The following is a 91,323-nucleotide window of genomic DNA, read 5'->3' on the forward strand; positions in this document are numbered from 1 at the left end:
CGTCGATCAGAACACGATCGTCTTCGGCATCGGCCCGGCCGGCACCGGCAAGACCTACCTCGCGATGGCCAAGGCGGTGCAGTCCCTGCAGCGCAAGGAGGTCGAGCGGATCATCCTCACGCGCCCCGCGGTCGAGGCGGGGGAGCGGCTGGGCTACCTGCCCGGCTCGCTCACCGACAAGATCGACCCGTACCTGCGCCCGCTCTACGACGCGCTGAACGAGATGATGGACCCGGAGATCGTGCCGAAGCTGCTCGCGGCGGGCACGATCGAGGTCGCTCCGCTGGCCTACATGCGCGGCCGCACGCTGAACTCCTCGTTCGTCGTGCTCGACGAGGCGCAGAACACGACGCCGGAGCAGATGAAGATGTTCCTCACCCGCCTCGGCTTCGGCTCGAAGATGGTGATCACGGGCGACATCACCCAGGTCGACCTCCCCGCCGGATCGAGCGGTCTCCGCCTGGTGACCCGGGTGCTCGACGACATCGACGACATCCACTTCGCCCGGCTGACCAGCGAGGACGTGGTCCGCCACAGCCTCGTCGGCCGGATCGTCGACGCGTACACCGAGTACGACCAGCAGAAGCAGGCGCAGAGCTTCGAGCGCGAGCAGGCCCGCGAGTTCGCGGCCCGCGCCGAGCGCCGGGCGGCCACCCGCTCGACCGGCGACGCTCAGCCCAAGCGCCCGCGCGCCTGAGCGCCGTACCACCGCCTCCCGCCCCGCCGAGCCCCTCCCGATCGAAGGAACACCGCACCCCGTGAGCATCGAGATCAACAACGAGTCGAGCATCCCCGTGGACGAGGCGACTCTGCTGCGCCTCGCGGGCTACGCGCTCGACTCGATGCACGTGCACCCCGACGCCGAGCTCGCGATCGTGCTGGTCGACGAGGGCGCGATGGAGCAGCTGCACGTGCAGTGGATGGACGAGCCCGGCCCGACCGACGTGCTGAGCTTCCCGATGGACGAGCTGCGCCCCGGCACCGAGGACGAGCCGACCCCGGCCGGCCTGCTCGGCGACATCGTGCTCTGCCCGCAGGTGGCGCAGAGCCAGGCCGAGGCCGCCGGCCACTCCGTGCTCGACGAGCTGCTGCTGCTCACGGCCCACGGGCTGCTGCACCTGCTCGGCTTCGACCACGCGGAGCCCGAGGAGGAGCGCGAGATGTTCGGCATCCAGCGCGACATCCTCGTCGGGTTCCACATCAGCGAGCGACGCCGCTAGGCCCGGCGTGCTCACCGTCCAGCTCCTCATCGCGGCCCTCGGCCTCGTCGCCCTCGGCGGCTGGCTCGCCGCCACCGACGCCGCGCTCGGCGTGCTCTCCCGCAGCGACGTCCTCGAGATGGCGAACCACTCGCGCAGCTCGCGCGCCCTGCGGGCCATCGCCGGCGACATGAGCGCGCACGTCAACGTCGTCAACTTCACCCGGATCGCGGCCGAGACGACCGCCGCGGTCTTCGTCACCACCGTGCTCGTCGTCGTGGTCGACGCGCTCTGGCTGGCGCTCCTGCTCGCGATCCTGATCATGGCGGCCGTCTCGTTCGTGCTCGTCGGCTCCAGCCCGCGCAGCGTCGGGCGCGCCCACGCCCGCGCCGTTCTCGGCTCCAGCGCCTCGCTCGTGCACGTGCTGCGGGTCGCGCTCGGCCCGGTCGCGCACGGTCTCGTCGCGCTGGGCAACCGGGTCACCCCGGGCACCGGCCGCTCGGCCGGCTTCTCCTCCGAGGAGCAGCTGCTCAGCATGGTCGACGAGGCGACCGAGCAGTCGGTCCTCGAGCAGGACGACCGCGAGCTCATCCACTCCATCTTCGAGTTCAACGACACGCTGGTGCGCGAGGTGATGGTGCCGCGGACCGACATGGTGACGATCGAGGCCGGCGCCTCGGTCGGCGCCGGCATGGGCCTGCTGCTCAGTCGCGGCATCTCCCGGCTGCCCGTCATCGGCGACGGCGTCGACGACGTGCTCGGCGTGCTCTACCTCCGCGACGTCGCCCGGCACACCTACGAGCGCCCGGACGACGACGACTCGGCGGCCGACCTCGCCCGCCCCGCGCTGTTCGTGCCGGAGTCGAAGAAGGCCGACGAGCTGCTGCGCCAGATGCAGCTCGAGTCCAACCACCTCGCCATGGTGGTGGACGAGTACGGCGGCATCGCCGGGCTGGTCACGCTCGAGGACCTGATCGAGGAGCTCGTCGGCGACATCTCGGACGAGTACGACCGGGAGGTCGACCTCTTCGAGGAGACCGAGCCGGGCGTCTACCGCGTCTCGGCGCGGCTGCCCGTCGACGAGCTGGGCGAGCTGTTCGACCTCGAACTCGAGGACGACGACGTCGACTCGGTCGGCGGACTGCTCACCAAGGCCTACGGCCGCCTGCCCGAGCGGGGCGCGACCGCCCGGATCGACGGGGTGATCCTCGAGGCCGAGCAGGCGGATCCCCGTCGCGGCACCATCTCGACCGTCATCGTGCGGCGCGATCCCGACTACGATCCCTCAGGCGAGACCGGCACCGGACCGGTCGCGATCGTCGCCGAGACAGACCACCAGGACGAGGACGCACGATGACCGACCCCAGCACTCCCACGACCCCCTACCGGGCGGGCTTCGTGTCGTTCGTGGGCCGCCCGAACGTCGGCAAGTCCACGCTCACCAACGCGCTGGTCGGCGAGAAGATCGCCATCACGAGCTCGAAGCCGCAGACCACCCGCCGCGCCATCCGCGGCATCGTGCACCGGCCCGACGGCCAGCTCATCGTGGTGGACACCCCGGGCATCCACCGCCCGCGCACCCTGCTCGGCGAGCGGCTGAACTCCCTCGTCACCTCGACCCTCGGCGACGTCGACGTGATCGGGATGCTCTTCCCGGCGGACGAGCCGATCGGCCCCGGCGACCGCTTCATCAACGAGCAGCTCGAGGCCTTCCCGCGCGCCCGCAAGGTCGCCATCGTGTCCAAGGTCGACCTCTCCTCGAAGAAGTCCGTCGCCAAGCAGCTGCTCGCCGTCTCCGAGCTGCGCGAGTGGGACACCATCGTGCCGATCTCGGCGGTGACCGAGGAGCAGCTCGACGTGCTCGCGGTCGAGCTGCTGCGCCTCATGCCGGTCTCGCCCGCGCTCTACCCCGAGGAGGCCGTGACCGACGAGGACACCGGCTCGCGCATCGCGGAGTTCATCCGCGAGGCCGCGCTCGAGGGCGTCTCGGACGAGCTGCCGCACTCGCTCGCCGTGACGCTCGACGACATGGTCGAGCGCGAGGACGGCTCCTTCATCGACATCTACGCGAACGTCTTCGTGGAGCGCGACAGCCAGAAGGGCATCATCATCGGCAAGGGCGGCCAGCGCCTGCGCGAGGTGGGCGCGGTGTCGCGCGAGCAGATCGAGCGGCTGCTCGGCCGGCGCGTGTTCCTCTCCATCCGGGTGAAGGTCGCCAAGGAGTGGCAGCGCGACCCGAAGCTGCTCGGCCGCCTCGGCTTCTGAGCCGGTGAGCGCGGCGCCGGATCGGGAGGGGGACGGCAGTCACTCTCCCGGACGACGCCCCGCGGCGACGTCGCCGCGTAGCGTGGGGCTCATGCGTGCGCTCCTGGATCGTCCGGCGACGCTCCCGATCGCGGGAGCCCTGCTCGGGGTCCTCCACCTCGGACTGAGCGCGGCCGGCCTGATCGCGCCGGAGCACCTCAGCGGCGGGCTGCTGATCGCGCTCGGCCTCGGCCTCGCGGCCTTCCTGCCGGCCCTCGCACCGTCCCTGGTCGCCGTCGGGGCGGTCACCGGCGGCGGGATCCCGCTCCTCGGCGTGCCGGTGGACGGTGTCCTCGTGGGCCTGCTCGTCCTCTGGTCCACGGCGCGCCGGCTCGGGCCCTGGACGCGGACGCTGACCCTCGTCGGCGCCCTCCTGCTCGCGGGCGTCGCCGGGCTGGTCGCCGCACTGAGCGGGACCGAGCAGCTGCTGCCGCAGGAGGCGAGCGCAGACCAGGTCCTGCTCTTCCGCGCCGTCGCCGCGCTGGTCGTCGCCGCCCTTCTCGCCGGCCTGGAGGTCCTCGTCTGGCGCGCCGGGGTGCGGCGGCCGGTCGGTCCCGACGACAGGATCGATGTGCTCGTGGTGCGCGTCGCCGGTCCGCAGGACGGCTTCGCCGTCGGAGCGGCCGGCTGGCAGGCGCTCCTCCTGCTGCTGATCTCGACCGTGCCGTTCGCGGCGCCCGACGGCTCGCTCCAGCCGGTCGTCGGCGGAGTGCTGGCGGTCGCGCTGGTCCTGCACCGCCGGGCGCCGGCACTCTCCCTCACGATCGCCTGGGGCGGGGCGCTCCTGCAGATGGGTCTGCAGCTGGCACCGGGACCGGCCGACCTCGCGATCCTCGCGGTGCTCTTCGGCACCGGTGCGTCCGAGCGGCGCCGGGTGCGCGCTGCCGGAGCCGTCTCGGCGGTGCTCGGCGCGGTCGTGGCGGTCGTCTACCTGATCATCGTCTTCCGGCTCGTCCAGTCCATCCCCTCGCCGATCCTGACCGGGGGAGCGGTGTTCGGCGGGATCCTCGCCACGCTCGGCCTCTCCTGGACGGTCGGCCTGCTCTCCCGCTCGGTGCGGCGAGCGCGCGAGGGGCAGACCCTCCGCGCCGAGGCCGAACGCGAGCGCGCGGCGGCGCAGCGCGAGCTGGACACGGTCGAGGAGCGCAACCGCATCGCCCGCGACATGCACGACGTCGTGGCGCACTCGCTCGCCGTCGTGATCGCGCAGGCGGACGGCGCCCGCTACCTCGGTGCGTCCAGCCCGGCGCTGACGGACGCCGCCCTGCTCACCATCTCCTCGGTCGCCCGCGACGCGCTCGGCGACGTCCGCGTCCTCCTCGCTCAGCTCCGGCACAGCCAGAGCGACGGACCGCAGCCGGAGGCGCGCGATCTGCCGGCGCTGCTCGAGAGCGTCTCCGGAGCCGGGACGCAGCTGCGGTCCGAGCTCGAGGTCGACCTCGAGACCGTGCCGCGCGGCATCGGCCTCGCGCTCTACCGCATCGTGCAGGAGGCGACGACGAACGCGCTCCGGCACGGCCGGCCCGGCTCCCCGCTCGACGTCGCGCTGCGCCGCGAGTCCGGCGAGATCGTCCTCACCGTCCGCAACGCGCGCTGCGCCGACGCCGAGGCCGCCGCTCGCGTGCCCGGGGAGGGGCACGGCCTCGTCGGGATGCGCGAGCGCGCCGCACTCGTCGGCGGCGTCCTCCGCGCCGGCCCCGAGGGCGACGACTTCGTGGTCGACGCGCGCCTGCCCGCCCCCACTTCCACCGCCCTGCCCGTCGCCTCTGGAGGCCACCCCGCATGACCGACACCATCCGCCTCGTCCTCGTCGACGACCAGGCGCTCTTCCGCGCCGGAATCCGCATGCTGCTCAGCTCCCAGCCGGACCTCGAGGTGGTCGGCGAGGCGTCCGACGGCGCGGAGGGCGCGGAGGTCGTGGGCCGGCTGGCCCCGGACGTGGTGCTGATGGACATCCGGATGCCGGGGGTCGACGGCATCGAGTCGACGCGCCGGATCCTCGCCGACGCCGCGGAGAAGGGCGTGGAGCCGCCGCGCATCCTGGTGCTCACCACGTTCGACCTGGACGAGGCGGCCGCCCGCGCGATCCGGGCCGGGGCGAGCGGCTTCCTGCTGAAGGACACCGAGCCGGGCTTCCTGCTCGCCTCCGTCCGCACCGTGCACGCCGGCACCGCGGTCGTCGCCGCCTCCGCGACGCGGGAGCTCTTCGAGCACTTCGGCGCGCCGGGGAGCGGCCGCGAGACTCCCGCCGCGTTCGGCACGCTGACCGACCGGGAGCGCGAGATCTTCCACCTCGCCGCGCGCGGCCTCAGCAACACCGAGATCGCCCGGGCGGAGTTCCTCAGCGAGGCGACGGTCAAGACGCACATCAGCCGCACGCTCGGCAAGCTCGGGCTGCGCGACCGGGTGCAGCTCGTCGTCTACGCCTACGAGAACGGTCTCGTCGCCTGAGGACGACGTCCGCGCCGCAGTGGGGCCTCGTGGGTGCCGACCCGCGGGCGCAGTGCTACCGTGGTCGCGTGCGCATCGGTCTGCTCCTTCTTAGCCGCCGCGACGAGATCTGATCCTCAGGCCCTCCTCGTCGCGGAGTCCGTCGTCGGCTGAATCAGACCCATCGTCACCACAGACCACCCGCGTGGTTCGATCCGCATCCGGATCCCCGCGAGACGAGAGACAGGCGCGTTCGCGCGCCGGGAGAGCACCCTCATGAAGAACACCCAGAAGCCGTCGTCGCTGCCGATCGGCAAGTACAAGCCGTTCCACGAGCAGATCGTCGTCGAGCTGCCCGACCGCACCTGGCCGGCCAAGCGCATCACCACGGCGCCGCGGTGGTGCGCCGTCGACCTCCGCGACGGCAACCAGGCGCTCATCGATCCGATGAGCCCCGAGCGCAAGCGCATCATGTTCGACCTGCTGGTCCGGATGGGCTACAAGGAGATCGAGGTCGGCTTCCCGAGCGCCAGCCAGACCGACTTCGACTTCGTCCGCAGCCTCATCGAGGAGGACGCGATCCCGGAGGACGTCACCATCCAGGTGCTGACCCAGGCCCGCGACCACCTGATCGAGCGCACCTACGAGTCGATCCGCGGCGCCCGCCAGGCGATCGTCCACCTGTACAACTCGACCAGCGTGCTGCAGCGCGAGGTCGTCTTCCGCAAGGACCGCCAGGGCATCATCGACATCGCCCTCGCCGGCGCTCGCAAGTGCCGTGAGATGGAGGCGTCGGTGCCCGGCACCGCCGTGTACTACGAGTACTCGCCCGAGAGCTACACCGGCACGGAGCTCGACTTCGCCCGCGAGATCTGCGACCGCGTCGTCGAGGTCTTCGAGCCGACCCCGGAGCGCAAGGTCATCCTCAACCTGCCCGCCACCGTCGAGATGGCGACGCCGAACGTCTACGCCGACTCGATCGAGTGGATGTGCCGCAACCTCGCCCAGCGCGAGAACATCATCGTCTCGCTGCACCCGCACAACGACCGCGGCACCGCGGTCGCCGCGGCCGAGCTGGGCTACCTGGCCGGAGCGGACCGCATCGAGGGCTGCCTCTTCGGCAACGGCGAGCGGACCGGCAACGTCGACCTGGTCGCGCTGGGCGTCAACCTGTTCACCCAGGGCATCGACCCGCAGATCGACTTCAGCGACATGGACGGCATCAAGCGCACGGCCGAGTACTGCAACCAGCTGGCCGTGCCTGAGCGCAGCCCCTGGGCCGGCGACCTGGTCTTCACCGCGTTCAGCGGCTCGCACCAGGACGCCATCAAGAAGGGCTTCGAGGCGATGGAGGCCGAGGCGGAGCGCACCGGCGTCAGCCGCGACGAGCTGACCTGGGCGGTGCCCTACCTGCCGGTGGACCCGAAGGACCTCGGCCGCTCCTACGAGGCGGTCATCCGCGTCAACTCGCAGTCCGGCAAGGGCGGCGTCGCGTACCTGCTGAAGACCGACCACGCGCTGGACCTGCCGCGACGCCTGCAGATCGAGTTCTCCGCGGTCGTGCAGGCCAAGACCGACGCCGAGGGCGGCGAGGTCACCAGCGAGCAGATCTGGACGATCTTCCAGGACGAGTACCTGCCCGCGCCCGCGCACCGCGCCGAGGACAAGTGGGGCCGCTTCGAGCTGGCCCGCACGAGCACCTCGAGCGACCTGGGCGGCTCGATCGCCCTCGACGCCGTGCTGCGCGTCGGCGACGAGACGGTCACCGCGAGCGCGACCGGCAACGGCCCGATCAACGCCTTCGAGGCGGTGCTGGCGCAGCACGGCGTCGAGGTCCGCGTCTTCGACTACGTCGAGCACGCTCTCAGCGCCGGCGGCGACGCGCTGGCCGCCTCCTACGTCGAGTGCTCGGTGAACGGCCGCACCCTCTGGGGCGTGGGCGTCGACGCCGACATCTCGACCGCCTCCCTGAAGGCGATCGTCTCGGCCGTCAACCGCGCCCTCCGCGAGGAGGCCCCGGACCGCGAGCTGGCGACGGCCTCGGCCTGACGCTCGCGCTGGGCGACCGCTGCGGTCGCTGCCGAGGCGGCGCGGCATCTTCCATGCCGGCGAGCAGCCCGCGGAGGTGCCCCCTCATGCTGGTCGATTAGCCCGCGTAGCGGGCGTATCGAGACCCTCGTCCACGCGGTGGTGGGTCTCGATACGCCGCGTTCCGCGGTTACTCGACCAGCATGTTCTGCGCTGCTGTGGTCGCCGCAGATGCGGCGCTGCCACTTCCTTGCTGGTCGAGTAGCCCGCGGAGCGGGCGCATCGAGACCCGCGTTCATGCGGTGGTGGGTCTCGATACGCCGCGTCCCGCGGCTACTCGACCAGCATGCTCTGCGGTGCTGCGGTCGCCGCTGGGGCGGCGCTGTCCTTTTTTGCTGGTCGAGTAGCTCGCGGAGCGGGCGTATCGAGACCCCCGTCCATGCGGTGGTGGGTCTCGATACGCCGCGTTCCGCGGCTACTCGACCAGCATGGTGCGGCGCCGTGCCGTCTCAGGCGCGGCCCTGGAGGATGAGGTTCCAGTAGACCCAGGGGAGCAGGTAGCGGTCAGCGAGGAAGGTGAGGCGGCGCTCCTTCGCGAGGCCCTTCCAGAAGGGGATGGTCGGCTTCGGGCGGTAGCGGTCGTCGAACTCGGCGAAGACGACGGTCGAGCGCGAGACGACGAACGGGCAGACGGAGTAGCCGTTGTAGACCTGGGGGAGCGGCTTCCCCTTGCGGGCGGCGACGAGGTTCTTCGCCAGGGTCTTCGTCTGCTGCCGGAGCGCGCCGCCCGACTTCGAGTTGGTGGTCGCCGCGGCGTCGCCGAGCGCCCAGACCTCGGGGTGGCGGGGGTGGCGCAGCGTCAGCGGGTCGACCTCGACGAAGCCGCCCGTGCTCCCCTCCGCCACGAGTCCGGTGCCCGCGAGCCAGTCCGGTGCGGACTGCGGCGGGACCGCGTGCAGCACGTCGTAGGAGAGCGTCTCCCGCTGCTCGGTGCCGACGTGCCCGGCGTCGTGGTCGACACCCAGTTGCGCGCGGCGGCCGTCGTCGCCCGCGATGACGACCGTCCGCTTCTCGGCGTCCACCTCGACCAGCTCGCGGCTGTAGCGCACGTCGATCCCGTACTCCGCCACCTTGCGCTCGAGCTCCGCGTCGATCAGCGGCATGCCGAACATCGTGGGTGTCGGCACGACCAGCACGACGTGGACGTCCGCGAGCACGCCGATCTCGCGCCAGTAGTCGCAGGCGAGGTACATCGGCTTCTGCGAGGCGCCCGAGCAGGTGCCCGGGCCGCTGGGCTGCGTGAAGACGACCGTTCCGGAGCGGACCCCGCGGAGGACACTCGAGGCTTTCCGCGCGTACTCGAACTCGTAGTTCGAGACGCCGACCGGCGACGCCATCGCCTCCGTCAGCCCGGGCACCGCGGACCAGTCCTTCTGGATGCCGGGGCAGACGACGAGGTCGCCGTAGCCGACCCGCCGACCGGAGGCGAGCACGACCGTCTTCGCGACGGGATCGATCGCCTCGACACGGTCCCGGATCCAGGTGACTCCCTTCGGCGTCACCGAGCCCTGCGGCCGGGTCGCCTTCGAGGCGGGAGCGGTGCCGCCGGCGACGTGGGAGAACATCGGCTGGTAGAGGTGCGTCTCGCGCGGCTCGATCACCGCGACGTCCGCCACCCCGTAGCGGCGGAGGCGCCCCGCGACCGAGAGTCCCGCGTTCCCCCCGCCGATGATCAGCACGTCGTGTCGGTCGGTCGTGGTGCCCGCAGCGGTCATGCCGCCACCCTAGGTCGGACCCCCGACACGGGCGCGGGCTTCCGCGAGCCGTCCGGACGTGCATCCCCGCCGTCAGCCGCGCTTCCGCCAGCCCAGACGCGGCACCCGGCTCAGCGCCCGCTGCTCCGGCAGGCTCCAGCCGTAGCGCACCGCCAGCAGCCGGATGACGGCCGTGACCAGCACCGCGATCGGCGCCGCGTAGTCGATCACCATCCCGAACCGCAGCGCGACCACCAGCACCACCGTGCCGCCGGTCGCGGCGATCGCGTAGAGCGAGCCCACGTGCATCAGCGCGATCGGCCGGTTGAGCAGGATGTCCCGGATCACCGAGCCGCCGACGGCCGAGACGGTGCCGACGAACACGGCGGGCACCTCCGGCACGCCGAGCGAGAGCGCCTTCGTCGTGCCGATGGCGCCGAAGAGCCCGATCGTCAGGGCGTCGAGCGCCGTGATCGTGCCGTCGACCCGGTTGAGCACGTGCTGCAGCAGCATGCCGAAGAGCGAGGCCGTCACCGCGACGAGCAGGTAGGCGTTGGTGTGCAGCGCCACGAGCGGGGTCTGCAGCAGCAGATCGCGCAGCACGCCGCCGCCGAGCCCCGTCGCCGTGCCGATGATCGTGACGCCCAGCAGGTCGATCCGGCGGTCGCGGAACTCGCCGGCGAACATCGCGCCCTGCAGGCAGCCGATCGCGATGGCGAGGAGGTCGGCCCAGGCGGGGATCTCGAAGAGGGAGGCGGCCACCGAGCCATCGTTCCACGGGCGGGAGCAGGCGGGTGCCGGTCCACCGCGGGGTTGTCAGGGGTGGGGAGGATAATCGAGCGCATGCCCACCTACCGTGACGAAGCCGTCGTGCTGCGCACCCACAAGCTGGGCGAGGCCGACCGCATCGTGACGCTGCTCTCGCGCAGCCACGGCAAGATCCGTGCGGTCGCGAAGGGCGTGCGCAAGACCGGCTCCAAGTTCGGCTCGAGGCTCGAGCCGTTCATGGTCGCCGACCTGCAGCTCTACGAGAGCCGGAGCCTCGACATCGTCACGCAGGCCGAGTCCCTCGGCGCGTACGGCGCGATCATCGCGGCCGACTACGACAGCTACACCGCGGCGAGCGCGATGGTCGAGACGGCCGACCGCCTCACCGACGCCGACGCCTCGCTGCAGCAGTACCTCCTGCTCGTCGGCGCCCTGCGCTCGCTCTCGAAGCATGAGCACGAGCCGGTGCTCACGCTCGACTCCTACCTGCTGCGCGCGCTCTCGATCGCCGGCTGGGCGCCGAGCTTCGAGGACTGCGCGCGCTGCGGCACCCCCGGCCCGCACGGCGCGGTGGTCGTCCAGCTCGGCGGGGTCGTCTGCGAGGACTGCACGCCCCCCGGCGCCCCGCGCGTCGCCCCGGAGGTGGTCGTCCTCCTCGGCGCCTTGCTCACGGGAGACTGGGAGCACGCCGAGACGACGGAGCCCTCGACCCGCTCCCGAGCGAGCGGCGTGGTCGCCGCCTACACCCAGTGGCACCTCGAGCGCGGACTGAGATCTCTGGAGCACGTCACCCGATGAAGCCGTTCACCCACAGGGACGCCGTCCCGTTCCGCCCCCTCGACTGGACCGGCGTGCACCCGCCGGAGCTGCCGCGCAAGGCGGTGCCCGAGCACGTCGCGATCGTGATGGACGGCAACGGCCGCTGGGCCAACTCCCGCGGGCTGACCCGGGTGGAGGGGCACAAGCGCGGCGAGGCGTCGCTGCTCGACGTGGTCGCGGGAGCGATCCAGATCGGCGTCAAGCACCTCAGCGTCTACGCCTTCTCGACCGAGAACTGGAAGCGCTCGCCCGACGAGGTGCGCTTCCTGATGGGCTTCAACCGCGACGTGCTGCACCGCCGCCGCGACCAGCTCAACGAGTGGGGCGTCCGCGTGCGCTGGGCCGGCCGGAAGCCGCGGCTCTGGGCGTCGGTCATCAACGAGCTGCAGTACGCCGAGAAGCTGACCGAGGGCAACGACGTCCTCACGCTCACCATGTGCGTCAACTACGGCGGCCGCACCGAGATCGCCGACGCGGTGCAGCGGATCGCCGCCGAGGTCGCCGCGGGCCGGCTGAAGCCGTCCGGCATCACCGAGAAGACGATCGGCAAGGCGCTCTACCTGCCCGACATGCCGGACGTCGACCTCTTCGTGCGCTCCTCCGGCGAGCAGCGCACCAGCAACTTCCTGCTCTGGCAGAGCGCCTACGCCGAGATGGTCTTCCTCGACCGGCTCTGGCCGGACTTCACCCGCGAGGATCTCTGGGGCGCGATCGAGCACTACGCCGGCCGCACCCGCCGCTTCGGCGGCGCCGTGGACGTGCCGGGCGCGTCCGCCTGACGCGCCCGGCACGATCGGCGGCTCAGCCGTCGGTCCCGCACCGGGTCGGGTCGTCCGGAAGGGTGCCCTCGACGAGGAAGGCGTTCGCGATGGCGGTCGCGCACGACGAGTCCCGGTACAGGGCGCCGTGACCGTCCGCGTCCACCTCGACGAGCGTGCTGTTCGTCACCTCGGTCTCGTGCAGCCGCACGGCGTCCGCGTGCGGCGTCGCCGGATCGTGCAGGTTGGAGGCGATGAGGATCCTGTTCCCGCTCGTGTAGGAGAGTGCCGGATCCAGGCGCTCGTACTCGCCCCACCGGTCGCAGTCCCGGACAGGGTCGTCCGCCTGCTCGAGGACGCCGAGCGGCCCCGTGCTCGTCGGACCCTCACCCGCGACCGGAGCGGCACTCGCTCCGGGGACCGCGGGGACGGCGCAGTAGACGGCGTACTCGAGTGCTCGGTCGACAGCCGAGTCGTCGGTGCTCGCGACGACGTCCAGCGCGTCCGCGTCGCCCGCCACCACCCCGCGGAGGACGGCGACCGTCTCTCCCCACGAGGACCGCGGCTCGTACAGGCTGGTCAGCAGGAAGGACGCGAGTTCGCGGCCGCCCACCTCGGCGGGCGCGCCGTCGGGGCCGGTCGCCGTCCGGGGCTCCGCCGTCAGCGTCTGCAGGAGGGCCGTGAGCTGCTCGGCCGCCGTCGTCGCATCGCCGGTGAAGGGGCATTCGCCGATGCCACCCGAGGTGCAGGCGGCGAGGAGGCGCGTGAGGCTCGCCTCGAAGCCCTCGAGATCGCTCGCCCTGTTCAGCGAGGCGGTGTCCGCGACGCCGTCGAGGATCATCCGGCCGACGGTGTCCGGGAAGAGGGTCGCGTAGACGCTGCCGATGTAGGTGCCGTAGGAGGCGCCGTAGTAGTCGAGCTCCGGCTGCTGCAGCGCCTGCCGCAGCAGCTCGTGGTCCATCGCCACGTCCGTGCTGGACGCGTGGACGGCGAAGCGGCTGGTGCTCGAGCACGCCTCCACCGCACCCGCGTCGTCGGCGGTCATCGCCTCGACGTCGCAGGCGAGAGCCGTCTCGGGGCTGACGCCTCGCGGCTCGATGCCGACCACGTCGTACTTCTCGAAGACGGGAGCGGTCTCCGGCACGGTCGCCAGGCCGAGGGCCATGTTCCGCGCGGAGACGCCCGGTCCGCCCGGGTTGACCATCAGCACCTCGTCGTGCGGTCCGCCCATCGAGACCCTGATCAGGTCGAGGTCCACCGACTCGGAGGTGTCGGGGCGGCTCCAGTCGACGGGCGCTGCGATGCTGCCGCAGGTTACGTCCACTCCGTCGAGCCCCGTCACGGCCTCGCTCGGGCAGTCGAACCAGGAGGGCTCCCCGTGCTGGGTGAACCACGAGGTCACCTGCGCCCGGGGCCCGCTCGTCGAGTCGACCACCGTGCCGGCGGTGCCGGCGGTGCAGCCGGACAGCATCAGCGCCAGGAGGCACCCCGCGCCGATCATCGGATTCTTCTTCATCGTGTCCATCCCTCGTGAATCGCTCGTCACCGCTCATGTCGCCGCGACGCGGTCGTCGGCTCGTGATCCGCACGGCGTCGACTCGTCTCGCGATCGGCGGCGGATCCGGACGTCGCCGCGGCCGCGACGAGGCGGCGTCGCGGGTGAGTGGTCAGCGTAGGGAGCGGGGGCCGCAGAGACCGGGCCGGCGTGCAGTGGACGCTGTTCGGAGATGATCGCGGCGCGGTTGGCCTACTCTTCTCCGTCCGCCTGCCCGCGAGACACCTCGGCTGGTGGGGGGAGTCGGCGTGACGGGCGGGCCCGGTGGCGCCGCTGGCTACCATCGGAGCATGACGATCGGGACCAGCACACTCCGCGTCGGGCTCGTCGGCTACGGACTCGCCGGCCGGATCTTCCACGCACCGTTCCTCGAGGCGCACCCGGACGTCGCGCTGGTCGCGATCTCGACCAGCGATCCGGAGCGGGCGGCGGCGGCGGCGGCCGCGCATCCCGGCGCACGGATCGTCGTCGGCCTCGACGCGGTGCTCGCCGAGCGACCCGACCTGGTGGTCCTCGCGACGCCGCCCTCCGTGCACCGCGAGCAGGCCGAGCAGGTGCTCGCCGCCGGCGTCGCGGTCGTGATCGACAAGCCTTTCGCGCCGAGCACGGCCGACGTCGACGCGATCCTCGCCGCGTCGCAGGCGGGCGGGGCGCCGGTGTTCGTCTTCCAGAACCGCCGCTGGGACGCCGACTTCCTGACGTTGCGCCGGCTCCTCGCGGAGGGAGCGCTCGGCGACGTGATCCGCTTCGAGTCGACGTTCGAGCGCTGGAGCGCTCCGAAGACCGGGCGCTGGCAGACGGCGATCGGTCCTGCGCAGGGCGGCGGCATCCTCTTCGACCTCGGCAGCCACCTCGTCGACCAGGCCCTGGTGCTCTTCGGTCCGGCCGTCGTCACCGCGGCGGAGACCCGCGTCGTGCACGCGGGCGGTGCGAGCGAGGACGACGCCTTCGTCTCGCTGCTCCACGAATCCGGAGTGCGCTCGCACCTGACGATGAGCCGGGTCGCCCGCGCCTCCGCCCCGCGCTTCCGGGTGCTCGGGACGCGGGCCGCGTTCTCGGTCGACGGCCTCGACCCGCAGGAGGGCGCGCTGCGCGGCGGCGGCGCCACTCCGCTGGACGAGGACTTCGGCGTCGTTCCGCAGGGCGCGGAGGGGATGCTGGCCGACGAGCGCGGCACGACGGCCGTGCCGAGCGAGCGCGGGAACTACGCCGCCTTCCTCGCGGGAGTCGCCCGCGCCCTGCTCGACGGCGCTCCATCACCCGTCGACGTGCAGGACGCTCGAGCAGTGGTCGCGCTGATCGAGCAGGCCCACGCCCTCGCCGCGCGGTGACGCACGACGCGCCCGGTACTGCCGCGAGGTTGGCGATCCGGGCGTCGAGGGGGATCCTCGGAGGGTGAGCACCGCATCCCCGGCCCCCGCCGACCTCCGAGCGCTCTTCCCCGGCGCCCGCGGGTACCACAACGCCTGCACGCTGGGCCTGCCGCCTCGCGCGACCGCCGAGGCCCTGCGCGCGGACCTCGACGAGTGGTCGGCCGGCTGCGGTACCGCCGCGGGCTACGGAGCGGTCGCCGAGCGCGCCCGAGCCTCCTTCGCGCAGATCGCCGGAGTGCCGGTCGACCGGGTCGCGATCGGCTCGCAGACCTCGGCGATGGCCGCCGTGCTCGCCGCATCGCTCTCGGACGGAGCGCACGTCCTCTGCGTCGACGGCGACTTCTCCTCGATCGTCTTCCCCTTCCTCGCCCAGGCCCACCGCGGCGTCGTGGTGCGCTCGGTGCCTCTGGAGGCGCTCGCCGACTCGGTCGAGGACGCCGACGACCTCGTCGTCTTCTCGGCCGTGCAGTCCAGCAGCGGAGCGCTCGCCGACCTCGACGCGGTCGTCGAGGCGGCCGCCCGCCACGGCGTGCGCACGGCCTGCGATCTGACCCAGGCGGCGGGCGTGCTGCCGGTGGACGCCTCCCGCTTCGACGCGACCCTCACCCACGCCTACAAGTGGCTCTGCTCGCCGCGCGGCGTCGCCTTCCTCACCGTCTCGCCCGAGTACGCGGCCGAGCTGCTGCCGGTGCAGGCCGGCTGGTACTCGGGGGAGGACGTCTGGTCCTCCTGCTACGGGCCCGCGATGCACCTCGCCGAGAACGCCCGCCGATTCGACGTCTCGCCCGCCTGGCAGGCGTTCGTCGGGGCGGAGGCGTCGCTCGAGCTGTTCCGCTCCCTCGACCTCGCCGCGGTCTGGGCGCGCGCCACCGGGCTGGGCGACCAGCTCTGCGAGCGCCTCGACCGCGCGCCGCAGCACCGCGCGATCGTCTCCTGGCCGGACGAGGACGGCGCCGATCTGGCGCGCCTGCAGGCCGCGGGGCTGCGCGTCTCGGGCCGCGGCGGGCGCCTCCGCGTCGCCTTCCACCTCTGGAACGACGAGTCCGACGTCGACGAGCTCGTCCGGGTGCTGCGGGAATAGCTCCCGGTGGCAGCGGTTGTCCTCGGAGTGAGCGAAGCGCAGACCCCCATCACCGTCGACATCTGGTCCGACATCGCCTGCCCCTGGTGCTACATCGGCAAGCGCAAGTTCGAGCGCGGGCTGGCGGCGTTCCGCGCCGCGCACCCCGACGCGCCGGAGGTCGCGGTCGAGTACCGCAGCTTCGAGCTGTCGCCGGAGACGCCGGAGGACTACCGCGGCGGCACGGCCGAGTTCCTCGCCCAGCACAAGGGCGTCCCGCTGGAGCAGGCGCAGCAGATGCTCGACTCCGTCACCGCGATCGCGGCGGGAGTCGACCTCGACTACCACTTCGAGTCGGTCGTGCACGTGAAGACCGTCCGGGCGCACCAGGCGCTGCACCACGCGAAGGCGAACGGGCTGCAGCTCGAGCTGAAGGAGCGACTGCTCCGCGCCTACTTCGTCGAGGGGCGCGACCTCGCGGACTCCGACGTCCTGGCCGCCCTCTCCGCCGAGGTCGGGCTCGACGCCGACGAGGCTCTACGCGCGCTGGACGAGCAGCGGCACCTCGCCGACGTGCAGTCCGACATCGCGCAGGCCCGCGAGTACGGGATCAACGGGGTGCCGTTCTTCGTGCTCGACGGCCGCTTCGGGGTCTCCGGAGCGCAGGAGCCGACAGCGTTCACCGAGGTGCTCGAGCACGTGCTGTCGCAGCGGGCGGTCGTCGCGTGAGCGATCGAGTGCCGAGCGGGCCGTTCGAGATGCTCGGCGCCGCGGACGTGCCCGTCTGCGAGGACGGTGTCTGCTCGGTGCCGGCTCCCGGCGCTCCCGCTGTCAGCGAGCAGGCTCCTCGATCGTGATGTCGGCGACCGTCGCGCCGTAGGCGGCGATCAGCGCGTCGGCCTCCACGAAAGCGCTCCGGCCGCTCGTGCCGGCGCCCATCGCGATCCTGCGGCCGACGATCCGCTCGTCCGCGACGACCGGCCAGGCGGTGGTCGAGCCGATCGGCGTGATCGTGCCGCGGCGGTAGCCCGTCGCCTCCAGCGCCACCGACTCGTCGGGCAGGCGGAGCTTGTTCACGCCGACCACCGCGCGCAGCAGCGGCCAGGAGATCTGCCGGCCGCCGGGCACCAGCGCGAAGAGGAAGCCGCCGTCGTGGCGCTTGACCACCAGTGACTTCACGATCGAGCCGGGCTCGATGCCCAGCAGCTCGGCCGCCTCGGCCAGGCTGCCGGCCTCCGGGCGGTCGACGATCTCGACGTCGAGTCCGCGCTCGCGCGCATCCGCCTCGAACCGCGCCGGGCCGTCCTCCGCGGTGCGGTCCTCCGCGGTGCGGTCCTCCGCGGTGCGGTCCTCCGCGGTGCCGTCCTCCACAGTGCCGTCCTCCACGGTGCCGTCCTCCACAGTGCCGTTCCCGTCCATCCGTCCCCACCTCTCCGCTCGTTCGCCTTCCCCAACACAGGATCTGGGAGAATCGATACCGATGTCCTCCACTCTCATGGCCGCACCGCCCGCGCGCACCGCGCCGGCGCTCCGGATCGGCCCCCTCGAACTCGACGCCCCCGTCGTCCTCGCGCCCATGGCCGGGATCACCAACACTGCGTTCCGCCGGCTCTGCCGCGAGTTCGGCAACGGGCTCTACGTCAGCGAGATGATCACCTCCCGCGCGCTCGTCGAGCGCACCCCGGAGTCGATGCGCCTCATCCGCCACCACCCCAGCGAGAAGGTCCGCTCGATCCAGCTCTACGGGGTCGACCCGAAGACGGTCGCCGAGGCCGTCACCATGCTCGTCGCCGAGGACCGCGCCGACCACATCGACCTCAACTTCGGCTGCCCCGTCGCGAAGGTCACCCGCAAGGGCGGGGGAGCGGCCCTGCCGTGGAAGCTCCCGCTGTTCCGTCAGATCGTCGAGGGCGCGGTGCGGGCCGCGGGTGACATCCCGCTGACGGTCAAGATGCGCAAGGGCATCGACTCCGACCACCTCACCTACCTCGAGGCCGGCCGGGCCGCGGAGGGCGCGGGAGTCGCGTCGATCGCGCTGCACGCCCGCACCGCCTCCGAGTTCTACAGCGGCCAGGCCGACTGGTCGGCGATCACGACCCTCAAGCAGGCGATCACGAGCGTCCCGGTGCTCGGCAACGGCGACATCTGGTCGGCCGAGGACGCGCTGCGGATGATGAGCGAGACCGGCTGCGACGGCGTCGTCGTCGGGCGCGGCTGCCTCGGCCGCCCGTGGCTTTTCGGCGACCTCGCCGCCGCCTTCGCGGACTCGGACGAGCGCTTCACCCCGACCCTCGGCCAGGTCGCCACGGCCTTCCGCCGGCACGCCCAGCTGATCTGCGAGTTCTTCGAGAGCGAGGAGCGCGGCTGCCGCGACATCCGCAAGCACGTCGCCTGGTACTTCAAGGGCTACCCCGTCGGCGGCGACCTGCGCGCGAAGATGGCCTCCGTGGTCACCCTCGCCGAGCTCGACGAGCTGCTCGCCACCCTCGACCCCGACGTGCCGTACCCGGGCGAGGCGGCCGAGGGCCAGCGAGGCCGCGGCGGCTCGCCGAAGACGCCGTCGCTGCCCGACCGCTGGCTCGAGTCCCGCGAGCTGAACGCCGACCAGCGCGACGCCGTCTCGGCCGCCGAGATCCACCACAGCGGTGGATGACCGCGCGCTCTGGGGGTACTCGCTCGTCGACGTCGAGCGGTTCCTGCCGGAGGACCACAGCACCCGCCGCTCCGACTTCGCCCGCGATCGCGCCCGGCTCTTCCACTCCAGCTCGCTCCGCCGCCTCGCGGCGAAGACGCAGGTGCTCAGCCCGACCGCCGGCGTCGACTTCGCCCGCAACCGGCTGACCCACTCGCTCGAGGTCGCCCAGATCGGCCGCGAGCTCGCCACGAGCCTCGACCTCGACCCCGACGTCGTCGACACCGCCTGCCTCGCGCACGACATCGGCCACCCGCCCTTCGGCCACAACGGCGAGCGCGCCCTCAACACCTGGGCCGAGTCGATCGGCGGCTTCGAGGGCAACGCGCAGACCTTCCGGCTGCTGACCCGGCTCGAGGCGAAGGTGTTCGGCGAGGACGACCGCCCGTACGGCCTGAACCTCACCCGCTCGAGCCTCGACGCCAGCTGCAAGTACCCGTGGCCCGACACCCGCTCCGTCGCCGATCCGTCCGGCCGCGCCAAGTACGGCTTCTACGCCGACGACGAGCCCGCCTTCACCTGGATGCGCGAGGGCGCCCCCGAGGGAGTCCGCTGCATCGAGGCCGAGGTGATGGACCTCTCCGACGACATCGCCTACTCGGTGCACGACTTCGAGGACGCCGTGTTCTCCGGCTACATCGACGTCGCCGCGCTCGGGTCCCGCGTGGACCACGACGACCTCGTCGAGTCGATGCACTCCTGGGTCGGCGGCGAGATCGGCCACGACGAGCTCGTCGCCGCGTTCGACCGCCTCGACTCGCTCGACGTCTGGGTCGACTCCTGGGACGGCTCCCGCCGCGACCAGGCCCGGCTGAAGAACCTCACCAGCCAGCTCATCGGCCGCTTCGCCGCCTCCGCCACCGAGGCCACCCGGGACGCCTACTCCCACCCCGACCTCGTCCGCTTCGGCGGCCACGTCGTCGTCCCCCGCGAGCAGCAGGCCGAGATCGCCGTGCTCAAGGGCATCGTCGCCACCTTCGTGATGTCGCGGAACACCCGCCAGCCGATCTACGCCCAGCAGCGCGAGGTCCTCACCCGACTCGCCGACACCCTCCTCGAACGCGGCGCCGGCGCCCTCGACGCCGGCTTCGCCGAGGACTGGAACGCCGCCGGCACCGACGACGCCCGCCGCCGCGTCGTCGTCGACCAGGTCGCCAACCTCACCGACCAGAGCGCCCTCAGCTGGTTCGAGAGGCTGTGCCACTGAGCTCGCCGGGCGCAGCCCGGCTCGCTCGGACGCCGGTCCCCGCCCGGCGTCCGCGCGGTCGGCTCCTCGGGGTGGTCCGTTCCGCAGAGCGGGTCGCGGACGCCTAGCGCGATTCGCTGGCACGCGAATCGCGCCTCCGGCTGCACCCTGCGGCGTGCCCGCCGGAAGGCTGAGCTTTCCGGCATCCATGCTGGTCGAGTAGGGCGCGGAGCGCCCGTATCGAGACCGACGTGTCCGGTCCGGTGGGAGGCCCATGCTGATCGAGTAGCCCGCGCAGCGGGCGTATCGAGATCGACCAGCGTCAGCAGGACGAGTCTGCAGGCCCGCTCTGCTGATGACGGTGGGTCTCGATACGCCGCGTTCTGGGGCTGCTCGACCAGCATGTGCGCGGGAGGCGGGTGCGCCGTTCGGCGCTCCTCCTTGCTGGTTCTGGGGCTGCTCGACCAGCATGTGCGTGCGCCGGTCGGCGCTCCTTCTTACTGGTTCCGCGGCTGCTCGACCAGCGTGCGGGGCGGGCGGAAACGGCGCACTCGGCCGGGGGGCGGGTGGCGGCGGATACGATGGGAGGCATGCCTCGGATTCGACAGACGGATGTCGAGGAGGTCAAGGCCAGGGTCAACATCGCGGACGTGGTCGGCGAGTACGTCACCCTGAAGTCGGCGGGCGTCGGCTCGCTCAAGGGGCTCTGCCCGTTCCACGACGAGCGCAGCCCGAGCTTCCACGTGCGACCCCAGGCCGGCTTCTACCACTGCTTCGGCTGCCAGGAGTCGGGCGACGTCTACAGCTTCGTCATGAAGATGGACCACACCTCGTTCAGCGAGACGGTCGAGCGGCTCGCCGGCCGCATCGGCTTCCCGCTGCAGTACGAGGAGGGCGGCGGCCAGGCCCCCGAGACCGGCGGACGCGCCCGGCTCATCGCCGCGAACAACGCCGCCGAGGAGTTCTTCCGCGAGCAGCTCGCCACCCCCGGCGCCGACGTCGGCCGCCGCTTCCTCGGCGAGCGCGGCTTCGACCGCGCGGCGGCCGACCGCTTCGGCGTCGGCTTCGCCCCCGACGGCTGGGACGGCCTGACCACCGCGCTCAAGCGCCGCGGCTTCTCCGAGGAGGAGCTCACCACGGCGGGCCTCGTCAGCAGCAGCAACCGCGGCGGCGTCTACGACCGCTTCCGCGGCCGCCTCGTCTGGCCGATCCGCGACGTCACCGGGCAGACCGTCGGCTTCGGCGCCCGCCGCCTGCTCGAGGAGGACAAGGGCCCGAAGTACCTGAACACCCCCGAGTCGCCCGTCTACCACAAGTCGCAGGTCCTCTACGGGCTCGACCTGGCCAAGCGCGACATCTCCCGCGGCCACCGGGTCGTCGTCGTCGAGGGCTACACCGACGTGATGGCCTGCCACCTCGCCGGCGTCACGACCGCGGTCGCCACCTGCGGCACCTCCTTCGGCGTCGACCACATCAAGGTCCTGCGCCGCGTGCTCGGCGACGACAGCGGGGTCGGCGAGGTCGTCTTCACCTTCGACCCGGACGCCGCCGGCCAGAAGGCGGCGATGCGCGCCTTCCAGGAGGAGCACCGCTTCGCCGCGCAGACCTTCGTCGCCGTCGCGCCCGAGGGCCTCGACCCGTGCGACCTGCGGCTCAACCGCGGCGACGACGCCGTCCGCCGCCTCATCGACGACAAGAAGCCGATGTTCGAGTTCGTCATCCGGCAGCTGCTGTCCCGCTACGACCTCGACACGGTCGAGGGCCGGATCGCCGCCCTCCGCGCCGCCGCCCCGGTCGTCGCCGAGATCCGCGACCCGGCGCTGCGCCCCGGCTACTCCCGCGAGCTGGCCCGGATGCTCGGCCTGGACATGTCCGAGGTCAACTCCGCCGTCCGCTCCGCCGGCTCGCGCGCGCGCAACGCCCCGGGCGGCCGGGACGAGCGCCCGCAGGAGGACGCCCCCGAGGCGCCCGCCGGCGCCCGGATCGCCGACCTCCCCGTCGACGTCGTCACGCGGATCGAGCGCGAGGCGCTGATGGCCATGCTCCAGCTGCCCCAGGTGATGGGGGAGTCGCTGCTCGCCCGGGCCGCGCACGCCGCCGTCACGAACGAGACCCTCCGCGTCGTCCGCGACGCCGTGGTCGCCAACCTCGAGCGCGCGCAGGACCGCGACTGGGTCGAGCACGTGGCGGCCGACGTGCCCGGGCCGTTCGCCTCGCTCGTGCACCAGCTCGCCGTGGCGCCCATCCCGGCGGCCGACGAGGCCGGCCTCGCCCGCTACTCGAAGGACGTCGCCATCTCGCTGATCGAGCGCGACCTCCTGCGCGAGATCGCCGAGCTGCGCGGCGCCCTGCAGCGCGCCTCGACCGACCCCGTGCTCTCCCGCGCCGTGCAGGTCCGCCTGGTCGAGCTGGAGCGCGAGAAGCGGGCCCTGCGCACCGAATGAGGGCGCCGCGGGTGCCCCGTGCCCTCGATGAGGGACGTGTTGCAGTCGTGTGAAGAAAGCGCTCGACGGCCCGCGCCGGTTCGGAGAGCGCTTCCGCATGTGTTACCACTGAGGAACAGCAATGCGGGCGCTCAGCGTCGTGGCCCCCGTGCGCCCAGAGAACACCGTGCGCCTGAAGGACAGTGCGCCGGATCGACACCGCTCCGCACGGACCCCGTGCGAGACGGACTCTGCGCCGCGGGACCGCGTTCCACGCCGAGGTCCGCATCCGATTTCTGACAGGAAGAGGCAGACGGAGATGACATCCGGATTCACTCGCGGTTCGCGGGCACTCGGCACGGCAGCAGGCTTCGCCGCGGTCGCGCTCGTGCTGGCGGGCTGCTCCGCCGGCGGCGGGGACTCGACCGGCGGCGCGGCCGGCGGCACGCTCACCATCGGCACCACCGACAAGATCACCACGCTCGACCCCGCCGGTTCGTACGACAACGGCTCCTTCGCCGTGATGAACCAGGTGTTCCCGTTCCTGATGAACACCCCCTACGGCAGCCCGGACGTCGAGCCCGACATCGCCGAGTCGGCCGAGTTCACGACGCCGACCGAGTACACGGTCACGCTCAAGGACGGCCTGAAGTGGGCCAACGGCCACGACCTGACCTCCTCGGACGTCAAGTTCTCCTTCGACCGCCAGGTCGCCATCGCGGCCGAGAACGGCCCGTCGTCGCTCCTCGCGAACCTCGACAGCGTCGCGGCGCCGGACGACACCACCGTCGTCTTCACGCTGAAGTCGGAGAACGACCAGACCTTCCCGCAGATCCTCTCGAGCCCCGCGGGCCCGATCGTGGACGAGGAGGTCTTCTCGGCCGACGAGCTGACCGCCGACGCGGACATCGTCTCGGGCGACGCCTTCGCCGGGCAGTACACGATCGCCAACTACGACGTGAACAACCTCATCCAGTACAAGGCGTACGACGACTACCAGGGCGTGCTCGGCGCGGCGAAGACCGGCACCGTCAACGTCAAGTACTACGCGGACAGCTCGAACCTCAAGCTGGACATCCAGGAGGGCAACATCGACGTCGCGTACCGGAGCCTCTCCGCGACCGACGTCGAGGACCTCCGCGGGAACGACGCGGTCAAGGTCGTCGACGGTCCCGGCGGCGAGATCCGCTACATCGTCTTCAACTTCGACACGCAGCCGTTCGGCGCGACGACCGCCGAGGCCGACGCGGCCAAGGCGCTCGCCGTCCGCCAGGCCGCGGCCGATCTGATCGACCGCCAGGAGATCGCCGACCAGGTCTACAAGGGCACCTACACCCCGCTGTACTCCTACGTCCCCCAGGGCCTCACCGGTGCGACCGAGTCCCTCAAGGGCCTCTACGGCGACGGCCAGGGCGGTGTCGACGCCGACAAGGCGGCCGCCACGCTCCAGGCCGCGGGCGTCACCACCCCGGTCACCCTCAACCTGCAGTACTCGAACGACCACTACGGTCCGTCCTCGGGCGACGAGTACGCGCTGATCAAGGACCAGCTCGAGTCGACCGGCCTGTTCACCGTGAACCTGCAGACGACCGAGTGGGTCCAGTACTCCAAGGACCGCTCGAGCGACGTCTACCCGGCGTACCAGCTCGGCTGGTTCCCGGACTACTCCGACGCCGACAACTACCTGTCGCCGTTCTTCATCAAGGAGAACTTCCTCGCGAACCACTTCGACGACGCCGACGTGCAGAGCCTGATCGCCGAGCAGGTCTCCACCACCGACGCCGATGCGCGCACCGCGCTGATCGAGGAGATCCAGGACAAGGTCGCGGCGCAGCTGTCGACCCTGCCCTACCTCCAGGGCTCGCAGGTCGCGATCGTCGGCAGCACCGTGAGCGGAGCCGAGGACACCCTCGACGCCTCGTTCAAGTTCCGCTACGCGGCGCTCAGCAAGGGCTGATCCACCCCTCCGGCCGGCGCCTCCCCACCCGGGGGGCGCCGGCCGTTCTCCACGAAAGGCATCACGTGACGACAGCCACGACGGCTGCGGCGACGGCGCCCACCCGGCGACCGCGCGGCTCCGGAGGAGGACTCGGGCGCTATCTGCTCGTCCGCTTCCTGCTCATCATCCCGACCGTCTTCATCCTCGTGACGATGGTGTTCCTGCTCATGCGCTCGACGGGCGACCCGATCACCGCGGCGCTGGGCGGTCGGCTCACCGCCGACCAGCTGGCCGAGCGCGTCGCCGCCGCCGGCTACGACCGCCCGCTGATCGTGCAGTACCTCGAGTACCTCGGCAACCTGCTGCGCGGCGACTTCGGCACCACCCTGAGCGACAACCGCCCGGTCACCGAGGTGCTGGTCACCTACGGCGCCGCGACCGTCGAGCTCGCCTTCTACGCCCTGATCGTGGCGTTCCTCGTCGGCATCCCGCTCGGGATGCTCGCCGCCTACCACCGCGACCGCACGCCCGACGCGGTCCTGCGCATCTTCGCGATCCTCTGCTACGCGACCCCCGTCTTCTTCGCGGGGCTGCTGCTCAAGCTCGTCTTCTCGGTCTGGCTCAAGTGGTTCCCGGTCGCCGGTCGCGCGACCACGAACACCGAGCTCTCGCTGCAGTTCCTCGAGAACAAGACCGGCATCTACCTGATCGACGCGATCCAGACCGGCGACCCCGCCGCCGTCGCCGACGTGCTCTCGCACGCGGTCCTGCCGGCGATCGCGCTCGGCCTGCTCACCGCCGGCATCTTCCTCCGCCTCGTGCGCACCAACGTGATCGGCACCCTCGGCACCGACTACGTCGACGCCGCCCGCTCGCGCGGAGTGAGCGAGTTCCGCCTGGTCCGCACGCACGCCTACCGTCCGGCGCTCATCCCGATCATCACCGTCATCGGCCTGCAGATCGCCCTGCTGCTGGGCGGCGCGGTGCTCACCGAGACGACCTTCGAGTGGAAGGGCCTCGGCTTCCAGCTGGCCGAGTACCTCCAGGCGCGCGACTTCGTCGCCGTGCAGGGCATCGTCGCCCTGCTGGCCGTGATCGTGGCGCTGACCAACTTCATCGTCGACGTCATCGCGGCGCTCATCGACCCGCGAGTGAGGTACTGACCCATGAGCACCACCACACCGGCGCGCCCGCGCCGCCGCCTCGTCGACCGGCTGCCGGTCGTCCACCAGCTCCGGCAGAGCGTGGGCCTGCAGCGCGGGATGCTCGTCACCGGTCTCGTGATCACCGGCGCGTTCCTCCTCGTCGCGGCCCTCGCCCCGCTGATCGCCCCCTACGGCTACTCGCAGCTGCGCACCGGCACCGAGTCGTTCGGCGCGCAGCAGCCGCCGAGTGCCGAGCACCTGCTCGGCACCACCGTCGGCGGCTACGACGTGCTCTCGCGCGTGATCTGGGGCGCCCAGACGGCGTTCCTCGTCATCGTGGTCGCCGTCGTGCTGTCGATCTTCCTCGGCGTCTTCCTCGGTCTCGTCTCGGGCTACCTCGGCGGCTGGCTCGACCGCGTGCTCGTCGTGATCTGCGACGCGATCTACGCCTTCCCGACCCTGCTGCTCGCGATCGTGATGTCGATCGTGATCTCCGGCGGGCAGTCGAACCTCTGGTCGGGCATCTTCGCCGCCGCGGTCTCGATCACGGTCGTCTACATCCCGCAGTACTTCCGGGTGATCCGCGCCGAGACGGTCCGGATCAAGGGCGACGCCTTCGTCGAGTCGGCGAAGGTCATCGGGGCGTCGACCCCGCGGATCATGTTCAAGCACGTGCTGCGCAACGCCACCCGCACCCTGCCGCTGATCTTCACGCTCAACTCGTCCGAGGCGATCCTCACCCTCGCGGGCCTGGGCTTCCTCGGCTTCGGCATCGAGCCGACCTCTGCCGCCGAGTGGGGCTACGACCTCAACAAGGCGCTGTCCGACGTGACCAGCGGCATCTGGTGGACCTCGGTCTTCCCGGGCCTGGCCATCGTCCTCGTCGTGCTCGGCATCACGCTGGTCGGCGAGAGCCTCAACGACCTCGCCGACCCGCGCCTGCGCGGCCGGCGCGCAGTGGCCGCCGGTTCCGGCGACGTCGCCGCGACGTCCGTCGTCCCGGGCGGCGCGCTCCCCGCGGACGGCCTGGAGACGCCGGGACACGATCCCGTCGCCGGAGTGGAGAAGACCCGATGAGCGTCCAGCGTCCCGCCGACAGCCGTCCCGCCGACGCGGGCTCCCGCCCGATCGTCGACATCCAGGACCTCGAGGTCGCCTTCGCGAGCGATCGCGGCGCCGTTCGCGCGGTGGCCGGCGTCAGCCTCCGCGTCGAGCGCGGCGAGGTGCTCGCCATCGTCGGCGAGTCCGGCAGCGGCAAGACCGTGACCGCCAAGACCATCCTCGGGCTGCTGCCCGAGACGGCGACGGCGTCCGGCGTCATCCTGCTCTCGAAGAAGGACGGCAGCTCGTCGACCGACGTCGTCTCGGTGCCGAAGTCGCGCCTGCGCGAACTCCGCGGCACCGATGTCGCGATGGTCTTCCAGGAGCCCGGCACCGCCCTCAACCCGGTCTTCACCGTCGGCTGGCAGATCGCGGAGGGGCTGCGCGCGCACGCCTCCGTCTCGCGCAAGGACGCGCGGAAGCGCGCCATCGACGTCCTGCGCACGGTCGGCATCCCCGAGCCGGAGAAGCGGGTCGACTACTACCCGCACCAGTTCTCCGGCGGCCAGAAGCAGCGCGTCGTCATCGCGATGGCGCTCGTGCTCGACCCGGGGCTGATCGTCGCCGACGAGCCGACCACGGCCCTCGACGTGACGGTGCAGGCCGAGATCCTCGACCTGCTCCGCCGCTGCCGCGACGACTTCGGCACCTCGATCGTCCTGATCACCCACAACATGGGCGTCGTCGCCGACCTCGCCGATCGCGTCGCGGTGATGTACCAGGGCGAGCTGGTCGAGGAGGCGCCGGTCGCCGAGCTTTTCGCTGCACCGAAAGCCGAGTACACCCGCAAGCTCCTCGCCGCCGTGCCGCACGTGGGCCAGGGCGTCGCCCGGGCGAAGGAGCGCGCCATCGAGCGCGCCGGCGCCCCGGAGGCGGAGACGCTCGTCCTCGCCGAGGATCTGCGGATCCAGTACCCGGGCCGCCTCGGCCGCCCCGGCTTCGTCGCCGTCGACGGCGTCTCCTTCCGCATCCGCGCGGGCGAGGTGCTCGGTCTGGTCGGCGAGAGCGGCTCGGGCAAGACGACCATCGGGCGCGCGATCGCCGGACTCACCACCGTCACCGGCGGCTCGCTGCGGGTGCTCGGCAAGGAGATGCGCGGCATCCGCGAGCGCGCCTTCCGCCCCGTCCGCGGCGACATCGGCTTCGTCTTCCAGGACCCGGCGTCGAGCTTCAACCCGCTGCTGACGATCGCCGAGTGCGTCGCCGAGCCGCTGATCGTGCACGGCCGCGCCCGCGACGCCGGTGCCGCCCGGAAGCGGGTCGACGAGCTGCTCGAGGCGGTGCAGCTGCCGCGCTCCTACGGCGACCGCTACCCGCACGAGCTCTCCGGCGGTCAGCGCCAGCGCGCGAGCCTCGCGCGCTCGCTCGCCCTCGAGCCGAAGCTGCTGATCGCCGACGAGCCGACCTCGGCGCTCGACGTCTCGGTGCAGGCGCGCGTGCTCGAGCTGTTCGCGGAGCTGCAGCGCGAGTTCGGCTTCGCCTCGCTCTTCATCAGTCACGACCTCGCCGTCGTCGACCTGCTCGCCGACCGGATCGCCGTGCTCTACCGCGGCGAGCTGGTCGAGGAGGGCACGGGCGAGGAGGTGCTGTCCGCGCCGAAGCACCCGTACACGCAGCGGCTGCTGGCCTCGCTGCCGGTGCCGGACCCGGGGGAGCAGGCCGAGCGCCGCGAGCTCCTGCGCAGCATCGTCGAGGCGGAGCGGAAGGCGTGAGCCGAGCCGCCGCCGCCTCGGCGCCCATCGTCGTCGACGACCTGAGCGTCGAGTACCCGCCGCGCGGCATCAGCGGGCGCTGGACCGCGTTGCGCGGGGTCAGCCTGCGGGTCGAGCCGGGTGAGGTGCTCGGGATCCTCGGCGGCAGCGGCTCCGGCAAGTCGACGCTGGCGCGCGTCCTCGGCGGCGAGGGTCTCGACGGCCCGGCCGGCGCCGGGGCGCGGACGCGGCCGGTGATCATCGGCGGCGAGGCCACCGTCTCCGGCCACCGCCTCCGCGGGATGCCCGCCCGCGAGGTCAAGCGCTTCACCTTCGACGTCGCGCACTTGGCGCAGGACGCCGGAGCGGTGCTGCGCCCGGAGCTGACCGTCTCCGAGCTGATCGCCGAGCCGATCTTCCTCCGCGACAGGCACTACGACCCGAAGAGCGCCGCAGTCCGGGTGGCGACGCTGCTCGACTCCGTGCACCTGCCGCTGTTCCTGCTCGACCGCTTCCCCTACGAGCTCTCCAGCGGTCAGCGGCAGCGCGTCGCGATCGCCCGCGCGCTCGTGCTCGGCCCGAAGGTGCTGATCGCTGACGAGCCGACCTCCGGCATCGACGCGACCGTCCGCGAGTCGATCGTGGACCTGCTGACGGATCTGCGCCGGCAGGAGGGCTTCGCCGCGGTCGTCGTGAGCCACGACATCGACGTCCTCAGCCGGGCCACCGACCGGATCGCCGTGCTGGTCGAGGGCGAGGTGGTCGCCTACGGCCCGCTGCTCGAGGTGCTCAACGAGTCGCGGCACCCCTACGTCCGCGAGCTCGGCGCCGCCTTCGCGGAGTTCGAGCGCTTCGACGCCACCCGCGCGGCGCGCACGGCACCCGCGGAGGAGGCGGGATGACCGCGCCGCGCGTCGCCGTCCTGCCCCGGCCGAAGCAGATCTTCACCGACGCGATCGAGGCCGGCGGCGGTACCGTCGTCGGCGTCGAGGACGCGGAGGCGCTGCTCTGGCTCTCCTACGGCCGCACCGACGAGCTCGCGGCGGTCCTCGCGGAGCACCCGGGCCTCCGCTGGGTGCAGCTGCCCTGGGCGGGCGTCGACGTGTTCGCGCCCGTGCTGCGCAGCACCGCGCATCGAGGGCTGCGCTGGACGAGCGCGAAGGGCGCCTACGCCGAGCCGGTCGCCGAGCACGCTCTCGCGCTGACCCTCGCGCTGCTGCGCTCGCTGCCCGAGCGCGCGCGTGCCGACTCCTGGGGGGCGAAGCGCGCCAGGACCCTGCACCGCGCGCGAGTCGTCGTCGTCGGCGCGGGCGGCATCGCCGTGGAGCTGCTGCGGCTGCTCAGCGTCTTCGACGCCCACGTCACCGTGGTGCGCCGGACCGACGCCGCCCTGCCCGGAGCCGACCGCACGGTCCCCGCGGAGCAGCTGCCCGACGTGGTCGCCGACGCGGACGTGCTCGTGCTCGCGGCCGCCGCGACCGACGGCACGGCCCGGCTGGTCGACGCCGAGCTGCTGCGGCGGCTGCCGGCCGAGGCCGTGCTGGTCAACGTCGCCCGGGGGAGTCTCGTCGACACGGACGCTCTCGTAACCGCCCTCGCGGAGGGACGGCTCGCCGGAGCCGCTCTCGACGTCACCGACCCGGAGCCGCTGCCCGACGGGCACCCGCTGTGGAGCGAGCCGCGCTGCCTGATCACCCCGCACTCCGCGGACACCCCGGAGATGACGACGCCGCTGCTCGCCGAGCGGGTCCGCGCCAACGTCGCCGCCTTCGCCGCGGGTCGCGAACTGCTCGGCGTCGTCGACCCGGTGCTCGGCTACTGATCCAGGATTTGGAGTTCGCGCAGACTTTGCTAAAGTAGTCACGCGCTGTTCGCCTCCGGGTGAGCGGATGATCCTCGATAGCTCAATTGGCAGAGCAATCGGCTGTTAACCGGTAGGTTCTTGGTTCGAGTCCAAGTCGGGGAGCGAAGGGCCTGGGACTCCACTCCTGGGCCCTTTTTCGTGCCCTCGAGTCGGTCCTCCGGGCCCGGTCTCCGCGCCTCGTTCCCTGCGTGCTCACCGGTCCGCCGTGCTCCCTGCCACGACCCCGACCGGAGCCCCCATGCGCGACGACGTCCTCGACCTCCTCCGCCGCCGGCCCGACGTCGAGGCCCCCGACCTCGTCGCGGTCGACGCGAGCGACCGCCTCCTCCTCGACCTCGCCGCGGGGCACTCCCGGGTCGCCGTCGTCGGCGACGCCTACGGCGCGCTGACGCTGGCCCTCGCCGCCGACGGCGTGGCGGTCTCCTCCGCCCAGGACTCGATCGTCGCCGAGCGGGCCCTCGCCGCCAACGCCGAGGCGGTCCGCGCCGCCGGCATCGAGCTCGCGCCCTTCACGATCGCCGACTCGATCGCCGACGCGGCCGAGGGCGCCGAGATCGTGCTGCTGCGCCTCCCGCGCTCGCTCGACGCGCTGGCCGCCGTCGCGGCCGAGGTCGCGCTCGCGAACCCCGCCGCGCAGCTCATCGGCGCCGGGCGGATCAAGCACATGTCGCTCGGCATGAACGAGGTGCTGGCCCGCCGCTACGGGCGCATCGACGTCAGCCTCGCCCGGCAGAAGTCGCGGGCGCTGCTCGCGAGCGAGGCGAAGGCGGAGCAGCCCGCCGCCGCCGGTGCGGAGCGCCGCCGTCTCGAGGCGCACGGGCTCGAGGTCGTCGCGCTTCCCGGCGTCTTCGCCGGCGCCAAGCTCGACCTCGGCACCCGGGCGCTGCTCGCCGCGCTCGACCCGGCCGCGCTGCCCGGGGGAGTCGCGGTCGACCTCGGCTGCGGCTCCGGAGTGCTCGCCGCGTCGCTCGCGCTCGCCCGCCCGGACCTCGACGTGATCGCCACCGACAGCTCCCGCGCCGCCGTGGAGTCCGCCGGCGCCACCGCCGAGGCGAATGGCCTGGGCGACCGCATCCGGCTGCTCCGCGACGACAACGCCTCCACGCTCGCCGACGGCTCGGTCGACGTGGTGCTCTGCAACCCTCCGTTCCACTCCGACGGCGCGGTGACCGACCTCGTCGCGCGCCGGATGATCGCGGCCGCCGGCCGCATCCTCCGCCCCGGCGGCGAGCTGTGGACGGTCTTCAACTCGCACCTCGCGCACCCGGCCGAGCTGCGCCGCTCCGTCGGGCCGACCAAGATCATCGAGCGCAGCGCGAAGTTCACCGTCGCGCGCAGCCGCCGCGAGGGCTGACCGCTCGCCCGAGTCGGGCGAGCCGACCGCAAGCCCCCGCCGCGCCTCCGGCTCTCGCGCCCGCTCCCGGGTACCATCGCTCTCCGGCGTCCCCCCGCGCCGTTCCCTGATGCCCCGGAGGCCGTCGTGCTCGAAGTCGTCCTCGTCCTCGCCCTGATCGTCGCGGCGGGGGCGATCGTCCTGTGGCGCCGCTCCGCCGCCGCCGAGCACCGCGCGCTCGACAGCAGGGCCGAGGAGACGTCGCGCGCCGTCGCCCTCGAGCTGTCCGTCCGGGAGCAGGAGGCGCGGCTGCGCATCGTCGGCGAGCTCGAGCAGCTCGCCGTCCGCGCCGCGTCGAAGGTGGTCGAGGAGGCCGAGAGCGTGCGCCTCACCATCGACCGCGATCCCGCCGCCGCCTCGCGCTCCGCCGGGCGGGCCGTCAGCGCCGCGGAGGCGTCGCTCGCCCAGCTGCGCCGCATCGCGACGGTCGCCGCGGTCGATCCGCGCGAGCTCCCCGCGACCGGCGGGACGGACGCCCTCATCGAGAGCGCCCGCGAGCGCGGCCTGGTCGTGCAGGAGGAGACCTTCGGCGAGCCGTTCCCGCTGCAGGACGGCGCGGACGTCGCCGTGATGCGCGTCCTTGAGTACGCCTTCGACGAGGCCCTCGAGTCCGGCGGCACCGGCACCGAGCTGCGGATCACCTCCCGCTGGACCGCCACGGGCCTCCGCGTCGAGGTCGACGACGACCGCGAGCGCCACGCCGGCGCCGAGTCCGACGCGAGCGCCGTCGACGCCGACCTGCATGCGCTGACCGACCGGATCGACAGCCCGGCGCTCTCGGAGCTGCGCGAGCGGGCCGGCCTCTTCGGCGGCGACGTCGTCGAGAAGCGCACGCCCGGCGTCGGACGCAGCGTCACCGCCTCCTTCCCGACCGTGCGCCACCACAACGGCGTGCACGGCGTCGACCTGGCCTAGGCCAGGGAGCGCCGGCCCGGAATCGGAGCGGAGGCGGGGTGCCTCGGACGCTCAGTCCTCGAGGTGCTCGACGCCCGGGGTCCAGGAGACGCCGGGCACGCCCCAGCCGCGCTTGCGGGTGATCTTCGCGACGGGCTTGGCGTACTCGTGCTCGAGGCGGTCCGTGTAGAGGACGCCGTCGAGGTGGTCGAACTCGTGCTGGAAGACGCGGGCGAACCAGCCCTCCGCCTCGATCTCGATCGGCGTGCCGTCGAGGTCGACCGCGCGCAGGATCGCGCGCTCGGACCGCCGCAGTGGGAAGCGCTCGCCGGGGAACGACAGGCAGCCCTCGGACTCGGTGTCCTCGTCGGCCTCGCCGAGCGGCGTCGGCGTGACGAACAGCTCGGGGTTGATCGCGACACCGCGGCGGGGAGTGCCGTCGTCGGCCTCGTAGTCGTAGACGAAGAGCCGCAGCGGCACTCCGACCTGCGGTCCGGCCAGGCCGACGCCGGGCGCCGTGTCCATGGTCTCGAACATGTCCGCGACGAGCGTGCGGAGCGTGTCGTCGAACTCGGTGACGAGGGCGGCGGGGGAGTGCAGGACGGGGTCGCCGGCGATGCGGATGGGGAGGACGGCCATGGGGATCAGGGTATCGCGGGCCCTGCAGGCGGCCGTCCTGATCGTCATCCGCTGGTTAGCCGAGGTCCCCCGTGCGTCGGAGGATGCGCGGATCGAATCTGGGTAGGGTCGTGCTCATGCCCACTGATCTCACTGAATTGGCGGATCAGTTCACCCTCGATCCCGCGCAGTTCATCGGCATCCCGATCGCACTGGTCGGCGCGGTCTTCCTCTCGCTCGGTGCGCAGTTCCAGCACCGCGGAGTCGTCAAGGTCGAGCGGTTCTCCAAGCGCTCCGGCTCGAGCGGTCTGAGCGGCGGGCAGCTCTTCGCGCTGCTGTCGCGGCCGTCCTGGGTGATCGGCACGCTGATGCTGGCGCTCGCGATCGTCTTCCAGCTCACCAGCCTCGGCTTCTCGCCGCTCATCGTCGTCCAGCCGCTCGGCGCGGTCGCGCTCGTCATCACGGCGATCGTCAACGCCCGGGTGAGCAAGGTGCGGCTGAACGCGTCCTCGATCCGCGCGATCATGCTCTGCGTCGGCGGCGTCGGGGTCTTCGTGCTGGTGGCCGCCTTCAATGCGGTCGACGAGTCGATCCGGACGTCGCAGCTGATCACGATCCTGGTGATCCTCGCGGTCGTCATGACGATCTTCGTGATCGCCTTCCGCGTCTTCCGCAAGAAGGCCCGCGCGATCTTCTACATCCTCGGAGCCGGCGTCGTCTACGGCTTCGTCGCCACGCTCGCCAAGGTCGTCCTCAACCGGATCAAGTTCGGCGAGTTCGACCCGCTGACCGTCGTCTGCATCGTGGCGCTCCTGGCCGCGACCGCGCTCGGCGGCTACTTCGTGCAGAACGCCTACGCCTCCGGGCCGCCGGACCTCGTCGTGGCCGGCCTGACCGTCGTCGACCCGCTGGTGGCCGTGGCGATCGGCATCATCGTCCTCGGCGAGGCGCAGTACGCGGCGCCGTGGGCGATCCCGCTCTTCATCGCGGCGGGAGTGGTCGCCATCTGGGGCGTCTTCCTCCTCGCGAAGCACCACCCGCAGGCCCGCTGAGCCGCCCGACGCGAGGCGCCGCAATCCCGGGATCCGGCGCCCTCCCCGCCTACACTGGGACCGCTTCGAGACGCCGTGCACCCGCCCGAACCCACGCCGATCGCTCCTCTCCCTCGAGCGACACGACATCGTTAGGACCCACTCCGTGTCAGATCCCCGCGACGCGTCACGCCCCGAGTCGTCGACCGGCGACTCCGCTCCGGCGGACGCCGCCCGCCGCCCGCTGACCGTCGTGATCGGCTGCGACACCTTCGCGCCGGACGTCAACGGAGCCGCCAAGTTCGCCGAGCGCCTCGCCGCCGGCCTGCAGGCGCGCGGCCACGAGGTGCACGTCGTCGCCCCGTCCGCCGACGGCTGGAGCGGCACCCGCGTCGAGGACCACGAGGGCCAGCGGATCATCGTGCACCGCCTCTTCAGCCTCCGGTGGCCCCCGCACGACTGGCTGCGCTTCGCGATGCCGTGGCGCATCCGCCAGAACAGCGCGCGGATCCTCGACGAGGTGAAGCCCGACGTCGTGCACTTTCAGTCCCACGTCATCGTCGGCCGCGGCCTCGGTCAGGAGGCGGCCAAGCGCGGCATCCGCATCATCGGCACCAACCACTTCATGCCCGAGAACATGCTCGAGTTCACGCTCCTGCCCAAGGCCGCCCAGGCGAAGGCCGTGGCGATGGCCTGGCGGGCCGCCCGCCGCACCTTCGGCCGCGCGGAGGCCGTCACGACGCCGACCCGCAAGGCCGCGCAGTTCCTCGAAAAGTACACGGGGCTGCAGGGCGTGCACGCCATCTCCTGCGGCATCGACGCCGACAACTACACGCCCGACTTCACTCCGCGCACCGCCAACCGCATCCTCTTCGTGGGGCGCGTCACCGGCGAGAAGCACATCGACGTCCTGCTCCGCGCGGTCTCGCTGCTCGACCCCTCGCTGGATGCGCAGCTGGAGATCGTCGGCGGCGGCGACCAGATGCGCAACCTGCAGCAGCTCGCCACCACCCTCGGCATCGCCGACCGCGTCCACTTCACCGGCTACGTCTCCGACGCCGAGCTGAAGCAGGCGTACAGCCGGGCGACCGTCTTCGCGATGCCCTCCATCGCCGAGCTGCAGAGCATCGCGACCATGGAGGCGATGGCCTCGGCCCTTCCCGTGGTCGCCGCCGACGCGATGGCCCTCCCGCACCTCGTCCACGAGGGCGAGAACGGCCACCTCTTCGAGCCCGGCAGCGCGCAGGCCCTCGCCGACGGCCTCACCGACGTCCTGACGGCCGACCCCGAGCGCCTCGAGGCCTTCAAGCGCAGCTCGCTCCGCATCGTCGCTGCGCACGACATCAACCGCACGATCAGCACTTTCGAGAGCCTGTATCGTGGGGAGCCGGTGGCCGATCCGGCCGCCGACGCAGCGTCCGCTCCGGCAGGCCGAGCCGCCTCCTGACGGCCCGCCCCGCTCGCCTCGGGCGCCGCGGGGCGTTAGCTCAGCCGGTCAGAGCAGCGGACTCATAATCCGTCGGTCACGGGTTCAAGTCCCGTACGCCCTACTTCCGTCCCGTCCCCGTCGCGCCGCCGGCCCGCGCCTCGACTCCGCAAGAGTTGTCGTACTCGCACGCTGAGTACGACAATTCCTGCGCACTCGACGCGACCTCGCCGTCGGTCCCCGCCGCGAGTGCGCGAAAGTCGTCGTACTCGGACGGCGAGTGCGACGACTTCTGCGGACTGAGCGGAGAGGGGGCGTCAGGCGTCCGGGCGGGATTTCTTCAGGCGAGACTTCGCGGCGCGCTCGGTGAGGACGGACAGGTAGTCCTGGACCGGGCGGTCGGCGAGGGAGTCGAGCTCCTTCTGGACGGCCGACTCCACCTCGGCGGCGGGGCGGTCGGGGAAGCGGGTGCGCAGGCGCGCGGACACTTCGGAGACGATCTGGTCGAGGTTCACTTCAGCGGTCACGGGCGGATCTTCCTCCCCGTTGGTTAACGGATGGTGTTCCTTCTGCGTCGACCGCGTCGGCGCTAGCACGTCCGCCGCCCGGAAGCCCGTAGTGGCCGGTCTCCGTACGACGTGGTTCGCTGTTCTCGTGCCTGACCTCCCGATGTTCCCGCTCGGCTCCGTGCTGCTGCCGCACATGCCGCTCCCGCTCCGGCTGTTCGAGCCGCGGTATCTGCGGATGCTCGGCGACGTGCTCGAGGACGACACGCTCTCGTTCGGCGTCGTCCTCATCGAGCGCGGGCAGGAGGTCGGCGGCGGCGACCAGCGCTTCCCGATCGGCACGGTCGCGCGCATCCTGAACATCGACGGCGCCGAGTCGTTCGTCACCATCGACAGCGTCGGCGAGAACCGCTTCGAGGTCGTCCGCTGGTACGACGACGACCCGTATCCGAAGGCCGAGGTGCGCCCCGTCGCGCCGCTGGAGTGGGCGCCCGAGCACGAGGAGCTGCTGCGCTCCGCCGAATCGGCGGTGCGGACGGCGCTGGCGGTCGCGAGCGAGTTCGTCGAGCAGCGCTACGGCGCCGTCGTCGAGCTGGCCGAGGACCCGGCCGCGCACGCCTGGCAGCTCGCGGGAGTCGCTCCCGTGACCGAGCTCGACCGACTGGCGTTCCTGCGCAGCACCTCGATGGTGGAGCTGCTCGAGGCCGTGCGCGAGCGCTCGTCCGAGGCGACCGAGTCGTTCCGGGCCGGCTGGGCCTGATCGTCGCCTCGCGCTGATCTCCGTCAGCCGCTGACCCGGTGTCTCGCGCCGACCGCGAGGGCCCGCCTCATTCCTCGAGCGCGACTCCGCGCTCGGCGGCGAGCTTCGCCAGGTCGTCGACGACGACGAGCGCCATCCGCACCGAGCGGTCTCGCTGATACTCCTCGTCGTCCGCGTCGATCAGCGGCGCCCGGTCGAGGGTCTCCTCGATCGACTGCGACAGCTCGCGCCAGGCGTCCTGCCGAGCGTCGTCGACGAGCGAGGCCAGGTACTGCTCGTCCCGCGCGCGGTGGCGCAGGGAGTCGGCGACCGCGAGCGAGAGCCGCTCGCGGTGGTCGAGGTTGTCGATGTCGGCGGAGCGGTAGTCGTGCACGTGGTCGGAGCGGCCGCCGACCAGGGTCGCGTCCGCGGCGATGGCGCGCAGGCGCTCGGCCGCCGCCTCCGACTCGTCGGCGAGCTTCTCCAGTTCGGCGGCGGCGATGACGGAGTAGTGCCGGACGTCGAAGGGGACGCCCTCGGCCAGGCCGTCCATCAGCACGCGGTTCTTCACGGCCATCCGGCTCGCGTACTGGGCGAGCAGCAGGCCCTCCTCCGCGGCCTCCTCGACCGAGACGGGCTCGCGCGACGGGTTCTCGTCCGGGTCGTACGGCTCCATCTTGAACCTGCGTCGACGGCGGAACCACACGCGCGTCACCTGCACCCTCGGTTCGAGCGCCCCGCCCGCCGGAGCACCTCTTCGAGAATACCGGTCGGGCGGGCGCGATGGTCGGCCGGTCAGGCGTCCCGCCAGTCGTCCTGCAGCAGGTGCGAGCCGGCCTGCGGCCCCATCTGCAGCATGCCGCCGTCGACCGCGTAGGACGCTCCCGTGATGTAGGCGCCCGCGGGCGAGGCGAGGAGGGCGATCACGGCCGCGATCTCGCGCGCGTCGCCGGGGCGGCCGAGCGGGATGCCCGGGCGGTCGATGCTGTGCGGATCCACGTCCTCCGCGTCGTTCATCGGGGTCGCGATCTCGCCGGGCGCCAACGCGTTGGCGGTGATGCCGTAGCGGCCGAGCTCGAGGGCGGCGACCTTCAGCAGCCCGCCGAGTCCGTGCTTGGCGGCGACGTAGGCGCTCGCACCGACGCGGGGCTGGTGCTCGTGCACGCTCGTGACGCCGATGAGGCGTCCGCCGGTGCCCTGCTCGACCATGATGCGGGCGGCGCGCTGGAGGCCGACGAACGCTCCGTCGAGGTTCAGCGCGACGACCTCGCGCCAGCTGGCCAGGCTCTGCTCGAGGAAGGGCTCGCCGCCGCCCCCGCCCGCGTTGTTGACGAAGACGTCGAGTCCGCCGAGGCGCCGGGCGAGGTCGTCGATCACGTCGCGGACCCGATCGAGCTCGGTCGCATCGAGGCGGGCGACCTCGGCGCGGCGGCCGTGCGAGCGCACCTCCTCCGCGGTCTCCAGGGCGCCCTGCTCGTCGCTGTGCCAGGTGATGCCGACGTCCATGCCGGCCTCGGCGAGGGCGACGGCGGCGGCCCGGCCGACGCCGGAGTCCGAGGCCGTGACGACGGCGCGGGTGGGGCGGAAGTCGCGGGGTCCCTGGGTCATGACGTCTCCTTTTTCGAGGCGCGGCGCGTCTCCTCGATCACGATCCCAGCACCGGCGTCGCCCGGCCGGCAGACGCTTGACACGCCGGTCACCGCGGTCGCGGGCGTGGCGGATGTCCGGGCGAGGGCCCGGATCGAGTTGACTGTCCTGATGGACTCCCGACGCATCTCCGTCGTCGTCCCCGTCAAGGACGACGCCCGGCACCTCGAGCGTCTGCTCGCCCTCCTGGCCGAGCAGACCCTCGCCCCCTTCGAGATCGTCGTCGTCGACGACGGCAGCACCGATGACAGCGCGGACGTCGCCCGTGCAGCGGGCGCGCGGGTGATCGTGCACGGCGGGACCGGCATACCCGCCAGCACGGCGCACGGCTTCGACGAGGCGGAGGGCGACGTGCTCGCCCGGCTGGACGCCGACTCTCAGCCGGACCGGCACTGGCTCGCGCGGATCGCCGCGCACTTCGCCGACCCGGGCGTCGGAGCGGTGACCGGACCCGGCCGGTTCGTCGAGCTCGGCCCGGTCGCGCGGAACCTCGCCCGGATCGTCTACATGGACGCGTACTTCGTGCTGATGGGCTCCGCGCTGGCCAACTGGCCGCTCTTCGGCTCGAACTGCGCCGTCCGCCGCTCGGCCTGGCAGGAGATCGCGGGGGAGATGCACCGCGACGACCCCTACGTGCACGACGACGTCGAGATCAGCGTGCACCTGGGCCTGCGCCACCGGATCGTCTACGACCGCCACCTGGAGGTCGGCATCTCGGCGCGACCGTTCGGCGCCGCGGCCGACATGGTGCGGCGCCTCGACCGCGCCCTGCACACGCTGCGCCGGCACCCCGGGCTCGGCGACCCGGTGCAGCGCTGGATCCACCGCACCCGGCGCCGGCACGTCGAGCGGCTGAGGGCCCTCTCCGCCGCCCGCCGCGCTCCGCGCTAGGACTCCGCGGGGGTCGCGGCCGGAGCCTCGGCCGGTCGCGGGTCGTCCTTCGGCATCGCGCGGACCGCGAAGAGCATGCCGACGGCGAGCACCGTCAGTGCGATGCAGACGAAGCGGGTGCCGGCCGCGAGGCCCTCGGGCGTCGGATCGCCGCCACCGGCCTGGGCGTTGACGATCGCGCCGAACACCGCGACGGCGATCGCGCTGCCGATGTTGCGGGCGAAGAAGTTCGTCGAGGACACGACGCCGCGCTCGTTCCACTCGACGCTTGCCTGCGCGCGGATGAGGGTCGGCGTCGCGACCAGGCCCATCCCGGCGCCGATCAGCACGCAGAAGCCCGCGATCTCCCAGAGGCTCGACGAGGCGCCGAGGAGGATCGTCAGCCCGGTGCCGACCGTGACCAGCGCCGCGCCGAGGAAGGCCGTGCGGCGGAAGCCGATCCGCAGGTAGAGCCTGCCGGAGAGGCTCGCCGCGACCGGCCAGCCGATCGTCATCGCGGCGACCGCGAAGCCGGCGCCGAGGGCGGAGCTGCCGAGGACGCCCTGCGCGAAGGTCGGGAAGTAGGAGGTGACGCCGAGCGTGATCGCGCCGACCGTCACCGAGACGAGACTCGTCGAGAGCAGCACCCGCCGCGTGAGCACCCAGAGCGGCAGCACCGGGGCGACCGCCCGGCGCTCGATGGCCACGAAACCGGCGAAGGCGAGCGCCGCGGCGACGAAGACGCCGACGCCCGCGGGCGAGAGCCAGGGCCAGGCGTTGCCGCCCTCGAGCAGGCCGAGGATCAGCAGCGCGGTGCCGACGGCGAGCACCGAGGCGCCCGCGAGGTCGAGCGGGGTGCGCTCGCCGCGGGTGGTCTCGCGGAAGCTGCGGATCAGGAGGAAGGCCGCGAGCAGGCAGAGCGGGATGTTGACCAGGAAGATCCAGCGCCAGGCGCCCAGGTCCGACAGCACACCGCCGAGAGTGGGGCCGACGACCGAGGAGATGCCCCAGACGCTGGCGAGGTAGCCCTGGGTCTTCGCCCGCTCGGCGACCGTGTAGATGTCGCCGGCGATGGTGATGCCCATCGGCTGGATCGCCCCGGCGCCGAGGCCCTGCAGGGCGCGGAAGGCGATCAGCGCGGGCATGCTCCAGGCCAGGCCGCAGAGCAGCGAGCCGACGAGGAAGAGGCCGATCCCGATCAGCATGATGGGCTTCCGCCCGATCACGTCGGAGAGCTTGCCGTAGAGGGGGACGGAGACCGCCTGGGCGAGGAGGTAGATGGAGAACAGCCAGGGGAACTGCTCGAAGCCGCCGAGGTCCGCGACGATCGAGGGCACCGCGGTCGAGAGGATGGTCGCGTCGAGGGCGACCAGCGCGGTCGAGATCATCAGCGCCAGGAGGATCGGACCGCGCTCGGAGCGCAGTCCGACGCTCGCGCGCGTGGGGGAGTCGGTCATTCCGCTCACGCTATTGCAGAGCCGGGCGATGGAACGGGGGCTCGACGCACTCGGTAGACTGGCCCTATGGAACTCGTGCTCTGGCTCGTCGTAGCCGCCATCGCCGGTGTCGGCCTCGTCTCCGGAGTCGCGGCTCTGGTCGCCATGACGAAGGCGCCCTGGTCGGACAGCAAGTAGCGGTCCGACAGCGAGTAGCGGGGTCCGGGGTCGCACCCGCCCGCCCTCACTCGTAGCACCGCACCACGCTCCAGCACGGATCCGTCGAGGCGACGACGTCGAGCACGAACGCTCCGCCCGTCTCGAGATCGGTCGCCTGGAAGCGCCAGCCGCCGATGCTGACCGGCACGCCGCCGAACGTCGGCGGGAAGCCGTCGAGCGGCGCCCACCAGTCGCTGGTGCGCGTCCAGACCGTCGGACGGTCAGTCACCCGGTAGCTGGCGCCGCGCCATTCGAGTGCGACGGGCACTCCGTCACCGTCGGTCGCGACCATCGCCGTCTCCTCGATCACCGCCATCGTGGGTGCTCCCGCCTGCTCCTCTCGACCCGCCGGACTCGACTGGCCGTTCGAACATGTGTTCGATAGTCTGCGAGTGTACGCCGCGGCGCCCGTGCTCGACACGGCAGCGGATCGACCGGGCAGGAGGCGAGATGATCGAGTGGAGTCCCCTCCAGATGCTGCGCAGCAGCGGGCCCGACGAGTGGGTCATGGTGGACGCGATGCGGACCGGGCGGATCGGGCTGATCCGCAGGATCGAGACGGGACCCTACCGCGAGAGCTGGTTCCGGGCGGTCACCTGGGCCGCGGAGCCGGGCAAGCGGACGCTGGTGGGCTACTCGCGGTCGATGGAGACGATCGCGGCGACGCTGTGGGCGCATCAGCCGCTGACCGCGCAGGAGAAGCCGTTCCCGGGCTACCCGGCGTCGAGGCCGGCCGGGGCGCCCGCTTCATGAGTCTGGCGGCGGAGGCCGTCGTCCGAGCTCGCTCTGCCGCGGAGGAGAATGGCCGGATGCTCCTCGCGCTCACCGGTGGCCCCACGGGGCAGTGGCGGGCGGTCGTCGCGGACGGCTCGGGGGCCGAGGTCGGCGGCGGGCGCGGACCGGCCGAGCTGGCCGCCTTCGTCCGGGAGCGGGAGCCGGAGCGTCCGCGCTGGGTCTGGGACGACACCGCCCGCTGGTACCCGGCTCTCCTGGCCGAGGGCGTGCACGTCGCGCGCTGCCACGATCTCCGCCTCGCCCGGGCGATCCTCCGCCGTTCGGAGCAGACGGCGCGCTCGCCGCTCGCCCGCTCGGCTCCCGACGCGTGGGACGCCGGGGCCGCCGCCCCGGTCGCCGGCGACACGCTGCTCGGCTTCGAGGAGGCGCCCGCGGAGGCGGACGAGCTGGACCCGCTGGTCGAGCTCGCCCGGCAGGAGGAGGCGCTGGCTGCGGCCGCGCAGGGCGGGCGCCTGCGGCTCCTGCTCGCCGCGGAGTCGGTCGGCGCGCTGATCGCCCGCGAGATCGCCGCGGCCGGGCTGCCGTGGCGCGCCGACGTCCACGACCGCGTCCTCACCGACCTGCTCGGTCCGCGGCCGCGCTTCGGCGGACGGCCGGCCCGCCTCGAGGCACTGGCCGACGACATCCGCCGCGAGCTGGACGCGCCCGAGCTGAACCCCGACTCACCGGCGGACCTCCTGCGCGCGCTCCGCCGCGCCGGTCTGACCGTCGAGTCGACCCGCTCCTGGGAGCTGACCTCGATCGAGCATCCGGTGATCCCGCCGCTGCTGGAGTACAAGAAGCTCTCGCGCCTGCTCACCGCCAACGGCTGGGCCTGGCTCGACGCCTGGGTGCACGACGGGCGCTTCCGGCCGGAGTACGTCGTCGGCGGCGTCGTCACCGGCCGCTGGGCGACGTCGGGCGGGGGAGCGCTGCAGCTGCCGCGGCAGATCCGCGCCGCAGTGACCGCCGACGAGGGCTGGAAGCTGGTGGTCGCCGATGCGGCGCAGCTGGAGCCGCGCATCCTCGCCGCGCTGGCGGGCGACTCCGTGATGGCCGCGGCCGGGCGGGGCAAGGACCTCTACCAGGGCATCGTCGACGCGGGCGTCGTCCCGGACCGGCCGCGAGCCAAGGTCGCGATGCTCGGCGCGATGTACGGGGCGACCAGCGGCGAGGCCGGGCGGCTGCTCCCGCGGCTCACGCGCGCGTACCCCCTCTCCGTCGCGCACGTCGAAGCGGCTGCCCGCGCCGGCGAGCGGGGCGAGCGGGTGTCGACCCGGCTCGGACGCAGCTCACCGCCCGGCGACGTCGACGCCGGTGGTCAGCGCGCCCGCGACTGGGGGCGCTTCACCCGCAACTTCGTCGTGCAGGGCACGGCCGCCGAGTGGGCGCTCTGCTGGATGGGGGAGCTGCGGGCCCGGCTGCGCGCGGAGGGCGCGCTCGCGCACCTCGTCTACTTCCTGCACGATGAAGTGATCGTGCACGCGCCCGCGGAGGAGGCGGAGCGGGTCGCCGCGGTCGTTCGCGAGGCCGCCGTGCGCGCCGGGCGGGCGCTGTTCGGCGATCAGGACATCGACTTCCCGGTCACCGTCGCGATCGTCGACGCCTACGACGAGGCGAAGTGACGCGACTGCCCGACCGAGGCTCCGGTGCGGTGGCTCAGTACCAGTGCGGCGAGCGGTTGTTCCAGGCCGACCAGGCCGCGCACGGCGAGCCGTAGCGGTCGGAGATGTAGGCCAGACCCCAGTCGATCTGGGTCGCGGCGTTGGTCTGGTAGTCCGCGCCGTAGGTCGCCATCTTGCTCGCCGGCAGCGCCTGCGGGATGCCGTAGGCGCCCGAGGAGCGGTTCAGCGCGTTCCAGCGCCAGCCCGACTCGCCGTTCCAGAGCGGGATGAGGCAGCTGTCGGCCTGGTCCTGGCCCCAGCCGTGGACGCCCATGACGGAGCGCGCGTAGTTCTGCGCCTGCGCCGGCGACATGCCGTCGGTCCGGCCGGCGTAGCTGCCGAGCGCGGCGATGGTCTTCGCGCTGCTGTCCTTGCCGGACGCGTCGTCGTCGCCGAGCTCCACCGGGCCGCCGCCACCGCCTGTCGACGGGGCCGCGGGCGCCGCCGGTGCCGGAGCGGAGGGTGCGGACGGCGCCTTCGCGGCCTGCTGCCGCCGGGCCTCCGCCTCGGCGGCGAGGCGGGAGAGGCGCTCCTGCTCCTCGAACGCGGCCTTCGCCTCCTGACCGGTGGCGAACTCCTCCTCGAGCGCGGCCGTGGTGTTCTTCAGCGAGGCGAGCTGCTCGTAGAGCCCGGCGCTGTACTGCTCCTGGTCGGCGACCTTCGCGTCGGCCTCGGACTGCGCGGCCTGCGCCGTGGCGAGCGCGTCCTGCGCGGCGCTGACGAGGGAGAGCCGCTCCGTGCGCGCCTGCTCCGCCTGCTCGGCGAGGGAGGCGGCGGCGTTCTCGGTCGACTCGGCGTCGCTCTGGAGGCGGCTGGTCTGCAGGGTGAGCTGGCTCATGGTGCCGAGGCGGTAGAGCAGCTTGTCGGACTGATCGCCGCCGACCAGGAGGTTCAGCGTCGCGTCGGTGCCGCCGTTGCGGTAGAGCTGAGCGGCGAGCCGGCCTGCCTGCTCCTTCGCGGCGTCCGCGTCGGCACGGGCCGCGGCGGCGCGCTCCTCGAGGGCGGTCACGCGCTGGGTGGCCTCGTCGAGCGCGCTCTGAGCGGCGTCGGCCTCGGACGCGCGGGAGATGGCGGCGTCGGTGAGGGCGGCGGCCTGATCGCGCAGGTCGGCGAGGATCGCGGTGATGCGGTCGACCTCGGCGGCGGTCGCGGTCTCGCTCGACTTCGCGGCCTCGACGTCCGACCAGGACGGGTAGTCGGCCGGGTCGTAGGCGTTGGCCGCCATCGGCGCGGCCAGGGCGGCGCAGAGGACGAGGACCGTGCCCGCTCCGGCTGCGACGAGCCGTCGGCGCGCGGAGGTGGACACGCGGAGGCCGAGAGGCGAACGGATCATAGCCCCCACCCTAGGCGACGGCGCCCGCGCCTGTCTCGTGCCGGTCGTTCTGTGCGCTCAGCGGCCCGTCGGTCGCGGCGTCGTCCCGCGCCGCTGCCTTGCGCCCTCGCCGCGGGCGCTCGAGGGCGTAGCCGCGGACGGCCGCTCCGTCGCCCGCCCCGGCGAGCTCCTCCCTGGCGGCGTCGAGGAGCCGGCGCAGCGCGTCGTCGCGCACCAGCACCGCCCGTGCGGCGAGGCGGCGCTGCGGGTGCTCGTCGAGAGCCTCCTGCTCCTCGGGGAGCGTGCTCGCGTAGGCGTCGAGGACCGCATCGAGGTCGGCGTCGGAGAGGCTCGAGGCGAGGAGGATGCGATCGAGGACGTCGTCCCAGTCCTCCTCGGCGGACGCGCCCTCGCCGCTCAGCCAGGCGAGCGCCTCGGCGCGGCCCTCGTCGGTGAGCGCGTGCAGGGGGAGGCCGTCCTCCGTCGATCCCGCCGCCGCGACGAGGCCGCGCTCGCGCAGCCGGTCGAGCGTGGAGTAGATCTGCCCGACGTTGACGCGACGGCGGTGGGCCGCCCGATCGAGCAGCTCGGCGTGCAGCTGCAGCCCGTACGCGGGGCCGAGGGTGAGGAGAGCGAGCAGACCGTCGCGGACCGACACGGGGCTCCTCTCGAGCGGGTCGCGGGCCCGGAGCCGGGCGACGCCGCGGTTCGGGCGGACTTTCCCGAGTATAGGCAGGGGATCTGCGCGACCCGGCGGCGGGAGCGGCGAGGCGCCTTGTCGTGGCGCGGAGGGTCCTGCATAATCTCGACTGGTGGCTCGTCCACCGCACAAGAAGGCACTGCACGTCGCTCGTGGTCCAGGTCGTTGGGGAAGACGCACCAGGACGGACGGAGGACAGCGTGGTGACGCAACAGACTCGGGGTGTGCTCTTCGTGCACTCCGCCCCCCGCGCGCTCTGCCCCCATCTGGAATGGGGAGCGGGTCGCGCTCTCGGTCGTGCTGTGAACTTCGACTGGATCGAGCAGCCGGTGCAGCGCGGCGCCCAGCGCACCGAGTGCGCCTGGGAGGGACCGGTCGGCACCGGTGCGGCGATCGCCTCCGCGCTCCGCGGCTGGGCCGACGTCCGCTACGAGGTGACCGAGGACCCCTCTCCGGGCGTCGACGGCGGCCGCTGGATGCACACTCCCGAGCTGGGCGTCTTCTACGCGCAGACGGACAGCGCCGGCAACACCGTCGTCCCCGAGGACCGCATCCGCTCCGCCATGGAGAGCGCCGGCGCCGACCCCATCGAGCTGCACCGGGAGCTGCGCCTCGCCCTCGGCCAGGCCTGGGAGGACGAGCTCGAGCCGTTCCGCGCCGCCAGCGACTTCGCGCGGGTCATCTGGATGCACAGCGTCGGCTGAGCAGAGCGCTCAGCCGACGCTGTGCCGTGCCGATTTCTGCGCCGCTCCCTGCGCGGCGCAGCGCGGTCGGCTCGGGGAGGTGGTCGCGTTCTGCAGAGCGGGGTGCGAACGGCGACGGCGATTCGCTGGTACGCGAATCGCCGGATGCGCCTCGGGGCGCGCGGCGATACGGTGCGCGCGACTCTCTGAGGGGTGGGCGCACCCGGAGTGCTGCAGCGAGTGTCCGACGGAGCGAGCCGCAGGCGATGCGGTCTGGTTCCCAGGACTGTGGGCGAGGGCTTGCGGTGAACGACCGCCCTCGCGGCACGAGGCGTATCCGGCGATCCGCGTTCCAGCGGATCGCCGTCGCCGCACCGCACCGGCCCTGCGGAACGCGACCATGCAGGGAGCGGACGCGCCTGCGCCGCGCGCTGCGCGGCGCAGCCCGCGTTCCGCTCGGAGTGACGGGGCTACGCCCCGTTACACCGAGCGGAACGCGGCAACAGCATTGTGCCCCCCGAACCCGAAGGAGTTGGAGAGGGCGACGAGGGGCCCTGCTCCGAGGTCGCGCGGGCTGGTGACGACGTCGAGCGGGATCTGCGGGTCCTGCTCGAAGAGGTTGATGGTGGGCGGGGCGGTGCGCTCGTGCAGGGCGAGGACGGTGAAGATCGCCTCGAGGGCGCCGGTGCCGCCGAGGAGGTGGCCGGTGGCGGCCTTGGTGGCGGAGACGGCGATGTTCGGGAGGTGGTCGCCGAACACGCGGGCGAGGGCGCGGTACTCGGCGATGTCGCCGACGGGGGTGCTGGTCGCGTGGGCGTTGACGTGGGTGACGTCGGTGCGGGCGGCGCCGGCCTGCTCGAGAGCCTCGATCATGGCGCGGGCGGCGGCCGAGCCCTCGGGGTCGGGGGCGGTGATGTGGTACGAGTCGCTGGTGACGGCGCCGCCGGCGAGCTCGGCGTAGATGCGGGCGCCGCGGGCGAGCGCGTGCTCCTCGGTCTCGAGGACGAGGGTGGCGGCGCCCTCGCCGAGGACGAAGCCGTCGCGGGAGACGTCGTAGGGGCGGGAGGCGGTGGCCGGGTCGTCGTTGCGGCGCGAGAGGGCCTGCATCGAGGCGAAGGCGGCGAGGGGGAGCGGGTGGACGACCGACTCGGTGCCGCCGGCGATGACGACGTCGGCGAGGCCGCGCTGGAGGTGCTCGTAGGCGTTGGCGATCGCCTCGGTGCTGGACGCGCAGGCCGACACGTCGGTGCGGGCGTAGGCGCGGGAGGGGATCGACATGCTGATCGCGGCCGCGGCGGCGTTGGGCATGAGCATGGGGATGGTCATCGGGAGGACGCGGCGGGGGCCGCGCTCGCGGAGGGTGTCCCACGCGTCGATGAGGGTCCAGAGTCCGCCGATGCCGGTGGAGTAGTCGACGCCGACGCGCAGCGGGTCGACGTCGGTGATGCCGGAGTCGGCCCACGCCTCGCGGGCGGAGATGAGGGCGAACTGGCTGGAGGGGTCGAGGCGCTTGGCCTCGGGCCGGGGGAGGACCTCCTCCGGGCGCACCTTCGCCTGCGCGGCGAAGGTGACGGGGAGCTCGAGCTCGGTCACCCAGTCGGCCTGGATCGTGCTGACGCCGGACTCACCCGCGAGAAGGGCGTTCCAGGACTCGCGAGCGGTGCCGCCGAGGGGCGTGCTGGCTCCGATGCCGGTGACGACGATTTTCTTGGGACTCATGACGACGATCTCTGTTCCGTGACGGGTGGGTTCCGGGCGCACCCCGGCCGGGCTCAGGGCCCTGGCCGGGGTGTCCGCCGCGAGGACGGGAAGCGCGGTGCGCTGGTTACGCGGAGGCCTTGACGATGAAGGTGACCGCGTCGCCGACCGTCTTGAGGTTCTTGACCTCGTCGTCCGGGATCTTCACGTCGAACTTCTCCTCGGCGTTGACGACGATGGTCATCATCGAGATGGAGTCGATGTCGAGGTCGTCGGTGAACGACTTCTCCATCTCGACGGAATCGGTCGCGATGCCCGTCTCGTCGTTGACCAGTTCGGCCAGGCCGGCGAGGACTTCTTCGTTGGACAGTGCCATGGTTCTCTCCTTGAGGGGTGTTCGATCAGGGTGTTTCGACTCGGTGTACGTCGAGATCGAGGTGTTCGTCGTGTGACCGTAGGTCAGTTTAGGGGTGGGCCTGCGCCCCCTAAGGGAGCACCACGACCTGCGCGCCGAAGACGAGTCCGGCGCCGAAGCCGATCTGCAGGGCGAGTCCGCCGCTGAGCTCGGGGTGCTCCTCGAGCAGGCGGTGGGTCGCGAGCGGGATGGAGGCGGCCGAGGTGTTGCCGGTCGTCTCGATGTCGCGGCCGATGGTCACGGTCTCGGGCAGCTTCAGCTGCTTGGCGAGCTCGTCGATGATGCGCATGTTCGCCTGGTGCGGGATGAAAGCGGCGAGGTCCTCGGGCGCGACGCCCGCCTCGGCCAGCGCCTGCTTGGCGACCTTGGCCATCTCCCAGACCGCCCAGCGGAAGACGGAGGGGCCGTCCTGGCGCAGCGTCGGCCACTCGGCGACGCCGTCGCGGTAGGCGGCGAGCGGGTTGTCCATCCCGACGGTGTCCCACTTCGAGCCGTCGGAGCCCCAGACGGTCTTCGAGATGCCGGCGGTATCGCTCGGGCCGACGATCGCGGCGCCGGCGCCGTCGCCGAGGAGGAAGGAGATGCTGCGGTCGGTCGACTTCACGATGTCGGAGAGCTTCTCGGCGCCGACGACGAGGACGTACTCGGCGAGGCCGGAGCGGACGAACGAGTCGGCCTGGGCGATGCCGTAGGTGTACCCGGCGCAGGCGGCGGAGATGTCGTAGGCGGGTGCCGGGTTCGCGCCGATCCGATCGGCGAGGAGCGCCGCCAGCGACGGGGTCTGCACGGTGTTGCTGATGGTGGAGACCAGCACGAGGCCGATCTGGTCGGCGCGGATCCCGGCCTTCTCGATCGCCTCGAGCGAGGCGGTCGTCGCGAGGTCGACGGCCTGGATCTCGGAGGAGGCGCGGCGGCGCTCGACGATGCCGGTGCGCTGGCGGATCCACTCGTCGGAGGAGTTGATCGGGCCGACGAGGTCGTCGTTCGGGACGACGAGGTCGCCGCGGGCCGCGCCGATGCCGAGGATGCGGGTGTACTGGCTGCCGCTGGACTGGGTGAGGGAAGGGGTCGTCATGGGTCTCTCCTGCTAGGCGGCGTGCTCGTCGATGAAGGCGCGGGCGGCGTCGAGGTCGTCGGGGGTCTTGATCGCGAGGGTCGGGAGTCCCTTGAGGCCGCGCTTGGCGAGGCCGACGAGGGCGCCGGCGGGGGCCAGCTCGATCAGGCCGGTGACGCCCGCCTCGGCGAAGGCCGCCATGCAGAGGTCCCAGCGGACGGGCGAGGCGACCTGGCCGACGAGCAGCTCCAGGAAGCGGGAGCCGCTGTCGACGACGGAGCCGTCGTTGTTCGTCCAGAGGCGCAGCGTCGGGTCGGCCGGGGTGATCGAGGCGGCGACGCCGGCGAGGGCGTCGCGGGCCGGCGCCATGTAGCGGGTGTGGAAGGCGCCGGCGACCTGGAGCGGGACGACGCGGGTGCCGCGGAGGGGCTCGTCCTTCAGCGCCTGGAGGGCGTCGACCGCGCCGGCGACGACGATCTGGCCGCCGCCGTTGTAGTTGGCCGGCTCGAGGCCGAGCTCGTCGAGGCGGGCGAGGAGCGCCTCCTCGTCGCCGCCGAGGACGGCGCTCATCGCGGTGGGGGTCGCGGCGGCCGCGGCGGCCATGGCGCGGGCGCGCTCGCGGACGAAGACGAGGGCGTCGGGCTCGGAGAGGACGCCGGCTCCGGCCGCTGCGGTGATCTCGCCGACCGAGTGGCCGGCGATGCCCGCGATGCGCTCGCGGCGGCCGCCCTCGAGCAGTGCGGCCAGGCTGACCAGCCCGGCGGAGACGATCAGCGGCTGGGCGATCGCGGTGTCGCGGATCGTGTCCGCGTCCGAGACGGTGCCGTGGGCGGCGAGGTCGATGCCGACCGCCTCCGAGTGGGCGGCGACCTGCTCGGCCACCGAGGGGACGGCGAGCCACGGCTCGAGGAATCCGGGGGTCTGGGAGCCCTGACCCGGGGCGACGACGACGATCACGCTTTCAGTCTTCCGATCCGCGCCGGTTCGTGCGGCGCTCTGAGGTACTGACAAACCACAAAGAGCTTGTGGCGGTTCTACAACGGGGTGCGAGGAGGGGTGCGGCTCACTTGCGGGTCGGACGGCGGCGGACCGCTCCGTCCGAGTCGCTCATCGAGCCGAGGATGAGGGCCGACTGGAGGATGAGCGCCTCGCGAGCGCCCGTCGCGTCCCAGCCGATCACCTCCGCCACCCGCTTCAGGCGGTAGCGGACGGTGTTGGGGTGCACGAAGAGCTCGCGGGCCGTCGCCTCCAGCGAGCGGCCGTTGTCCAGGTAGGCCCACAGCGTGGTGAGCAGCTCGGTCGAGTGCTTCTGCAGCGGCTTGTAGATCTGGGTGATCAGGCTGTGCCGGGCGAGGGGATCGCCGGCGAGCGCGCGCTCGGGGAGGAGGTCGTCGGCGTTCACCGGCCGCGGGGCGTTGCGCCAGGAGCGCGCGACCGCGAAGCCGGCCAGGGCGGCGCGGGCGCTGCGCGAGGCCTCGACGAGCGTCGGCACCTCGTGGCCGAGGACCAGGTGACCGGAGCCGAAGCCCGGCTCGAGCGCGTTCGCGATCTCGAGGAAGGCGACTGGCGGGCCGGTCTCCTCCGTCGCGTTCTCGCTCGGCTCGGCGCGGCCGATCACCAGCACGAGCCGGCTGCCCTGCACGCCGATCAGCACGTCGGCGCTCATGTGCCGGGCGGTGCGGCGGAGCTGGTCGACGTCGAGCATCTTCGGCGCGGTGCCCACGAGCACCGCGACCTCGCCGTGGCCGTGCCAGCCGAGGGCCGCGATGCGGCTCGGCAGCTCGTCGTCGGCCTCGCCCGTGAGGATCGAGTCGACGACGAGCGCCTCGAGCCGGGCGTCCCAGAGGCCGCGCGCCTCGGCCGCCCGGGCGTAGACGTCGGCCGCGGCGAAGGCGATCTCGCGCGAGTAGAGCAGGATCGCCTCGCGCAGGTCCTCGCCGCGGTTGGTGATCCGCTCCTCGACGACCTCGACGGTGACCTTGATCAGCTGGAGGGTCTGGGTCAGCGAGACGGAGCGGAGCAGCTCGCGGGGAGCCGCTCCGAAGACGTCGGCGGCGATCCACGGCGTCGCCGACGGGTCGTCGAACCAGGAGATGAACGAGGTGATGCCGGCCTGCGCGACCATGCCCACCGCGGAGCGGCGGCCCGGGGGCATGCTGCCGTACCAGGGCAGCGTGTCCTCGAGCTTCTTGATGGTCTGCGTGGACAGCTCGCCCGAGAGGGTCCGCAGCCAGGCGAGGGTCTGCTCCTTCGTGCGCGGAGCGCCCGGCCGGGTGGCCGGACGCTCCGCGGAAGGGGCGGTTCCCCGCGTCGTCGACTGCGCGTCGTCGGAGGAGAGCACCGAGCCGTCCGTCAGTTATCGCCGCCGGCGTTGCCGGTGGTGCCGGCGTTCACGTCGTGGAGGCTGTACTTCTGGATCGCCTGGGCGGAGAGCGAGGGGTCGACCTCGCCGCGCTTGGCGAGCAGCTGCAGCGTGCGCACCACGACCGACGGTCCGTCGATCTTGAAGTGGCGACGTGCGGCGGCGCGGGTGTCCGAGAAGCCGAAGTCGTCCGCTCCGAGCGTCGCGAAGTCGCCCGGGATGAACTGCCGCAGCTGGTCCGGCACCTGGTGCGAGAAGTCCGAGACGGCGACGAAGGGGCCCTTCGCGTCGGCGAGCGTCTGCGTGACGTAGGGGACCTGCGCCTCGTCCTCGGGGTAGAGGAAGTTGTGGTGCTCGGCGTTGATGCCGTCGCGCCGCAGCTCGTTCCACGAGGTGACCGACCAGACGTCGGCCGACACTCCCCAGTCCTCGGCGAGGAGCTTCTGCGCCTCGATCGCCCACGGCACGGCGACGCCGGACGCGAGCAGCTGGGCCTTCGGGCCGTCCCACTGACCCCAGGAGACGCGGTGGATGCCGCGGACGATGCCGTCCACGTCCACGTCCTCGGGCTCCTTCGGGTGCACGATCGGCTCGTTGTAGACCGTCACGTAGTACATGACGTTCGGGTCCGGGTGCTTCCCGCCGTACATCCGCTCGAGACCGGACTGCACGATGTGCGCGATCTCGTAGCTGTACGCCGGGTCGTAGCTGACGACGGCCGGGTTCGTGGCGGCGAGGATCGGCGAGTGGCCGTCCGCGTGCTGGAGGCCCTCACCGGTCAGCGTGGTGCGACCGGCGGTCGCCGCGATCATGAAGCCGCGGGCCATCATGTCGCCCGCCGCCCAGATCGCGTCCGCCGTGCGCTGGAAGCCGAACATCGAGTAGAAGACGTAGACCGGGATGAGCGGCTCGCCCTGCGTCGAGTAGGACGTGCCGACCGCGGTGAACGCCGCGAGCGCGCCCGCCTCGTTGATGCCGACGTGCAGGATCTGACCCTGCGGGCTCTCCTTGTAGGCCAGGAGCAGCTCGCGGTCGACCGACGTGTAGTGCTGGCCGCGCGGGTTGTAGATCTTCGCGTTCGGGAAGAACGCGTCCATGCCGAAGGTGCGGGCCTCGTCGGGGATGATCGGGACGACGCGGTTGCCGAAGTCCTTCGAGCGCAGGATGTCCTTCAGGATGCGGACGAACGCCATGGTGGTGGCGATCTCCTGCGTCCCGGAGCCCTTCTTGCCGATCTTGTAGGCCGAGTCGTCCGGCAGCGAGAGCTGGGTGTACTTCGACCGGCGCTCGGGCAGGTAGCCGCCGAGCGCGCGGCGGCGCTCCTGCATGTACTCGATCGCCTCGTCGCCCTGACCGGGGTGGTAGTACGGCGGGAGGTAGGGGTTCTCCTCGAGCTGCGCATCCGTGATCGGGATCCGCATGGTGTCGCGGAAGCCCTTCAGGTTGTCGAGCGTCATCTTCTTCATCTGGTGGGTCGCGTTGCGGCCCTCGAAGCTGCGGCCGAGACCGTAGCCCTTGATGGTGTGGGCGAGGATGACGGTCGGCTGGCCCTTGTGCTCCGTCGCGGCCTTCATCGCGGCGTAGATCTTGCGGTAGTCGTGACCACCGCGGCGCAGGCCCCAGATCTGCTCGTCGCTGTAGTCCTCGACGAGCTTCTTGGCGCGCTCGTCGCGGCCGAAGAAGTTCTCGCGGACGTAGGCGCCGTCCTCGGTCTTGAAGGTCTGGAAGTCGCCGTCGGGCGTCTTGTTCATCAGGTCGAGCAGCGCGCCCTCGGTGTCGCGGGCGAGCAGGTCGTCCCACTCGCGGCCCCAGATGAGCTTGATGACGTTCCAGCCGGCGCCACGGAAGAACGACTCCAGCTCCTGGACGATCTTGCCGTTGCCGCGGACCGGGCCGTCGAGGCGCTGCAGGTTGCAGTTGATGATGAAGTTGAGGTTGTCGAGGCCGTCGTTCGCGGCGACCTGGAGCTGACCGCGCGACTCGACCTCGTCCATCTCGCCGTCGCCGAGGAACGCCCAGACCTGCTGGTCGGAGGCGTCCTTGATGCCGCGGTTGGTGAGGTACTTGTTCGCCTGCGCCTGGTAGATCGCGTTGATCGGGCCGAGGCCCATCGACACGGTCGGGAACTGCCAGAACTCCGGCATGAGGCGCGGGTGCGGGTAGCTGGAGAGTCCGCCGCCCTGGTGCGACTTCTCCTGGCGGAACCCGTCGAGCTGGTGCTCGCTCAGGCGTCCCTCGAGGAAGGCGCGCGCGTAGGGGCCGGGGGAGGCGTGGCCCTGGATGAAGATCTGGTCGCCGCCGCCCGGGTGGTCCTGGCCGCGGAAGAAGTGGTTGAAGCCGACCTCGTAGAGCGAGGCGCTCGACGCGTAGGTCGAGATGTGCCCGCCGACGCCGATGCCGGGGCGCTGCGCGCGGTGCACGAGGATGGCCGCGTTCCAGCGGATCCAGGCGCGGTAGCGGCGCTCGACGTCCTCGTCGCCGGGGAAGTCGGGCTCGTTCTCGGCCGCGATGGTGTTGATGTAGTCCGTCGTCGGCACCATCGGAACGCCGAGGTGCAGCTCCTTGGAGCGCTTGAGGAGGCTGAGCATGACGTCGCGTCCGCGACCGGCACCCCGCTCCTCGACGAGCGCGTCCAGCGACTCGTTCCACTCCGACGTTTCCTCGGGATCCGAGTCGACGTGTCCGACGGAATACGGGTCCTGATCGTTAACAGTCACCCTCGACCTCTCTCTGGGGGCAGATCGTGCCCGAGACATCACTCTCATGAAGCGGTGCGGATCCGCGCGCAGGACCCTCGGATGACGAGGAGCGCGCGGGCACCCGTGCAAGCCTAGCGATTCCGGTCATGTGTGGCGATCCACGACGGAACCGCACAGGGCACTGTGGGATTTCTCCATCCGGACCGCGTCCAGCGGCCGATCGTCGCGGTCCCTTGGCTGATCGGCGGAGCAGGTCTAGCATTGCCCCTCGTGCTCGCGCGACATTCGTGCGCATGGAAGGACATCGTCCGATGGCTCTCGAGAAGCTCACGCTGGCTCCCGACTTCGAACTCGCGAACCAGTACGGCGAGCGCATCCAGCTCGGCGACTTCCACGGGCGGCGCAACGTCGCCCTCGTCTTCTTCCCGCTCGCCTTCTCCGGCACCTGCACCGGCGAGTTCTGCGCACTGCGCGAGAACCTCTCGCTGTTCGAGCACGCCGAGGTCGAGCTGATCGGCATCTCCGTCGACTCCAAGCACACCCTGCGCGCCTGGGGCGAGAAGCAGGGCTACGACTTCACGCTGCTCTCCGACTTCTGGCCGCACGGCGACGTCGCCAAGCAGTACGGCGTCTTCCTCGAGGGCAAGGGCTACGCGACGCGCGCCACCTTCCTCATCGACAAGGAGGGCGTCATCCGCGACACCTTCATCACCGCGCCCGGCGAGGCCCGCTCGATGGACGACTACCGCGCCGCGATCGACGCGCTCACCCCGGCCCACGCCTGACACCCTCCGCGAGATGCCACTTATGATCGCCTTTCACGGCGTGTCGCGCTCATAAGTGGCATCTCGCGGACTGCGCCAGCGCGTCAGTTGAGGATGTTCACGGCTCGGGAGATGACCAGGGCCAGCAGGACGAAGCCGGTGACGCCCTCGAGGGCCATCAGGAGCTTCACCCGGCTGGACAGCGGCATCGTGTCGGTGGGGCTGAACGCCATGGTGTTCGTCGTCGAGACGTAGAGGTAGTCGACGAAGCCGGGACGCCAGTCGGCCTTCTCGGAGGAGCCGACCGCGACCTCGCTGACGGTGTCGCGGTAGGTGTCCTGCGGGAAGGCGAAGTCGGCGGGCGGCAGCTGCGAGCGCTCGAGCGTGCCGCGGGAGACGGGGCCGCCGCGGTCGAGCTCCCAGTAGATCAGCGCGTAGGCGACGACGTTGGTGACCCAGACCTGCAGCGCGGTGAGCAGCAGGAGCGGGCCGTCGGCGGATCCGTCGACGAGGTCGATCACGACCCGGACGACGTTGATCTGGTTCGCCGCGGCGAGCACGACCGCGAGGGCGATCGACACTCCGCGGGACCAGCGGGTCTCGGTGTCCAGGCGCCGCGGGTTGACCACGAACAGCGGGATCAGCAGCGCGAGCGTCAGGACCGCCGCGGCGATCCGGACGACCGAGGTGCCGGGATCGTGCCCGACGAGATTGAGCACCACGGCCACGAGGATCGCGGCGGAGGCCGGCCAGCGGCTCTCGGCCCGGCGTCTCGCGCGGGTGTCGTCCGTGTCCGCCATGCGCCGAGAGTAGCGGTGCGAGCCGTGTCGTAGGATCGATCCGATCGTCCGCGGCCCGGCCGCGACGGGGGCCTTTAGCTCAGTTGGTAGAGCGCCACGTTTACACCGTGGATGTCATCGGTTCGAGCCCGGTAGGGCCCACAGGGGAACCTCGCGAGGCCTCTGGTCAGCGGGACTGGCGGCGCTTGTAGGGCTTGGGCTGGCCCTTGACGACGGGGGCGCGGCCGGCGCCCTTCGAGGCCTTGGCCTTGCCGCCGGACTTGGGGGCCTCCTCGGGCTCGTCGCCGAGGGCGGCGAGCTCCTCGCGGGCCGAGGCGAGGCGCTGGCGGCCGGCGGCGGTGAGGGTCGTGGCGGCGGCGCCCGGCTCGAAGAGCGGGCGGCCGAGGTCGAGCTCGACGGCGGCGACGGAGGAGTCGAGCTTCGCGCGGGAGATGCCGAGCTTCTCGGCGGCGCGCACGAAGTGGAGCTCCTCGGCGACGGCCACGAAGTGACGCAGCTGGCTGATCTTCATGAGGAACCCTTCGCGGCCGCTCGCTGCGACCGCCTCCACCCTAGGCGGACCCCGGCGCGCGGCGGACACGCGCCCCGGCGCGGACGGACCCTCGCGGACACCCGCCCCGGTCGAGACCGGCCCTATGCCGGCCCTACGCGGACGGCGTCAGCCGCTGATCGCCGACGACCCCGAGCAGCCGGAGGGCCTCGGCGGAGGCGGGCGATCCGGCCCGCGGCGTGAGCACCAGCAGCACCTGCGCCTGGTTCTCGGTGAAGAGGGCCTGGCAGTCGACGTCGATCTCGCCGACCTCGGGGTGCCGCAGGGTCTTGTGGTCCTCGAAGCGGGCCGTGACCTCCTGGAGCTCCCAGTAGCGGCGGAACTCCTCGCTCCGACCGAGCAGCGACGCGATGATCCGGGCGGCCAGCGGGTCGGCGTCGGGTGCCGCGGCGGCGAAGCGCAGCTGGGCGGTCTGCATCCGCCCCTGGTGCTCGTGCTCGCGCTCGGGGTAGCTGCGGCGGGCCTCGTCGGGGTGCGCGAACCAGCGGTGGATGCCGCTGCGGTCCAGGCCGGTCCAGGCGGCGCCGTCGCCGAAGAGAGCCCGGGCCAGGCGGTTCTGCACCAGGGTCTCGCCGAGCTCGGTGATCACCAGCGCGGGAGTGTCGTCCAGCCGGTCCAGCACGCGGAGCAGCCCGGGGGAGACGTGCTCGTCGCGCCGGTGCCGGTCGGGCGGGGTCTGCCCGGCGAGCCGGAAGAGGTGGTCGCGCTCGTCGAGGTCCAGGCGCAGCCCGCGGGCGATCGCGGTGAGCATCTGCTCGGACGGCTGCGGGCCGCGCTGCTGCTCGAGCCGCGACCAGTAGTCGGCGGACATGCCGACGGCGGCGGCGATCTCCTCCCGGCGCAGGCCCGCGGTGCGGCGGCGCGCTCCGGGCGGCATGCCGACATCGGACGGCTGCAGCCGCTCGCGTCGGCCGCGGAGGAACTCGGCGAGCGCAGGTCGGTCCATGCGCTCATCCTGCCGGTCCGCGCGCATCGCGGACCAGGGAGCGCCGATCCCTGGATCGTCCAGCCCTTCCGGCCCGCGCGGCCCAGGGCGACGCTGGGGTCAGCCGGGCGGGACAGCCCGGGACACGGAGGAGACCACATGAAGACCACGGGCAGCACCATCCTGATCACCGGCGCGACCTCGGGCATCGGCCGGGGCCTCGCCGAGCGCTTCCTCGACGCGGGGAGCACGGTGATCCTCGGCGGTCGCCGCAGCGAGCTGCTGGACGAGTTCACGGCGGCCCACCCCGGTTCGCACTCGGTCGTGATCGACGTCACCGACCCGGAGTCGATCGCCGCCGCGGTCGAGACGGTCACCCGGGAGCACCCCGACCTCGACGTCGTCGTCACGATGGCCGGCATCATGCTGCCGGAGGACCTGCAGGACTCGGGGCACCTCGACACCGCCGCGGCCATCGTCGAGACCAATCTGCTCGGCACGATCCGCACGCTGACCGCCTTCACGCCGTGGATCGCCGCGAAGCCGGACGGCGTGCTGATGACCGTGTCCTCGGGGCTCGCGTTCGTGCCGCTGCCGGCGACCCCGACCTACAGCGCGACCAAGGCCGCGGTGCACTCCTACACGCAGAGCCTGCGGGCGCAGCTCGCGGAGACTCCGGTGCAGGTGATCGAGCTGGTGCCGCCGGCCGTGCAGACGACGCTGATGGGGCAGCAGGACGACCCGAGCGCGATGCCGCTGGAGGAGTTCCTCGACGAGACGGTCCGGATCCTCGCCACGCAGCCGGACGTGGAGGAGGTGCTCGTCGACCGGGTGCGCTTCCTCCGCGACGCCGAGGCCGAGGGGCGCCACGCCGACGTGCTGGCGCTGCTCAGCAGCCGCCACTGAGCCCGTCGCGGGGCGCCGCCGCCGCTCGGCCGTCGTTCGGCGACTGTTCTCCGACAGGTGTTGCGCTGGAGCGCTCTCACACCTACCCTCGCGGGCGTGGCCGGAACCCGAAGCCGGCCGCGGAGGAGGCCATTGTGGGCGCGCTCGTCTACAGCGGTGTGGCCTCGATCGACGGCTACACCGTCGACGAGACCGGGGACTTCAGCTGGGCCACGCCCCGCCCCGAGGTGCACCGCTTCATCAACGAGACCGAGACCGGAGTGGGCACGTACCTCTACGGCCACCGGATCTACGAGACCATGCGCGGCTGGGACGCGGGCTACGAGCTCGCCGAGCAGTTCGCCTTCATCCACGACTTCCAGGAGATGTGGCGCGCGGCGGACAAGGTCGTCTACTCGACGACCCTGCCCGCCGTGCGCACCCGCCGCACCCGGCTCGAGCGGACGTTCGATCCGGTGAGCGTGGCGCAGGAGGTCCGCTCGAAGCCGCACGACGTCTCCGTCGGCGGCGCAACCCTCGGGGCGCAGGCACTCCTGGCCGGCGTGGTCGACGAGATCCGCTGGTACGTGGCGCCGATCGCGGTGGGCGGCGGGACGCCGTTCCTCCCGCACGGCTTCCGCAGCCGCCTCGAGCTCCGGCAGCAGCGCAGCTTCACGGACGGAACGGTGTTCCTCCGCTACGGCGTGAAGCCCTGAGGAGGAGCGACGCGGGCGCCGGTCAGGCGCGGGCCGGCTCGTCCGCGCCGACCAGTGCCGCGATCCGGGCGGCGATCCGTGCACCCTGCGCCCGGCCGGCCTGCGCGGCGGCGGGGCGGACCTCGGGGTCGAGCGAGTTCGGGCCGAAGGCGGCGATCGACGCCTCGTCCGCGTAGACGACCTCGACGCGCGAGCCCGACAGTGCCTCGAGCTCGGCGGTGGGCAGCGTGCCGACACCGGGCGAGCCGATACCGGGCATCGGCGTGATGACGACCACCCAGTCGGCACCCGCGGCGAGGTCGGCGTTGCTCCCGGAGCGCACCCCGCCGTCCATGTAGCGGACGCCGTCGATGCTCACCGGCGGCCAGACGCCGGGCACCGCGCAGCTGGCGGCGATGGCGTCGACCAGGCCGACGCCGCTCGTGCGGTCGAAGACGGTGAGCGCTCCGGTGGCGGTGTCGATCGCGGTGATCAGGAGGCGCTGCTCGGGCCAGTCGGCGTCGGCGATCCGCGCGGCGATGACGTCGCGGCGGGACTCCTCGGAGAGGGTCGCGGTCTCGAGGGCGAGCACGCCGATGCGGCGCCGGGCGTCCTCGGGCGAGGTCGCACCCTCGATCGCTGCGGCGTAGCTCGCCTGCAGGCGCTCGACGTCGACGACGGCGCCGATCTCGGCGGACTCCTCGCGCAGCTGGGACTCGTAGGCCTCGTCGAGGCCGACGGAGGTGCTCAGCTGCGAGGCGACGGCGGAGCCGGCCGAGGTGCCGATCAGGGTCGTGGCGGGGTCGAGGAGGAGGCGGGCCGCCTCGGGCGAGGCGTCGCTGAGGCCGCGGACGATGCCGAGCTCCCAGGCGATTCCGGCGAGGCCGCCTCCGGCGAGGACGAGGGCTCCGGGCATGGGTGGTCCTTTCGATGGTGCGGTGAGGGGTGCTGCCAGCCTGGCCCCCGAGGCTGGGAGGCGCCGGCCGGTGGCGCGTGTCCGGCGGTGGTCAGGCGCGGGCTGCGGCGATGGCGTCGGCCGCGAGCCGCGCTGAGCTGTCGCGGTCCCGGAGCCAGAGCGGGACCGAGTGGACGCGCAGACCGGTGCCGTCGAGGGCGCCGACGGCCGCCGCGTCCTCCTCGCCGACCAGCCAGGCGTCGAGCAGGCCGCCGGTGGAGCGCGCGCCGTAGTGCCGGCCCACCGCCTCCGCCGAGGTCTCGACCCCGATGGCGGGCAGGCAGTGGTCGGCCATCCCGCGCACCACCGCGCCGCCGATGATCGGCGAGACGCCGACGACCGGAGCCGAGGTGGTCCGCACGGCCTCCGCGATGCCGGGCACGCCGAGGATCGTCCCGATCGACACCACCGGGTTGGACGGGGCGATCAGGACCGCGTCGGTGTCGGCGATCGCCTCGAGCACGCCCGGGGCGGGACGCGCCTCCTCGACGCCCTGCTGCACGAAGCGGCGGGCGGGCACCGACGCGCGCAGCCGCACCCACCACTCCTCGAAGTGCAGCAGCCGGACGCCCTCGCCGGGCAGGTCGACCTCGACGTGGGTCTCGACGTCGGAGTCGGACATCGGCAGCAGGCGGACGCCGAGCGGCCAGCGCGCGGTGATCCGCTCGGTGGCCTCGGAGAGGGTCAGCCCGTCCCGCAGCATCGAGGTGCGGGCGAGGTGCGTGCCGATGTCGAGGTCGCCGAGCGTGAACCACGGCCAGCCGACGCCGAACGCGGTCAGCTCGGCCGAGACGCGCTCGCTCTCGCCGGCCCGGCCCCAGCCGCGCTCGGTGTCGTTGACACCGGCGAGCGCGTAGGTGAGCGAGTCGAGGTCGGGGCAGACCTTCAGGCCGGTCAGCCACATGTCGTCGCCGGTGTTGGCGACGACCGTGATCTCGGAGGGACCGCCGCCGGCCGCCTCGAGGTCGCGGAGGTGCTCGCGGACCGCGGAGGTGAAGCGGGCGCCGCCGACGCCGCCGGCCAGGATCGTGATGCGCATCCGTCGACGCTACCGCGGACCGCGGACACCGCGGATTCCGAAGGACCGGCGCCTTAATGCTGCGGATCCGCGCCGGAAACACCCGGGAAACGTCGGAGGACGACGATGAACCCCTGTCCGGCGCACGGAGCGGAAGCGGTCATTGCCTTCGACCCTCGCGCGGACCACAGTGAGACCACGGCCCCTCGGCCCCGCCTCCCGCGTCTCGCGGGACCTCGGCGGAGCCTCGACCGGGCCGACCGAAGCATGGAGGTACCGATGACCATCGTCCGCGCAGCGATCACCCAGACCACGTGGACCGGCGACAAGGAGTCGATGCTCGACAAGCACGAGCAGTTCGCCCGCGATGCCGCCGCCCAGGGAGCGCAGATCGTCTGCTTCCAGGAGCTGTTCTACGGCCCGTACTTCGGCATCACCGAGGACAAGAAGTACTACCGCTACGCCGAGCCCGCCGACGGCCCGATCGTGCAGCGCTTCGCCGCGCTGGCCAAGGAGCTCGGCACGGTGATGATCCTGCCGATCTACGAGGAGGACATCACCGGCGTCTACTACAACACCGCCGTGGTCGTCGACGCCGACGGCACGATCCTCGGGAAGTACCGCAAGCACCACATCCCGCACCTCGACCGCTTCTGGGAGAAGTTCTACTTCCGCCCCGGCAACCTCGGCTACCCGGTCTTCGACACCGCCGTCGGCAAGGTCGGCGTCTACATCTGCTACGACCGGCACTTCCCCGAGGGCTGGCGCGAGCTGGGCCTGAACGGCGCGCACATGGTGTTCAACCCGAACGCGACCAAGCCGGGCCTCTCCAACCGCCTGTGGGAGGTGGAGGGCCCGTGCGCCGCCGTGGCGAACGGCTACTTCGTGCTCCAGCCCAACCGGGTCGGCCGCGAGGACAACGAGTACGGCGAGCTGGCCGTCGACTTCTACGGCACGAGCCAGGTGATCGACCCGCGCGGGAACTTCGTCGGCGAGCGCGGCTCGGGCGACAGCGAGGAGGTCCTGATCCGCGATCTGGACCTCGACATGGTGCAGCAGATGCGCGACGACTGGCAGTTCTACCGCGACCGCCGTCCGGACTCGTACACGAGCATCGCCACGCCCTGACCGCCGACGAACCGACCGCGCGACCGCCGCAGCACCGGAACCACCGAGGAGCATCGATGAAGACCCTCATCACGAACGGCACGGTCGTCAACGCGACCGGCACCGCCACCGCCGACGTCCTGATCGACGGCGAGACCATCGCCGCGGTGCTCGCGCCCGGCTCGACGCTGCTGGGCTTCGACCTCGCGGCGAACGTCGACCGCGTGATCGACGCGGCCGGCAAGTACGTCATCCCCGGCGGGATCGACGCGCACACGCACATGGAGATGCCGTTCGGCGGCACCTTCGCCTCGGACACCTTCGAGACCGGCACCCGGGCCGCGGCCTGGGGCGGGACGACCTCGATCGTCGACTTCGTCGTGCAGTACCCGGGCGAGAGCGTCGTCGACCGCTACCAGGCCTGGCAGGAGAAGGCGGCCGGGAACTGCGCGATCGACTACGGCTTCCACCAGATCCTCTCCGACGTGCAGGACTCGTCCCTGGTGGCGATGGACGAGCTGATGGACGAGGGGGTGACCAGCTTCAAGCTCTTCATGGCCTACAAGGGCGTGTTCCTCTCGGACGACGGGCAGATCCTGCGGGCGTTCCAGAAAGGCGCGTCGAACGGCGCGATGATGATGATGCACGCCGAGAACGGCGCGATCATCGACGAGCTGGTGAAGCAGTCGCTCGCCGCCGGCAACACCTCGCCCTACTTCCACGGCACCTCGCGGCCGTGGCAGGCGGAGGAGGAGGCGACGCACCGGGCGATCATGATCGCGGACCTCACCGGCGCGCCGCTCTACGTGGTGCACGTGTCGGCGAAGCAGGCGGTGGAGCAGATCGCGCAGGCCCGCGACCGCGGGATGAACGTGTTCGGCGAGACCTGCCCGCAGTACCTCTACCTCTCGCTCGAGGAGCAGCTCGGCGCGCCCGGCTTCGAGGGCGCGAAGTGGGTGTGCTCGACGCCGCTGCGCTCGAAGGCGGAGGGGCACCAGCACCACATGTGGCAGTCGCTGCGCACCAACGACATCCAGATGGTCTCCACCGACCACTGCCCCTTCTGCATGAAGGGCCAGAAGGACATGGGCGTCGGCGACTTCTCGAAGATCCCGAACGGCATCGGCTCGGTCGAGCACCGGATGGACCTGATGTACCAGGGCGTCGTGTCCGGGCAGATCTCGCTGCCGCGCTGGGTGGAGCTGACCTCGACCACTCCGGCGCGGATGTTCGGGATGTACGGGAAGAAGGGCGTTATCCAGCCCGGCGCCGACGGCGACGTGGTCGTCTACGACCCGAACGGGCACACCTCGATCGGCATCGGCGAGGGCCGCAGCCACCACATGAACATGGACTACTCCGCCTGGGAGGGCTTCGAGATCGACGGCCACGTCGACACCGTGGTCTCTCGCGGCAAGGTCGTCGTCGACTCCGGCGAGTACATCGGCACCAAGGGCGACGGGAAGTACATCAAGCGGGGCTTGTCCCAGTATTTGATCTGACCCGAAGTCCCCTTTTCCCACCGCAACGAAGGAAGCCCCATGGACTTCGGAGTCGTCCTCCAGACCAACCCGCCCGCCTCGCGCACCGTCGCGCTCGCCGTCCTCGCCGAGACCTACGGCTTCGACTACGCGTGGACGTTCGACTCGCACCTGCTCTGGCAGGAGCCGTACGTCATCTACTCGCAGATCCTCGAGAAGACCCACCGGATCACCGTCGGCCCGATGGTCACCAACCCGGCGACCCGCGACTGGACCGTCATCGCCTCGCTGCACGCGACGCTCAACGAGATGTACGGCAACCGCACCGTCTGCGGCATCGGCCGCGGCGACTCCGCCGTCCGCGTCACCGGCGGTGCTCCCACCACGCTGAAGACCCTGCGGGAGTCGATCCACGTCATCCGCGAGCTCGCGAACAGCCGCTCGGTCGAGTACAACGGCTCGACCCTGCAGTTCCCGTGGAGCCGCGGCTCCTCGCTGGAGATGTGGGTCGCCGCCTACGGACCGCTCGCGCTCAAGCTGGCGGGGGAGACGGGCGACGGGTTCATCCTGCAGCTCGCCGACCTCGACATCGCGCGCTGGATGATCCAGACCGTCAAGGACGCGGCGGCGAACGTCGGCCGCGACCCGGAGTCGCTGCAGTTCTGCGTCGCGGCGCCGATGTACATCGGGACCGACCGGGCGCACATGTACGACCAGTGCCGCTGGTTCGGCGGGATGGTCGGCAACCACGTCGCCGACATCGTCGGCCGCTACGGCACCTCGGGCGCCGTCCCGCAGGCGCTGACCGACTACATCGCCGGGCGCGAGGGCTACGACTACAACGAGCACGGGCGGGCCGGCAACTCGCACACCGCGTTCGTGCCCGACGAGATCGTCGAGCGCTTCTGCGTCCTCGGCACCGCCGACGAGCACATCGCGAAGCTGACGGCGCTCGCCGAGATCGGCGTCACGCAGTTCGCCGGCTACCTCCAGCACGACAACAAGGAGGAGACGCTGCGCGTGTACGGCGAGCGCGTCATCCCGGCGCTCGGCCCGCACATCGTGGCCAAGGCATGAGGTCGCCGGCCGCGACGCGCGGAGTCCTGCTCGGCGCGGCCGGGCTGCTCCTGCTCGCGGTGCTCTGGGAGGTCTACAAGGCCCTGGGGCCGGAGACCGGCGTCGTCGTCGGCGGGGTCACCGTGCTCCCGCGCACCAGCGCCATCGCGATGCCGCACCTGTGGGAGATCGCCGGGCGGCTCGTCGAGCCGGTGACCGGTGCCCGCAACGCGCCGGTGCTCTGGCTCGCGGTGCTGCAGGCCAGCGCCTTCTCGCTGGGCGTCGCGGCCGTGGGCTGGGTCGTCGGCGTGGTGGTCGGGCTGCTGCTCGCGGTGCTGATGCAGCGCTTCCGCACGGCCGAGTCCGCGGTGCTGCCGTGGATCGTGCTGAGCCAGACGGTGCCGCTGATCGCGATCGCACCGCTGGTGCGCCGCTGGGGCTCGCAGCTCGAGCTCGGCGCCTTCACCTGGGAGAACTGGATGTCGGTGGCGCTGATCGCCTCCTACCTCGCCTTCTTCCCGGTCTCGATCGGCGCGCTGCGCGGACTGAACGCGCCGTCGTCGCACCAGGTCGAGCTGATGCGCGTCTACGGCGTCGGCTGGTGGAAGACGCTGCTGCGGCTGCGCCTCCCCGCGAGCGTGCCGTTCCTCCTGCCGGCGCTGCGGCTCGGTGCCGTCAGCGCCGTGATCGGCACCGTCGTCGCGGAGGTCTCGATCGGCCTGCGCGGCGGCATCGGCCGGATGATCATCGAGTTCGCCTCCTCCGCCGGGGGAGACCCCGCCAAGCCCTGGGCGCCGATCCTGGGCGCGGTGCTGGTGGGCCTCGCGGCCGCCGGCGTCGTCGGCCTGATCGGCACCGCGCTCCGTCCGTTCCGCAGAGGGGAGCAGCCCGCATGAGCGCTGCCGAACCGGCCGTCGTCGTCGACTCCGTCACGAAGACGTTCACCACGAAGAAGAGCACGAGCGTCACCGCGGTCGACACCGTCTCGCTCGAGATCGCCGCGGGGGAGTTCGTGTCGCTGATCGGACCCTCCGGCTGCGGCAAGTCGACGCTGCTGCGCCTGATCGCCGACCTCGACGAGCCGACCTCCGGCTCGATCTCGGTGTTCGGCAAGACGGCGCGGCGGGCCCGGCTCGACCAGGACTACGGCATCGCCTTCCAGCAGGCGGGGCTGCTGCCCTGGCGGAGCATCCGGGCGAACATCGCGCTGCCGCTCGAGCTGCACGGCGTGGGCACCGCCGCCCGCCGGTCGCGGGTCGACGAGCTGCTGGCGCTGGTGGGGCTCGGCGACTTCGCCGACTCCTACCCCGATCAGCTCTCCGGCGGGATGCAGCAGCGGGTCGCCATCGCGCGCGCCCTCGCCGAGAGCCCCCGGCTGCTGCTGATGGACGAGCCCTTCGGTGCCCTGGACGAGATGACGCGCGAGCGGATGCAGACCGAGCTGCTGCGCATCCGGAGCGAGACGGGGGCCGCCGTGGTCTTCGTGACGCACTCGATCCCGGAGGCGGTGTTCCTCTCCGACCGCGTCGTCGTGATGTCGCCGCGACCCGGGCGGATCCGCGACGTGCTGCGGATCGCGCTGCCGGACTCCTCCGAGCGCGAGGCGGGGGTGCGCGAGGACGCGGCGTTCTTCGCCGACGTCGGGGCCGTGCGCGAGCTGCTGCACGGCGACGCCGCCGCGGTGCCGCGCGGGGTGGAGAACCGGTGAGCAGCCCCGCGCTCGCCCGAGCGGTCGTCGCGCCGCTCGTGCTCGGTGTCGCGGCGCTGCTGCTCTGGCAGGTCGGCGTCACGGCGCTCGACGTGCAGCCGTTCGTGCTGCCCTCGCCGCTCGCGATCGGGGCGGAGTTCGCGCAGAACGCGGGCTCGGTCCTGGCGGGGAGCCGGGTGACCGGCGGCAACGCGCTGATCGGGCTCGTCGCCGGGGCGGTGCTCGCGGTGCTCGTCGCCGGGGTGTCGGCGCTGGTGCGGGTCTTCGACGGGCTGACGGCGGCGATCGTCGCCGCCGCGGCCGTCGTGCCGATCGTGGCGCTCGCCCCCGTGCTCTACACGATGTTCGGCGCCAACGTCGAGACGGCCCGGCAGCTCGTGGCGGCGCTCGCGGTCTTCGTGCCGGTGTACGTCAACACGCTGCGCGGGCTGCGTCAGGCTGCTCCCGTGCATCGCGATCTGATGCGCGCCTACGCCGCCTCGCCGTGGCAGACGGCGCGGACGATCACGCTGCCCGGGGCGGTGCCGTTCTTCTTCACGGGGCTGCGGATCGCCTCCTCGCTCGCCGTGATCTCGGCGCTGGTCGCCGAGTACTTCGGCGGGCCGATCGGCGGGCTCGGCAAGTCGATCACCTCGGCCGCGTCGGGCAGCGACTACGCGCTGGCCTACGCCTACGTGCTCGGGGCCGTGCTCGTCGGCCTCGTCTTCTACTGCGTCACCGCGGGCCTCGAGGCGCTCGCGCTGCGGCGCAGCCACGCGCGCTGAGACGCGCCCCTCGACTCCCGCCGGCTCGCGCCGGACGGGCACTTCGGCTCCACCCGAACGCACCACCCGCACCACTGCACTCGCACCACCGCACTCGCTCCATCCGCTCCACCGCTCCATCCGCACCACGGCACTGACGGCCCGTCCGGGCCGCATCCCGCACCGCACCGCACCAGGAGGAACAGTGAACAGACGCACGCGCATCGCGATGACGACCACGGCGGGGCTCGCCGCCGTCGGCCTCGCGCTCACCGGCTGCAGCGCATCCAGTGACACCGGCTCGGGAGCCTCGGGGGACTCGGGCGATCTCACCCCCGTCACCCTGCAGCTCCAGTGGGTCGCCCAGGCCCAGTTCGCCGGCTACTACGCCGCCGTCGACCAGGGCTACTACGAGGACGAGGGCCTCGACGTGACCATCGCCGAGGGCGGCGGCGACATCGTCCCGCAGGACGTCCTCGCCTCCGGAGACGCCGACTACGCGATCTCCTGGGTCCCGAAGGTCCTCGGCTCGATCGAGAACGGCGCGAACATCACCGATGTCGCGCAGATCTTCGAGCGCAGCGCCACCACGCAGATCTCGTTCAAGGACAAGGGCATCACCTCGCCCGCCGACCTCGCGGGCAAGCAGGTCGGCAGCTGGGGCTACGGCAACGAGTGGGAGCTCTTCGCCGGCATGCAGAAGGACGGCGTCGCGCTCAGCGACATCTCGCTCGTGCAGCAGCTCTTCGACATGAACGGCTTCCTCGCCGGCGACATCGACGCCGCGCAGGCGATGACCTACAACGAGTACGCGCAGGTCCTCGAGACGGTGAACCCCGACACGGGCGAGCTGTACACGCCGGACGACCTCAACGTGATCAGCTGGAACGACGTCGGCACCGCGATGCTGCAGGACGCGATCTGGGCCGACGCGGACAAGCTCTCGAGCGACGACGCCTACGCCGAGCAGACCGTCGCCTTCATCAAGGCGTCGATCAAGGGCTGGATCTACGCGAAGGACAACCCGCAGGAGGCGGCGGACATCGTGACCGCGGCCGGCTCCACGCTCGGCACGAGCCACCAGCTCTGGATGACCAACGAGGTCAACAAGCTGATCTGGCCCTCGACCGACGGCGTCGGCATGATCGACGAGGCCGCCTGGGACCAGACGGTCGACATCGCCAAGACGACGGAGAACGAGACCGGCGCGACCATCATCAGCGAGGACCCGCCGGAGACCGCCTACTCGAACGAGTACGTCGAGAAGGCGCTCGCCGAGCTCGCGGACGAGGGCGTCGACACCAGCGGCGCCGACTACGAGCCGATCGAGGTGACCCTGCAGGAGGGCGGCGCCTGACGCGTCCCCTTCCACTGACCACCCTCTCCACTCCGCAGAAGTTGCGGTAGTCGATCCCGGCTACCGCAACTTCTGCGTATTCGCCCGCAACTTTTGAGGAGTGGGGGTGCGGGGTGTCGGCGGGATCCGGGTGACCTCCGCCCGGGCGTGGCGCGGGGGACTAGGCTCGATCCTCGTGACTACTTTCAAGAAGACGCCGTTCACCGTGAACGTGCGCGACATCGTGAACCGCCCGGGGGAGATGCGCGAGCACCGTCTCGACCTCGAGGCGCCCGAGGCCTTCGGCGAGGGCATCGTCGCCGTCCGCCAGGGCGCGCCGCTCGATCTCGACGTCCGGATCGAGTCGGTGCACGAGGGCATCCTGGCCAGCGTCCAGGTGTCCGCGGAGGCCGTCGGCGAGTGCAGTCGCTGCCTCACCGACATCTCCCTGCCTGTCGATGTCGAGTTCCAGGAACTTTTCGCGTACTCTTCTGACGAAGCTTTCGACTATGAGGTTCACGACGACCACGTGGATCTTGAACCTCTGGTCAGGGATGCGGTGGTGCTGTCGCTGCCGTTCCAGCCGGTCTGCCGGCCGGATTGTCCGGGCCTCGACCCTGTCACGGGGGAGCGGCTGGCCGAGTCCTCCGTGTCCGAGCCCGAGGCTCCGCGCGACTCCAGGTGGGCCGCGCTCGCCGGGTTGGGCGAGTCGGGGACCGGTGGGGCCGCAGCGCCCGGAGCTTCCGCAGACAGTGGTGCCGGCGCCGAGCCGCGCACCGAAGACGACCGAACCTGATCAGCCCCGCCTGATCCGACCGAGCTAGAGAAGAGAGAATCATGGCTGTTCCCAAGAGGAAGAAGTCCCGCGCGAACACCCACGCTCGTCGTTCGCAGTGGAAGGCGGAGGTCCCGCCCCTGGTGAAGACCGTCGAGAACGGCAAGACCGTCTACAGCCTCCCGCACCGCGCAAAGGTCGTCGAGGACTCCGCGGGTACCGCGCTGTTCCTCGAGTACAAGGGCCGCAAGGTCGCGAACGTCTGATCCAGTCCCTTCGGCTGCGCGTCGCTCCGCGACACGAGCCGTGCGGTCCATGGTGAACCAGACTTCTGCCACACCCTCCAGCGACGACCGGTCGCGTCTGGAGGCCACGCTCGGCGTGAGCCTCGACGGTGAGCTCTTCGAGCTCGCCCTGACGCACCGGTCGTTCGCTTTCGAGCACGGCGGCCTCCCGCACAACGAGCGCCTCGAGTTCCTCGGCGACTCGATCCTCGGCCAGGCCGTGACGGTCATGCTCTACACCGAGTACCCCGCGCTGAGCGAGGGCGACCTGGCCAAGCGCCGGGCGAGCCTCGTCTCGACGGTCGCGCTGGCCGAGATCGCCCGCGGCATCGGCCTGGGCGAGCACCTCCGCCTCGGCCGCGGCGAGGAGATGACCGGCGGCCGCGACAAGTCGTCGATCCTCGCGGACACCGTCGAGGCGATCATCGGCGCGGTCTATCTCGGCACGGGCCCGGACGCCGCGCGCGACCTCGTGCTGCGCCTGATCGCTCCGCTGACCGCGGATCCGCTGCGCTTCGGCGTCTCGATGGACCCGAAGACGAGCCTGCAGGAGGCGGCGGCCGAGCGCGGTGCGCCCGCGCCCCGCTACGAGATCGCGGCGACCGGACCGGACCACAGCAAGATCTTCGTCGCCACCGTCGTCGTCGGCGGGCTCGTCACCGCCCGCGGCGAGGGGACGAGCAAGAAGGCGGCGGAGATGGCCGCCGCTCTCGACGCCTGGACGCGCCTCTCGGCGACGGCTCCGGGCGAGCCGGTCGCTCCCGCCGCTCCGATCGAGGGCTGACCGTGCCCGAGCTGCCCGAGGTCGAGGTAGTGCGGGCCGGGCTGGCTCCCGCCGTCACCGGCTCGCTGGTGACGAGCGTCGAGATCGTCGACGAGCGCTCGCTCAAGCGCCACGTGCACCCGCTCGGCTCGTTCGAGGGGCTGCTCGTCGGGCGGCGGCTGTGCGGTGCGGTGCGGCGCGGGAAGTTCCTCTGGCTGCCGGCCGGTCGTGGCGAGGCGCTGCTCGTGCACCTCGGAATGAGCGGGCAGGTGCTGCTGCGGACGGCCGATGCGGCGCTCGCGAAGCTGACCCGCATCCGGATCGGCATCGAGCATCCGGAGCACGGCGAGCTGGCCCTGCACTTCGTGGACCAGCGGATCTTCGGGTCGATGGCGATCGACTCGCTGGCCCCCACCGCGGACGGCGCTCCGGGCGGCTACGCCGGCGACGACGCGGTCGACGGCGACTGGCTGCGGGCCGTGCCCTCGCAGGTCGCGCACATCGCCCGCGATCCGCTCGACCCGTTCTTCGACCTCTCGGCCGTCCTCGCCGTGCTGGCCCGCCGGAACAGCGGCATCAAGCGCTCCCTGCTCGACCAGACGCTCGTCAGCGGCATCGGCAACATCTACGCGGACGAGTCGCTCTGGGCCGCCGAGCTGCATCCCGAGACGCCCAGCTCGACGCTGACCGAGGCGCGGATCCGCCGCCTGTTCGCCGAGGTCCGCTCGGTGCTCGAGCGCGCCCTGGCCGAGGGCGGCACCAGCTTCGACGCCCAGTACGTCAACGTGAACGGCGCCTCCGGCTACTTCTCGCACAGCCTCAACGCCTACGGCCAGACCGGCAAGCCCTGCCCGCGCTGCGGCGAGCCGATCGTCCGCGTGCCGTTCATGAACCGCTCGTCGCACCTCTGCCCGCACTGCCAGCGCGCACCGCGCTGAGCGGCGCGGAGACCAAGAATCCAGAACCTACGTCGTCGCTCGCCTTCAGCGGGCAGCGGTGACGACCGCCTCGAGTCGCGGCCCAACCGACTCGGCCATCATGCTGATCTCTCGTTGAGCGATGCCGTTGGCCCGGGCGGACTCCTGCCAGGGCGCCAGCGACTCGGCGATGCGGACCATCCGCTCACGGCCTTCCCTCGCCGAGAGGCTGAATCCCTCAGCGAGCGCGATCAGCGCCTCCGCCTCGTCAGGCGGTGCATCGGCTCCCATGATCGAGGTGGAACGAGCACGCCACGGATCAGGGTTCGGATTCACGTCGAACGCCGGGCTCAGCCGCCACGCACCGCGCTCAGCGAGGAAGCCGTGATTCCGCAGGTGGTCGTCGGTGTTTCCGAGTGCCACGCTCGCGACGATGCGGTCGAAGAGCTCGTGATGGTCTGCGCGCGGCGAGAAGGAGAGATCGCGGATGGCGTCGGAGAGGTCGGCGTAGTCTCGGTGGTCGCCGTCGACGGCGCTGAGAGCGGTCATCGCGCTGATGTAGCCGATCCGCCGGCCGTCCACTGTGCGGTCGAACCGGCGCAGGATCAGCACGCTGCGTTCCCCTACGCGGCTGAGTCTCCGTTGGGGCGTTCGAAGACCCGCGCGATCCAGGAGGTCCAGGGCGGTCGATTCCCAGGCCATGACGTCCCATTCGTCGCTTCCATGGGGGAACTTCGCGATCGCCAGCGAGCCGTCCTCGAGGCGCACCGACGCTTTCGGTCGCGCCCCGCCCAGACCGGTCGTCCCCGTGTCGAGAAGCTGCTTGACCGCGCGGCTCGGGTCCTCGTCCGCGGAGACGTCGTCCGCGGCACGCAGGAGCGTCGGCAGGGACAGCAGCGGGGGGACCGTCGAGGGCTCCCCGCTGAACGCTGCGCTGCCGGGAAGGCGGTAGCGGAGTCCGCCCTGCCGGGTGTCGTCACTCACGCCGAGAAGGAAGTCGACGTCGTCGAGGCGGCGGGGTGCGCGGTTCTCCTCGCGCGCGCGGATCCGCTCGGCCTTCTCGACGAGGTTCCGTCCCCAGCGGTCGGGGGCGCTGTCGGAGAAGGCACGGACGAGGCCGGTCTGATGTTGCGAGCCGCTCACGAGTGGCAGCACGGGGTCGATGCTCGTACCTCCGCTTGCGAGGTAGTCGGCGTCGTAGAGGAAGGTCGTGGAGACCTCGCCTCGCGTGCGGGTGAAGTGCGCTCGACCGACAGGCCGGGAGCGGCCGTTCTCGTCGACCAGAACGTCCACGGTGGTCATCGGGCGCGTTTCTTCGTCAGACGGCCGGCGCGCAGTCGGCCGATGTCGCTGGCGAGGGGGTCGGTAGCGGCGATGGTCTGATCGAGCACTCCGAGGGCTCGGAGGACCTGAGCGACGCTTCCGAAGCGGACACCGGGGTCACCCGCCTCGATCTTGTGCACTGTCGCGCGAGTGATGCCGGCGCGCTCCGCGACCTGCTGAGCGGTCAGGCCCAGCACCATGCGCCAGCCGCGTACGTTCTCACCGAGCTCTGCGAGCTGCGAGTCGATTCGGTAGCCGGGCATCCTGTTCCTCCAACGCTATGGTCGGAATCCTACGCACAACGCCGTGGTGTGCAAAGGAACGTGTGCATAACTGGGAGAAGGAAGGCAGGACCCGGCGAGGTCAGGCCGCGGTCTTCTCCTCCGCGGGGGTCGCGTGCTTGACGTGGGCGATGAGGTGGCCGAGGAGCGAGGCGATCAGGGTGATCGCGGCGGCGATGGCGAGGCCGAGCCAGAGGCCGACGTTCAGGGCCAGGGCGCCGACTCCGGCGCCGGCGGCGATCAGGACGACGGCGGTGGCGCGGCGGAACCAGGGCTGGCCCTTGCCGCCGCCGAGGCGGGAGTCGGCGGCGAGGCCGGTGATGGTCGAGGTGACGACGACGGTGGTGACGTCCTTGACCGCGATGTGGCGGGCGGTCGCGGCCTGGAGGCCCATCGCGAGGCCCAGGACGCCGGTGACGGTGAGGGCCAGGGGCTCGGGGTGCTCGGGGACGACGCCGAGCACGACGGCGAGCACGGCCATCAGCAGGCCGACGACGGTGAAGAGCCAGGAGGAGCGGGTGGTCCAGCCGGCCTTCACCGGGCGCAGGACGCGACCGCCGATCGCGGCGCCGAGCATGAAGCCGGCGAGGGCGATGATCGGGCCGACGATGGGGAGGTCGTCGGCGCCGGCGAGCGCCATGCCGAGGATGACCACGTTGCCGGTCATGTTGCCGGTGAAGACCCGGTCGAGGCCGAGGTAGCCGACGGCGTCGATGATGCCGGTCGAGAAGGTCAGGGCGAGCATGAGGCCGAGGTGGACGTTGTCGGTGCGCGTGCGCAGGCGTCGGAACACAGGGGTCCTGTCGTCGGAGGGGTGGGCGGGTGCCGCGAGATGCCACTTGTGAGCGCCTCCGTCGGCGTGTCGCGTGCACAAGTGGCATCTCGCGGGAGGGAGCGAGGGTGGTGCGGGGCCGATACTGCCATGGATGCGGCGGGCGGCCGGGACACGAGGGCGCAACACGGCGCCGCTACTGTCGGACGGAGTGCGGGGCGGGCCCGCGCGGAGAGGCGGCCATCGTGCAGGACGTGCAGAGGCGGGACGCGCAGGGGCGGCCTGCGCAGGAGCAGCCGGCGGTGTGGGCGGTGCAGCCCGGGGAGGGACTTCCGGAGGGGGTCGAGTACCTGCCGGCCGGTCCGGGATCGGTGCTGTGGGGGCGGCTGCCCTGCGCGAGCGACCGGGCGGTGCTCACCGTGGACTCCGGTGCGGAGGTCGTCATCGACACGCTGAGCCACGAGGGGGTGCTGGAGGATCAGGGGCGGGATCCCGTCGCGTTCTTCGGGGCGCACGGTGTGGCTCCCGAGGGGGTGCTGCGCGACGCGATCGAGCTCGCCGCGGCCGGGCCCTTCCGCGACACCGCCGTCGACGGGCCGCACGTGGTGACCGGGCCGATCGCGGTGCGCGGCGCGCAGCCGGGCGATCTGCTCCGGATGACGCTGCTCGAGGCCGAGCCGCGGGTCCCGTACGGCGTGATCTCGAACCGGCACGGGCGCGGCGCGCTGCCGGGGGAGTATCCGCTGGCCGCGGGGTCGTTCAGCGCGTTCGCCCGCGTGGAGGAGGGCGACGACGGCATCCGGCGGGGCGTCCTGCCGCTGACTCCGGGCGGTGAGCGCTCGGTGCGGTTCGAGCTGCACCCGTTCCTCGGGATCATGGGCGTCGCGGTGGCGGGCGACGAGCGGCCGCACTCCGTGCCTCCGGGCGCGCACGGCGGCAACATCGACATCTCGCTGCTCACGGCGGGCACGAGCGTCTATCTACCGGTGCAGGTGCCGGAGGCCCTCGCCTACGTCGGGGACCCGCACTTCGCTCAGGGTGACGGCGAGGTCGCGCTGACCGCGATGGAGGCGAGCCTGCGGGTGCGGGTGCGCTTCGAGGTGATCCCGCGGGCGGAGGCGCTCGCCGCGTTCGGCGAGATCGCCGGGCCGCTCGGCGAGACGGCCGAGTTCCTGGTGCCGACCGGGATGGACGAGGACCTCGACGTCGCGGTGCAGAACTGCGTGCGGGCGGCGATCGCGCTGCTCCAGGCCCGCTACGGGATGGACGCGAGCCTCGCCTACGCGTACCTCAGTGCCGCGACGGACTTCAACATCTCGCAGGTCGTCGACCTGGTGAAGGGCGTGCACGCCCGCGTGCGGACGGCGGACTTCGATGACTGAGCAGCACGTCCCTGATCCGCGCGTCACGACGCTGGAGGGGGAGCTGCCCGACGGGCTCGTCGACGCGGTGCTCGCCTACGAGTCCGCGCTGGCGGCCGACGACGTGCCGGCGCTCGCCGACGCCTTCGTCCGCGAGCCGACGACGCTGCGCGGCGACGCCTCCGGGCTGCTCGTGGGGCACGAGGCGATCACGGGGTTCCGCGGGCGGCGGGGCGGGACGCCGCCGAGGGCTCTCGCCGAGCTGCACGTCCGGGCCCTCGGAGCGGACGACGCGCTGGTCGTGACGGTGAACCTGCCGGCCCGCGGGGGGCGCGGGCTGGTGACGCAGCTGTGGACGCGGGACTCCGGAACCTGGCGGGTGCGCGCCGCGCAGGTGCAGGCGCCCGCGCCGGCGCTCGACGTGCGGGTGTGGCGGGCGGTCGGGGCGCCGCTCGTGCCCGCCTCCGCGTCGGGGCCGCTCGACGGGCTGGACGTGGCCGTGAAGGACCTGTTCGCGATCGAGGGGCAGCGGATCGGCGCGGGGATCCCCGTGCGGCTGGCGGAGGCGGTGGTCGAGCGATCCACCGCTCCTGCCGTCGCGATGCTGCTGGGCGCGGGGGCGTCGGTGCGCGGGATCGCGCAGACCGACGAGTTCGCGTACAGCATCGCGGGGCGCAACTCCGGCTACGGGACGCCGCCGAACCCGGCGGTCCCGGGGGCGATCCCGGGCGGCTCCTCGAGCGGACCCGCGACCGCGGTCTCGCTCGGGCAGGCGGCGGTCGGGCTCGCCACGGACACGGCGGGGTCGATCCGCGTGCCCGCGTCGTACCAGGGGCTCTGGGGGCTGCGCACGACGCACGGCGCGGTGCCGGTCGAGGGGCTGCTGCCGCTCGCGCCGAGCTTCGACACGGTGGGGTGGCTGACGCGGGATCTCGAGACGTTGCGGAAGGTCGCCGCGGTCGCGCTGACCGGGCGTGCGGAGTCGCCGGTGAGCGGATTCGTCGTGGCCGAGGCGCTGCACGAGAGGGTCGACGCTCCGGTCGCGGCCGCGTTCTCGGCGGTGGTCGACGGGCTCGAGGTGGAGCGGATCGAGCTGCCGCCGGTGGCGGAGATGTTCGAGGCGTTCCGGACGGTGCAGGCGGCGGAGGCGTGGGCGTCGGACGGTGACTGGGTCGCGGCGCATCCGGGCGTGCTCGCACCAGACGTGCAGGCGCGGTTCGACGCCGCGGCGCGGATCGATGCGGACACCGAGGCGGCGGCGCGGGAGCGGGTCGCGGGGTTCCGCGAGCAGCTCGACGCGGCGCTCGGCGGGCGGGTGCTGCTGCTGCCGTCGGCGTCGTCGGTGGCGCCGGCGCTCGACGCGTCGGCCGAGGTGATCGATGCGGCGCGGACCGCGACTCTCGGGCTGACCTGCCTCGCGGGGATCGGCGGGTATCCGGCGCTGTCGGTGCCGCGGCTGAGCGTCGACGGGCGGCCGGTCGGGCTGTGCCTGGTCGGGCCGCGCGGGGCGGATCTGGCGCTGCTGGAACTGGCGGCGGAGGTGCTGGGGTAGGCGGGTCTCGATACGCCCGCGATGCGGGCTACTCGACCAGCATGAAGAGGGGCCGCTCTGGTGAAGCATGTACTGCCTGGCTCGGGAGGGGTGGGTCTCGATACGCCCCTGCGGGGCTACTCGACCAGCATGAAGGGCAGCTCATGCTGGTCGAGTAGGCGCCGCAGGTGCCGTATCGAGACCTACCGGCGCCGAAACATGGGCGAAACGTGTGTTGCAGTAAGGTCGGAACCTGAAACAGGTGTTTCTGCACGTCCGACTGCGAAGAAGGTGGCTCCCATTCCGACCGCGCCCGCGATCTCGACGTTCCTCCCCATCGACCCGCCGCCGCGGCTGCTGATGGGCCCCGGCCCGATCAACGCCGACCCGCGGGTGCTCCGCGCGATGTCCGCGCAGCTGGTGGGCCAGTACGACCCGTTCATGACCTCGATGATGAACGAGACGCAGGAGCTCTACCGCCGCGTCTTCGCCACGTCGAACGAGAAGACGATGCTGGTCGACGGCACCAGCCGCGCCGGGATCGAGGCGGCGCTCGTCTCGATGCTCGAGCCGGGCGACAGGGTGCTGGTGCCCGTCTTCGGCCGCTTCGGCCATCTCCTCCGCGAGATCGCCGAGCGCTGCGGCGCCGAGGTGCACGTGATCGAGGCGGAGTGGGGCCAGGTGTTCCCGGTCTCGGTCATCGCCGAGGCGATCGAGCGCGTGCGCCCCAAGGTGCTCGCGGTCGTGCACGGCGACACCTCGACGACGATGGCGCAGCCGCTCGAGGAACTCGGCGCGGTCTGCGAGAAGCACGGCGTGCTGTTCTACACCGACGTCACCGCGTCGCTCGCGGGCAACGCGTTCGGCGCCGACGAGCTCGGCCTCGACGCCGTCTCGGCCGGGCTGCAGAAGTGCCTCGGCGGGCCCTCCGGCTCGGCTCCCGTCACCTTCTCCGAGCGCGCCGTCGCCGTGATCGAGGCGCGCAAGAGCATCGAGGCCGGGATCCGCGACGAGGGCGACGCGGTCAGCGCGCACCCCGTCCGGTCCAACTACTTCGACCTCGGCATGGTCTTCGACTACTGGGGCCCGCGCCGGCTCAACCACCACACCGAGGCCACGACGATGCTCTACGGCGCGCGCGAGTGCGCCCGGCTGATCGTCGAGGAGGGCCTCGACACCACCATCGCGCGGCACGAGCTGCACGGTGCGGCGATGCTCGCCGGCGTCCAGGGGCTCGGCCTCCGCGTCTTCGGCGACCTCGCCCACAAGATGAACAACGTCGTCGCGGTGCACATCCCGGACGGCGTGAACGGCGACGCGGTGCGCGGTGCGATGCTGGAGGACTTCGGCATCGAGATCGGCACCTCCTTCGGGCCGCTGCACGGCAAGGTCTGGCGGATCGGCACGATGGGCTACAACGCGCGCCAGGACACGGTGCTGACCACCCTCGCCGCGCTCGAGGCGGTCCTGCGCCGCGCGGGCGCGACCGTCGCTCCGGGTGGCGGGGTCGCGGGCGCGTACGGCGTCTACGACTCCGCACGGGGAGGCGCGGCGTGAGCGTCGTCGACGCCGCCGCGATCATGGCGCGCTGCGACGAGCTCGCCGCGGTGTCGAGCACCCGCGGTGCGATCGAGCGCGTCTACCTCTCTCCCGAGCACGCGCGCGTCAACGCGATGGCCGCGCGCTGGATGGAGGACGCCGGCATGCGCACCTGGCAGGACGCGGCCGGCAACCAATGCGGCCGCTACGAGGGCGCCACGCCCGGACTGCCCGCGCTGCTGCTGGGCTCGCACCTGGACACCGTGCCAGACGCGGGGCGCTACGACGGGATCCTCGGCGTGATGCTCGCGATCGCGGTCGTCTCCCGGTTGAACGCGGCTGGGACCCGGCTGCCGTTCGCCGTCGAGGTCGTCGCGTTCGGCGACGAGGAGGGCACCCGCTTCGGCACGGCCCTGCTCGGCTCCCGCGCGGTCGCCGGCACCTGGGACGAGCACTGGTGGGAGCTGGAGGACGCGCACGGCACGACCCTCGTCGAGGCGTTCCACGAGTTCGGCCTCGACCCCTCGCGCATCTCGACCGCGGCGCGCGACGCCGCCGACGTCCTCGCCTACCTCGAGACGCACATCGAGCAGGGCCCGTACCTCGAGGAGGCGGACCGCGCCCTCGGCGTCGTCTCCTCCATCGCCGGCGCCCGCCGCTTCGCGCTCACCCTCACCGGCAAGGCCGGCCACGCGGGCGGCGTGCCGTTCGACCGCCGCCGCGACGCGCTGACCGGGGCCGCCGAGGCCGTGCTCGCCGTCGAGCGCATCGCCCGCGAGCACGGGGCGATCGCCACCGTCGGCCGTCTCGAGGCGTTCCCCGGCGCGGTCAACGTGATCCCCGGCCGGGTGGAGTTCTCGCTCGATCTGCGGGCCGAGTTCGACGACGTCCGCGACACCGTCTGGGACGGGATCGAGCACTCGATGTCGGAGACGGCCCGCCGCCGCCGGCTCGCGCTGACCGTCGAGGAGACGCACGGGGCGCCCGCCGTCGTCGCGGCCGACTGGCTGCAGGACGTCGTCCGCACCGGCATCCGCGCGACCGGCGACGAGGAGCCGATGGTGCTGTTCTCGAAGGCCGGGCACGACGCGATGGCGATCGCCGACCTCACCGAGTACGCGATGCTCTTCGTCCGCTGCGAGGGCGGCGTCAGCCACCACCCGGAGGAGAACGTGACCGAGGCCGACGTCGCGACGGCGCTGGACGCCTTCGAGGCGGCGGTGCACGCGTTCGCCGAGGCGCGGGCAGGACGGGTGTGACCGCCTCGGCGCCGATCATCGAGCACCGCGCCGAGGCCTCCGCACCGAGCATCGGCCGCCGGATCGACGCGGGCTACGCCTCGCTCTCGCGGCAGGAGCAGCGCGCGGCCGACTTCATCCTCGACCACCTCGGCGACCTCGCCAGCTACACCGCCACCGAGCTCGCGCAGCACAGCGGAGTGTCGAAGGCCACGGTCTCTCGGCTCTTCCGCCGGCTGGGCTTCTCCAACTCGCAGGAGGTGCGCGAGCACGCGCGCGCGCTGCGCAGCTCCGGGGTGCCGGTCGGCCCGGCGTCGGCCGGTGCCCCCGCCGACGCGCTGGCCGCGCACCTCGAGAGCGAGCACGCGAACCTCCGCCGCCTCGCCACGACCTTCGCCGACGGGCGGCTCGAGGAGTCCGTCCGGCTGCTCTCCGGCGCCCGCGAGGTCGTCGTGATCGGACTGCGCAACAGCTACCCGGTCGCGCTGCACCTGCGTCAGCAGCTCGCCCAGGCGCGCGCCCGAGTGCGGATCGCGCCGCAGCCCGGGCAGTCGCTCGGCGAGGAGATCGCCGGGCTCGGCGCGGAGGACGCGGTGGTGCTGGTCGGCTTCCGGCGGCGGCCGGCCTCCTTCGCGGCCGTCGTCGACGTGCTGGCCGCGCACGGGGTGCCGGTCGTGATGCTCGCCGATGCGCACGCGCGGCGCTTCGCCGACCGCTGCGCGGTCTGGCTGGAGTGCCCGGTCGACAGCGAGGCGGCCTTCGACAGCTACGCGGCGGCGATGAGCGCGGTCGCCGTGCTGGCCGCCGGGGTGCTCGGCGCCGTGCCGCGGGAGTCGCGCGAGCGGATAGCGGGCATCAGCACCCTGTACGCCGAGCTGGCGGAGTTGGAGGAGCGGCCGTGAGCGCCGAGGCGGCCGAGCTGATCCGGGCGCACGCTCGGCATCCGGTGGGGCGGGACGAGACGGCGCCGGCGGAGGTGCTCGGCCGGGCAGAGCTGCTCACGCCGACCTGCGGCGACCGGATCGAGGTCCGGGTCTCCGGTGGCGCGGCGGCGCTGTCGATCAGCTGGTCGGGGCGCGGGTGCGAGGTGTCGCAGGGCTCTGCGTCGCTGCTCGCGGACGAGCTCGACGGGCTCGACGCGGTGACGGTCCGCGGGCGCGTCACCGCCTTCCTCGAGGCGATGGCGGCGCACGACGCGGTGTCCGGACGCGCAGCGGAATCGGTCGCGGCCGAGCCGCTCGGCGACGAGGCGGCGCTGCTGCTGGTCGCCGCGAACCCGGTGCGCTCGGTCTGCGCGACCCTCGCCTGGCGCGCGCTGCGCGACGCGCTCGACGAGGGCGGGCTCGGATGACCGCGTCAGCCGGGTCCGTCGCGGTCGGCCCCCGAGAAGAGGTCTCCGCACTCCACCGCGAGGGCGCCGTGCCGCGCAAGGTAGTCGCGGGCGCCGGAGTCGCCGGTGAGCGTCTGCGCGAGCGGACGCCAGTGCGCGCTGCCCAGCAGCACGGGATGACCGGGCCGGCCGCCGTAGGTCGCCCGCGCGAGTACCGCCGGATCGACGGGGGAGTCGCGGAGCAGGCGTTCGCCGACCGCGGCGGGCTCGTCGGGCAGGTCGACGAGCGTCACCACGGCGGCGTCGCCGTGCGCGGCGCGCAGTCCGGTGCGCAGCGACGCGGAGAGTCCTTGGGCCCAGTCCTTCGCGACGACGACCGCGGCGCGCTCCGGGACCAGGCGTCGCGCCTCCTCGGCCTCGGCGCCGAGCACCACGAGCACGCTCCCGCAGCCGGCGGCCTCGAGTCGCACCACCGCGCGGTCGACCCAGCCCACGCCCGCCGCATCGCGTCGCAGCGCCTTCGGCCCGCCCGCCCGGCGGCCGGCGCCCGCGGCGAGCACCACCCCCACCACGTCCATCCGACCATCGTGCCGCACACCCGGGCCGACGAGGAGACCGCATGACCGACCCCACCACCCTCCGCGACGCGCTGCTGGCGTGCCTCGCCGTCCCGCGCTGGGCCGACGAGGTCGCCGCGGGCGCGCCCTACGCCTCGACCGAGGCTCTCGCCGCCGCGGCCGACGCGAGCGCGCGCACGCTGACGGCCGACGAGGTGGAGGCGGCGCTGGCCGACCACCCCCGGATCGGCGAGAAGCACGCGGGGACCGGCCGCTCCTCCGACTTCTCCGCCGCCGAGCAGGCGTCGAGCCTCTCGCCGGACGAGGCGCTGGCCGAGCGGCTGCTGGCCGGCAACCGGGCCTACGAGGAGCGGTTCGGGCGGGTGTTCCTCATCCGCGCGGCCGGGCGCGACCGCGCCGAGATCGTCGCCGAGCTGGAGCGCCGGCTCGGCCTCGACGAGGACACCGAGCGCGGGATCGTCGCCGACCAGCTGCGCGAGATCACGGTGCTGCGGGTGCGCGGTCTCGGACCGGAGACCGGCGCCGTCGCGGAGGCGGGTCGATGAGCGCGCACCGCAGCCACGTCACGACGCACGTGCTCGACGCCGTGCTCGGCCGGCCGGCGCAGGACGTGCCGGTCGCGCTCGAGGCGCGACGAGGATCCGGCTGGGAGCCGATCGCGACCGCTCGGACGGACGCCGACGGCCGCGTCGCCGAGTTCGGTCCGGCGGAGCTGCCCGCGGGGATCTACCGCGTCGTCTTCGACACCGCCGCGTACTTCGAGCGCTCGGGCACCGAGTCGTTCTACCCCGAGGTCGTCGTCGCGTTCCGGCTCGAGGACACGGCCGCGCACTTCCACATCCCGCTGCTGCTGAGCCCGTTCGCCTACTCGACCTACCGGGGGAGCTGAGCGTGCAGCTCCGGGAGCTCCTCGACGCGCCGACGCTGCGGATCCGCGCCGTGCACACCACCGAGGAGGCGCTCGCACGCGAGGTGAACTGGACCTTCACCACTGATCTGCTCGACCCGCGCCGCTATCTGGCGCGCGACCAGCTCGTGCTCACCGGGATGATGTGGCGGCGCACGGCCGAGGACAGCGAGGCCTTCGTGTCCGCGGTCGCCTCCTCCGGCGCCGTCGCGCTGCTGGCCGGCGAGGGGCTCCTGGGCTTCGTGCCCGACGATCTGGTCGCGGCTTGCCGCGCGCACGGGGTCGCGCTGTTCGCCGTGCCGGCCGACGTGTCCTTCGCCTCGATCACCGCGCACCTCTCCAATGCTCTGGCGGGCGACCGGGTCGCGCGGTTGACCGCCGGGCTCGCGCGCCAGCGGCAGCTGCTGACCGAGGTCTACCGCGGGCAGCTGCTCGACGAGCTGATCGCCCGCACCTCGACCGAGCTGGGGCGGCCGGTGCGGGTGCTGACCGCGACCGGGCGCTCCGCCGCCGCGTCCGCGGACCCGCTGAGTGCCGACGAGGTCGACCGCGTCGTGCACGCCGCCCTGACCGCGCGCCGCACCCCGGTGACGGTGCCGGACGCGCACGGAGGAGTGCTGTCGATCCTCGCCGTCGCGGGAGCGGAGGAGCACCGCGCCGCCTCGTGGTTCGTCGTCGTCGCCGGCGACTGGAACGAGTGGCACCCCTCGCTGCTCGACGCGATCACCGAGCTGACGGGCGTGATCGGGCTCTACCGGCTGCAGCGTGAGGCGGCCCTGCTCGCCGACGCGGCGCTCGCCGACCGGCTGCTCGAGCTGATCGAGGAGGACAGCGAGCAGCCGGAGACGGCGGTCTACCTCCGCCAGCTGGGCCTCGCCGGCGTCGAGCGCTTCGCGGTGCTGGCGGCCGCGGTGGACGGCGACGGCGAGCTCGCGCGCTCGGTGCTCACGGATGCGGTTGCGCATCTGGGCCGGGCCGTGGTGGGGCGCGATGCCGACGGTGCGGTGGCGCTGGTCCCGGTGGCGGACGACGAAGCCCTGGCCATGGTGACCGCGGCGCTGCGCCGGGCCGGTGCGGCGTTGGACGGCGCGGTGCTGCGGGTCGGAGTGAGCGCGCCGAGTCCGCTGCCGGCGCTCGGTGGGGCGCTGCGGTCGGCGCGGTACGCGCTGCGGCTGCCGTCCGCGCCGGGCGACGCGTCGCCGGTGCGGATCGGGACAGCGGGCGAGGTGACCTCGGCGGTGCAGCTGCTGAGCGCGGTGCCGGACCACCTGCGCGCGGTGTTCGTCGAGCTGGTGCTCGGCCGGCTGATCGAGCACGACGCGCGCTACAACTCGCAGCTGGTGGCGACTCTGTCGGCGTTCCTCGACTGCGGCGGCTCCTGGGTGCGCGCGGCCGAGCAGACCCACCTGCACCTCAACACGGTCCGCTACCGCATCGCCCGCGTGGAGGAGCTGACGCAGCGCGACCTCTCGAACACTTCCGACCGCGCCGACCTCTTCCTGGCGCTGCGGCTGCGCTGATCAACCATGTCGATCGAGTAGCGCGCGCAGCGTGCGTATCGAGATCCACCCACCGTCAGGACGGGTGAGTCTCGATACGCCCCTCCGGGGCTACTCGACCACCATGAAGCACCCCCCCCGGGGCTACAGGGACGGGGCGAGCACGCGGCGGCCCTGCACGTGGACCGCCGCGACGGCGGGCTCGCGCAGGCCCAGGAGCAGGGCGAACAGCAGCTGGGCCGTCGCCTCCTCCGGGTCGTCGGCGCGGACGCCGAGGGCGAGCACCTCCGCGAGCGGCTCCCAGCGGTCGGGCTCGATGCGGAGGAAGTCGGCGTCCTTGCCGAGGTCGAAGTTACCGAAGCGCTCCTCCATGTCGAGCGCGCGCGCACCGGCCAGCGTCGCGGTGAAGAGCAGTTGGGCCGGGTGCAGCGCGATCGATGCGTCGCCCTCCTCCGACAGGTGCACCTTGAAGGCGTCGTTCGCCACCCGTGCGAGCAGCCACTCGTCGCCGGCGCCGATGTCGCTGCCGAGCGCGATCGTCACGCCCGCGGCCGCGGTGCGCCGCCACGGCATCGTCCCCGAGCCGAGGAACTGCTGCGAGGTGGGGCAGTGCGCGATCGAGGTGCCGGTCGCGGCCATCCGGTGCAGCTCCGCGTCCTGGCAGTGCACGGCGTGCGCGAGGATCGTCCGCCGGCCGAGCAGCGAGGAGCCGCCGCGCCGCGAGCCGGGCAGGAACAGCCCGTCGTAGGTGTCCAGGTAGCTGCGGGTCCCGAAGCTCGCGAGGACCGCGGCGATCTCGCCGTCGCCCGGCCGGTCGTTCTCGTTGAGGTGGCTGTGCACGTACACGCCGCGGTCGCGCACGCCGTCGTAGAGCTCGCCGAGCCCGGCGAGCGTCGTCGGCGTCACCGACAGCGAGAAGCGGGGGACGATCGCGACCTGCTGCAGCGCGGTCGAGGGGTCGCCGGTGTCGACGGCGTGCCAGCGGTCGATCTCCTCGGCGACGAGGGCGAGCGCCTCGTCCTCGCCGGTCAGCAGCGCCGCGGCCGACGGCGGCCCGACCGTCTGCAGTCCGCGACCGGACACCGTGCGCAGTCCCGCCTCGACACTCCGCTCGAACAGGGCGTCCTGCGCGTGCGGGAACGCCGAGCCGAAGACCATCGCCGCGGTCGTCCCGGCGCTCACCCGTCGCCGGGTGAAGGCCCGCGCGATGCGGCCGGCGAACTCCTCGTCGGCCAGCCGCGACTCCGCCGGGAAGATCGCGGTGTCGAGCCACTCCAGCAGCTGCCCGCCGCCGAACGCGTCGGTCGAGTACGTCTGCGGGAAGTGCAGGTGCGTGTCGACGAAGCCGGGCAGGAGGAACGCGTCCGCGTCGCCGGTGACCGGCCAGTCCGCGTACTCGCGGGGGAGTGCGGCGTGCGGTCCGACCCAGAGGATCGTCCCGCCGTCGCCGACGACGAGCGCGCCGTCCGGGATCGAGACCAGCGCTTCGGCGGCCGTCTCGACGGTGGGCCGGCCGGCCACGTGCAGGACGTGGCCGCGGTGCACGCCGCGCGGGCCTGTGCCCGGACCGGACCCTCCGCTCACACCAGTCCCGAGTACGCGTACCAGGCGGGCCCGGCGTCCGGCGCGTCGTCGCGGGTGACGGCGGCCTGGATCAGCCCGTAGGGCCGGTCGGCGGCGTGGTAGACCTCGTTGTCGTTCTCCACGCCGAAGGGCGAGAGGTCGTAGAGGAAGTGGTGCTTGTTCGGGGCCGAGAGGCGCACCTCGACGATCTGCGGGAACTCCTCCAGCACCGCCTTGCCCATCTCGAAGAGCGTCTGCTGCAGGGCGAGCGAGTGCACGGTGGCGAAGCGGCTGATCATCAGCGCCTTCACGCCGGCGTAGACGGCCTCCCAGTCGCTCGCGGCGATCTCCTCGTCGCTGAGGGCGAAGCGCCACTTCGCGACCAGCGAGGTCGCCATCACGCGGTCCCGGGTGGGCGGGAGCACCGTGTACGGGTCGGTCAGGAAGCCGTGGAACTCCGAGCCGGTGGACTTGAGGATCGTCAGGTCCTTGAAGCCGCCGGTGATCCAGACCTGCTGCGCGTCGCCGGTGCCCTCGACGGTGACGGAGGCGATGCGCACCTCCTGGCCCTTGCGGACCCAGGTGTGGTCGTGCTCGGCGCCGTCGACCAGGACGCGCTCCCAGGCGAACTCCTCGATCTCGATCCGCGCGCCGTGCACGGTCTCGGTGCCGTCGACGAAGTGCCGGGCCAGCTCGAGGCCGTACGCCTCGATCGAGCGCAGCCCCTTCTCCTTCGCGAAGGAGTAGGCGGTCTGCTTCTGGGTGTCGGTGGGGAGGACCGCGGACTGGTCGCCGGTCAGGTGCGCGGCCGCGAAGTCGCCTCGCAGGGCGGTCGAGACGTTCACGTCGTGGATCTCGTGCCGGGGGCTGTCGCGGTAGATCCGGACGACGCGGTTCTCGGCCTTCCCGTACTGGTGGTCTCCGAGGATGATCGACATGTCCGCTCCTGTTCGCGTTCGGTGGTTCGTGGGGCTCCGCGGGGGACCGCGGTCGCGCGGCCCGGGCTGTGCCCGTCTGCCAGGATGCCGCGCGCGGCGACCCCGTCGCACCGGCGGAGCACTCAGCGTCCGGCGCCCGCGTCACCCGAGTCTTGTGCGATCCGCCCGGAACCGCGCCCGGAACCGCGGGAGTTCACACGGCGGAAACGTGACCGGAACACGCGGCCCGGCCCCGTCGCTCCGACTCCGCCGCCGGTGACGGCTCAGGGCCGGTCGAGCAGCCGGCCGACCGGCGCTGAGGTCTCGCCCGTGACCCGGACTCCGCCGACCCAGGTCGCCGCGACGGCGCCGCGCAGCACGCGGCCGTCGTAGGCGGAGACCTTGTTCTTGTGCGAGAGCGCGTCGACGTCCACCGGCGACGCCGCCTCCGGCTCGAACGCGACCAGGTCGGCGTCCGCTCCGGCGCGCAGCAGCCCCTTCTGCCCGAGCCCGGCGAAGGCGGCGGTCGCCGTCGACATCCAGGCGACGACCTGCTCCAGCGGGATCCCGCGCTCGCGCGCGCCCGTCCAGACCGCGCGGAAGCTCAGCTCGAGCCCGGAGATGCCGCCCCAGGCGAGGCCGAAGTCGCCGTCGTGCGCGAACTTGAGCTCGGCCGTGGCGGGGGAGTGATCGGAGGCGATCAGGTCGATCGTGCCGTCGAGCAGGCCCTTCCAGAGCAGCTCGCGATTGCGCTCGTCCCGGATCGGCGGGCAGCACTTGAACTGCGTGCCGCCGTCGGGGATCGTCTCCGCATCGAAGGTGAGGTAGTGCGGGCAGGTCTCCGCGGTGATCCGCAGCCCCTCGGCCTTCGCCTCGCGCAGCAGCGGCAGCGCCTCGGCGGAGGACAGGTGCAGGATGTGCGCCCGCCCGCCCGTCTCGCGGACGGCCTGGATCACGCTCGCGATCGCCGAGTTCTCGGAAGCGGGCGGCCGGGAGTCGACGAAGGCGTCGTAGGAGGTGCCGCCGGCGTTGGCGCTCGCCTCGAGCTCGACCGGGTCCTCGGCGTGCACGATCAGCAGACCGTCGAACGCGGCGATCTCGGCCATCGCCGCGAAGAGCTGCTCGGTGCTGAGGTGCGGGAACTCGTCGACGCCGCTCGGCGAGAGGAAGCACTTGAAGCCGAAGACGCCCGCGTCGTGCAGCTCGCGCAGGGTGCCGAGGTTCTCCGGGATCGCCCCGCCCCAGAAGCCGACGTCGACGAGCGCCTGCGGACCGGCCGCGGCCTTCTTGGCGCCCAGCCCCGCGACGGTGGTGGTCGGCGGGATCGAGTTCAGCGGCATGTCGATGATCGTGGTGACGCCGCCGGCCGCTGCCGCACGAGTGGCGGAGGCGAAGCCCTCCCACTCGGTGCGGCCGGGCTCGTTCACGTGCACGTGCGTGTCGACGATCCCCGGCAGCAGCACCTGGCCGGCGGGGAGGACGACCTCCTCGAGGGTCTTCCAGGGCGCGTCGATGTCGCCGACGGCGACGATGAGGCCGCCCGCGACGGCGACGCTGGCGGGCCGCGTCCCGTTCTCGGTGAGGACGGCGGAGGAGCGGATCACGAGGTCGAGCGAGGGGGAGTCGTCGGGCATGGGTTCGACCATATACTCGGCATGTTTCCCGCGTGTGAGCGCCCGCCGGCCGCACGACCCGGCTCCGCGCCCTCCCGCCCGTCGACGTCGGAGGCCGCCGTGCTCGAACTCGCCGTACCGCTCCTCGCGCGCGTCGAGGCGGGCGAGAGCGTCGCCGTGGTCACCGTGACCCACGTCTTCGGCTCGGCGCCGCGCGCCCTCGGCTCCTCGATGGCGGTCGACGCGGCCGGCAGCGCCATCGGCTCCATCTCGGGCGGCTGCGTCGAGGCCCAGGCCTACGCGCTCGCGCAGGAGGTGCTCGGCTCCGGCGGCTCCGGCTCGGAGCACTTCGGCTTCGACGACGAGGCGGCGTTCGCGGCCGGTCTCTCCTGCGGCGGGCAGCTGCGGGTCTTCGGCCACGTCGTCGACGCGAGCTCGGGGGCCGTGCTGGCCGAGCTGCGCGCCGCGCGGGCCGGGCGGCCGGCGGGACTGGCGATGATCGTCGGCGGGCCGGACGAGCTCGTCGGCCTGGTGCTGACCGGCGCGACCCGCGCGCAGGACGTGGTGGGGCCGTCGCTGGACGAGGACACGGTGCGCCGGATCCTGGCCGAGCGGGCCGCGCGCCTGGCCTCGGGCCGCTCGGCGACCGTGGAGATCGCCTGCCAGGGCGTCGAGCTCGAGGTGACCTACGTCGTCAGCGCGGAGAAGCCGCGCCTGCTGATCTTCGGCGCCGTCGACTTCTCCGCAGCGCTCTGCGCGGCCGGGGCGCTGCTCGGCTACCGGGTGACGGTCTGCGACGCGCGGCCGGTGTTCGCGACGGCGGAGCGGTTCCCGGGCGCCGACGAGGTCGTGGTCGAGTGGCCGTCCGACTACCTCGCGGCGACGGAGGTGGACGAGCGCACGGTGATCGCGGTGCTCACCCACGACGAGAAGTTCGACGTGCCGCTGCTCGAGACGGCGCTGACGCTGCCCGCCGCCTACATCGGCGCGATGGGCTCGCGGCGCACGCACGAGCGGCGGCTGCGGCTGCTGCGCGAGGCCGGGGTGGCGGAGGAGTCGCTCGCCCGGCTGCACTCGCCGATCGGCCTGGACATCGGCGCGTCGACGCCGGAGGAGACGGCGGTCTCGATCCTCGCGGAGGTGCTGGCGGTGCGCGCCGGGGCATCGGGCGCGCCGCTGGCGGGGCGGTCGGGGCCGATTCACGCCTCGCGCTGAGACAGAAGGTGCCAGCGGGTCACGCGAGCTGCCGGGCTCCTCAGTCCGTGCCACAGAGAGGACAGCGCGATGGGCGCGATGCCAGCATGGCGTCGCTCCGCCGCTCACCCTCAGCACGATGAACCAGGAGTCACCATGACCGAACCCACCCGCTCCCTCGCCGCCGACCGTCCCGCGCGCGGAAGCCGCTCGACCGTCGCGACCCTCGCGCTCGTCGCTGGTCTCGCAGGCGGCCTCGCCCCGGCCGCACTCGCCGACCCGACCCCGGACGTCGCAGCCCCGACGAGCCCGGCGAAGAGCATCGTCACGGGCGGAGGGAGTGCGTCGGCGCCGTCGGCCGTCGCGGCGTCCGACGGCGGTTTCACCTTCTCCTCCTTGACGGGGAGTGGAGCAGCCGTGCACCCCGGGCTGAAGGTCAAGACCTACGCCTCGTTCGACGTCGCGCCGGGGACCGCCGTCGGAGCGGGCACGCCGGTCACCGTCGTCTACTCGTTCTTCAACACCGGCGACATGCCGCTGCGCGATGTCGGTCCGAAGAAGGTGAACCTGGACGTCGACACGGTCTCCACGGTCGTCATCAAGGGCCGCGTCGTCACCGTGGAGGATGTCCAGCGCGGCTCTGTGGCCCTGTCGAGCACCTGGACGGCGAGGACGCCGGTGGGGTCGGTCTCCGCGCCGACCAGCACGTTCGACCTCCGCATCCCCGGCTCCGCCTTCTAGAGCACGCCCGGCTCGGCGGCGGTCCGACCGGCTGCCCTGACGTTCGTCGGGCGCGGGCGGGCCGCCTCGAGGGGACGGACGCGAAGTGATGTCCCGTCGCTCCGCGTCCATCCCCCTCCGTCGGCCTTCATCCGCCTCGAGTGCGTGCCGTGCCGAGGACGCGCGGTCCTCGACGGACCGTCTCCGGCAGGTGGACCGTCCGCACGACGACGCGCTCGTGGACGGCTGCTCCCTTCGCCATCTGGTTCTTCGCGCGCTGAGCAGCGGTCCGGAACGGCCCTGACGAGGACGGGCCGGGGCGGAGGAAACCGCCGCGAAACACCGCGCTGCCATGCTCAGAAGATGCAGCGTCACGTCATCACCGGAGCCCACGTCGCCACAGTCGACGCCGCCGGGGCCGAGCACCCCGGCGGCCACGCGGTCGTCGACGACCGGCGGATCGTCGCCGTCGGCGCGGGGGAGCCGCCCGCCTGGGCCCTGGACGGCCGGGCGCCGACCGGGCTCCCGTCCGCGGAGCCGGTCGTGCTCACCCGGGTCGACGGCCGGGGCCACCTGCTGACCCCCGGACTCGTCAACACTCACCACCACCTGTACCAGTGGCTGACCCGCGGCTGGGCGCAGGACTCGATCCTCTTCGACTGGCTCGTCGCGCTGTACCCCGCCTGGTCGCGGATCGACGCCGATCTGACCCGGTCCGCCTCGCTCGGTGCGATGGGGGTGCTCGCCCGCTCGGGCTGCAGCACTGTGGGCGACCACCACTACGTCTTCCCGCGAGGCTCCGGCGACATCGTCGGCGGCATCGTGGACGCCGCCTCGACGCTCGGGCTGCGCCTGCACGCGACGCGCGGCTCGATGGACCTCGGCGAGTCGCAGGGCGGTCTGCCGCCGGACTTCGCGGTCGAGACGACCGCCGCGGCGCTGCAGGCGAGCGGCGAGGCCGTCGAGCGGTACCACGACACCTCGTTCGACGCGATGGTGCGCGTCGCGATCGCGCCGTGCTCGCCGTTCTCGGTGACGCCGGATCTGCTGCGCGAGTCGGCGGTCCTCGCCCGGCAGCTCGGCGTGCGTCTGCACACGCACGGCTCAGAGACGGTCGAGGAGGACGCCTTCACCCGGGAGACCTTCGGGATGTCGCCCACGGACTACCTGGAGTCGCTCGGCTGGCTGGGCGACGACGTCTGGATGGCGCACGGCGTGCACCTCGACGACGACGCGATCGCGAAGTTCGCGGCCACGGGCACCGGAGTCGCCCACTGCCCGTCGTCGAACGCGCGGCTCGCGGCGGGCATCGCGCCGATCCCGCAGCTGCTGGCGGCCGGGGCGCCGGTCGGGCTCGGCGTGGACGGCGCGGCGTCGAACGAGTCCGGGCAGCTGGGCTCCGAGATCCGCGCGGCCGTGCTGATGAACCGGCTCCGCGCCGGCGCAGACCGGATGAGCGCGCGGCAGGCGCTCTCGATCGCGACGATCGGCGGCGCGCGCGTGCTGGGCCGCCAGGACGAGATCGGCTCGATCGAGGTGGGCAAGCTCGCCGACCTGGCGCTGTGGCGGATCGACGGGATCGAGCACGCCGGCATCGCCGATCCGGTCGCGGCCCTCGCGCTCGGCGCGCAGCCGCCGCTGACCCTGTTGCTCGTCAACGGGCGGCCCGTGGTCGCGGACGGGCACCTCGTCTCCGTGGACGAGCACGCCATCGCCCGCGAGGTCGCCCGCGCGAGCGCGGAGCTGGCGTCGCGCGTCTGACGCCTCGGCGCGGTGTGCTGAGGGGCGGTGGTCTCGATACGCCGCTCCGCGGCTACTCGACCAACATGGAGGGGCGATTGCATGCTGATCGAGTAGCCCGCGGAGCGTTCGTATCGAGCGGAGGGGGCGCCTTCGGCGCCAGCGCAGGGCGGGGAAAGGATCTTGTGGCTGGCTCGTTGTGGTTGGACGATGGAGGGGTCGCGGT

The 91,323-nt window shown here is 72.5% G+C and carries 86 protein-coding genes, 3 tRNA genes and 1 pseudogene (1 of these 90 only partly in view); 60 read left to right on the forward strand and 30 right to left on the reverse strand.

Features of this window, described 5'->3' with window-relative positions:
• The 7 genes from EDF45_RS07130 to leuA form a co-directional block, all read left to right on the forward strand.
• Positions 1-697, forward strand: the 3' portion of a protein-coding gene (locus tag EDF45_RS07130) for a PhoH family protein (protein WP_123445998.1). It extends 326 nt beyond the left edge of the window; the window shows 697 of its 1,023 coding nt (coding positions 327-1,023); the start codon falls outside the window, past its left edge; the stop codon is at positions 695-697.
• Positions 698-758: 61 nt separating this feature from the next.
• The gene (gene ybeY / locus EDF45_RS07135; protein WP_123445622.1) at positions 759-1,220 is read left to right on the forward strand and encodes an rRNA maturation RNase YbeY; all 462 of its coding nucleotides are present in this window, start codon (positions 759-761) and stop codon (positions 1,218-1,220) included.
• A 7-nt stretch (positions 1,221-1,227) separates the two neighbouring features.
• Complete coding sequence (locus tag EDF45_RS07140) at positions 1,228-2,556, forward strand: hemolysin family protein (RefSeq protein WP_123445623.1); 1,329 nt, start codon at positions 1,228-1,230, stop codon at positions 2,554-2,556.
• Positions 2,553-3,464 carry a GTPase Era gene (era, locus tag EDF45_RS07145; protein ID WP_123732108.1) on the forward strand — a complete coding sequence of 304 codons (912 nt, stop codon included), beginning with the start codon at positions 2,553-2,555 and terminating at the stop codon, positions 3,462-3,464. Before EDF45_RS07140 ends, era begins: the two co-directional genes overlap by 4 nt.
• 91 nt (positions 3,465-3,555) lie before the next feature.
• Complete coding sequence (locus EDF45_RS07150; protein WP_123735453.1) at positions 3,556-5,289, forward strand: histidine kinase; 1,734 nt, start codon at positions 3,556-3,558, stop codon at positions 5,287-5,289.
• A complete protein-coding gene (locus tag EDF45_RS07155) occupies positions 5,286-5,954 on the forward strand; it encodes a response regulator transcription factor (RefSeq protein WP_123735454.1) in 669 nt (222 codons plus the stop codon). The genes EDF45_RS07150 and EDF45_RS07155 overlap by 4 nt, the downstream gene beginning before the upstream one ends.
• A gap of 255 nt (positions 5,955-6,209) precedes the next feature.
• On the forward strand, positions 6,210-7,982 hold the full coding sequence (gene leuA, locus EDF45_RS07160; protein WP_123735455.1) for a 2-isopropylmalate synthase: 1,773 nt from the start codon (positions 6,210-6,212) through the stop codon (positions 7,980-7,982).
• A 488-nt stretch (positions 7,983-8,470) separates the two neighbouring features.
• Here leuA and EDF45_RS07165 read toward each other — a convergent pair whose 3' ends face one another.
• Positions 8,471-9,736, reverse strand: a complete 1,266-nt coding sequence (locus EDF45_RS07165; protein ID WP_123735456.1) for an NAD(P)/FAD-dependent oxidoreductase — start codon at positions 9,734-9,736, stop codon at positions 8,471-8,473.
• A gap of 72 nt (positions 9,737-9,808) precedes the next feature.
• The gene (locus EDF45_RS07170) at positions 9,809-10,477 is read right to left on the reverse strand and encodes a trimeric intracellular cation channel family protein (RefSeq protein ID WP_243581765.1); all 669 of its coding nucleotides are present in this window, start codon (positions 10,475-10,477) and stop codon (positions 9,809-9,811) included.
• A gap of 81 nt (positions 10,478-10,558) precedes the next feature.
• Here EDF45_RS07170 and recO point away from each other — a divergent pair, with 81 nt between their 5' ends.
• Together recO and EDF45_RS07180 are read left to right on the forward strand one after the other, a co-directional pair.
• Entirely contained in the window at positions 10,559-11,281 is a 723-nt protein-coding gene (recO, locus tag EDF45_RS07175; protein WP_123735457.1) for a DNA repair protein RecO, read from the forward strand.
• Positions 11,278-12,081, forward strand: a complete 804-nt coding sequence (locus tag EDF45_RS07180) for an isoprenyl transferase (protein WP_123732113.1) — start codon at positions 11,278-11,280, stop codon at positions 12,079-12,081. The genes recO and EDF45_RS07180 overlap by 4 nt, the downstream gene beginning before the upstream one ends.
• 22 nt (positions 12,082-12,103) lie before the next feature.
• On the opposite strand, the gene EDF45_RS07185 is transcribed toward EDF45_RS07180, so the two are convergent.
• Positions 12,104-13,576: an alpha/beta fold hydrolase gene (locus tag EDF45_RS07185; RefSeq protein ID WP_165909219.1), complete on the reverse strand. Its 1,473-nt coding sequence runs from the start codon at positions 13,574-13,576 to the stop codon at positions 12,104-12,106.
• A gap of 329 nt (positions 13,577-13,905) precedes the next feature.
• Between EDF45_RS07185 and EDF45_RS07190 the strand changes: the two genes are divergently transcribed.
• The 3 genes from EDF45_RS07190 to EDF45_RS07200 all read left to right on the forward strand — a co-directional run bounded on the left by EDF45_RS07190 (position 13,906) and on the right by EDF45_RS07200 (position 16,777).
• Positions 13,906-14,946, forward strand: coding sequence for a Gfo/Idh/MocA family oxidoreductase (locus tag EDF45_RS07190; protein ID WP_123735459.1), 1,041 nt, complete (start codon positions 13,906-13,908; stop codon positions 14,944-14,946).
• Between the two features lie 64 nt (positions 14,947-15,010).
• On the forward strand, positions 15,011-16,069 hold the full coding sequence (locus tag EDF45_RS07195; RefSeq protein ID WP_123735460.1) for an aminotransferase class V-fold PLP-dependent enzyme: 1,059 nt from the start codon (positions 15,011-15,013) through the stop codon (positions 16,067-16,069).
• Between the two features lie 6 nt (positions 16,070-16,075).
• Positions 16,076-16,777 (forward strand): DsbA family protein, encoded by a 702-nt coding sequence (locus tag EDF45_RS07200; protein ID WP_260312360.1) that lies wholly within the window; start codon positions 16,076-16,078, stop codon positions 16,775-16,777.
• Between the two features lie 102 nt (positions 16,778-16,879).
• On the opposite strand, the gene EDF45_RS07205 is transcribed toward EDF45_RS07200, so the two are convergent.
• Complete coding sequence (locus EDF45_RS07205; RefSeq protein WP_243581848.1) at positions 16,880-17,299, reverse strand: aminoacyl-tRNA deacylase; 420 nt, start codon at positions 17,297-17,299, stop codon at positions 16,880-16,882.
• A 27-nt stretch (positions 17,300-17,326) separates the two neighbouring features.
• On the opposite strand from EDF45_RS07205, the pseudogene EDF45_RS21950 reads away from it, so the two are divergent.
• From EDF45_RS21950 to EDF45_RS07265, 13 genes and pseudogenes are all read left to right on the forward strand, one after another.
• Positions 17,327-17,398: pseudogene (locus tag EDF45_RS21950) on the forward strand (hypothetical protein); the annotation flags it as partial.
• 130 nt (positions 17,399-17,528) lie between these two features.
• The gene (gene dusB, locus EDF45_RS07210; RefSeq protein ID WP_185020109.1) at positions 17,529-18,701 is read left to right on the forward strand and encodes a tRNA dihydrouridine synthase DusB; all 1,173 of its coding nucleotides are present in this window, start codon (positions 17,529-17,531) and stop codon (positions 18,699-18,701) included.
• The gene (locus EDF45_RS07215) at positions 18,694-19,947 is read left to right on the forward strand and encodes a deoxyguanosinetriphosphate triphosphohydrolase (protein ID WP_123735464.1); all 1,254 of its coding nucleotides are present in this window, start codon (positions 18,694-18,696) and stop codon (positions 19,945-19,947) included. Before dusB ends, EDF45_RS07215 begins: the two co-directional genes overlap by 8 nt.
• Positions 19,948-20,516: 569 nt before the next feature.
• Positions 20,517-22,370 carry a DNA primase gene (dnaG, locus tag EDF45_RS07220; RefSeq protein ID WP_123735465.1) on the forward strand — a complete coding sequence of 618 codons (1,854 nt, stop codon included), beginning with the start codon at positions 20,517-20,519 and terminating at the stop codon, positions 22,368-22,370.
• A 298-nt stretch (positions 22,371-22,668) separates the two neighbouring features.
• A complete protein-coding gene (locus EDF45_RS07225; protein WP_123735466.1) occupies positions 22,669-24,306 on the forward strand; it encodes an ABC transporter substrate-binding protein in 1,638 nt (545 codons plus the stop codon).
• A 65-nt stretch (positions 24,307-24,371) separates the two neighbouring features.
• Positions 24,372-25,451: an ABC transporter permease gene (locus EDF45_RS07230; protein ID WP_123735467.1), complete on the forward strand. Its 1,080-nt coding sequence runs from the start codon at positions 24,372-24,374 to the stop codon at positions 25,449-25,451.
• 3 nt (positions 25,452-25,454) lie between these two features.
• Positions 25,455-26,510, forward strand: a complete 1,056-nt coding sequence (locus EDF45_RS07235; protein WP_123732121.1) for an ABC transporter permease — start codon at positions 25,455-25,457, stop codon at positions 26,508-26,510.
• Positions 26,507-28,246 carry an ABC transporter ATP-binding protein gene (locus tag EDF45_RS07240; RefSeq protein WP_123735468.1) on the forward strand — a complete coding sequence of 580 codons (1,740 nt, stop codon included), beginning with the start codon at positions 26,507-26,509 and terminating at the stop codon, positions 28,244-28,246. The genes EDF45_RS07235 and EDF45_RS07240 overlap by 4 nt, the downstream gene beginning before the upstream one ends.
• Positions 28,243-29,127 carry an ATP-binding cassette domain-containing protein gene (locus EDF45_RS07245; protein ID WP_260311907.1) on the forward strand — a complete coding sequence of 295 codons (885 nt, stop codon included), beginning with the start codon at positions 28,243-28,245 and terminating at the stop codon, positions 29,125-29,127. Before EDF45_RS07240 ends, EDF45_RS07245 begins: the two co-directional genes overlap by 4 nt.
• Positions 29,124-30,047, forward strand: a complete 924-nt coding sequence (locus EDF45_RS07250) for a D-isomer specific 2-hydroxyacid dehydrogenase family protein (protein ID WP_123735469.1) — start codon at positions 29,124-29,126, stop codon at positions 30,045-30,047. The genes EDF45_RS07245 and EDF45_RS07250 overlap by 4 nt, the downstream gene beginning before the upstream one ends.
• A 71-nt stretch (positions 30,048-30,118) precedes the next feature.
• A tRNA-Asn gene (locus tag EDF45_RS07255) sits at positions 30,119-30,191 on the forward strand.
• Between the two features lie 136 nt (positions 30,192-30,327).
• A complete protein-coding gene (locus EDF45_RS07260; protein ID WP_123735470.1) occupies positions 30,328-31,443 on the forward strand; it encodes a class I SAM-dependent methyltransferase in 1,116 nt (371 codons plus the stop codon).
• A 126-nt stretch (positions 31,444-31,569) separates the two neighbouring features.
• Positions 31,570-32,397, forward strand: a complete 828-nt coding sequence (locus EDF45_RS07265; protein WP_123735471.1) for a hypothetical protein — start codon at positions 31,570-31,572, stop codon at positions 32,395-32,397.
• Positions 32,398-32,448: 51 nt separating this feature from the next.
• Here the strand turns inward: EDF45_RS07265 and def are convergent, their stop codons facing one another.
• Positions 32,449-33,015, reverse strand: a complete 567-nt coding sequence (gene def, locus EDF45_RS07270; protein ID WP_207901817.1) for a peptide deformylase — start codon at positions 33,013-33,015, stop codon at positions 32,449-32,451.
• 116 nt (positions 33,016-33,131) lie between these two features.
• On the opposite strand from def, the gene EDF45_RS07275 reads away from it, so the two are divergent.
• From EDF45_RS07275 to EDF45_RS07285, 3 genes are all read left to right on the forward strand, one after another.
• Complete coding sequence (locus EDF45_RS07275; RefSeq protein WP_123735628.1) at positions 33,132-34,046, forward strand: DMT family transporter; 915 nt, start codon at positions 33,132-33,134, stop codon at positions 34,044-34,046.
• Between the two features lie 145 nt (positions 34,047-34,191).
• Positions 34,192-35,472 (forward strand): glycosyltransferase, encoded by a 1,281-nt coding sequence (locus EDF45_RS07280; protein WP_374204758.1) that lies wholly within the window; start codon positions 34,192-34,194, stop codon positions 35,470-35,472.
• Between the two features lie 29 nt (positions 35,473-35,501).
• Positions 35,502-35,575 (forward strand) — tRNA-Ile (locus EDF45_RS07285).
• 193 nt (positions 35,576-35,768) lie between these two features.
• Here the strand turns inward: EDF45_RS07285 and EDF45_RS07290 are convergent.
• Positions 35,769-35,978, reverse strand: a complete 210-nt coding sequence (locus tag EDF45_RS07290) for a three-helix bundle dimerization domain-containing protein (RefSeq protein ID WP_132437785.1) — start codon at positions 35,976-35,978, stop codon at positions 35,769-35,771.
• A gap of 127 nt (positions 35,979-36,105) precedes the next feature.
• Between EDF45_RS07290 and EDF45_RS07295 the strand changes: the two genes are divergently transcribed.
• Positions 36,106-36,717 carry an LON peptidase substrate-binding domain-containing protein gene (locus tag EDF45_RS07295; protein WP_243581747.1) on the forward strand — a complete coding sequence of 204 codons (612 nt, stop codon included), beginning with the start codon at positions 36,106-36,108 and terminating at the stop codon, positions 36,715-36,717.
• A 67-nt stretch (positions 36,718-36,784) separates the two neighbouring features.
• Here the strand turns inward: EDF45_RS07295 and EDF45_RS07300 are convergent, their stop codons facing one another.
• Both EDF45_RS07300 and EDF45_RS07305 read right to left on the reverse strand, forming a co-directional pair.
• Entirely contained in the window at positions 36,785-37,411 is a 627-nt protein-coding gene (locus EDF45_RS07300; RefSeq protein WP_148076885.1) for a hypothetical protein, read from the reverse strand.
• 80 nt (positions 37,412-37,491) lie between these two features.
• Positions 37,492-38,304 (reverse strand): SDR family oxidoreductase, encoded by an 813-nt coding sequence (locus EDF45_RS07305; protein ID WP_123735473.1) that lies wholly within the window; start codon positions 38,302-38,304, stop codon positions 37,492-37,494.
• A gap of 150 nt (positions 38,305-38,454) precedes the next feature.
• Here EDF45_RS07305 and EDF45_RS07310 point away from each other — a divergent pair, with 150 nt between their 5' ends.
• A complete protein-coding gene (locus tag EDF45_RS07310; protein ID WP_123735474.1) occupies positions 38,455-39,234 on the forward strand; it encodes a glycosyltransferase family 2 protein in 780 nt (259 codons plus the stop codon).
• Here the strand turns inward: EDF45_RS07310 and EDF45_RS07315 are convergent.
• Together EDF45_RS07315 and EDF45_RS07320 are read right to left on the reverse strand one after the other, a co-directional pair.
• Positions 39,231-40,670 carry an MDR family MFS transporter gene (locus EDF45_RS07315; RefSeq protein WP_123735475.1) on the reverse strand — a complete coding sequence of 480 codons (1,440 nt, stop codon included), beginning with the start codon at positions 40,668-40,670 and terminating at the stop codon, positions 39,231-39,233. The two genes, EDF45_RS07310 and EDF45_RS07315, sit on opposite strands and share 4 nt — an antisense overlap.
• Positions 40,671-40,893: 223 nt before the next feature.
• A complete protein-coding gene (locus EDF45_RS07320) occupies positions 40,894-41,160 on the reverse strand; it encodes a hypothetical protein (protein WP_243581743.1) in 267 nt (88 codons plus the stop codon).
• A gap of 158 nt (positions 41,161-41,318) precedes the next feature.
• Here EDF45_RS07320 and EDF45_RS07325 point away from each other — a divergent pair, with 158 nt between their 5' ends.
• Together EDF45_RS07325 and EDF45_RS07330 are read left to right on the forward strand one after the other, a co-directional pair.
• Positions 41,319-41,621, forward strand: a complete 303-nt coding sequence (locus EDF45_RS07325) for a hypothetical protein (RefSeq protein ID WP_123735477.1) — start codon at positions 41,319-41,321, stop codon at positions 41,619-41,621.
• A 56-nt stretch (positions 41,622-41,677) separates the two neighbouring features.
• Positions 41,678-43,267, forward strand: a complete 1,590-nt coding sequence (locus EDF45_RS07330) for a bifunctional 3'-5' exonuclease/DNA polymerase (RefSeq protein ID WP_123735478.1) — start codon at positions 41,678-41,680, stop codon at positions 43,265-43,267.
• A gap of 34 nt (positions 43,268-43,301) precedes the next feature.
• Here the strand turns inward: EDF45_RS07330 and EDF45_RS07335 are convergent, their stop codons facing one another.
• Together EDF45_RS07335 and EDF45_RS07340 are read right to left on the reverse strand one after the other, a co-directional pair.
• The gene (locus EDF45_RS07335; RefSeq protein ID WP_123735479.1) at positions 43,302-44,639 is read right to left on the reverse strand and encodes a hypothetical protein; all 1,338 of its coding nucleotides are present in this window, start codon (positions 44,637-44,639) and stop codon (positions 43,302-43,304) included.
• Between the two features lie 10 nt (positions 44,640-44,649).
• Complete coding sequence (locus EDF45_RS07340; RefSeq protein ID WP_165909161.1) at positions 44,650-45,276, reverse strand: PadR family transcriptional regulator; 627 nt, start codon at positions 45,274-45,276, stop codon at positions 44,650-44,652.
• A gap of 266 nt (positions 45,277-45,542) precedes the next feature.
• Here EDF45_RS07340 and EDF45_RS07345 point away from each other — a divergent pair, with 266 nt between their 5' ends.
• Positions 45,543-46,022 carry a DUF3145 domain-containing protein gene (locus EDF45_RS07345; protein WP_123735481.1) on the forward strand — a complete coding sequence of 160 codons (480 nt, stop codon included), beginning with the start codon at positions 45,543-45,545 and terminating at the stop codon, positions 46,020-46,022.
• Positions 46,023-46,481: 459 nt separating this feature from the next.
• On the opposite strand, the gene EDF45_RS07350 is transcribed toward EDF45_RS07345, so the two are convergent.
• The 6 genes from EDF45_RS07350 to aceE form a co-directional block, all read right to left on the reverse strand.
• Complete coding sequence (locus EDF45_RS07350; RefSeq protein ID WP_123703161.1) at positions 46,482-47,720, reverse strand: beta-ketoacyl synthase; 1,239 nt, start codon at positions 47,718-47,720, stop codon at positions 46,482-46,484.
• A gap of 106 nt (positions 47,721-47,826) precedes the next feature.
• Positions 47,827-48,075 carry an acyl carrier protein gene (locus tag EDF45_RS07355; protein WP_123445660.1) on the reverse strand — a complete coding sequence of 83 codons (249 nt, stop codon included), beginning with the start codon at positions 48,073-48,075 and terminating at the stop codon, positions 47,827-47,829.
• Positions 48,076-48,184: 109 nt separating this feature from the next.
• Positions 48,185-49,189 (reverse strand): beta-ketoacyl-ACP synthase III, encoded by a 1,005-nt coding sequence (locus tag EDF45_RS07360; RefSeq protein ID WP_123445661.1) that lies wholly within the window; start codon positions 49,187-49,189, stop codon positions 48,185-48,187.
• A 12-nt stretch (positions 49,190-49,201) separates the two neighbouring features.
• The gene (locus tag EDF45_RS07365; RefSeq protein ID WP_123735482.1) at positions 49,202-50,125 is read right to left on the reverse strand and encodes an ACP S-malonyltransferase; all 924 of its coding nucleotides are present in this window, start codon (positions 50,123-50,125) and stop codon (positions 49,202-49,204) included.
• A gap of 106 nt (positions 50,126-50,231) precedes the next feature.
• The gene (locus EDF45_RS07370) at positions 50,232-51,398 is read right to left on the reverse strand and encodes a CdaR family transcriptional regulator (RefSeq protein ID WP_185020125.1); all 1,167 of its coding nucleotides are present in this window, start codon (positions 51,396-51,398) and stop codon (positions 50,232-50,234) included.
• A 122-nt stretch (positions 51,399-51,520) separates the two neighbouring features.
• Entirely contained in the window at positions 51,521-54,247 is a 2,727-nt protein-coding gene (gene aceE, locus EDF45_RS07375; protein ID WP_123735484.1) for a pyruvate dehydrogenase (acetyl-transferring), homodimeric type, read from the reverse strand.
• A 293-nt stretch (positions 54,248-54,540) separates the two neighbouring features.
• Between aceE and EDF45_RS07380 the strand changes: the two genes are divergently transcribed.
• Positions 54,541-55,014: a peroxiredoxin gene (locus EDF45_RS07380; protein WP_123445665.1), complete on the forward strand. Its 474-nt coding sequence runs from the start codon at positions 54,541-54,543 to the stop codon at positions 55,012-55,014.
• A gap of 83 nt (positions 55,015-55,097) precedes the next feature.
• Here EDF45_RS07380 and EDF45_RS07385 read toward each other — a convergent pair whose 3' ends face one another.
• Entirely contained in the window at positions 55,098-55,793 is a 696-nt protein-coding gene (locus tag EDF45_RS07385; protein ID WP_123735485.1) for a DUF1345 domain-containing protein, read from the reverse strand.
• Positions 55,794-55,861: 68 nt separating this feature from the next.
• Here EDF45_RS07385 and EDF45_RS07390 point away from each other — a divergent pair.
• A tRNA-Val gene (locus tag EDF45_RS07390) sits at positions 55,862-55,934 on the forward strand.
• A 25-nt stretch (positions 55,935-55,959) separates the two neighbouring features.
• Here EDF45_RS07390 and EDF45_RS07395 read toward each other — a convergent pair.
• Together EDF45_RS07395 and EDF45_RS07400 are read right to left on the reverse strand one after the other, a co-directional pair.
• Positions 55,960-56,304 (reverse strand): LysR family transcriptional regulator, encoded by a 345-nt coding sequence (locus tag EDF45_RS07395; protein WP_123735486.1) that lies wholly within the window; start codon positions 56,302-56,304, stop codon positions 55,960-55,962.
• A 133-nt stretch (positions 56,305-56,437) separates the two neighbouring features.
• Positions 56,438-57,289 (reverse strand): helix-turn-helix transcriptional regulator, encoded by an 852-nt coding sequence (locus tag EDF45_RS07400; protein ID WP_123735487.1) that lies wholly within the window; start codon positions 57,287-57,289, stop codon positions 56,438-56,440.
• A 138-nt stretch (positions 57,290-57,427) separates the two neighbouring features.
• Here EDF45_RS07400 and EDF45_RS07405 point away from each other — a divergent pair, with 138 nt between their 5' ends.
• Positions 57,428-58,174, forward strand: coding sequence for an SDR family oxidoreductase (locus EDF45_RS07405; RefSeq protein ID WP_123735488.1), 747 nt, complete (start codon positions 57,428-57,430; stop codon positions 58,172-58,174).
• 134 nt (positions 58,175-58,308) lie between these two features.
• Positions 58,309-58,869, forward strand: a complete 561-nt coding sequence (locus EDF45_RS07410) for a dihydrofolate reductase family protein (protein ID WP_123735489.1) — start codon at positions 58,309-58,311, stop codon at positions 58,867-58,869.
• A 22-nt stretch (positions 58,870-58,891) separates the two neighbouring features.
• On the opposite strand, the gene EDF45_RS07415 is transcribed toward EDF45_RS07410, so the two are convergent.
• Together EDF45_RS07415 and cofD are read right to left on the reverse strand one after the other, a co-directional pair.
• Entirely contained in the window at positions 58,892-59,764 is an 873-nt protein-coding gene (locus EDF45_RS07415; protein WP_123735490.1) for a patatin-like phospholipase family protein, read from the reverse strand.
• 91 nt (positions 59,765-59,855) lie between these two features.
• Positions 59,856-60,842, reverse strand: coding sequence for a 2-phospho-L-lactate transferase (cofD, locus tag EDF45_RS07420; RefSeq protein ID WP_123735491.1), 987 nt, complete (start codon positions 60,840-60,842; stop codon positions 59,856-59,858).
• A gap of 258 nt (positions 60,843-61,100) precedes the next feature.
• Between cofD and EDF45_RS07425 the strand changes: the two genes are divergently transcribed.
• From EDF45_RS07425 to mutM, 11 genes are all read left to right on the forward strand, one after another.
• Positions 61,101-61,949 carry a nitrilase-related carbon-nitrogen hydrolase gene (locus EDF45_RS07425; protein WP_123735492.1) on the forward strand — a complete coding sequence of 283 codons (849 nt, stop codon included), beginning with the start codon at positions 61,101-61,103 and terminating at the stop codon, positions 61,947-61,949.
• Between the two features lie 56 nt (positions 61,950-62,005).
• The gene (hydA, locus tag EDF45_RS07430) at positions 62,006-63,430 is read left to right on the forward strand and encodes a dihydropyrimidinase (protein ID WP_123735493.1); all 1,425 of its coding nucleotides are present in this window, start codon (positions 62,006-62,008) and stop codon (positions 63,428-63,430) included.
• Positions 63,431-63,469: 39 nt separating this feature from the next.
• A complete protein-coding gene (locus EDF45_RS07435) occupies positions 63,470-64,486 on the forward strand; it encodes a TIGR03842 family LLM class F420-dependent oxidoreductase (protein WP_123735494.1) in 1,017 nt (338 codons plus the stop codon).
• Positions 64,483-65,361 carry an ABC transporter permease gene (locus tag EDF45_RS07440; protein ID WP_123735495.1) on the forward strand — a complete coding sequence of 293 codons (879 nt, stop codon included), beginning with the start codon at positions 64,483-64,485 and terminating at the stop codon, positions 65,359-65,361. Before EDF45_RS07435 ends, EDF45_RS07440 begins: the two co-directional genes overlap by 4 nt.
• On the forward strand, positions 65,358-66,173 hold the full coding sequence (locus EDF45_RS07445) for an ABC transporter ATP-binding protein (RefSeq protein WP_123735496.1): 816 nt from the start codon (positions 65,358-65,360) through the stop codon (positions 66,171-66,173). The genes EDF45_RS07440 and EDF45_RS07445 overlap by 4 nt, the downstream gene beginning before the upstream one ends.
• Positions 66,170-66,937: an ABC transporter permease gene (locus EDF45_RS07450; RefSeq protein ID WP_123735497.1), complete on the forward strand. Its 768-nt coding sequence runs from the start codon at positions 66,170-66,172 to the stop codon at positions 66,935-66,937. Before EDF45_RS07445 ends, EDF45_RS07450 begins: the two co-directional genes overlap by 4 nt.
• A 184-nt stretch (positions 66,938-67,121) precedes the next feature.
• On the forward strand, positions 67,122-68,273 hold the full coding sequence (locus tag EDF45_RS07455) for an ABC transporter substrate-binding protein (protein ID WP_243581707.1): 1,152 nt from the start codon (positions 67,122-67,124) through the stop codon (positions 68,271-68,273).
• A 175-nt stretch (positions 68,274-68,448) separates the two neighbouring features.
• Positions 68,449-69,048: a DUF177 domain-containing protein gene (locus EDF45_RS07460; protein ID WP_372487848.1), complete on the forward strand. Its 600-nt coding sequence runs from the start codon at positions 68,449-68,451 to the stop codon at positions 69,046-69,048.
• A 41-nt stretch (positions 69,049-69,089) separates the two neighbouring features.
• The gene (gene rpmF, locus EDF45_RS07465; protein ID WP_123445680.1) at positions 69,090-69,293 is read left to right on the forward strand and encodes a 50S ribosomal protein L32; all 204 of its coding nucleotides are present in this window, start codon (positions 69,090-69,092) and stop codon (positions 69,291-69,293) included.
• 49 nt (positions 69,294-69,342) lie between these two features.
• On the forward strand, positions 69,343-70,095 hold the full coding sequence (gene rnc / locus EDF45_RS07470; RefSeq protein WP_123735498.1) for a ribonuclease III: 753 nt from the start codon (positions 69,343-69,345) through the stop codon (positions 70,093-70,095).
• Between the two features lie 2 nt (positions 70,096-70,097).
• Positions 70,098-71,012 (forward strand): bifunctional DNA-formamidopyrimidine glycosylase/DNA-(apurinic or apyrimidinic site) lyase, encoded by a 915-nt coding sequence (mutM, locus tag EDF45_RS07475; RefSeq protein WP_123735499.1) that lies wholly within the window; start codon positions 70,098-70,100, stop codon positions 71,010-71,012.
• Positions 71,013-71,057: 45 nt separating this feature from the next.
• Here the strand turns inward: mutM and EDF45_RS07480 are convergent, their stop codons facing one another.
• From EDF45_RS07480 to EDF45_RS07490, 3 genes are all read right to left on the reverse strand, one after another.
• Complete coding sequence (locus EDF45_RS07480; protein ID WP_123735500.1) at positions 71,058-72,293, reverse strand: type II toxin-antitoxin system HipA family toxin; 1,236 nt, start codon at positions 72,291-72,293, stop codon at positions 71,058-71,060.
• The gene (locus tag EDF45_RS07485; protein WP_123735501.1) at positions 72,290-72,577 is read right to left on the reverse strand and encodes a helix-turn-helix domain-containing protein; all 288 of its coding nucleotides are present in this window, start codon (positions 72,575-72,577) and stop codon (positions 72,290-72,292) included. The genes EDF45_RS07480 and EDF45_RS07485 overlap by 4 nt, the downstream gene beginning before the upstream one ends.
• A 100-nt stretch (positions 72,578-72,677) precedes the next feature.
• Positions 72,678-73,388 (reverse strand): YoaK family protein, encoded by a 711-nt coding sequence (locus EDF45_RS07490; protein WP_311316333.1) that lies wholly within the window; start codon positions 73,386-73,388, stop codon positions 72,678-72,680.
• Positions 73,389-73,621: 233 nt separating this feature from the next.
• Here EDF45_RS07490 and EDF45_RS07495 point away from each other — a divergent pair, with 233 nt between their 5' ends.
• The 6 genes from EDF45_RS07495 (at position 73,622) to EDF45_RS07520 (ending at position 80,387) form a co-directional block, all read left to right on the forward strand.
• Positions 73,622-74,749, forward strand: coding sequence for an acetamidase/formamidase family protein (locus EDF45_RS07495; protein WP_221181096.1), 1,128 nt, complete (start codon positions 73,622-73,624; stop codon positions 74,747-74,749).
• The gene (locus EDF45_RS07500) at positions 74,742-76,280 is read left to right on the forward strand and encodes an AtzH-like domain-containing protein (protein WP_123735503.1); all 1,539 of its coding nucleotides are present in this window, start codon (positions 74,742-74,744) and stop codon (positions 76,278-76,280) included. Before EDF45_RS07495 ends, EDF45_RS07500 begins: the two co-directional genes overlap by 8 nt.
• Positions 76,281-76,619: 339 nt before the next feature.
• Positions 76,620-77,816 carry an alanine--glyoxylate aminotransferase family protein gene (locus tag EDF45_RS07505; protein WP_123735632.1) on the forward strand — a complete coding sequence of 399 codons (1,197 nt, stop codon included), beginning with the start codon at positions 76,620-76,622 and terminating at the stop codon, positions 77,814-77,816.
• The gene (locus EDF45_RS07510) at positions 77,813-79,057 is read left to right on the forward strand and encodes an allantoate amidohydrolase (RefSeq protein WP_243623265.1); all 1,245 of its coding nucleotides are present in this window, start codon (positions 77,813-77,815) and stop codon (positions 79,055-79,057) included. Before EDF45_RS07505 ends, EDF45_RS07510 begins: the two co-directional genes overlap by 4 nt.
• Positions 79,054-79,938, forward strand: coding sequence for a MurR/RpiR family transcriptional regulator (locus EDF45_RS07515; protein WP_260311921.1), 885 nt, complete (start codon positions 79,054-79,056; stop codon positions 79,936-79,938). The genes EDF45_RS07510 and EDF45_RS07515 overlap by 4 nt, the downstream gene beginning before the upstream one ends.
• Positions 79,935-80,387, forward strand: coding sequence for an iron-sulfur cluster assembly scaffold protein (locus EDF45_RS07520; RefSeq protein ID WP_123735504.1), 453 nt, complete (start codon positions 79,935-79,937; stop codon positions 80,385-80,387). Before EDF45_RS07515 ends, EDF45_RS07520 begins: the two co-directional genes overlap by 4 nt.
• A gap of 5 nt (positions 80,388-80,392) precedes the next feature.
• Here the strand turns inward: EDF45_RS07520 and EDF45_RS07525 are convergent, their stop codons facing one another.
• Positions 80,393-80,944: an NTP transferase domain-containing protein gene (locus EDF45_RS07525; protein WP_123735505.1), complete on the reverse strand. Its 552-nt coding sequence runs from the start codon at positions 80,942-80,944 to the stop codon at positions 80,393-80,395.
• A gap of 41 nt (positions 80,945-80,985) precedes the next feature.
• Between EDF45_RS07525 and uraD the strand changes: the two genes are divergently transcribed.
• From uraD to EDF45_RS07540, 3 genes are read left to right on the forward strand one after another with little or no spacing between them, the layout of a single operon-like run.
• Complete coding sequence (uraD, locus tag EDF45_RS07530) at positions 80,986-81,489, forward strand: 2-oxo-4-hydroxy-4-carboxy-5-ureidoimidazoline decarboxylase (protein WP_123735506.1); 504 nt, start codon at positions 80,986-80,988, stop codon at positions 81,487-81,489.
• Positions 81,486-81,833 (forward strand): hydroxyisourate hydrolase, encoded by a 348-nt coding sequence (gene uraH / locus EDF45_RS07535; protein WP_123735507.1) that lies wholly within the window; start codon positions 81,486-81,488, stop codon positions 81,831-81,833. Before uraD ends, uraH begins: the two co-directional genes overlap by 4 nt.
• A gap of 2 nt (positions 81,834-81,835) precedes the next feature.
• Entirely contained in the window at positions 81,836-83,371 is a 1,536-nt protein-coding gene (locus EDF45_RS07540; protein ID WP_123735508.1) for a helix-turn-helix domain-containing protein, read from the forward strand.
• 123 nt (positions 83,372-83,494) lie between these two features.
• Here the strand turns inward: EDF45_RS07540 and EDF45_RS07545 are convergent, their stop codons facing one another.
• From EDF45_RS07545 to allB, 3 genes are all read right to left on the reverse strand, one after another.
• Positions 83,495-84,895 carry an amidohydrolase family protein gene (locus tag EDF45_RS07545; RefSeq protein WP_123735509.1) on the reverse strand — a complete coding sequence of 467 codons (1,401 nt, stop codon included), beginning with the start codon at positions 84,893-84,895 and terminating at the stop codon, positions 83,495-83,497.
• Positions 84,896-84,930: 35 nt separating this feature from the next.
• On the reverse strand, positions 84,931-85,851 hold the full coding sequence (gene pucL, locus EDF45_RS07550; RefSeq protein ID WP_123735510.1) for a factor-independent urate hydroxylase: 921 nt from the start codon (positions 85,849-85,851) through the stop codon (positions 84,931-84,933).
• A 263-nt stretch (positions 85,852-86,114) separates the two neighbouring features.
• Positions 86,115-87,464, reverse strand: a complete 1,350-nt coding sequence (allB, locus tag EDF45_RS07555; RefSeq protein WP_123735511.1) for an allantoinase AllB — start codon at positions 87,462-87,464, stop codon at positions 86,115-86,117.
• Between the two features lie 99 nt (positions 87,465-87,563).
• Between allB and EDF45_RS07560 the strand changes: the two genes are divergently transcribed.
• The 3 genes from EDF45_RS07560 to EDF45_RS07570 all read left to right on the forward strand — a co-directional run bounded on the left by EDF45_RS07560 (position 87,564) and on the right by EDF45_RS07570 (position 91,118).
• Entirely contained in the window at positions 87,564-88,658 is a 1,095-nt protein-coding gene (locus tag EDF45_RS07560; protein WP_260311924.1) for an XdhC family protein, read from the forward strand.
• Positions 88,659-88,793: 135 nt separating this feature from the next.
• Positions 88,794-89,378 carry a hypothetical protein gene (locus EDF45_RS07565; RefSeq protein ID WP_123735513.1) on the forward strand — a complete coding sequence of 195 codons (585 nt, stop codon included), beginning with the start codon at positions 88,794-88,796 and terminating at the stop codon, positions 89,376-89,378.
• Between the two features lie 342 nt (positions 89,379-89,720).
• Positions 89,721-91,118: an 8-oxoguanine deaminase gene (locus EDF45_RS07570; RefSeq protein ID WP_123735514.1), complete on the forward strand. Its 1,398-nt coding sequence runs from the start codon at positions 89,721-89,723 to the stop codon at positions 91,116-91,118.
• Positions 91,119-91,323 lie beyond the last annotated feature (205 nt).

Origin of the sequence: Rathayibacter sp. PhB186 (genome assembly GCF_003751825.1) — a bacterium.
Taxonomy (GTDB): Bacteria; Actinomycetota; Actinomycetes; order Actinomycetales; family Microbacteriaceae; genus Rathayibacter; species Rathayibacter festucae.

Excerpts from the sequence above, each read along its gene's own strand:
- leuA (WP_123735455.1), top strand. The coding sequence starts at position 6,210 with ATGAAGAACACCCAGAAGCCGTCGTCGCTGCCGATCGGCAAGTACAAG.
- EDF45_RS07310 (WP_123735474.1), top strand. The coding sequence starts at position 38,455 with ATGGACTCCCGACGCATCTCCGTCGTCGTCCCCGTCAAGGACGACGCC.
- EDF45_RS07235 (WP_123732121.1), top strand. The coding sequence starts at position 25,455 with ATGAGCACCACCACACCGGCGCGCCCGCGCCGCCGCCTCGTCGACCGG.
- EDF45_RS07165 (WP_123735456.1), bottom strand. The coding sequence starts at position 9,736 with ATGACCGCTGCGGGCACCACGACCGACCGACACGACGTGCTGATCATC.
- EDF45_RS07395 (WP_123735486.1), bottom strand. The coding sequence starts at position 56,304 with ATGAAGATCAGCCAGCTGCGTCACTTCGTGGCCGTCGCCGAGGAGCTC.
- dusB (WP_185020109.1), top strand. The coding sequence starts at position 17,529 with ATGTCCTCCACTCTCATGGCCGCACCGCCCGCGCGCACCGCGCCGGCG.
- EDF45_RS07330 (WP_123735478.1), top strand. The coding sequence starts at position 41,678 with ATGCTCCTCGCGCTCACCGGTGGCCCCACGGGGCAGTGGCGGGCGGTC.
- def (WP_207901817.1), bottom strand. The coding sequence starts at position 33,015 with ATGGCCGTCCTCCCCATCCGCATCGCCGGCGACCCCGTCCTGCACTCC.
- EDF45_RS07445 (WP_123735496.1), top strand. The coding sequence starts at position 65,358 with ATGAGCGCTGCCGAACCGGCCGTCGTCGTCGACTCCGTCACGAAGACG.
- EDF45_RS07250 (WP_123735469.1), top strand. The coding sequence starts at position 29,124 with ATGACCGCGCCGCGCGTCGCCGTCCTGCCCCGGCCGAAGCAGATCTTC.
- EDF45_RS07440 (WP_123735495.1), top strand. The coding sequence starts at position 64,483 with ATGAGGTCGCCGGCCGCGACGCGCGGAGTCCTGCTCGGCGCGGCCGGG.
- EDF45_RS07320 (WP_243581743.1), bottom strand. The coding sequence starts at position 41,160 with ATGGTCGCGACCGACGGTGACGGAGTGCCCGTCGCACTCGAATGGCGC.
- cofD (WP_123735491.1), bottom strand. The coding sequence starts at position 60,842 with ATGCGCATCACGATCCTGGCCGGCGGCGTCGGCGGCGCCCGCTTCACC.
- EDF45_RS07180 (WP_123732113.1), top strand. The coding sequence starts at position 11,278 with ATGAAGCCGTTCACCCACAGGGACGCCGTCCCGTTCCGCCCCCTCGAC.
- EDF45_RS07380 (WP_123445665.1), top strand. The coding sequence starts at position 54,541 with ATGGCTCTCGAGAAGCTCACGCTGGCTCCCGACTTCGAACTCGCGAAC.
- EDF45_RS07240 (WP_123735468.1), top strand. The coding sequence starts at position 26,507 with ATGAGCGTCCAGCGTCCCGCCGACAGCCGTCCCGCCGACGCGGGCTCC.
- EDF45_RS07185 (WP_165909219.1), bottom strand. The coding sequence starts at position 13,576 with ATGAAGAAGAATCCGATGATCGGCGCGGGGTGCCTCCTGGCGCTGATG.
- EDF45_RS07155 (WP_123735454.1), top strand. The coding sequence starts at position 5,286 with ATGACCGACACCATCCGCCTCGTCCTCGTCGACGACCAGGCGCTCTTC.
- dnaG (WP_123735465.1), top strand. The coding sequence starts at position 20,517 with ATGCCTCGGATTCGACAGACGGATGTCGAGGAGGTCAAGGCCAGGGTC.
- EDF45_RS07435 (WP_123735494.1), top strand. The coding sequence starts at position 63,470 with ATGGACTTCGGAGTCGTCCTCCAGACCAACCCGCCCGCCTCGCGCACC.
- EDF45_RS07150 (WP_123735453.1), top strand. The coding sequence starts at position 3,556 with ATGCGTGCGCTCCTGGATCGTCCGGCGACGCTCCCGATCGCGGGAGCC.
- EDF45_RS07415 (WP_123735490.1), bottom strand. The coding sequence starts at position 59,764 with ATGCCCGGAGCCCTCGTCCTCGCCGGAGGCGGCCTCGCCGGAATCGCC.
- pucL (WP_123735510.1), bottom strand. The coding sequence starts at position 85,851 with ATGTCGATCATCCTCGGAGACCACCAGTACGGGAAGGCCGAGAACCGC.
- EDF45_RS07360 (WP_123445661.1), bottom strand. The coding sequence starts at position 49,189 with ATGACGACCCCTTCCCTCACCCAGTCCAGCGGCAGCCAGTACACCCGC.
- EDF45_RS07385 (WP_123735485.1), bottom strand. The coding sequence starts at position 55,793 with ATGGCGGACACGGACGACACCCGCGCGAGACGCCGGGCCGAGAGCCGC.
- EDF45_RS07305 (WP_123735473.1), bottom strand. The coding sequence starts at position 38,304 with ATGACCCAGGGACCCCGCGACTTCCGCCCCACCCGCGCCGTCGTCACG.
- EDF45_RS07350 (WP_123703161.1), bottom strand. The coding sequence starts at position 47,720 with ATGAGTCCCAAGAAAATCGTCGTCACCGGCATCGGAGCCAGCACGCCC.
- EDF45_RS07260 (WP_123735470.1), top strand. The coding sequence starts at position 30,328 with ATGCGCGACGACGTCCTCGACCTCCTCCGCCGCCGGCCCGACGTCGAG.
- rnc (WP_123735498.1), top strand. The coding sequence starts at position 69,343 with ATGGTGAACCAGACTTCTGCCACACCCTCCAGCGACGACCGGTCGCGT.
- EDF45_RS07425 (WP_123735492.1), top strand. The coding sequence starts at position 61,101 with ATGACCATCGTCCGCGCAGCGATCACCCAGACCACGTGGACCGGCGAC.
- EDF45_RS07275 (WP_123735628.1), top strand. The coding sequence starts at position 33,132 with ATGCCCACTGATCTCACTGAATTGGCGGATCAGTTCACCCTCGATCCC.
- recO (WP_123735457.1), top strand. The coding sequence starts at position 10,559 with ATGCCCACCTACCGTGACGAAGCCGTCGTGCTGCGCACCCACAAGCTG.
- EDF45_RS07505 (WP_123735632.1), top strand. The coding sequence starts at position 76,620 with ATGGGCCCCGGCCCGATCAACGCCGACCCGCGGGTGCTCCGCGCGATG.
- EDF45_RS07325 (WP_123735477.1), top strand. The coding sequence starts at position 41,319 with ATGATCGAGTGGAGTCCCCTCCAGATGCTGCGCAGCAGCGGGCCCGAC.
- EDF45_RS07525 (WP_123735505.1), bottom strand. The coding sequence starts at position 80,944 with ATGGACGTGGTGGGGGTGGTGCTCGCCGCGGGCGCCGGCCGCCGGGCG.
- EDF45_RS07190 (WP_123735459.1), top strand. The coding sequence starts at position 13,906 with ATGACGATCGGGACCAGCACACTCCGCGTCGGGCTCGTCGGCTACGGA.
- EDF45_RS07225 (WP_123735466.1), top strand. The coding sequence starts at position 22,669 with ATGACATCCGGATTCACTCGCGGTTCGCGGGCACTCGGCACGGCAGCA.
- EDF45_RS07480 (WP_123735500.1), bottom strand. The coding sequence starts at position 72,293 with ATGACCACCGTGGACGTTCTGGTCGACGAGAACGGCCGCTCCCGGCCT.
- EDF45_RS07570 (WP_123735514.1), top strand. The coding sequence starts at position 89,721 with ATGCAGCGTCACGTCATCACCGGAGCCCACGTCGCCACAGTCGACGCC.
- EDF45_RS07400 (WP_123735487.1), bottom strand. The coding sequence starts at position 57,289 with ATGGACCGACCTGCGCTCGCCGAGTTCCTCCGCGGCCGACGCGAGCGG.
- uraD (WP_123735506.1), top strand. The coding sequence starts at position 80,986 with ATGACCGACCCCACCACCCTCCGCGACGCGCTGCTGGCGTGCCTCGCC.
- EDF45_RS07335 (WP_123735479.1), bottom strand. The coding sequence starts at position 44,639 with ATGATCCGTTCGCCTCTCGGCCTCCGCGTGTCCACCTCCGCGCGCCGA.
- EDF45_RS07355 (WP_123445660.1), bottom strand. The coding sequence starts at position 48,075 with ATGGCACTGTCCAACGAAGAAGTCCTCGCCGGCCTGGCCGAACTGGTC.
- EDF45_RS07565 (WP_123735513.1), top strand. The coding sequence starts at position 88,794 with ATGACCGAACCCACCCGCTCCCTCGCCGCCGACCGTCCCGCGCGCGGA.
- uraH (WP_123735507.1), top strand. The coding sequence starts at position 81,486 with ATGAGCGCGCACCGCAGCCACGTCACGACGCACGTGCTCGACGCCGTG.
- EDF45_RS07405 (WP_123735488.1), top strand. The coding sequence starts at position 57,428 with ATGAAGACCACGGGCAGCACCATCCTGATCACCGGCGCGACCTCGGGC.
- EDF45_RS07500 (WP_123735503.1), top strand. The coding sequence starts at position 74,742 with ATGACTGAGCAGCACGTCCCTGATCCGCGCGTCACGACGCTGGAGGGG.
- era (WP_123732108.1), top strand. The coding sequence starts at position 2,553 with ATGACCGACCCCAGCACTCCCACGACCCCCTACCGGGCGGGCTTCGTG.
- allB (WP_123735511.1), bottom strand. The coding sequence starts at position 87,464 with ATGCCCGACGACTCCCCCTCGCTCGACCTCGTGATCCGCTCCTCCGCC.
- rpmF (WP_123445680.1), top strand. The coding sequence starts at position 69,090 with ATGGCTGTTCCCAAGAGGAAGAAGTCCCGCGCGAACACCCACGCTCGT.
- EDF45_RS07315 (WP_123735475.1), bottom strand. The coding sequence starts at position 40,670 with ATGACCGACTCCCCCACGCGCGCGAGCGTCGGACTGCGCTCCGAGCGC.
- EDF45_RS07485 (WP_123735501.1), bottom strand. The coding sequence starts at position 72,577 with ATGCCCGGCTACCGAATCGACTCGCAGCTCGCAGAGCTCGGTGAGAAC.
- hydA (WP_123735493.1), top strand. The coding sequence starts at position 62,006 with ATGAAGACCCTCATCACGAACGGCACGGTCGTCAACGCGACCGGCACC.